Source organism: Pseudomonas sp. B21-036 (assembly GCF_024748925.1).
GTDB lineage: Bacteria > Pseudomonadota > Gammaproteobacteria > Pseudomonadales > Pseudomonadaceae > Aquipseudomonas > Aquipseudomonas palmensis.
The window spans coordinates 2,502,368-2,611,659 of sequence record NZ_CP087178.1; the positions used below are offsets into that span (position 1 = coordinate 2,502,368).

Annotated in this window: 111 protein-coding genes, 2 pseudogenes and 1 riboswitch (2 of these 114 running past the window's edge); of the genes and pseudogenes, 52 read left to right on the plus strand and 61 right to left on the minus strand. The window is 67.1% G+C overall.

Features of this window, described 5'->3' with window-relative positions:
• On the minus strand, nt 1–1,209 hold the 5' portion of the coding sequence (locus tag LOY33_RS11140; RefSeq protein ID WP_258662636.1) for a DUF1835 domain-containing protein. The gene continues 42 nt to the left of window position 1, outside the view; the window shows 1,209 of its 1,251 coding nt (coding positions 1–1,209); its start codon is at nt 1,207–1,209; the stop codon falls past the left edge of the window.
• Nucleotides 1,210–1,467: 258 nt separating this feature from the next.
• Between LOY33_RS11140 and LOY33_RS11145 the strand changes: the two genes are divergently transcribed.
• The 8 genes and pseudogenes from LOY33_RS11145 to mnmH all read left to right on the plus strand — a co-directional run bounded on the left by LOY33_RS11145 (nt 1,468) and on the right by mnmH (nt 8,777).
• On the plus strand, nt 1,468–1,911 hold the full coding sequence (locus LOY33_RS11145) for a bifunctional diaminohydroxyphosphoribosylaminopyrimidine deaminase/5-amino-6-(5-phosphoribosylamino)uracil reductase RibD (RefSeq protein ID WP_043860246.1): 444 nt from the start codon (nt 1,468–1,470) through the stop codon (nt 1,909–1,911).
• A 123-nt stretch (nt 1,912–2,034) separates the two neighbouring features.
• The gene (locus tag LOY33_RS11150; protein WP_043860245.1) at nt 2,035–2,673 is read left to right on the plus strand and encodes a TetR/AcrR family transcriptional regulator; all 639 of its coding nucleotides are present in this window, start codon (nt 2,035–2,037) and stop codon (nt 2,671–2,673) included.
• A gap of 222 nt (nt 2,674–2,895) precedes the next feature.
• Nucleotides 2,896–3,900: pseudogene (locus tag LOY33_RS26050) on the plus strand (cache domain-containing protein); the annotation flags it as partial.
• Nucleotides 3,901–3,987: 87 nt separating this feature from the next.
• Nucleotides 3,988–4,755 (plus strand): methyl-accepting chemotaxis protein, encoded by a 768-nt coding sequence (locus tag LOY33_RS26055; protein WP_370409269.1) that lies wholly within the window; start codon nt 3,988–3,990, stop codon nt 4,753–4,755.
• A gap of 188 nt (nt 4,756–4,943) precedes the next feature.
• Nucleotides 4,944–5,714, plus strand: a pseudogene (locus LOY33_RS26060) (MCP four helix bundle domain-containing protein); the annotation flags it as partial.
• Nucleotides 5,709–6,572 carry a methyl-accepting chemotaxis protein gene (locus LOY33_RS26065; protein WP_370409268.1) on the plus strand — a complete coding sequence of 288 codons (864 nt, stop codon included), beginning with the start codon at nt 5,709–5,711 and terminating at the stop codon, nt 6,570–6,572. The pseudogene LOY33_RS26060 and the gene LOY33_RS26065, both read left to right, overlap by 6 nt.
• 73 nt (nt 6,573–6,645) lie before the next feature.
• Nucleotides 6,646–7,680 (plus strand): selenide, water dikinase SelD, encoded by a 1,035-nt coding sequence (selD, locus tag LOY33_RS11165; protein WP_043860242.1) that lies wholly within the window; start codon nt 6,646–6,648, stop codon nt 7,678–7,680.
• Complete coding sequence (gene mnmH, locus LOY33_RS11170; protein WP_054914408.1) at nt 7,680–8,777, plus strand: tRNA 2-selenouridine(34) synthase MnmH; 1,098 nt, start codon at nt 7,680–7,682, stop codon at nt 8,775–8,777. The genes selD and mnmH overlap by 1 nt, the downstream gene beginning before the upstream one ends.
• 39 nt (nt 8,778–8,816) lie before the next feature.
• On the opposite strand, the gene LOY33_RS11175 is transcribed toward mnmH, so the two are convergent.
• From LOY33_RS11175 to LOY33_RS11215, 9 genes are all read right to left on the minus strand, one after another.
• On the minus strand, nt 8,817–9,869 hold the full coding sequence (locus LOY33_RS11175; RefSeq protein ID WP_258662640.1) for a permease: 1,053 nt from the start codon (nt 9,867–9,869) through the stop codon (nt 8,817–8,819).
• Between the two features lie 57 nt (nt 9,870–9,926).
• Nucleotides 9,927–11,006, minus strand: coding sequence for a lipocalin-like domain-containing protein (locus LOY33_RS11180; protein WP_258662641.1), 1,080 nt, complete (start codon nt 11,004–11,006; stop codon nt 9,927–9,929).
• A complete protein-coding gene (locus LOY33_RS11185; RefSeq protein WP_258662642.1) occupies nt 10,996–13,452 on the minus strand; it encodes an FtsX-like permease family protein in 2,457 nt (818 codons plus the stop codon). Before LOY33_RS11185 ends, LOY33_RS11180 begins: the two co-directional genes overlap by 11 nt.
• Entirely contained in the window at nt 13,449–14,105 is a 657-nt protein-coding gene (locus LOY33_RS11190) for an ABC transporter ATP-binding protein (RefSeq protein WP_043860253.1), read from the minus strand. Before LOY33_RS11190 ends, LOY33_RS11185 begins: the two co-directional genes overlap by 4 nt.
• A 189-nt stretch (nt 14,106–14,294) precedes the next feature.
• Nucleotides 14,295–15,341: a class I SAM-dependent methyltransferase gene (locus LOY33_RS11195; RefSeq protein ID WP_258662643.1), complete on the minus strand. Its 1,047-nt coding sequence runs from the start codon at nt 15,339–15,341 to the stop codon at nt 14,295–14,297.
• Nucleotides 15,342–15,484: 143 nt separating this feature from the next.
• Nucleotides 15,485–16,819, minus strand: coding sequence for a sodium:proton antiporter (locus LOY33_RS11200; RefSeq protein WP_196932166.1), 1,335 nt, complete (start codon nt 16,817–16,819; stop codon nt 15,485–15,487).
• Between the two features lie 87 nt (nt 16,820–16,906).
• Nucleotides 16,907–17,569 (minus strand): hypothetical protein, encoded by a 663-nt coding sequence (locus LOY33_RS11205; RefSeq protein WP_043860235.1) that lies wholly within the window; start codon nt 17,567–17,569, stop codon nt 16,907–16,909.
• 2 nt (nt 17,570–17,571) lie between these two features.
• Complete coding sequence (gene ampC, locus LOY33_RS11210) at nt 17,572–18,732, minus strand: class C beta-lactamase (RefSeq protein ID WP_258662645.1); 1,161 nt, start codon at nt 18,730–18,732, stop codon at nt 17,572–17,574.
• Complete coding sequence (locus LOY33_RS11215) at nt 18,729–19,535, minus strand: helix-turn-helix domain-containing protein (protein WP_258662646.1); 807 nt, start codon at nt 19,533–19,535, stop codon at nt 18,729–18,731. The genes ampC and LOY33_RS11215 overlap by 4 nt, the downstream gene beginning before the upstream one ends.
• A gap of 79 nt (nt 19,536–19,614) precedes the next feature.
• Between LOY33_RS11215 and LOY33_RS11220 the strand changes: the two genes are divergently transcribed.
• Nucleotides 19,615–20,589, plus strand: coding sequence for a bile acid:sodium symporter family protein (locus LOY33_RS11220; RefSeq protein WP_043860233.1), 975 nt, complete (start codon nt 19,615–19,617; stop codon nt 20,587–20,589).
• An 80-nt stretch (nt 20,590–20,669) separates the two neighbouring features.
• On the opposite strand, the gene LOY33_RS11225 is transcribed toward LOY33_RS11220, so the two are convergent.
• Both LOY33_RS11225 and LOY33_RS11230 read right to left on the minus strand, forming a co-directional pair.
• Nucleotides 20,670–21,044 (minus strand): DUF2784 domain-containing protein, encoded by a 375-nt coding sequence (locus tag LOY33_RS11225; RefSeq protein WP_043860232.1) that lies wholly within the window; start codon nt 21,042–21,044, stop codon nt 20,670–20,672.
• Between the two features lie 9 nt (nt 21,045–21,053).
• Nucleotides 21,054–21,533 (minus strand): GNAT family N-acetyltransferase, encoded by a 480-nt coding sequence (locus tag LOY33_RS11230; protein WP_043860231.1) that lies wholly within the window; start codon nt 21,531–21,533, stop codon nt 21,054–21,056.
• Nucleotides 21,534–21,721: 188 nt separating this feature from the next.
• Between LOY33_RS11230 and LOY33_RS11235 the strand changes: the two genes are divergently transcribed.
• The 4 genes from LOY33_RS11235 (at nt 21,722) to LOY33_RS11250 (ending at nt 25,978) form a co-directional block, all read left to right on the plus strand.
• Nucleotides 21,722–22,342 carry a LysE family translocator gene (locus LOY33_RS11235; protein WP_043860230.1) on the plus strand — a complete coding sequence of 207 codons (621 nt, stop codon included), beginning with the start codon at nt 21,722–21,724 and terminating at the stop codon, nt 22,340–22,342.
• An 18-nt stretch (nt 22,343–22,360) separates the two neighbouring features.
• On the plus strand, nt 22,361–23,233 hold the full coding sequence (locus LOY33_RS11240) for an alpha/beta fold hydrolase (RefSeq protein ID WP_258662647.1): 873 nt from the start codon (nt 22,361–22,363) through the stop codon (nt 23,231–23,233).
• Nucleotides 23,234–23,337: 104 nt separating this feature from the next.
• Entirely contained in the window at nt 23,338–24,474 is a 1,137-nt protein-coding gene (locus LOY33_RS11245; protein ID WP_058540268.1) for an HlyD family secretion protein, read from the plus strand.
• Complete coding sequence (locus LOY33_RS11250; RefSeq protein ID WP_043860227.1) at nt 24,464–25,978, plus strand: MDR family MFS transporter; 1,515 nt, start codon at nt 24,464–24,466, stop codon at nt 25,976–25,978. Before LOY33_RS11245 ends, LOY33_RS11250 begins: the two co-directional genes overlap by 11 nt.
• On the opposite strand, the gene LOY33_RS11255 is transcribed toward LOY33_RS11250, so the two are convergent.
• Both LOY33_RS11255 and LOY33_RS11260 read right to left on the minus strand, forming a co-directional pair.
• Complete coding sequence (locus LOY33_RS11255) at nt 25,979–26,740, minus strand: helix-turn-helix transcriptional regulator (protein ID WP_054914418.1); 762 nt, start codon at nt 26,738–26,740, stop codon at nt 25,979–25,981.
• 196 nt (nt 26,741–26,936) lie between these two features.
• Nucleotides 26,937–27,845, minus strand: coding sequence for a LysR family transcriptional regulator (locus LOY33_RS11260; protein ID WP_196932169.1), 909 nt, complete (start codon nt 27,843–27,845; stop codon nt 26,937–26,939).
• A gap of 96 nt (nt 27,846–27,941) precedes the next feature.
• On the opposite strand from LOY33_RS11260, the gene LOY33_RS11265 reads away from it, so the two are divergent.
• Both LOY33_RS11265 and ycaC read left to right on the plus strand, forming a co-directional pair.
• A complete protein-coding gene (locus tag LOY33_RS11265; RefSeq protein ID WP_088515100.1) occupies nt 27,942–28,835 on the plus strand; it encodes a pirin family protein in 894 nt (297 codons plus the stop codon).
• A gap of 73 nt (nt 28,836–28,908) precedes the next feature.
• A complete protein-coding gene (gene ycaC, locus LOY33_RS11270; protein WP_043860055.1) occupies nt 28,909–29,538 on the plus strand; it encodes an isochorismate family cysteine hydrolase YcaC in 630 nt (209 codons plus the stop codon).
• A 6-nt stretch (nt 29,539–29,544) separates the two neighbouring features.
• Here the strand turns inward: ycaC and LOY33_RS11275 are convergent, their stop codons facing one another.
• A complete protein-coding gene (locus LOY33_RS11275; RefSeq protein WP_043860056.1) occupies nt 29,545–29,946 on the minus strand; it encodes a low affinity iron permease family protein in 402 nt (133 codons plus the stop codon).
• Nucleotides 29,947–30,025: 79 nt separating this feature from the next.
• Between LOY33_RS11275 and LOY33_RS11280 the strand changes: the two genes are divergently transcribed.
• On the plus strand, nt 30,026–30,610 hold the full coding sequence (locus LOY33_RS11280; protein WP_102063821.1) for a hypothetical protein: 585 nt from the start codon (nt 30,026–30,028) through the stop codon (nt 30,608–30,610).
• Between the two features lie 2 nt (nt 30,611–30,612).
• Here LOY33_RS11280 and LOY33_RS11285 read toward each other — a convergent pair whose 3' ends face one another.
• Nucleotides 30,613–31,125: a DUF2938 domain-containing protein gene (locus LOY33_RS11285; protein ID WP_054914421.1), complete on the minus strand. Its 513-nt coding sequence runs from the start codon at nt 31,123–31,125 to the stop codon at nt 30,613–30,615.
• A gap of 67 nt (nt 31,126–31,192) precedes the next feature.
• On the opposite strand from LOY33_RS11285, the gene LOY33_RS11290 reads away from it, so the two are divergent.
• Nucleotides 31,193–31,846: a metalloregulator ArsR/SmtB family transcription factor gene (locus LOY33_RS11290; protein ID WP_043860058.1), complete on the plus strand. Its 654-nt coding sequence runs from the start codon at nt 31,193–31,195 to the stop codon at nt 31,844–31,846.
• Between the two features lie 91 nt (nt 31,847–31,937).
• Nucleotides 31,938–32,435 carry a PaaI family thioesterase gene (locus tag LOY33_RS11295; RefSeq protein WP_058540264.1) on the plus strand — a complete coding sequence of 166 codons (498 nt, stop codon included), beginning with the start codon at nt 31,938–31,940 and terminating at the stop codon, nt 32,433–32,435.
• 50 nt (nt 32,436–32,485) lie between these two features.
• Here LOY33_RS11295 and LOY33_RS11300 read toward each other — a convergent pair whose 3' ends face one another.
• Complete coding sequence (locus LOY33_RS11300; RefSeq protein WP_258662651.1) at nt 32,486–33,799, minus strand: alginate export family protein; 1,314 nt, start codon at nt 33,797–33,799, stop codon at nt 32,486–32,488.
• A gap of 692 nt (nt 33,800–34,491) precedes the next feature.
• On the opposite strand from LOY33_RS11300, the gene LOY33_RS11305 reads away from it, so the two are divergent.
• The 5 genes from LOY33_RS11305 (at nt 34,492) to LOY33_RS11325 (ending at nt 39,546) form a co-directional block, all read left to right on the plus strand.
• A complete protein-coding gene (locus LOY33_RS11305) occupies nt 34,492–35,994 on the plus strand; it encodes an APC family permease (RefSeq protein ID WP_043860061.1) in 1,503 nt (500 codons plus the stop codon).
• Nucleotides 35,954–36,544, plus strand: a complete 591-nt coding sequence (locus LOY33_RS11310; RefSeq protein WP_258662652.1) for a DUF3156 family protein — start codon at nt 35,954–35,956, stop codon at nt 36,542–36,544. Before LOY33_RS11305 ends, LOY33_RS11310 begins: the two co-directional genes overlap by 41 nt.
• Nucleotides 36,545–36,661: 117 nt before the next feature.
• Entirely contained in the window at nt 36,662–37,615 is a 954-nt protein-coding gene (gene feaR / locus LOY33_RS11315) for a transcriptional regulator FeaR (RefSeq protein WP_058540261.1), read from the plus strand.
• Nucleotides 37,616–37,733: 118 nt separating this feature from the next.
• Entirely contained in the window at nt 37,734–38,948 is a 1,215-nt protein-coding gene (locus tag LOY33_RS11320) for a multidrug effflux MFS transporter (protein ID WP_054914425.1), read from the plus strand.
• Nucleotides 38,949–38,964: 16 nt separating this feature from the next.
• A complete protein-coding gene (locus LOY33_RS11325; RefSeq protein ID WP_088515091.1) occupies nt 38,965–39,546 on the plus strand; it encodes a TetR/AcrR family transcriptional regulator in 582 nt (193 codons plus the stop codon).
• An 86-nt stretch (nt 39,547–39,632) separates the two neighbouring features.
• On the opposite strand, the gene LOY33_RS11330 is transcribed toward LOY33_RS11325, so the two are convergent.
• Both LOY33_RS11330 and LOY33_RS11335 read right to left on the minus strand, forming a co-directional pair.
• On the minus strand, nt 39,633–39,998 hold the full coding sequence (locus LOY33_RS11330; protein ID WP_100632703.1) for a cupin domain-containing protein: 366 nt from the start codon (nt 39,996–39,998) through the stop codon (nt 39,633–39,635).
• Nucleotides 39,999–40,034: 36 nt separating this feature from the next.
• Nucleotides 40,035–41,333: an FAD-binding oxidoreductase gene (locus tag LOY33_RS11335; RefSeq protein ID WP_043860067.1), complete on the minus strand. Its 1,299-nt coding sequence runs from the start codon at nt 41,331–41,333 to the stop codon at nt 40,035–40,037.
• 179 nt (nt 41,334–41,512) lie between these two features.
• On the opposite strand from LOY33_RS11335, the gene hpaR reads away from it, so the two are divergent.
• The gene (hpaR, locus tag LOY33_RS11340; protein WP_043860068.1) at nt 41,513–41,935 is read left to right on the plus strand and encodes a homoprotocatechuate degradation operon regulator HpaR; all 423 of its coding nucleotides are present in this window, start codon (nt 41,513–41,515) and stop codon (nt 41,933–41,935) included.
• Nucleotides 41,936–42,016: 81 nt separating this feature from the next.
• On the opposite strand, the gene hpaI is transcribed toward hpaR, so the two are convergent.
• From hpaI to LOY33_RS11380, 8 genes are all read right to left on the minus strand, one after another.
• On the minus strand, nt 42,017–42,820 hold the full coding sequence (gene hpaI, locus LOY33_RS11345) for a 4-hydroxy-2-oxoheptanedioate aldolase (RefSeq protein WP_258662653.1): 804 nt from the start codon (nt 42,818–42,820) through the stop codon (nt 42,017–42,019).
• A gap of 15 nt (nt 42,821–42,835) precedes the next feature.
• Nucleotides 42,836–43,639, minus strand: coding sequence for a 2-oxo-hept-4-ene-1,7-dioate hydratase (hpaH, locus tag LOY33_RS11350; protein ID WP_043860070.1), 804 nt, complete (start codon nt 43,637–43,639; stop codon nt 42,836–42,838).
• 12 nt (nt 43,640–43,651) lie between these two features.
• On the minus strand, nt 43,652–44,956 hold the full coding sequence (locus LOY33_RS11355; RefSeq protein ID WP_043860071.1) for an MFS transporter: 1,305 nt from the start codon (nt 44,954–44,956) through the stop codon (nt 43,652–43,654).
• 50 nt (nt 44,957–45,006) lie between these two features.
• Nucleotides 45,007–45,402, minus strand: a complete 396-nt coding sequence (locus LOY33_RS11360) for a 5-carboxymethyl-2-hydroxymuconate Delta-isomerase (RefSeq protein WP_043860072.1) — start codon at nt 45,400–45,402, stop codon at nt 45,007–45,009.
• A 19-nt stretch (nt 45,403–45,421) separates the two neighbouring features.
• Nucleotides 45,422–46,279: a 3,4-dihydroxyphenylacetate 2,3-dioxygenase gene (gene hpaD / locus LOY33_RS11365; RefSeq protein WP_258662656.1), complete on the minus strand. Its 858-nt coding sequence runs from the start codon at nt 46,277–46,279 to the stop codon at nt 45,422–45,424.
• A 119-nt stretch (nt 46,280–46,398) separates the two neighbouring features.
• Nucleotides 46,399–47,859, minus strand: a complete 1,461-nt coding sequence (gene hpaE, locus LOY33_RS11370; protein WP_213607521.1) for a 5-carboxymethyl-2-hydroxymuconate semialdehyde dehydrogenase — start codon at nt 47,857–47,859, stop codon at nt 46,399–46,401.
• 5 nt (nt 47,860–47,864) lie between these two features.
• On the minus strand, nt 47,865–48,638 hold the full coding sequence (locus tag LOY33_RS11375) for a fumarylacetoacetate hydrolase family protein (RefSeq protein WP_054914429.1): 774 nt from the start codon (nt 48,636–48,638) through the stop codon (nt 47,865–47,867).
• The gene (locus LOY33_RS11380; RefSeq protein ID WP_043860075.1) at nt 48,638–49,309 is read right to left on the minus strand and encodes a fumarylacetoacetate hydrolase family protein; all 672 of its coding nucleotides are present in this window, start codon (nt 49,307–49,309) and stop codon (nt 48,638–48,640) included. Before LOY33_RS11380 ends, LOY33_RS11375 begins: the two co-directional genes overlap by 1 nt.
• 151 nt (nt 49,310–49,460) lie before the next feature.
• Between LOY33_RS11380 and hpaA the strand changes: the two genes are divergently transcribed.
• Nucleotides 49,461–50,363, plus strand: a complete 903-nt coding sequence (gene hpaA / locus LOY33_RS11385; RefSeq protein WP_043860076.1) for a 4-hydroxyphenylacetate catabolism regulatory protein HpaA — start codon at nt 49,461–49,463, stop codon at nt 50,361–50,363.
• 118 nt (nt 50,364–50,481) lie between these two features.
• Here the strand turns inward: hpaA and LOY33_RS11390 are convergent, their stop codons facing one another.
• From LOY33_RS11390 to LOY33_RS11400, 3 genes are read right to left on the minus strand one after another with little or no spacing between them, the layout of a single operon-like run.
• Nucleotides 50,482–52,056 (minus strand): ABC transporter substrate-binding protein, encoded by a 1,575-nt coding sequence (locus tag LOY33_RS11390; protein WP_258662658.1) that lies wholly within the window; start codon nt 52,054–52,056, stop codon nt 50,482–50,484.
• A 3-nt stretch (nt 52,057–52,059) separates the two neighbouring features.
• On the minus strand, nt 52,060–53,256 hold the full coding sequence (locus LOY33_RS11395; protein WP_258662659.1) for an LLM class flavin-dependent oxidoreductase: 1,197 nt from the start codon (nt 53,254–53,256) through the stop codon (nt 52,060–52,062).
• Nucleotides 53,257–53,271: 15 nt separating this feature from the next.
• The gene (locus tag LOY33_RS11400) at nt 53,272–54,495 is read right to left on the minus strand and encodes a lipase family protein (protein ID WP_258662660.1); all 1,224 of its coding nucleotides are present in this window, start codon (nt 54,493–54,495) and stop codon (nt 53,272–53,274) included.
• Nucleotides 54,496–54,795: 300 nt separating this feature from the next.
• On the opposite strand from LOY33_RS11400, the gene LOY33_RS11405 reads away from it, so the two are divergent.
• The 5 genes from LOY33_RS11405 to LOY33_RS11425 all read left to right on the plus strand — a co-directional run bounded on the left by LOY33_RS11405 (nt 54,796) and on the right by LOY33_RS11425 (nt 59,520).
• Nucleotides 54,796–55,872, plus strand: a complete 1,077-nt coding sequence (locus LOY33_RS11405) for a sigma-54-dependent Fis family transcriptional regulator (RefSeq protein WP_043860049.1) — start codon at nt 54,796–54,798, stop codon at nt 55,870–55,872.
• 195 nt (nt 55,873–56,067) lie between these two features.
• Complete coding sequence (locus LOY33_RS11410; RefSeq protein WP_100632707.1) at nt 56,068–57,750, plus strand: nitrite/sulfite reductase; 1,683 nt, start codon at nt 56,068–56,070, stop codon at nt 57,748–57,750.
• Complete coding sequence (locus LOY33_RS11415; RefSeq protein WP_043860047.1) at nt 57,738–58,220, plus strand: DUF934 domain-containing protein; 483 nt, start codon at nt 57,738–57,740, stop codon at nt 58,218–58,220. Before LOY33_RS11410 ends, LOY33_RS11415 begins: the two co-directional genes overlap by 13 nt.
• A 75-nt stretch (nt 58,221–58,295) precedes the next feature.
• The gene (locus LOY33_RS11420) at nt 58,296–58,832 is read left to right on the plus strand and encodes a GNAT family N-acetyltransferase (RefSeq protein ID WP_043860046.1); all 537 of its coding nucleotides are present in this window, start codon (nt 58,296–58,298) and stop codon (nt 58,830–58,832) included.
• Nucleotides 58,825–59,520, plus strand: coding sequence for a glutathione S-transferase N-terminal domain-containing protein (locus LOY33_RS11425; RefSeq protein WP_043860045.1), 696 nt, complete (start codon nt 58,825–58,827; stop codon nt 59,518–59,520). The genes LOY33_RS11420 and LOY33_RS11425 overlap by 8 nt, the downstream gene beginning before the upstream one ends.
• A 54-nt stretch (nt 59,521–59,574) precedes the next feature.
• Here LOY33_RS11425 and LOY33_RS11430 read toward each other — a convergent pair whose 3' ends face one another.
• From LOY33_RS11430 to LOY33_RS11440, 3 genes are all read right to left on the minus strand, one after another.
• Nucleotides 59,575–59,802: a DUF6555 family protein gene (locus LOY33_RS11430; RefSeq protein WP_043860044.1), complete on the minus strand. Its 228-nt coding sequence runs from the start codon at nt 59,800–59,802 to the stop codon at nt 59,575–59,577.
• 104 nt (nt 59,803–59,906) lie between these two features.
• Nucleotides 59,907–60,467 carry an ATP-dependent Clp protease proteolytic subunit gene (locus LOY33_RS11435; RefSeq protein ID WP_043860043.1) on the minus strand — a complete coding sequence of 187 codons (561 nt, stop codon included), beginning with the start codon at nt 60,465–60,467 and terminating at the stop codon, nt 59,907–59,909.
• Nucleotides 60,468–60,516: 49 nt separating this feature from the next.
• Nucleotides 60,517–60,690 carry a KGG domain-containing protein gene (locus LOY33_RS11440; RefSeq protein ID WP_370409158.1) on the minus strand — a complete coding sequence of 58 codons (174 nt, stop codon included), beginning with the start codon at nt 60,688–60,690 and terminating at the stop codon, nt 60,517–60,519.
• 214 nt (nt 60,691–60,904) lie between these two features.
• On the opposite strand from LOY33_RS11440, the gene LOY33_RS11445 reads away from it, so the two are divergent.
• The 3 genes from LOY33_RS11445 (at nt 60,905) to LOY33_RS11455 (ending at nt 63,601) form a co-directional block, all read left to right on the plus strand.
• Nucleotides 60,905–62,245 (plus strand): iron-containing redox enzyme family protein, encoded by a 1,341-nt coding sequence (locus tag LOY33_RS11445; protein ID WP_258662663.1) that lies wholly within the window; start codon nt 60,905–60,907, stop codon nt 62,243–62,245.
• An 11-nt stretch (nt 62,246–62,256) separates the two neighbouring features.
• Nucleotides 62,257–63,210: a class I SAM-dependent methyltransferase gene (locus LOY33_RS11450; protein WP_043860041.1), complete on the plus strand. Its 954-nt coding sequence runs from the start codon at nt 62,257–62,259 to the stop codon at nt 63,208–63,210.
• Between the two features lie 127 nt (nt 63,211–63,337).
• Nucleotides 63,338–63,601, plus strand: a complete 264-nt coding sequence (locus LOY33_RS11455; protein ID WP_043860040.1) for a DUF1652 domain-containing protein — start codon at nt 63,338–63,340, stop codon at nt 63,599–63,601.
• 15 nt (nt 63,602–63,616) lie between these two features.
• Here LOY33_RS11455 and LOY33_RS11460 read toward each other — a convergent pair whose 3' ends face one another.
• On the minus strand, nt 63,617–64,231 hold the full coding sequence (locus LOY33_RS11460) for a Yip1 family protein (RefSeq protein ID WP_043860039.1): 615 nt from the start codon (nt 64,229–64,231) through the stop codon (nt 63,617–63,619).
• Nucleotides 64,232–64,420: 189 nt separating this feature from the next.
• Here LOY33_RS11460 and LOY33_RS11465 point away from each other — a divergent pair, with 189 nt between their 5' ends.
• Genes LOY33_RS11465 through LOY33_RS11475 form a run of 3 tightly spaced genes read left to right on the plus strand, consistent with a single transcriptional unit; the run spans nt 64,421 to nt 66,372 of the window.
• Nucleotides 64,421–64,591: a metallothionein gene (locus LOY33_RS11465; protein WP_043860038.1), complete on the plus strand. Its 171-nt coding sequence runs from the start codon at nt 64,421–64,423 to the stop codon at nt 64,589–64,591.
• A 27-nt stretch (nt 64,592–64,618) separates the two neighbouring features.
• Nucleotides 64,619–65,527 (plus strand): SDR family oxidoreductase, encoded by a 909-nt coding sequence (locus LOY33_RS11470; RefSeq protein ID WP_043860037.1) that lies wholly within the window; start codon nt 64,619–64,621, stop codon nt 65,525–65,527.
• Nucleotides 65,528–65,541: 14 nt separating this feature from the next.
• Nucleotides 65,542–66,372 (plus strand): Ku protein, encoded by an 831-nt coding sequence (locus LOY33_RS11475; RefSeq protein ID WP_078481224.1) that lies wholly within the window; start codon nt 65,542–65,544, stop codon nt 66,370–66,372.
• 78 nt (nt 66,373–66,450) lie between these two features.
• Here LOY33_RS11475 and LOY33_RS11480 read toward each other — a convergent pair whose 3' ends face one another.
• Nucleotides 66,451–66,822, minus strand: coding sequence for a DUF4440 domain-containing protein (locus LOY33_RS11480; RefSeq protein WP_123753074.1), 372 nt, complete (start codon nt 66,820–66,822; stop codon nt 66,451–66,453).
• A 5-nt stretch (nt 66,823–66,827) separates the two neighbouring features.
• Nucleotides 66,828–68,021, minus strand: coding sequence for an MFS transporter (locus tag LOY33_RS11485; RefSeq protein ID WP_258662664.1), 1,194 nt, complete (start codon nt 68,019–68,021; stop codon nt 66,828–66,830).
• Nucleotides 68,022–68,135: 114 nt separating this feature from the next.
• Between LOY33_RS11485 and LOY33_RS11490 the strand changes: the two genes are divergently transcribed.
• The gene (locus LOY33_RS11490; protein WP_258662666.1) at nt 68,136–69,023 is read left to right on the plus strand and encodes a LysR family transcriptional regulator; all 888 of its coding nucleotides are present in this window, start codon (nt 68,136–68,138) and stop codon (nt 69,021–69,023) included.
• A 78-nt stretch (nt 69,024–69,101) separates the two neighbouring features.
• On the opposite strand, the gene LOY33_RS11495 is transcribed toward LOY33_RS11490, so the two are convergent.
• The 8 genes from LOY33_RS11495 to alkB form a co-directional block, all read right to left on the minus strand.
• Nucleotides 69,102–70,022, minus strand: a complete 921-nt coding sequence (locus tag LOY33_RS11495) for a DUF72 domain-containing protein (protein WP_258662669.1) — start codon at nt 70,020–70,022, stop codon at nt 69,102–69,104.
• Complete coding sequence (locus LOY33_RS11500) at nt 70,019–70,678, minus strand: glycosyltransferase family 2 protein (protein ID WP_043860031.1); 660 nt, start codon at nt 70,676–70,678, stop codon at nt 70,019–70,021. Before LOY33_RS11500 ends, LOY33_RS11495 begins: the two co-directional genes overlap by 4 nt.
• Complete coding sequence (locus tag LOY33_RS11505) at nt 70,675–71,274, minus strand: trans-aconitate 2-methyltransferase (RefSeq protein ID WP_054914437.1); 600 nt, start codon at nt 71,272–71,274, stop codon at nt 70,675–70,677. Before LOY33_RS11505 ends, LOY33_RS11500 begins: the two co-directional genes overlap by 4 nt.
• An 11-nt stretch (nt 71,275–71,285) precedes the next feature.
• Complete coding sequence (locus tag LOY33_RS11510; protein WP_088515078.1) at nt 71,286–72,047, minus strand: PIG-L deacetylase family protein; 762 nt, start codon at nt 72,045–72,047, stop codon at nt 71,286–71,288.
• On the minus strand, nt 72,044–73,087 hold the full coding sequence (locus LOY33_RS11515) for an acyl-CoA dehydrogenase (RefSeq protein WP_258662670.1): 1,044 nt from the start codon (nt 73,085–73,087) through the stop codon (nt 72,044–72,046). Before LOY33_RS11515 ends, LOY33_RS11510 begins: the two co-directional genes overlap by 4 nt.
• Complete coding sequence (locus tag LOY33_RS11520; protein ID WP_078481216.1) at nt 73,084–73,356, minus strand: hypothetical protein; 273 nt, start codon at nt 73,354–73,356, stop codon at nt 73,084–73,086. Before LOY33_RS11520 ends, LOY33_RS11515 begins: the two co-directional genes overlap by 4 nt.
• The gene (gene ligD / locus LOY33_RS11525) at nt 73,353–75,854 is read right to left on the minus strand and encodes a DNA ligase D (protein ID WP_258662673.1); all 2,502 of its coding nucleotides are present in this window, start codon (nt 75,852–75,854) and stop codon (nt 73,353–73,355) included. Before ligD ends, LOY33_RS11520 begins: the two co-directional genes overlap by 4 nt.
• A gap of 61 nt (nt 75,855–75,915) precedes the next feature.
• Nucleotides 75,916–76,581: a DNA oxidative demethylase AlkB gene (alkB, locus tag LOY33_RS11530; RefSeq protein ID WP_258662675.1), complete on the minus strand. Its 666-nt coding sequence runs from the start codon at nt 76,579–76,581 to the stop codon at nt 75,916–75,918.
• Between the two features lie 111 nt (nt 76,582–76,692).
• On the opposite strand from alkB, the gene LOY33_RS11535 reads away from it, so the two are divergent.
• From LOY33_RS11535 to LOY33_RS11595, 13 genes are all read left to right on the plus strand, one after another.
• Nucleotides 76,693–77,094: a hypothetical protein gene (locus tag LOY33_RS11535; protein WP_054914649.1), complete on the plus strand. Its 402-nt coding sequence runs from the start codon at nt 76,693–76,695 to the stop codon at nt 77,092–77,094.
• A gap of 145 nt (nt 77,095–77,239) precedes the next feature.
• Nucleotides 77,240–78,076: an urease accessory protein UreD gene (locus tag LOY33_RS11540; protein ID WP_078481213.1), complete on the plus strand. Its 837-nt coding sequence runs from the start codon at nt 77,240–77,242 to the stop codon at nt 78,074–78,076.
• Nucleotides 78,077–78,087: 11 nt separating this feature from the next.
• Nucleotides 78,088–78,390: an urease subunit gamma gene (locus tag LOY33_RS11545; protein WP_043859641.1), complete on the plus strand. Its 303-nt coding sequence runs from the start codon at nt 78,088–78,090 to the stop codon at nt 78,388–78,390.
• 18 nt (nt 78,391–78,408) lie between these two features.
• Nucleotides 78,409–78,726 carry an urease subunit beta gene (locus tag LOY33_RS11550; RefSeq protein ID WP_054914443.1) on the plus strand — a complete coding sequence of 106 codons (318 nt, stop codon included), beginning with the start codon at nt 78,409–78,411 and terminating at the stop codon, nt 78,724–78,726.
• Nucleotides 78,723–80,426: an urease subunit alpha gene (gene ureC, locus LOY33_RS11555; RefSeq protein WP_258662679.1), complete on the plus strand. Its 1,704-nt coding sequence runs from the start codon at nt 78,723–78,725 to the stop codon at nt 80,424–80,426. The genes LOY33_RS11550 and ureC overlap by 4 nt, the downstream gene beginning before the upstream one ends.
• A gap of 9 nt (nt 80,427–80,435) precedes the next feature.
• Entirely contained in the window at nt 80,436–80,921 is a 486-nt protein-coding gene (gene ureE, locus LOY33_RS11560; protein ID WP_123753068.1) for an urease accessory protein UreE, read from the plus strand.
• Between the two features lie 20 nt (nt 80,922–80,941).
• Nucleotides 80,942–81,487 (plus strand): HupE/UreJ family protein, encoded by a 546-nt coding sequence (locus tag LOY33_RS11565; RefSeq protein WP_058540237.1) that lies wholly within the window; start codon nt 80,942–80,944, stop codon nt 81,485–81,487.
• Nucleotides 81,487–82,161: an urease accessory protein UreF gene (locus LOY33_RS11570; RefSeq protein WP_258662683.1), complete on the plus strand. Its 675-nt coding sequence runs from the start codon at nt 81,487–81,489 to the stop codon at nt 82,159–82,161. The genes LOY33_RS11565 and LOY33_RS11570 overlap by 1 nt, the downstream gene beginning before the upstream one ends.
• Before the next feature lie 10 nt (nt 82,162–82,171).
• Nucleotides 82,172–82,798 carry an urease accessory protein UreG gene (gene ureG, locus LOY33_RS11575; protein WP_058540236.1) on the plus strand — a complete coding sequence of 209 codons (627 nt, stop codon included), beginning with the start codon at nt 82,172–82,174 and terminating at the stop codon, nt 82,796–82,798.
• Nucleotides 82,799–82,907: 109 nt separating this feature from the next.
• A riboswitch (TPP riboswitch) is annotated at nt 82,908–83,023 on the plus strand.
• Nucleotides 83,024–83,055: 32 nt separating this feature from the next.
• Nucleotides 83,056–83,706 (plus strand): TenA family protein, encoded by a 651-nt coding sequence (locus LOY33_RS11580; RefSeq protein WP_123753066.1) that lies wholly within the window; start codon nt 83,056–83,058, stop codon nt 83,704–83,706.
• A 3-nt stretch (nt 83,707–83,709) separates the two neighbouring features.
• On the plus strand, nt 83,710–84,369 hold the full coding sequence (locus LOY33_RS11585) for a TenA family protein (protein WP_043860584.1): 660 nt from the start codon (nt 83,710–83,712) through the stop codon (nt 84,367–84,369).
• Nucleotides 84,370–84,496: 127 nt separating this feature from the next.
• Nucleotides 84,497–86,401, plus strand: a complete 1,905-nt coding sequence (locus tag LOY33_RS11590) for a M14 family metallopeptidase (RefSeq protein WP_258662685.1) — start codon at nt 84,497–84,499, stop codon at nt 86,399–86,401.
• An 80-nt stretch (nt 86,402–86,481) separates the two neighbouring features.
• Nucleotides 86,482–87,510 (plus strand): hypothetical protein, encoded by a 1,029-nt coding sequence (locus LOY33_RS11595; protein WP_058540233.1) that lies wholly within the window; start codon nt 86,482–86,484, stop codon nt 87,508–87,510.
• A 6-nt stretch (nt 87,511–87,516) separates the two neighbouring features.
• Here LOY33_RS11595 and LOY33_RS11600 read toward each other — a convergent pair whose 3' ends face one another.
• Together LOY33_RS11600 and LOY33_RS11605 are read right to left on the minus strand one after the other, a co-directional pair.
• On the minus strand, nt 87,517–87,945 hold the full coding sequence (locus tag LOY33_RS11600) for a RidA family protein (RefSeq protein WP_054914449.1): 429 nt from the start codon (nt 87,943–87,945) through the stop codon (nt 87,517–87,519).
• Between the two features lie 88 nt (nt 87,946–88,033).
• Nucleotides 88,034–88,579 carry a hypothetical protein gene (locus LOY33_RS11605; protein ID WP_043860588.1) on the minus strand — a complete coding sequence of 182 codons (546 nt, stop codon included), beginning with the start codon at nt 88,577–88,579 and terminating at the stop codon, nt 88,034–88,036.
• Nucleotides 88,580–88,733: 154 nt separating this feature from the next.
• On the opposite strand from LOY33_RS11605, the gene LOY33_RS11610 reads away from it, so the two are divergent.
• Both LOY33_RS11610 and xerC read left to right on the plus strand, forming a co-directional pair.
• Nucleotides 88,734–89,540 carry a hypothetical protein gene (locus LOY33_RS11610; RefSeq protein ID WP_043860589.1) on the plus strand — a complete coding sequence of 269 codons (807 nt, stop codon included), beginning with the start codon at nt 88,734–88,736 and terminating at the stop codon, nt 89,538–89,540.
• 133 nt (nt 89,541–89,673) lie between these two features.
• The gene (gene xerC, locus LOY33_RS11615) at nt 89,674–90,519 is read left to right on the plus strand and encodes a tyrosine recombinase XerC (RefSeq protein ID WP_229590266.1); all 846 of its coding nucleotides are present in this window, start codon (nt 89,674–89,676) and stop codon (nt 90,517–90,519) included.
• Here xerC and LOY33_RS11620 read toward each other — a convergent pair.
• From LOY33_RS11620 to LOY33_RS11690, 15 genes are all read right to left on the minus strand, one after another.
• The gene (locus tag LOY33_RS11620; RefSeq protein ID WP_054914451.1) at nt 90,516–91,028 is read right to left on the minus strand and encodes a FecR family protein; all 513 of its coding nucleotides are present in this window, start codon (nt 91,026–91,028) and stop codon (nt 90,516–90,518) included. The genes xerC and LOY33_RS11620 overlap by 4 nt on opposite strands.
• Nucleotides 91,029–91,172: 144 nt before the next feature.
• Nucleotides 91,173–91,520 (minus strand): hypothetical protein, encoded by a 348-nt coding sequence (locus LOY33_RS11625; RefSeq protein ID WP_043860591.1) that lies wholly within the window; start codon nt 91,518–91,520, stop codon nt 91,173–91,175.
• A gap of 79 nt (nt 91,521–91,599) precedes the next feature.
• On the minus strand, nt 91,600–92,793 hold the full coding sequence (locus LOY33_RS11630; protein WP_104572488.1) for a hypothetical protein: 1,194 nt from the start codon (nt 92,791–92,793) through the stop codon (nt 91,600–91,602).
• 81 nt (nt 92,794–92,874) lie between these two features.
• On the minus strand, nt 92,875–93,342 hold the full coding sequence (locus LOY33_RS11635; protein ID WP_043860593.1) for a VOC family protein: 468 nt from the start codon (nt 93,340–93,342) through the stop codon (nt 92,875–92,877).
• A 164-nt stretch (nt 93,343–93,506) separates the two neighbouring features.
• Nucleotides 93,507–95,123: an NADP-dependent glyceraldehyde-3-phosphate dehydrogenase gene (locus tag LOY33_RS11640; RefSeq protein ID WP_054914453.1), complete on the minus strand. Its 1,617-nt coding sequence runs from the start codon at nt 95,121–95,123 to the stop codon at nt 93,507–93,509.
• 110 nt (nt 95,124–95,233) lie between these two features.
• On the minus strand, nt 95,234–99,634 hold the full coding sequence (locus tag LOY33_RS11645; RefSeq protein ID WP_258662686.1) for a leucine-rich repeat domain-containing protein: 4,401 nt from the start codon (nt 99,632–99,634) through the stop codon (nt 95,234–95,236).
• A 60-nt stretch (nt 99,635–99,694) separates the two neighbouring features.
• The gene (locus tag LOY33_RS11650; RefSeq protein ID WP_043860596.1) at nt 99,695–100,495 is read right to left on the minus strand and encodes a carbohydrate deacetylase; all 801 of its coding nucleotides are present in this window, start codon (nt 100,493–100,495) and stop codon (nt 99,695–99,697) included.
• Nucleotides 100,467–101,642 (minus strand): GNAT family N-acetyltransferase, encoded by a 1,176-nt coding sequence (locus tag LOY33_RS11655; RefSeq protein ID WP_258662689.1) that lies wholly within the window; start codon nt 101,640–101,642, stop codon nt 100,467–100,469. The genes LOY33_RS11650 and LOY33_RS11655 overlap by 29 nt, the downstream gene beginning before the upstream one ends.
• 4 nt (nt 101,643–101,646) lie before the next feature.
• Nucleotides 101,647–102,336: a GNAT family N-acetyltransferase gene (locus LOY33_RS11660; RefSeq protein ID WP_043860598.1), complete on the minus strand. Its 690-nt coding sequence runs from the start codon at nt 102,334–102,336 to the stop codon at nt 101,647–101,649.
• A 45-nt stretch (nt 102,337–102,381) separates the two neighbouring features.
• On the minus strand, nt 102,382–104,310 hold the full coding sequence (locus tag LOY33_RS11665; RefSeq protein WP_258662690.1) for a hypothetical protein: 1,929 nt from the start codon (nt 104,308–104,310) through the stop codon (nt 102,382–102,384).
• Complete coding sequence (locus tag LOY33_RS11670; RefSeq protein ID WP_043860600.1) at nt 104,307–105,611, minus strand: oligosaccharide flippase family protein; 1,305 nt, start codon at nt 105,609–105,611, stop codon at nt 104,307–104,309. The genes LOY33_RS11665 and LOY33_RS11670 overlap by 4 nt, the downstream gene beginning before the upstream one ends.
• The gene (locus tag LOY33_RS11675; RefSeq protein WP_043860619.1) at nt 105,608–106,618 is read right to left on the minus strand and encodes a polysaccharide deacetylase family protein; all 1,011 of its coding nucleotides are present in this window, start codon (nt 106,616–106,618) and stop codon (nt 105,608–105,610) included. Before LOY33_RS11675 ends, LOY33_RS11670 begins: the two co-directional genes overlap by 4 nt.
• Nucleotides 106,619–106,626: 8 nt before the next feature.
• On the minus strand, nt 106,627–107,763 hold the full coding sequence (locus LOY33_RS11680; protein ID WP_043860601.1) for a glycosyltransferase: 1,137 nt from the start codon (nt 107,761–107,763) through the stop codon (nt 106,627–106,629).
• Entirely contained in the window at nt 107,756–108,721 is a 966-nt protein-coding gene (locus LOY33_RS11685) for a glycosyltransferase (RefSeq protein WP_043860602.1), read from the minus strand. Before LOY33_RS11685 ends, LOY33_RS11680 begins: the two co-directional genes overlap by 8 nt.
• Nucleotides 108,718–109,292, minus strand: partial view of an O-antigen ligase gene (locus LOY33_RS11690; RefSeq protein ID WP_054914458.1) — the 3' end only. It continues 796 nt past the right edge of the window; the window shows 575 of its 1,371 coding nt (coding positions 797–1,371); its start codon lies off the right edge, out of view — the gene reads right to left on this strand; the stop codon is at nt 108,718–108,720. Before LOY33_RS11690 ends, LOY33_RS11685 begins: the two co-directional genes overlap by 4 nt.

A 109,292-nucleotide genomic window follows, 5' to 3' on the forward strand; every position in this document is an offset into this window, starting at 1 on the left:
CAGTGCCCAGTGCGCCAGCCCGGCCTGCAGGCGTACACCGCCTACCCAGCGTTCGGGGGCCGCCTGGTCCAGCCAGTAGGCGTCACCTGCCAGTACCCGCTGGCCCAGGGCCGTGAGGGTCAGGCTGCGTTGCGGCCAGGGCAGGTGAACGTCCGCTTCGAACAGCAACGGCGTGGGCGCATCGATCAGCGGGCGCATCAGCGCATGGAACATCTGGTCGCCCAGGTACGGCAGTGGCTCACGCCTGCCCATGAGCTCTGCGAACACCCGGCCGAACGCCAGGCTGCCGGCTTCGGCGACGATGCCCAGGGCCAGGCGCTCGGTCAGCGACAGGCCGTCGGCCAGCCCCGGCAGTTCCTGCAACTGGCGCAGCAATGCCGGCGCCAGCAAGGGCAGTGCCGGGCTTGGCGCATGGGCCAGCTGCGCCCAGGCCAGTGGCGAGGGCGCGCAGTACGCCGCCCAGGCACGCCGGGCCAGCGCCAGCGCTGCCTCGTTCAGGCGCCGACGCTGGGGCCACAGCCAGGCCAGCAGGTCCGGCGCGAGCTGGCCGATGCCGATGAAACGCTGCACCCCCGGCACCTGGCTGATCTCGATCAGTTCCAGGCACTCGGGCAACTGCTCGATGCCCGCCAGCACGCGGATCAGGAACAACTGGTCATAGGCATCCGCCTCGCACCACAGCACGGCGTGCGGGCACCCGTCGAGCTGCGCCAGGGCGGCGTACTCCTCGGCACTGCGCCGCGCCACGTCGGCTTCTGGCATGCCGAACACGCGGCTGATGTAGTCGTTGCGCAGGGCGAGCAACGGTTGCGCCGGCAGTGCCGGTACCGGGCCCATGCACAGCGGGTCGATGAAGGTATGGAAGGCCCCCTTGAAACCGGCCAGGCGCAGGGTATGGGCGATGTCGTTGCCACACCGCCAATGCACGCTGCGGGCTTCGTCGTCGGCTTCGAAGCCGGGGTTGCGTGCGGCAAAGTCGATGGCGTCGACATGCGCCTTGAGCCTTGGCCAGCTGGCAAAGCCCAGCTCCTGCGCGATCAGCCACTGCGCATCGGCCAGGCGTGGGGCGCGGGTGTGGGGCAGGGGCTTGAAGTGCGCCGGCGCAGTGCCGGCCAGCAGGTGCCTGAGCAGGGTCTTGGCGCGTTTGCGCTGGTGTTCGAGGTTGATTCTGCCGTCATGGCAGATGTGCGGGGGCAGGGCGGTGAGCATACGATCTCCTGGGTCGGGCCTTGTCCGCTTGCAGGCCGGGAGTCGTATCGACGAATGAGGCTGTTCTGTACCGGGGCGTGGCCCTTTGCGCGGACGGCAGGCGCGGAGAACGCCAGGGCGTGACTATAGCGAAGCCCGCCGGCAGCGACAACGGGCAACCGGCGTGAGCGCACGATGCGGGAGAAATCGTGCCCTCGCCGTGCAGCAGGAGTACCCTGTCGCCTTCGCTCATTCTGGAACCCACTGGGCAAGGACCTTATGCCGATACTCCCTTCCAACAGCGATTTCATGCAACTGGCCCTGATCGAGGGGCGCCGTGCCTTGCCGGCGTGCCGGCCCAACCCGCCGGTGGGCTGCGTGATGGTCCGCGATCACCAGGTGATCAGCCAGGGCCACACCCAACCGCCGGGGCAGCCCCATGCCGAGGCCATGGCGTTGGCGAAATTGCCGGAAGGGGGCCGGGGTGTGACAGCGTATGTGACCCTGGAGCCTTGTTCGTTCCAGGGGCGCACCCCGTCGTGTGCCCTGGCGTTGATCGACAAGGGGGTGGAGCGGGTGTTCGTCGGCATGCTCGACCCGGACCCGCGCAATGCCGGGGCCGGGGTTCGCCTGTTGCGCCAGGCCGGTGTCGAGGTGATCGTCGGGCTGCTGGCCGAAGAGGTCTCCAGGGACCTGCGCACCTACCTGCTGGCCGAGGCCTGAGGCGCCCCACCCACTCCAGCCGCCGGCCTTGCCGGCGAAGGCGCGCCCGCAACCTGGCATGCATAGCCTCATCGCTATGTATTTTTGTATATTGCGAGGGTCTTTCCCCGAAGTGCCATCGCCATGTCCAGCATTCGTCAACGCAACCAGCAGCTGATTCTCGAGGCCGCCAGCGAGGAATTCGCCAGCAAGGGCTACAACGCCGCCCAGACCCGCGACATCGCGGCCCGCGCCGGCGTGCCCAAGGCCAACCTGTACTACTACTTCCAGACCAAGGAAAACCTCTACACCCGGGTGCTGATGGCCTTTCTGGAACCCTTGCTCGCGGCCTCCGCCGTGCTGCGCGCCAGCGATGACCCGCAGGTGGCGCTGCCGGCCTACATCCAGGCGCGCATCCGCATCGTGCGTGACCACCCGTACACCTCCAACGTGTTCAGCAGCGAGCTGCTGCACGGGGCCAAGCAACTGCCCGGGGTGTGCCGCGACCTGCTGCGCGCCGAGGCGCAGCTCAACGTGCACTGCCTGAACAGCTGGATCAAACGCGGCCTGATCGCCCCGGTCGACCCGCAACACCTGATGCTGTTCATCTGGTCGGCCACCCGCACCTACACCAATTTCGGCTGGCGCATGGCCCAGCTCACGGGCGTGCATGCGCCCCAGGGCGACGACTACGCGCTGGCGGCCGCCACCATCACCCGCCTGGTGCTGCAGGGCGCCACGCCTGGCATGCCGGCGCCGCGCCCCATGCGGCCGACCAACTAGAAACAATCCTGCTTTTTTTTGTACACGAAACTGTATTAAAGATTTTTACCTCCCCAGCCGAAACAGCGGTGATAGCAAATTGCCAGAACTCACGCTGCACGGGTGACTGGCGCCTCATGCCCGGGGAGGGTGAAGCGCGCGATGAATATAAAAAACAAGCTGGTCCTTGCGTTTGTACTGGTGGCTTTCATCCCGGTGACGGTGGTCGCGGTGGTCAGCGTGATGAACATCCGCACCCAGGCGGTTGAACAGTTCATCGATGGCAGCACCCGGGAAATACGCCAGATCGACGGCAACATGCGCCAGTTCTTCGACGGGATGCAGCAGAACGTCGATCAGATGTCGGCCGATCCTGTATACAGCGCTGTGCAGACGCTCAAGGACTACCGCGCTGCCGACGCCGCCAGCCAGCCCCTGCCAGCGCCGGCCCAGGGGGTGATCGACGCCTTTGCACGCTTCGGCGCCACCCACCCGGCGGCGGCCATCCTGTCCATCGGCCTGGAAGACGGCACCTACGCCAAGTGGCCGGATGACCCGCAACTGGCCAACTACGACCCGCGCCAGCGCCCCTGGTACAAGGCCGCGATGGCCAGCCCCGGCAAGACCGTGCGCACCCCGGCCTACTACTACGACAAGGACGACGTGGCCCTGGTGGGCACCGCCCGAGCCATGCTCGACACCGCCGGCAAGCCCCGCGGCGTGTTCGTGGTCAGCGTCTCGCTGAAGAACCTCACCGAACTGGTCAAGAGCATCAAGCTGGGTCAAAGCGGCTACGTGATGCTGATCGAGGACGGTGTGGTGCTGGTCGACCCGCGCGACGACGGGCACAGCTTCAAGCCGCTCAAGGACCTGGGCGAGCCCTACGCCAGGCTCGCGGCCACCGAACAGGGGGCTGCCGACGTCGAGATCGACGGGGTTCGCTACATGGCCAACGTATGGACCTCCCCAGGCCTGGGCTGGCGCTTCGTGGGCCTGATCGAGCAGCGCGAAGTGATGGGCGCCGCCACGCGCATGACCTACCTGGCCGGGATCATCGTGGTGGTGCTGGCGATCTTCTTCGCGCTGATCGGGGCCGCGTTCGCCCGGGTGATCGTCAAGCCCATCGGCCAGGTCAGCACGGGCCTGCAGTCGATCGCCGAGGGCGAGGGCGACCTGCGCCGCGACCTGGTTGTGCAGGGCAAGGACGAAACCGCCGAGCTGGCCGGCTGGTTCAACCGGTTTCTGGCGGCCATCCGCCAATTGATCCAGCGCATCGGCGCAGCCTCCACCAACCTGCACGACGCCTCGCAGGTCAACAGCGAGGTGGCCACCAACATGAACCAGGCGGCCGGGCGCCAGCGTGAAGCGGTGGAGCTGGTTTCCACCGCATTCAACGAAATGGTCGCCACCGCCAACGAGGTGGCCCGCTCGTGCAGCAACGCCGCCGATTCCGCCGAAAGCGGGCATCGCCGGGTGGCCGAAGGCAAGCAGCAGATCGAGCTGACCACCGAGAACGTCAACCGCCTGGGCAACCGCCTGAGCGAGTCGTCCCAGGCCATGGTCGAGCTGGAGGAGGGCAGCCGCAGCATCAACCAGATCCTGGGCACCATTCGCGCCATCGCCGAGCAGACCAACCTGCTGGCGCTCAATGCCGCCATCGAGGCCGCTCGCGCCGGCGACCAGGGCCGCGGCTTTGCCGTGGTGGCGGACGAGGTGCGCGCGCTGGCCAAGCGCACCGCCGACTCCACCGGCGAAATCGACCAGTTGCTCGGTACCCTCGCCAGCAAGACCCAGGAGGTATCGCAGAAGATGCAAAGCTGCCAGGACCTGTCCCGGGCCAGTGTCACCTCCATCGAAAGCGCGCGCGACAGCTTCGAGGGCATCCAGCTGTCGGTCAACGAGATCCGCGACCAGAACCTGCAGATCTCGGCCGCCGCCGAGGAGCAGCACAGCGTGGCCGAGGAGATCAACCGGCATATCCAGCAGATCTACGACGAAGCGCGCCTGGTCGAAAGCCTGGCCAGCTCGGCGCAGGAGGACTCCGGACGGCTGTCCACGCTGTCGGCCGAATTGAACGCACTGGTGGGCCGCTTCAAGTCCTGACCACCGACAACGTTACAATTAATGTCAATGTGATATCATGGCTTCACTGCCGCCGAGTGATCCCGCCGGCAGTGGAGCAAGCACTCATAAAGAACACTGCCCTCCCGCTTCACCGCCTTGCCTGCAGAACCTGACCGCGCCGCCTGTCCCGGCGCGGGTTGTACTTTTGCAGCCACAAGGAACACCCCATGCTTCTGCGCTCCCTCAACATTTCCCTGCGTGCCGGCCTCAGCTTCGCGCTGATTGCCCTGCTGGCGATGGCCCTTGGCGGCCTGTCGCTGCTGGAAATGCGTCGAATGAACGAACAGTCCAACCAGGTCGACCAGAACTGGCTGCCCTCGATTGTCGCGGCCAACGGCGTAGCGCTGACCAGCACCCAGATCCGCACCCTGACCCTGCGCCTGCTGGTACTGCGCGACGGCGACGACCTGCAGGACCTGATCACGCGTCTGCACCAGCTCGAAGCGCAGCTGGACACCCAGGAGGCGACCTATGCCGGGCTGATCACCCTGGCGCAGGAACAGGCCGCGTTCGCCCGCTACCAGCAGGCCAAGAAGCGCTACCTTGCCGATCAGCACAAGGTCGTCCAATTACTGCAGCAGGGGCGCAAGGACGACGCCATCGCGCTGGTGGACGCCGGCCCGTACCTGACCAATGCCGACGGCATGCTCACCGACCTGCTCGAAATCATTGCGCTCAACGACAAGGGCGGGGAGCAGGCGGCCCGACGCAGCACCGAGGTATTCCATGGCGCCATCAGCCTGGTGCTGGCGATTCTGGCCGTGGTGCTGGCTTTGACCGTGGCGCTGGCAGTGCTGCTCACGCGCAGCATCGTGCGCCCGCTGGGCGAAGCCGTGGGCATTGCCCAGACCATCGCCGGTGGCGACCTGTGCGACGAGATCAGCATCAGCGGCAAGGATGAGCCGGCGCGTCTGCTGCTGGCGCTGCGCGACATGCAGGGCAGCCTGCGCGGCACGCTGCAGAAAATTGCCAGTTCCTCCAGCCAGCTGGCCTCGGCCGCCGAAGAGCTGCAGGCTGCCACCGACGACTCCAATCGCGCGCTGCAGCAGCAGAACGACGAAGTGGAGCAGGCGGCCACGGCGGTGAACGAGATGACGGCGGCCGTGGAGGAGGTGGCCCGCAACGCCGTGAGCACCTCCGAGGCTTCGCGCCAGACCGACGAGACCGCCCACCACGGCCGCGAGCAGGTGCAGCGCACCGTTGACTCCATCGGCCAGCTCACCGACGACGTGACCCACACCTGCGAGCAGGTCGAGCACCTGGCGGGCGATGTACGCAACATCGGCCAGGTGCTGGAAGTGATCCGCGCGATTGCCGAACAGACCAACCTGCTGGCCCTCAACGCCGCCATCGAGGCGGCCCGGGCCGGGGATGCCGGGCGCGGCTTCGCCGTGGTGGCCGACGAGGTTCGGGCGCTGGCGCACCGCACCCAGCAGTCCACCCAGGAGATCGAGACCATGATCGGGACCATCGAGCAGGGCACCGGCACGGCGGTCACGGCAATGCGCAACAGCAACCAGCGCGCCCACGCCACCCTGGAAGTGGCGCAGCTGTGCGGTCACGCCCTGGACGAGATCACCCAGGCCATCACCGGCATCAACGAGCGCAACCTGGTGATCGCCAGCGCCAGTGAGGAGCAGGCCCAGGTGGCCCGCGAGGTGGACCGCAACCTGGTCAACATCCGTGACCTGTCGATCCAGACCGCGGCCGGTGCACGCCAGAGCAATGCCGCCAGCCAGGCGCTGGCAGGCCTTGCGGTCGACCTCAACCTGCTGGTGACCCAGTTCAAGGTCTAGCAGTAGCCACCATCACGTAGCGCCCCCGGGTCCCCTGCCTTAGACTCAGGGGCTTGAACCCGGGGGACAACCGATGAACGAACCAGTACGCCTTACCCAGTACAGCCACGGCGCCGGCTGTGGCTGCAAGATTTCACCCAAGGTGCTCGAGGTGATCCTCGCCGGCAGCGGCGCGCAGAACCTCGACCCGCGCCTGTGGGTGGGCAACGCCTCGCGCGACGACGCGGCGGTGTATGCCATCGATGACGAGCGCGGCGTGGTCTCGACCACCGACTTTTTCATGCCCATCGTCGACGACCCCTTCGATTTCGGCCGCATTGCGGCCACCAACGCCATCAGCGACATCTACGCCATGGGCGGCGACCCGCTGATGGCCATCGCCATCCTGGGCTGGCCGGTCAACGTGCTGGCCCCGGAGATCGCCCGCGAGGTGATCCGCGGCGGGCGCGCGGTGTGCGATGCGGCCGGCATTCCCCTGGCCGGCGGGCATTCGATCGACGCCCCCGAGCCGATCTTCGGCCTGGCGGTCACCGGCATCGTCGACAAGCGCCACATCAAGCGCAACGACACCGCCACCGTCGGCTGCCAGCTGTACCTGACCAAGCCGCTGGGCATCGGCGTGCTCACCACGGCGGAGAAGAAGGGCCTGCTGCGTGCCGAAGACGTGGGCCTGGCGCGTGACCAGATGTGCACCCTCAACCGTATCGGCAGCCAGATCGCGCGCCTGGAGGGGGTCAAGGCCATGACCGACGTCACCGGCTTCGGCCTGCTCGGGCACCTGGTGGAAATGGCCGATGGCAGCGGCGTGACCGCGCGCCTGGAAGCGGCGCAGGTCCCGCGCCTGGCCAGTGTCGAGCACTACATCGAGCAGGGTTGCGTACCCGGTGGCACGCTGCGCAACTTCGACAGCTATGGCGAGCGCATCGGCCCGTTGAGCGAGGCGCACAAGCTGCTGTTGTGCGACCCGCAGACCAGTGGCGGGCTGCTGGTGGCGGTGGCGCCCGAAGGGCAGGCGGCGTTTCTCGAGCTGACGCAGGCACAGGGCCTGGCGCTGACGCCGATCGGCACGCTGGTGGCGCGCGGCACCCATGCGGTCGAGGTGTGTTGATGCACGACGACTGCACCGACTACCGTTCGATCTTTCTCGACGATGTGCCCCTGATGGATGTGCGCGCACCGGTCGAGTTCGACAAGGGCGCGTTCACCCACGCCAGCAATCTGCCGTTGATGAACGACGACGAGCGCCAGCAGGTGGGCACCTGCTACAAGCAGCATGGCCAGCAGGCGGCAATGGTGCTCGGGCACCAGCTGGTGTCCGGGGCGCTGCGCCAGGCCCGTATCCAGGCCTGGGCGCAGTTCGCCCGAGCCAACCCCGATGGCCTGCTGTACTGCTTTCGCGGTGGCCTGCGTTCGCAGATCACCCAGCAGTGGCTGCGCGATGAGGCCGGTATCCGCTACCGGCGCGTAGGCGGGGGCTACAAGGCCTTGCGCACGTTTCTGCTGGAGGTTGGCGACCAGGCCGTGGCGCAGTGCGATTTCGTGCTGCTGGGCGGCATGACCGGCACCGGCAAGACCGAGGCGCTGGCGCAACTGGACAATGCGCTGGACCTGGAGCGGCACGCCAACCACCGTGGCTCCAGCTTCGGCCGGCATGCCACTGCGCAGCCGGCGCAGATCGGTTTTGAAAACACCCTGGCGGTGGACCTGCTGAAAAAGCGCAACGCCGGCATCGAGCAGTTCGTGCTCGAGGACGAGGGGCGCATGATCGGCAGCCGCGCGGTGCCGCTGGGCCTGTACCGGCGCATGCAGCAGGCGCCGCTGGTGTGGCTCGAAGACAGCCTGGAATGCCGCGTGCAACGAATCCTGCAGGACTATGTGATCGACCTGTGCGCCGAGTTCGTGCTGGCCCACGGGCCGGAGCAGGGCTTCGAACACTTTGCCGGGCGGCTGCGCGAGAGCCTGTCGGGCATTGTCCGGCGCCTGGGTGGCGAGCGTTACCAGCGCCTGGCGGCGGCGATGGACGCGGCGTTGCAGGTGCAGCGTGCGAGCGGTGCGGTGGAGCTGCACCGTGCGTGGATCGAGGGCCTGCTGAGCGAGTACTACGACCCGATGTACGCCTACCAGCGCGATGCCAAGGCGGCGCGCATCGAGTTCGCCGGCGATCGGGCCGCGGTGCTGGCCTACCTGCGCGAAAGGCGGCTGTAGGCACCTGTGCCGGTGCTGTGGGGGCGGTGCACGCCGGCCCTATAGCACCAGCAGCGCAACCAGCCCGCTGAGCACCCCCACCAGCATCGTCAGCAGCGCAACCCACACCAGCACCCGCGTATCGAAGGAGGTGCGCAGCATCAGCAGTGACGGCAGGCTCACGCTGGGCAAGGTCATCAGCAATGCCACCGCCGGCGCGGTGCCCAGCCCCAAGGCCATCAGCGTCTGCACGATCGGGATTTCCGCCGCCGTCGGGATCACGAACAGCGTGCCGACCACCGCCAGCGGTACCAGCCACACCAGCCCTGAACCCATGCCGCCCTCGACATGCGGAAACAGCCATACCCGCGCCGCGCCCAGTACCAGCACGGCCAGCACATAGATCGGGATGGTGGTCCAGAACAGCTGCCACAGGGTTTTCATCCAGCGTGCCAGCAGGCTGCCGGGCACCGGGGTACTGGCCACATTGGCCGCGTCCACTGCGGGTTCGGGCAGTACGTCCGGGCGCGAGATGCGCTGGGCGAACAGCGACACCCCCACCACCAGCACCACACCCGCCACCAGGCGTAGGGCACTGAACTCCCAGCCCAGCACGAAGCCCATGAACACCAGCGTGGCCGGGTTGAGCACCGGGTTGGCGATCCAGAACGCCAGCGCCGCGCCTACCGACACATTCTGCCGACGCAGCCCGGCAGCCACCGGTGCCGCGCAGCAACTGCACATCATGCCCGGCAGGGCGAACATGCCGCCACGCAGGGTCGAGCCCAGCCCGGCCTTGCCGAACAGGCGCAGCAGCCAGTCGCGCGGTATCAGCACCTGAACCAGCGAGCCGAGGATCACCGCCAGCAGCGCCGCCTTCCAGATGGCCAGGAAGTACACCTGGGCATACGCCAGCGCTGCCGTCAGCGGTGCGTACTGGTGATCGTCCAGGATCGAGGCGCCGATGCTGTGGCTGTCGGCGGCAACAAACGACTTGGCGTAGTAGGGCGACCATTTCACGTAGTACAGGCCGATGGCGGCCACCAGCAGGAACGCCAGCGGTTTGCACCACTGCGTCCAGCCACGGGGGGCGGAAGTAGACAGGCCAGGCATGGTGCAACTCCAGGCAAGGGGGCGTTCAGGCAAGAATAGCCGCTGCGTCGGTGGCGCTCAGCGCGAGTAGCCGGTCATTTCCAGGTAGCCACGCCCGGCCGTGCTGCCCTGTACCTTCACCGGGCCTTCCCAGTAGGGAAAGCGGGTGCCCATCCAGGCCTGCGGCACCAGGGCGTCGACCTCGATGTCCAGCTGCCGGTCGGGCACCTGCACCCGCCAGCGCGTGGGCACCTGCGGGCCGTCGACCAGTTGGGTGCGGGCCAGCGGCTCAAGCACGATCTGCGCACCGTTGAGCGCGGTGCTGCTGCCGTCGGCGGCAATCCAGGTGCCTGCCCGGTACGGTTGTGCATCGGCCTGACGTACCTGGAACAGCATCAGCCGCGTGCCGTTGTCCAGGTGCAGCGAAAACCAGTCCCAACCATGCTGGTCGGGGGCCAGCGGCTGGCTGCTCCATTCGCGGTCGAGCCAGGCGTTGCCGGTCACCTCGACGCGCCGGCCCTCGTGCTGTACTTCACCGCGCACTGCATAGAACGGCTGGCTGTAGTAATACGACGCCTGGCCCTGGCCGGACTTCTCGCTGTAGCCCTGATCGCCCTGCAGCACCAGGGGCCGCTGGCTGCTCAGTTGCAGGTCGTAGCTGAAGCCCTTGCCGCCTGCGCGCATCTGCAACTGCTCGATGCCTTGGCCGCCCACCGCCTGCAGCGACCAGTCGTCGATCCAGGCCTTGAACGGTTGCGCCTGCACGTCCGCCTGGCCGACACCGCCACGCGCCAGCGTTTCACTGAACTGATGGCCAAACGGCCCGCTCAACGCCGCGTGCCCCAGCCATACGGCGGGGCTGGCCCAGCCCGGCTGTTCGGCGCCGGGGCGCAGCGCCGAACGGAACAGCGTCCATTGCGCACCCCAGTCGCGGCCCTGTGCATCGCGCAGGTTGGCGGTCACGTACCACCATTCGATGCGATACCCCGCATGGGCGCCGTGGTCACGCGGGAACTGCAACGGTTGGCCGCGCACCACGGTGGCAAAGGCTTCGGCGTCCTGGCCCAGGCCGGCAAAACCGGCGGGTGGCGGTGGCGAGGGGTCGCAGGCGCCCAGCAGCAGGCACAGCAGCAGGACGCCCCAGTGTCTAGGTTCCATCGGCATAGTGCCTCAGCAGTTCGGCGGGCTGGCGGCGGGCCAGTTGCCACAGGGGCCCGGCGGCGGCGAGCAGGGCGGTGAACAGGCCCAGCAGCGCCAGTTGCAGCAGCTGGCCAGGGAACACCTGCAACGGCAGGCGCCAGCCGAACGCCTGCACGTTGACCACCGCCACCAGGCACCAGGCCAGCAGCAGGCCCAGGGGAATTGCCAGCAGCACGGTCAGGCTGGCCAGCAGCAGCGTCTGCCCCAGCGACAGCCAGGCCAGGTGCTGGCGCCTGACGCCCAGTGCCCATAGCGGCGCCAACTGGCCGAGCCGGCTCTGGCCCAGGGTCAAAAGGCTGATCAACAGGGCCACGCCGGCCACGCCCAGGGTCAGGCTGTTGAGTGCGGCGGTGGCGGCGAAGGTGCGCTCGAACACCTCCACCGACCAGCGCCTTAGGGTGCGTTGGTCCACCAGCCGGGTGCCGTCCAGCGCATAGCGTTGCTGCAGCGCGGCCTTGAGCGTCGCCACCTGCTCGCCCGCCACGCGCAGGTTGAGGGTGTTGAGCGTGGCCTCGGGCCAAGTGCGCCGCAGCCATTCGGCGTTCACCAGCACCTGCCCGCGCGGGTTGCCGTAGTCGGCGTATACGGCCACCACGTCAAGGGGGGCAGCGCCGGGCAAGCTCAGGCGATCGCCCAGGCTCAGCGCCAGGCGCCGCGCCAACTGTTCGCTGAGCATCGCCCCGGCGCCGCTGGCCAACTGGCGCCACGCCTCGCTGCGCTGTTCGAGCAACGGCCAGTGCTGCGCGTAGGCCGGGTGGTCGATCACCCCCTGCACTTGCACCGGGGCGCCGCCTACGCGCACTTCGGTGCGCCACTGCGCGAGCACGGCGCGCACCCCTGGCTGGGTGGGTAGCCAGGCCGCGATGGCCAGGCCCTGGGCGGTGTCATGCGGGGTCACGTACAGCTCGGCCGACAGCCGTTGATCGAGCCAGCCCAGAAAGGTCTGGCGGAACCCGGACGTCATGCTGCCCACCCCGACGCTGGCGGCCAGCGCCAGCAGCAACGCCATCAGCGCCAGTGCCAGGGCCGGCAGTTGCTGGCGGCTGTCGGCCACGAACCACTGCGCCAGCGGCCGGTGGCACAGCCGCTGCAACAGCGCCAGGGCGCCATCGAGCAGCAGTGGCAGCATCAGCGCGGCGCCCAGCAGCAAGGCGGCCAGCAGGGTGAAGGCCGCCGGCAGGCTCGCGCCCCAGCGCCAGCACCCCAGGGCCACGGCCAGCAGCAGTAGCGCCAGCAGTGCCTGGCGCCGCAGCCAGCGCACCTGCGCCTGGCGCCAGGCCTGGGGCTGTGCCAGCGCCAGCAGCGGCAGGCGCGCGGCGCGCAGCAGGCTGCCGGCACCGGCCAGTGCTGCCCCGAGCAGGCTGATGGCCAGCCCGCTCAGCCACCAGTGCAGCGGCAGGCTCAGGTGCCCGGCCACCTGGGCGCCATACAGGCCGCGCAGGCTGGCGGCCACGTCACCCAGCAGCAGGCTGGCCAGCAGGTAACCGCAGGCCACCCCGGCCAGCCCGGCCAGCAGCGCGAACAGCCCCAGTTCGATGGCCAGGGCAGTCACCAGCGCACGCACACTCACGCCGCAGGCACGCAGGGTGCGCAACAGGCTGCGGCGCTGCTCCAGGGCCAGGCCGATGGCCGCATGCACGATGAACAGCCCCACCAGGAAGGCCAGCAGGCCCAGCGCAGTGAGGTTGAGGTGAAAGCTTTCGGTCAGCCGTTGCAGGTCGTCGGTGTCGCTGGCGGCCTGCACCACCAGTAGCTCGTTCAGGCCCTCGGGCAGCGCGGGCGGGGTGTAGCCGGCGGGTATCAGCAATCGCGAGAGCTGTTGCGGTGCCTGCAGCAGGCGTTGGGCCTGGCCGATGTCGACCACCATCACCCCCGGGGCCAGCTGCGCCTGTACCTGCAACGGCGGCAGACGCTGGCCGTCGCCGCTCAGCGGTTCGGCACCGGGCGCCAGGCCAAGGCGCTGCAGGGTGTCGGGTGCGATCCATGCCTGGCCCGGGGGGCCGATGAAGGCGGCGGGGTCGATGCGTTGGGCGGCCTGGCCGGCGATGGCGCTGCCGGGTGGCAGGCTCAGCGGCTCGATGCCCAGCAGCTTCACGCTGACCGGTTCGGCGCCGGCAAAGCGCAGGCGGCCTTCGAGCACCGGCGACACCGGCCAGCCGGCCCGGCGCAGTTGAATGTAGGCGTGCTGGTCGAAGCGTTCGCCGTGGCGCGGGCTCACCTGCGCCTGCGCTGCGCCGGTCAGCAGCGCGTTGGCCCGCGCGTAGTCGGCGCGGGCCTGCTGGTTGAGCGCCTGGACCCCGGCCCACAGGGTGGTAGCCAGCCACAGCCCGGTGAGGATGCTGGCGCATTGCAGGGGATGGCGCCGCCAGTGGCTGAGCAGCGCCTGCAGGCACAGGCCGATCATGCGCGTACCCGGCCCAGGTGCAGGGTCAGGCGCTGGTGCAGGCGGGTGGCCAGGTGGGCGCTGTGGGTGACCATCAGCAGGCTGCTGTTGCTTGCCCCGACCAGCTCCAGCAGCAGGTCGAGCACGTTTTCGCTGCTGGCTTCGTCGAGGCTGCCGGTGGGTTCGTCGGCCAGCACCAGCGCGGGGCGCGAGGCCAGTGCGCGGCCGATTGCCAGGCGTTGCTGCTGCCCGCCGGAGAGTTGCTCGGGGTAGCGTTGCAGCAGCGGCGCCAGGCCCAGGCGCTCGGCCAGGTGGGTGACCCAGGCCGGGTCATGACGGCCGGCCAGGCGCGCCTGGAAGGCCAGGTTGGCGGCCACGTCCAGGCTGCTGATCAGGTTGTATTGCTGGAACACCAGGCCGATGCCTTGTCGGCGCCAGTGGGCGAGCCCGGCTTCGGTGCGGGTGTGTAGCGGTTGGCCGTCGAACAGAATGCGCCCGCTGTCGGGGCGTTCGAGGCCGGCTATCAGGTGCAGCAGCGTGCTCTTGCCGCTGCCGGACTCGCCCATCAGCGCCAGGCTGGTGGCGGCGGGCAGGTGCAGATCGACACCGCGCAGCACCGGCAGGGTGCCTTGGGCGGTGGTGAAGGTCTTGTGCAGGTTTTCGACGATGAGCATGGGTGAAGGGTAGGCCAGGTTGGGGCAGGTGGGTACATCGGGTTGTGCCATGGCGATTCTGCGGGCCAGGGTGGTTTTAAAAATGCAGGAGCCGGCCTTGCCGGCTCCCACATTGGTTGCAACGCACCCTGGCCTGCAGGATCGCAGTTGTCAGCCCTGGTGGCTCGACACCCGATTGCCGCGTCGCCTCTACTTGCGCGCCTCCAGTATCAGGTTGAACGGCGTCTCGCACGCCCGGCGCATGTGGCTGAACCCCGCCTCTTCAAGCACACCCCGAATGCGCGCCTCACCCGCCTGCGCGCCTAGACCCAAACCCACCTCCTGCGACAGTGAATTGGGCGTGCACAGAAACGTCGAGACCGCATAGAACAAACGCCCCACCGGGTTGAGGTTGTCGTCCAGCCGATCATTCGAAAACGGCTCCACCAGCAACAGCGTGCCCCCCGGCTTGAGTGCCTGCCAGGCATGCCGGGCCGCACCCACCGGGTCGCCCAGGTCATGCAGGCAGTCGAAGAAGCACACCAGGTCATAATCGCGGCCAGGGTAGTCCTTGGCGCTGGCCTGGGTGAAGCGCACCCGTTCGGTCAGGCCGCTGTCCCTGGCCCGTTGACCGGCAGTGGCCACCGAGGGCGCGTGGTAGTCGATGCCGTCGAAATGCGAAGCCGCAAAAGCCTCGGCCATGAGCAGCGTCGAGGTGCCAAGACCACACCCGATGTCTGCCACCCGGGCCCCGGCGTGCAACTTGTCCACCACACCCTCCAGTGCCGGCAGCCAGCTGCCGACCAGATGGTTGCGGTAGCCAGGCCGGAACAGGCGCTCGACGCCACCGAACATGCACGCATGATGGTCGCCCCATGCCAGGCCACCGTCGCCGCGCATCGCCGCCACCAGCTTGTCCTTGTCGAGCACCATCGAGGCGATGGCCTGGGTGCCGCCAGCAATGTAGATGGCGGAGTCCTCATGGGCCAGGGCCTGGGCCTGCTGCTCGTCAAGGCTGAAATGTTCGTCGTTGTGCTGCATGTAGCCAGAGGCGGCATGGGCGTTGAGCCATTCGCGAAGCAGGCGCGCATTGCAGCCAGTGCGTGTGGCCAGGGTCTGGGCGGTCACCGGCTGGCCGTCGGCCATGGCCCGGTACAGGCCCAGTTCTTCACCGAGCATGATGTTGGGCAACATCGCGGCAGCGCCGAGGTCGTTGATAAGGGTATGGATGAAAGGGGTCGATGCAGGTTTGCTCATTGCCACCACTCCATTAGTTGGCATCCTTGAACGCGCAGATAACGTCGCCTATCTGCAGCCATCTGTCCTTGATGGGCAGCCTTTGACTCTAGTTCAGGGGGGCAGCAGGTCAAGTGCGAAGCGTGCGTCGCCAGCAGGGGCGGTCAGCCGCGCCGCCCGTAGTAGTTCAGCATCGGTTGCGTGCTCAGGCCATGCACCACGATGCTCAACGCCACCACCGACAGCGTGATGTTCAGGCACTGCGCCGAAAGCGTGCCGCCCAGGCCGTGGCTCAGGGCGTAGAACAGGTAGAACAGGCTGCCGATGCCACGAATGCCGAACCAGCCGACCATCAGCCGCTGGCGCAGGTCGAGCAGGCTGCCCCAAGGCATCAGCAACACGCTCAACGGGCGCACCACGCAGAACAACGCCAGGCCAAAGCCCAGTGCGCGCCAGTCCCAGTGGCTGGCCAACGCCACGCCGAGCACGGTCACCAGGAACACTTCCATCACCCGCTCCACCAGGCTGCCGAAGGCAAGCATGTCGCCCATCATCACCCCGGCCGCCACCTGGGTGTCTTCGAGGTTGTCCAGGTCGCCATGCACCGCATTCTCCGGCGCGGCTTCCAGGTGCCCGGCCACCGGTTGCGCCAGGTGCTCGGACGGGGTCTGCGAACCGCCGGTGAAGCTCACCTCGGCCTGGCGCAGCCCCAGCCCGGCGGCAAACACCGCCAGAAACCCATAGGCGTGCAGGGTGTCGGCCACCACATACGCCAGTGCAATCAGCGCCAGTGCCAGGTAGTCGTTGGGGGTGAGCGTGCTGTCGGCATGGCTGATGCGCAGGGTCAGGGTCAGGCGCCCCAGCAGCTTGCCCATCCAGTAGCCCACCAGCAACCCCACTGGCATCGCCCACAGCAGGTCGCGCCACAACCAGGTCAACAGCGCCGAGCCGTCGACGGCCTGGCCCTGCACCAGCAGCAAGCCCAGCAGCACGAAGGGAAAGGCCACGCCGTCGTTGAGCCCGGCCTCGCCCGACAGGCCGAAGCGCAGCGGGTCGTGGTCCTGCGCATCGTTGACCTGCACCAGCGCTGCCAGCACCGGGTCGGTGGGCGCAAGGATGGCGCCGATCAGCAGGGCCGGCGCCCACGCCATGTCACCCAGGTAGTGCAGCACCACGCTGAAGCCACCGATGCTCAGCAGCATCACCGGGCCGGCCAGGCCGAATGCCACCCGCCAGACACGGCTGCGCAGCGGCAGGCGCAACTTCAGGCCACTGATGAACAGCGAGAACAGCAACGCGACTTCGGTCAGGTGCTTGAGCCAGCCGGCGGCGTGGTCCAGGTCCAGGTGCAACAGGCCCAGCCCCAGCGGGCCGATGCCGATGCCCAGCAGCAGGCACACCGCCGAGGTGGTCACCGGCATCCAGCGCAGGTACGACGAGGTCAGGGCCAGGATCAGCAACACGGCGCCGAACACGGCGATCCACAGGGTAAAACTCATCGAAGGCACCGTCGCATGGGGTCGGGCCAACGCTGGCCCCTGAGCATTCGAGGGGCGGGGTGCGGCAGAGGTTCACTGCACGCAGCATCAGGGCGCCGGGCTGTCGACCTGCTGCAGGCTGAAGGTGCCGGTGAACGGGTTGCCCTGCAGCCTGTAGCACTGGCTGTGGTTCTTGCGCAGCCATGCAGTGCCCGCGTCGACCGGGCCGCAGTTGGAGGCGGGCATGGCATCGACGATCAGGGCGTACTCCAGGCCCTCGTCCAGCTGCTGCAGGGCGAACCCCGCACAACAGACCAGGGCCGCGGCAAAGAAGGGTTCGAACGTCGGCACTTTCTGCGCCGGGGCCGGGGCGGCGCCGGGGCGTAGTCTGCCAGCCGCCCTGCGCAGCCACTGGGGCAACAGCAGGTAGACCCCCAGCAGCATCAGCGAGAACGGGATGGAATAGAGTGCCCCATACACCACCGCCGCGTTGTCCAGGTAGTCCACCTCGATGCCAAAGCGCGCATTGAGCATCCGTTGCGCAGACAGCTTGCACAGGTACACCACGACCACGCTGTACAGCAACGACCCTGGCCAGTAGCTGAGAAAGGCGAAGAGGCGCGACAGGTTCAGCAGCGCATAGATGCCGCCGGCCGCCAGCCCGCCGACCAGTATCAGGTTCGCGCCGAGGCTCGGCGGCAGGCGCGCGAAGCCCCACAGCCCGGCCAGCAGCAACAGCAGCTTGAGTGTGTCGCGTACCGGTTTGCTCACGGTCAGTGGCTACCTTCGTTCAAGGCGCCGAGGATCTGGTAGGCCAGCTTCACCCGCGCTTCGTTGGGGTAGTTCTTGTTGGCCAGGATCACGATGCCGATCCGCTGCGAGGGCACGAACGCCACGTAGCTGCCAAAGCCGTTGGTAGAGCCGGTCTTGTTGATCCACACCGCCTGCTGCGGGGCCAGCGGGGGTTGCAGCGGCGTGACGTCGAGGGTTTCAAGGGCCATGCGGCTGGCATTGCCGTCGAGCAGGGTCTGCAATGCGACCGGGTAGGGGTACTGTTCCCAGATCAGGTCCTGGGTCATGGTGCCCACCTGGTAGTAGCCGGTATGGGTGGCGGCAATGGCCTGCTTGAGGGGCGTATCGAGTTTCTCCAGGCCCATGTTCGCCTCGACAAAGCGCAGCAGGTCGTCACTGCTGGACTTCACCCCGTAGGCTTCGTCGGCCAGCACCGCAGGGCTCAGCCGGGCGGGGACGTTGTCGCGGGTATAGCCCTGGGCGTACATACGCTGCCAGTTGGCAGGTACCTGCAGATGGGTGTTGTTCAGGCCCAGCGCCGGAAACAGCAGGTCCTGCAGGGCGGACCGGTAGCTCATGTCCAGTTGGCGGGCGCTGATCACCCCGAGCAGGCCGATGCTCGGGTTGGCATAGGTACGCCGGGTGCCTGCCGGGTAGCTCGGGGTCCAGTGCTTGAAGTAGCGCATCAGTTGCCTGTTGTCGTGCACGCTGTCTGGCAACTGCAGCGGAAAGCCGCCGGCGGTGTGGGTCGCCAGGTTCAGCAGGCTGGTGTTTTCCAGGGCCCGGCCGCGCAGTTCGGGCAGGTAGCTGGCCGGGCTGTCGGTCAGCTTCAGCTTGCCGGTGGCCTGGGCATAGGCCGCCAGGGTGACGTTGAAGGTCTTGCTGATCGAGCCCAGTTCGAACAGGGTGTCGCGGTCGACGGCCTGGCCGCTGTCGCGCGAGGCCACACCGAAGTCGTAGTAGTGGTGCTGGCCATTGACTGTCAGGGCCACGGCCATGCCGGGTATCGCGTGCTCCTGCATCACGGCCTGGCTGGCGGCCTCTACCAGGTTGTCGAGGTTGTCAGGCACGGTGGCGGCCCAGGCGGCAGGGCTGGCCAGCAGCAGGCCGCTCAGCAGGTGGTGCGGTTTGAACAGGTTCACGTAATGGGTTTCCGGTGGGTCTGGAGGAATTCGCCCGGTGACAGGCCGAACTGTTTGCCAAAGGCGGCGATAAAGGCCGACAGCGATTCGTAGCCGCAGGCCAGGGCCACGTCGGTGACGCGCTCGCCGCGGCTGAGTGCTGGCAGCGCACTGAGCAGGCGCATGCGCTGGCGCCAGGTGCGAAAGGTCATGCCGGTGTCACGCAGAAACAACCGGCTCAGGGTCTTTTCCGAAACGCCGTACTTCAGGCTCCAGGCTGCCAGCCCGGTGCTGTCCTCGGGGTGTGCCTTCAGGCGCCGGCACAGTGCACGCAGGCGGGTGTCCTGGGGCAGCGGCAGAATCAGGTCTTCCTGCGGGGCGCTGGCCAGCTGGTCGAGCAGCACGGCGACCAGGCGCCCGTCTGCGCCCTCGGTATCGTAGGCCACCGGCAGGCCGCTGAAGGTGCGGATCAGCTCGCGCAGCAAGGCATTCACGCCGATCACCCGGCACTGGGTACCCGGCCACACGCTGTGCTCGATGTACAGGCTGCGGATGCAGGTGTCGTCGGCGCAGCTGACCTGATGGGGGGTATGCGCCGGGATCCACACCGCGCGCTGCGGCGGCACCACGTAGCGTCCGGCGCCGGTGTGCACATGCAGCACGCCCTGGGCCGCATACGACAGTTGCCCCCAGGCATGCTTGTGACGAAAGCCCAGGGCGATGTTGGCCAGCGACTGCGCCTGCCCGTACAGCGGGCGCGGCAGTACCTTGAGCTCGCTCAGGGGCGGGATGCGCGGGGCGTGGGGTTGTCCTTTGGGCGACACTCTTGGGGTTCTGTCGTTAGTCGGAAAAGAAAAGAAACCTTACCGTCTGCGCCATCCCAATAACAAGACAGGACGTGACATGAAACACCTGCGGTTGCTGTTCGACAATTTCACCCTGGCCCTGCTCGGCGTGATTGCACTGGCCACCTTGCTGCCCTGCGAGGGCCAGGGCGCGGTGGTGTTTGGCTGGCTGACCAACCTGGCCATCGGGCTGCTGTTCTTTCTGCACGGCGCCAAGCTGTCGCGCGAGGCGGTGGCGGCCGGAGCAGGGCACTGGCGCCTGCACCTGCTGGTTTTTGGCTGCACCTTCGTGATGTTTCCGCTGCTGGGCATGCTGTTCAAGCCGCTGTTCCTGCCGCTGGTGGGCGACGAGCTGTACTTGGGCGTGCTGTACCTGTGCGCATTGCCGGCCACCGTGCAGTCGGCGATTGCCTTCACCTCGCTGGCGCGGGGCAACATCCCGGCGGCGATCTGCAGCGCGGCGGCCTCCAGCCTGCTGGGCATCGTGCTGACGCCGCTGCTGGTGATGGTGCTGATGGGCGTGCAGGGCGATACCGGGTCCAACCTCGATGCGGTGTTGAAGATCGTGCTGCAACTGCTGGTGCCGTTCGTGGCCGGGCAACTGGCGCGGCGCTGGATCGGCGCCTGGGTGGCGCGCAATGCACGCTGGCTGAAGACCGTCGACCAGGGCTCGATCCTGCTGGTGGTGTATACCGCGTTCAGCGACGCGGTGATCAGCGGGTTGTGGCAGTCGGTGCCGCTGGTGCGGCTGCTGGGGCTGGCGCTGGTGTGCTGCGTGTTGCTGGCGGTGGTGCTGTGGTGCACGCAGTTGCTGGGCAAGCGGCTGGGGTTCAACGTGGAAGACCGCATCACCATCCTGTTTGCCGGCTCCAAGAAAAGCATGGCCACCGGTGTGCCGATGGCCCAGGTGCTGTTTGCCGGGGGGGCGATTGGCGCGATGATTTTGCCGCTGATGCTGTTCCACCAGATCCAGCTGATGGTGTGTGCGGTGCTGGCCCAGCGCTATGCGGCGCGGGAGGAGGTGAGCGCCTGATTCAGGTGCTGTGGTGACCACTTCGCCGGCAAGGCAGGCTCCCGTAGGAGCCGGCCTTGCCGGCGAAGCGGCCTGAGCACTCACCGCAAGGCACGGCGCCTGCGCGAGTAGCACAACCACGCATAGACCCCCGCATTCACCACGAACACCAATGCCCCCAGCCACAGCTGGATGCCTGCCGTCAGCTTGGCCGGGTAGATCAGCGGTATCAGGTAATGCTCCACAAAACTGTCGGGGTAGCCGGTGTCACCCGCCGCTGCACGCAGGCGGTTTTCCCATTCGGTCAGCGGGCAGGGCAGGTGCAGCACCTCCACCAGCACGCCCCAGGTCACGGCCGGCAGGTGCAGCCAGCACAGCCGCGGCCACCTGAGCACCAGCAACCCGCCCAGCATCACGAACACGATGAACGTCAGATGAAACAGTACCAGCCCGTCGGCGGCCAATCGAAAGAACATGGCGTGGTCTCAACCCTGGGCGAAGCTGCGCAGCGTTTCACCTTCCATGCGATAACGCACCCACTCGTCCTGCGGCTGCGCGCCGATGGACTTGTAGAACTGGATGGCCGGTTCGTTCCAGTCCAGCACGCTCCACTCCAGGCGTCCGCAGCCCTTGGCACAGGCCTCCTGCGCCAGGTGGCGCAGCAATGCCTTGCCCGCACCCGTGCCGCGGGCCTGGGGCGTGACGTACAGGTCTTCGAGGTAGATGCCCTGGGTGCCGAGCCAGGTCGAATAACTGAAGAAGTACACCGCAAAGCCGATGGCCTGGCCGTCACGCTCGCAGATCAGCGCCTGGGTGCTGCTGCCTTCGCCGAACAGCGTGCGCTCGATATCGGCGACCGTGGCGATCACCTCGTGGCGGGCACGCTCGTACTCGGCAAGCTCGGTGATGAAGGTGAGGATCTGGCTGGCGTCTTCGACGCGCGCGGGGCGGATATGTACGGGCATGGCGGGGCTTCTGTTCCGGAAATCGAGGAGGGTTATCCTAAGGCAATTACCGGTCGAGGGCACGGGAAGCCTGGAGGGTAGTGAGGGCTCGCCAAGTGTAGTGCCACAATTGCCCCCAACTGTATCGCAGCGCTGCGCACCGACTTGGTTAGTGTCACTTCACAACAACACACCGCCGGACACCCGCCATGCTCACCTCGCTCAACCTGCTGATGGCCTTCGTGCTGTTCGCCTTCGTCTCCTCGATCACCCCCGGCCCCAACAACACCATGTTGCTGGCCTCCGGCGTGAACTTCGGTGTGCGTCGCACCATTCCCCACGCGCTGGGCATCAGTATCGGCTTCATGGTGCTGGTACTGGCGGTGGGCCTTGGCCTGGGCGAGCTGTTCAAGGCCTATCCGCTGGCCTACGGCGTGCTGCGCTACGTGGGCGCCAGCTACCTGCTGTACCTGGCCTGGAAGATCGCCAATTCAGGCCCGCTGACCAGCGCCGAGCCCGGCACGCGCAAGCCCCTGGGTTTCTGGGGCGCGGCAGCCTTCCAGTGGGTCAACCCCAAGGCCTGGGTCATGGCCGTGGGCGCCATCACCACCTATGCACCCAGCCAGGGCTACCTGACCAACGTGATCGTGATCGCCGCGGTGTTCGCCGTGGTCAACCTGCCCAGCGTGTGCGTGTGGGTGATGTTCGGCAGCGCGCTGCGCACCGTGCTGCAGGACCCACGCTGGCTCAAGCTGTTCAATTGGCTGATGGCCGCACTGCTGGTGCTATCGCTGTATCCACTGCTGTTTGTAGAATCCGGTTTTGTGTAACCCCCACAGCGAGTCCCGATGGAACTGATCCCCTGGTCGCATGACTGCGCCGAACACTTCACCCTGCGCGGCTGGCGCTCACCCGCCAGCGGCAAGCCGCTGCTGCATTTCATCCACGGCACCGGGTTCTGCTGCCTGGCCTACCAGCCGTTGCTGGAGCGCCTGGCCGAGCATTTCGACCTGTGGCTGTGCGATGTGCAGGGCCATGGCGACAGCGATCATGGCGGCGCCTTCGTGGGCTGGAACCGCAGCGCCGCGCTGGCGATCGAGGCCTTCCAGGCAGGCCGTGGCGAATACGGGCAGGTGGCGTGCTTTGCCATGGGCCACAGTTTCGGCGGGGTGCTGACCGGCTTGATGCTGGCGCTGGAACCGGGCCTGTTTCAGCGGGCGGTATTGCTTGACCCTGTGGTGTTCAGCCGCTCGATGCTGGGGGTGATGAGCGTGGCCACGCTGTTCGGCATGCACCGTCGCCACGGCCTGGCACGCAAGGCCGCCACCCGGCGCAGCCACTGGCCCGACCGCGAGGCGGCCTACGCCGCGCTGCACGGGCGCGGCATTTTCAAGGGCTGGCACGACGAGGCGCTGCAGGCCTATGTGGACCACGCCATCGGCGACTGCGGCGAAGGGGTAGTGCTCAAGTGCCGGCCGGCGCGCGAAGTGGACGTGTTCAGTTCGTTCCCGCGCGGGCTGTGGGCTGCCCTGGCCCAGGTGCAGACACCCGCACGGGTGCTGCATGGCATCACCACCTATCCCTTCGTACCCGTGTCGCTGGCGCGCTGGGCGCGTCTGAACCCAAGGGTCGAGCTGCGCGAGGTGCCCGGCGGGCACTGCTTCATGCAGGAAGATCCGCAGGCCTGTGCGCACGAGGTGCAAACCTACCTGCTGGGCTGATGGCAGGTTGTCCATTTCGCGACGAATACTGGCCTGTACGCTAGCGAACGCCAACCGCTGACCCCCTTAGAGTGCATCCTTGAACAACAACAGGGAGCACGAACATGAACCAGGCGGTCAGCCCCGAACCACCGGTTACCCAAGCCACCGAGCGCGTGCGCGTGATGACGCTGCGCCGCGCCCTGGGCGCAGCCGGCACGCTGGCGGTACTAGGGGTTGCCTTGTATGTGTGGCACAGCGGGCGCTTCAACGAACAGACCGACGATGCCTACGTGCGCGCCGACTGGGCGCCGATCAGTGCGCGGGTGGGCGGCTATGTGGCCCAGGTCAGCGTGGCCGACAATGCCGTGGTCAAGGCCGGCGACCTGCTGGTGCAGCTGGACGACCGCGACTATCGCCAGCAGGTGCGCCAGGCCCGTGCGGCGCTGGCCGCCAGTACCGCTTCGGTGCAGGCGCAGCAGGCCGTGCTGGTGACCCTGGCGGCGCAGCTGGAGGGGCAAGGGCAGGCGATTGCCCGTGCCGCCGCCGAGCGCGAGGCGGGCGGTGCCGAGGCGCGGCGCGCCGAACTCGACTGGCAGCGTTACCGCCAGTTGATCGGCATGAACGCGGTGAGTGCCCAGCGTGCCGAACGCGCCAGCACCACACGCACCCAGGCGCAGGCCACACTCAAGGGCGCGGACGCCGGCTGGGCCATGCAGCGGGCCCGGCACCAGGTGCTGGCCAGCCAGCAGCGCGAGGCCCGGGCCGAACTGGTGCGCCGCGAGGCCGAGCTGGAACAGGCCGAGGCGGCCCTGGCCCTGGCCGAGAACGCCCTGGCCGACACCCAGGTACGGGCGCCCTTCGACGGCGTGGTGGGGCAGCGCAAGGTGCGTGTGCAGCAGTACGTCAGCCCCGGCCTGCCACTGCTGGCAGTGGTACCGGTGGAGCAGGCCTACGTGGTGGCCAACTTCAAGGAAACCCAGCTCGAACACATGCGCCCGGGGCAGCGCGCGACCCTGGAGGTGGACACCTTCGGCCGGCACTGGCAGGGCACGGTCGACAGCGTCTCGCCCGGCTCGGGGGCGGTGTTCGCGCTGTTGCCGCCCGACAACGCCACCGGCAACTTCACCAAGATCGTGCAGCGCTTTGCCGTGCGTATTCACCTCGACCCGGTGGAACCCGGCACGCCGCGGCTGCTGCCGGGCATGTCGGTGATCGCCACCATCGATACGCGCACGGCGCAGGTGCGCGATGAGCACTGAAGACAAGGTATCGCTGCGCGCGTGGGTGGCGGTGATCGGAGGCTTGTTCGGCTGCTTCATGGCGGGCATGAACGTGCACGTCACCAGTGCCGCGCTGCCGGAAATCGAAGGCGCGCTGGGGGCGACGTTCGAGGAAGGCTCGTGGATCTCCACCGCCTACCTGGTGGCGGAAATCACCATGATTCCGCTCACCGCCTGGCTGGTGCAGGTGTTCTCGCTGCGCCGGGTGATGCTGGTGGGCTCGCTGGTGTTCCTGATCAGCTCGGTCAGTTGCGCGCTGGCGCCGAACCTGCAGGCGATGATCGCCATCCGCGTGATCCAGGGCGCTTCGGGGGCGGTGCTGATCCCGCTGTCGATGCAATTGATCATCACCGAGCTGCCGCCGAGCAAGATCGCCCTGGGCATGGCCTTGTTCAGCCTCTCCAACAGTGTGGCCCAGGCCGCCGGGCCGTCGATCGGCGGCTGGCTGACCGACGCCTATTCATGGCGCTGGATCTTCCTGCTGCAACTGCTGCCCGGGGTGGCGCTGCTGGCGGCGGTGGCGTGGTCGATCCCGGCGCAGGCCGGCGACCGCGCCCAGTTGCGCGGCGCCGACTGGCTGGGCATCGCGGCCATGGCGCTGGGGCTGGGCGCGCTGCAGATCGTGCTGGAGGAGGGCGGGCGCGAGGACTGGTTCGATTCGGCGTTCATCGTCACCTTCAGCGTGATTGCCGTGGTGGCGCTGGCGCTGTTCGTGCAGCGCCAGCTGTGGGGCGCGCGGCCCTTCATCAACCTGCGCCTGCTGGCCAGCTACAACTTCGGCGTGGCCAGCCTGGCCATGGCGGTGTTCGGGGCGGCGACCTTCGGGCTGGTGTTTCTGGTGCCCAACTACCTGTCCCAGGTGCAGGGCTACAACGCCCGCGAAATCGGCATCAGCCTGATCGCCTACGGCATGGTGCAGTTGCTGCTGGCGCCGCTGCTGCCGCGCCTGATGCGCTGGCTCAACGCCAAGGTGCTGGTGGCCAGCGGCTTCGCGATCATGGCGCTGGGCTGCTGGTTGGGGGCGCACCTGTCGGCGGACGCGGCAAAGAACGTGATCATCCCCTCCACGGTGGTGCGCGGGCTGGGCCAGCCGCTGATCATGGTGGCGCTGTCGGTGCTGGCGGTGAAAGGGCTGGACAAGGCCCAGGCCGGCTCCGCCTCGGCGCTGATATCGATGCTGCGCAACCTGGGCGGTGCGGTGGGCACGGCGCTGCTGACGCAGCTGGTGTCGTTGCGCGAACGGTTTCACGGGCAGCGTATCAATGAGAGCCTGACGCTGTTCGATGCACCCGTGCAGCAGCGTCTGCCCGGCGGGGTGCTCGATGCACAGGCCCCGGCGCACCTGCAGGTGCTGGCGCAGCTGGACCAGACGGTGCATCAGCAGGCCTACCTGATGGCGTATTCGGATGCGTTCTATGTGTCGTGCGTGGCGTTGGCGGTGTGTGCGCTGGCGTCGCTGCTGCTGCGCCAGCATGCACGCTGACTAGTCGGCGTCGGGCTGGCCGTAGGCCGGGGTCTTGCCGAAGTAGGCACTGGGCGAGACCCCCAGGGTGCGGCGGAACATGGCGCTGAAGGCGCTGGGGCTGTCGTAGCCCAGGTCCAGCGCCACGTTCAGGATCGAGTGCCCGGCGGCCAGCGCGTCGAGGCTGGCCAGCAGGCGCAGGCGGCGCAGCCACTGGATGAAGCTCAGGCCGGTTTCGCGCTGGAAGGCGCGGGTCAGGGTGCGTGCGTTGAGGCCGCTGTGGGCGGCGGCGCGCTGCAGGCTCCAGGGGCTGGCCGGGTCGTCGCGCAGGGCCTGGCACAGCGCGGCCAGTTGCGGGTCGACCGGCAGCGGCACGTACAGGGCCAGAATCGGCAGCACGCGGATCTCGTCCAGAATCAACTGCATCACCCGCTCGTCACGCCCGCCGGGCGGGTAGTCGGCGGGGATGAGCATGGCGCTGATGATCAGTTGGCGCAGCAGCGGCGGGATGTCCACCACGCGGCAGGTCAGCGGCAGGTCGGGGCGCGCGTCGGAGGCGACGAACAGGGTGCGCATGCGGACCTGGCCGGCCATCTTCAGGTCGTGTTCGACGGCGGCGGGCACCCATACGCCGCGCCCTGGCGGAACCACCCAGCAGCCCTGGCTGGAGTTGACCGTGATCACCCCGCTCAGGGCATGGATCAGCTGGGCGCGGTTGTGGCAGTGCGGGGCGATGCGCTCGCCGTGGGGGTAGTTTTCTGCCAGGGGGACAATCGGCTGCATGGCGGTGCGTTGGGGTTGAGGGTGGGGGGGCAGTATGCCTGATGATCGGTGGATGCAGGTTCAGCGAATGCTGTCCATTCGATCGCGGGGCAAGCCCGCTCCCACAGGTACAGCGCCTATTCAAAGAGTGCCGCAATCCCCGTGGGAGCGGGCTTGACCCGCGATCTGGCGCATAGCGCCAGCAAACCCTGGCACATCAATCGATCCCACTCTGGGCAAACTCCTGGGCCAGAAAATCCAGCAGGTGCCGCACCGAAGGCAGCAGCCCGCGCCGTGAGGCAAACACCGCGTGCACCAGCCCGCATTGCGGCGCCCAGTGCGGGGTGGGCTGCACCAGCTCGCCACGGGCCAGCTCGTCGCGGATCACCACCAGTGGCAGGTGCACCACCCCCACGCCCGCCAGCGCCGCCTGGCGCAATACCACCAGGTCGTCGGTCACCAGCCGCGGCGTGTGCCGCAAGCTGGCCGTGGCGCCGTCCGGGCCATTGAGCTGCCATTGATAATCGCGCTGCGGGTTGCCCCAGTGCAGGCTCGGCAAGGCGGCCAGGTCGGCGGGCACGATGGGGCTGGGCAACGACGCCAGCAAGCCGGGCGCGGCCACCAGCAACTGCGTGCTGTTGGCCAGCACCTTCATCACCAGGTCGCTGCTCTCCAGCGGCGGCACCCGCACCCGCAGCGCAATGTCGATGCCTTCCTGGATCAGGTCCACATGGCGGTTGGTGCTCTCGATATGCAGCTGCACCAGCGGGCACTGCACCATGAAGCGCGACAGCATCGGCCCCACCCAGAAATCCAGCAGCGCCGTGGGGCAGCTCAGGCGCACGATGCCCTGGGGCTCGGCACGGTGGCGCTCGATCAGCTCGGCCGCACCCTCGGCCTCCACCAGCATGGCCACGCAATGGCGGTGGTAGGCCTGCCCGATGTCGGTTACCGAAAAATGCCGGGTGGAACGCTGGATCAGGCGCACCCCGAGGCGCTCCTCGAGCCCGGCCACCCGCCGGCTGAGTTTGGACTTGGGCATGTCCAGGGCACGGCCGGCGGCGGCAAAGCCACCGTGCTCGACCACCTGGGCGAAGTAGTACAGGTCGTTGAGGTCTTCCACCACTGTTCTCCAAATGGAACGCTGAGGGCACTTTACGCTATCTACCGCCTTCAGCGTTGCGCCCTTATCGTTGGCTTCATGCACGAGAGGAGGTAGCTCATGAAAAAGATCCAAGGCGTCTACAGCAGCCCGCACCCGCATTGGGTGGGTGACGGCTTCCCGGTACGCAGCCTGTTCACCTACGACAACCTGGCCCAGCACATCAGCCCGTTCCTGCTGCTCGACTACGCCGGGCCCCATGCCTTCACCCCCACCAGCGCCCGTCGCGGCGTCGGCCAGCACCCGCACCGCGGTTTCGAAACGGTGACCATCGTCTACCAGGGCGAACTGGAGCACCGCGACTCCACCGGTGCCGGCGGCCTGATCGGCCCGGGCGATGTGCAGTGGATGACGGCCGCGGGCGGCATCCTGCATGAAGAGTTCCATGCGCCTTCGTTCGCCCGCAGTGGCGGCACCCTGGAGATGGTGCAGTTGTGGGTCAACCTGCCGGCCCGGCACAAGTCTGCCCCTGCCGGCTACCAGACCCTGCTGGCCGCCGACATCCCCAGCGTGGCGCTGCCCGGCGGTGCCGGCAGCCTGCGGGTGATTGCCGGTGACTACCACGGCCATCGCGGCCCGGCGCGCACCTTCACGCCGATGCAGGTGTGGGACATGCAGCTCAAGCCCGGCAAGCCCGTGCGGTTGCCTGCCCAGGCCGGTCACAGCAGCGCCCTGGTGGTGCTGCGCGGCCAGGTCACGGTCAATGGCGAGCGGTCGGTGGGCCCGGCACAACTGGTGCTGCTGGAGCGTGCCGGCGACGAAGTGCTGCTGCAGGCCGACAGCGAGGCGGCGGTGCTGTGGCTCAGCGGCGAGCCGCTGGATGAACCCATCGTCGGCTACGGCCCGTTCGTGATGAACAGCGATGCCGAGATCGAGGCGGCGTTCGCCGATTTTCGCGCCGGGCGCTTCGGCCAGATGACCAATGGCGGCGGCACTGTCACACGCGCCGACTAGGGTCTGTATGCAACTCACGTTTGTCCCAACTCCGGCGCCACGGCGCCGGACCACCCCTGCAAGGAGTATGACCATGAGTGTTCCCTACACCCGTCTGGACAAGAACAACGCCGCCGTGCTGCTGGTCGACCATCAGGCCGGGCTGCTCTCGCTGGTGCGTGACATCGAGCCGGACAAGTTCAAGAACAACGTGCTGGCGCTGGCCGACCTGGCCGAGTACTTCAAGTTGCCCACCATCCTCACCACCAGCTTCGAAAGCGGCCCCAACGGCCCGCTGGTGCCCGAGCTCAAGGCGCAGTTCCCTGACGCGCCGTACATCGCGCGCCCCGGCCAGATCAACGCCTGGGACAACGAGGACTTCGTCAAGGCGGTCAAGGCCACCGGCAAGAAGCAGCTGATCATCGCCGGTGTGGTTACCGAGGTGTGCGTGGCGTTCCCGGCGCTGTCGGCGATTGCCGAAGGCTTCGAGGTGTTCGTGATCACCGACGCCTCCGGCACCTTCAACCCGATCACCCGCGACGCGGCATGGGACCGCATGTCGTCGGCCGGTGCGCAACTGATGACCTGGTTCGGCGCAGCCTGCGAACTGCACCGCGACTGGCGCAACGATGTCGAGGGGCTGGGCGCGCTGTTCTCCAACCACATCCCCGACTACCGCAACCTGATCACCAGCTACAACACCCTCACCGGCGCCAACCAGTAGCCCGCCTCACTGCGCGTCGCCGCGCCTGCCCCCGGTTTCATCGGCGGGCAGGTCGGTGGCGCGGTCTTCGCCGATCTCCCGGTATTCCTTGAGCAATTGCTTGAGCTGGCTGTTGTCCAGCTGGTCGAGGTTCATCAGCGCGTTGTGCGCCGCCTTGGTCGAGCGCAGCAGTTCGTCGAGCTTGATGTGCAGCACGTCGTTATCGCGGTTCTGGGTGTTCTGGATGACGAACACCATCAGGAAGGTGACGATGGTGGTCGAGGTGTTGATGATCAGCTGCCAGGTGTCGTTGTAGTCGAACCACGGCCCGGTGACGGCCCAGACCACGATCAGTACCAGTGCGATGAGGAAGGTGCGCGAGCGACCGGCCTGTTTGGCCAGGCCCTGGGCGAAGCGTTCGAATTTCATGGCAGACTCTTGTGTGGGGATCTACTGGGTAGACCCTGCGGCGTTGCCGAAATTCTTTGTAACATCAGGGGAAGAAGACATGGGGCAGGACCACGGGGCACCGACGCACCTGGTGCGGGTGATACCCACCGATTACGGCCAGTTCGTGCTGGAGCTGAACAATGGCGAGCACCGCTTGCTCAAGGGCCTGGTGCTGACCCGCGAGCTGGGCTGGAGCGAGCTTGCCAACCCACGCAAGGCGCGCCAGCGAACCTTCAGTGCCACCCAGCTCGGTTGGCCGGGTGGGCGTACGCTGGGGCTCGACTACCTGCTCGCGCAGGCACAGCCGATGAACGAGCGCGAGCTGGGCTGGCAGTCGGTGGACTTCTCCCAGTGCAACCGCGCGCCCACCCCGGAGCACGACACCCACCACGTGTACTACGTGAGCCTCAAGCCCTTCGACCCGCAGCCATTCGGCCTGGGCGAGTCGATTCACGGCGGCCATGGCGAGCGGGGCGGCATGTTTTCCTTCGACCTGGCCGGGCTTGTGGCGTGGCCCAACTGGCGCGAACACTTCGAGCTGGCCGGCTGTGGCTGGGCCATTGCCCTGGTCGACGCCAACACCACGGATGCGCAGGCATTGCTGGACGTACTGATAGACGCCTGGTGCCAGCGTGAGGCCTGAGCTCAGCCCCGGGGCATCAGGCCCAGGCCATTGAGCAGCAGCGCCGCGACGAACAGGCTGACCCCGAACGCCGTGTGCGCTGCCAGGCTACGCAGGCGTGCCACCTTGGGGTTGGGGGTGCGACGGGCCAGTACGCCTGCGCCCATGCCCGGCTGCAGAATGAAGAACGGCGCCACCAGCGTGCCGATACCGATCGCCAGCGCCGGCAGCAGGGTAGGGCTGTGGGCCCAGCCGATGCCGAAGATCGCCAGCAGCAGCCCGGCGTACAGCACCCCGATCACATAGTGCGTCGCCCAGCCCAGCAGGGCTTCGCCCGGTACGGGCGGCGCCTTGGCGATGCTGTCATGAATGAACTGACCATGTCGCAGGTGCGCCACCCAGCGCCCGACCATCGGCCAGCTGGGCGTGGGCACCTTCAGCAGCCGCTTCTGTGTTTCGGCCCACAGGTCGGCCAGCGCCGTGCCCAGCAGCCCGATCAGGCTGGCACTGGCGATGAAGTGAAGCAGAGGGGACATGGCGTTGCTCCTGAATAAAACATTCAATGAATTGATTGAATGATTGGCGAATGATAGCTTCCTGTCAATGACCGACCTTCCTCAGCAACATTTCATCGATATCGCCGAGCTGGCCCGCACCCTGGGCCATGCGCATCGGCTGCACCTGCTCGAACACATCGCCCAGGGCGAGCGTGCGGTCGAGCGCCTGGCCGAACTGTGCGGGTTGTCCGTGGCCAACACCTCCCAGCACCTGCAGCACCTGCGTCGCGCCGGCGTGGTACAGACCCGCCGCGACGGCAAGCGCGTGCTGTACCGCCTGGGTGGTGGGCCGATCCTGGAGGTGCTGGCGGCACTGGGGCAGTTCGCCGAGCACAACCGCCTGGCGGTGCGCGAGCTGCTGGCCGACAGCATGAGTGCGCAGGAGCGCCTGGAGGCGATGTCGCGCGACGAACTGGTGCAGCGCCTGCACGAGCAGAGCATCACCCTGCTGGATGTGCGCTCCCACGAGGAATACGCCCTGGGGCACTTGCCGGGGGCGATCAGCATGCCACTGGACGAGCTGCAGCAGCGCCTGGCCGAACTGCCGCAGGACCAGGAGATCGTTGCCTACTGCCGGGGCCCCTGGTGCGTGCTGTCGAGTACCGCCACCGCGGCCTTGCGCGAGCACGGCTTCAAGGTGCGCCGGCTCGACAGCGGCCTGCCGGACTGGCAGGCGGCAGGGCTGCCGGTGGAGGCCTGAGCCTCTGCGGCGGCCCCTGGCGCTTTCGCGCGCGGGCCTGGCAGCGTTACCATCGACGGTCTGACTTTCCATAAAAACAATCAGGAAGCCTATGAACGCCCAAGCCTTACCCCTGCAAGACCTCGCCGCGCCAGAGGGCGTGTGCTACGGCTGCGGTACCTCGCACCCCAGCGGCCTGCACCTGAAAAGCCACTGGGCCGAGGACGGCAGCCACGTGCTGTGCCGGCACGAACCCGATGCCACCTTCACCGGCTGGCCGGGGCTGGTGTACGGCGGGTTGCTGGCGATGCTGGTGGACTGCCATTCGAACTGGACCGCCATGGCCTGGCACTACCGCGCCGAAGACCGCGAGCCGGGCAGCCTGCCGCGCATCGACTGCGTCACCGGCAAGCTTTCGCTGACCTACCTCAAGCCCACCCCGATGGGCGTGGAGCTGGTGCTCAAGGCGTGGGTCGAGGGTGAGGTGGGGCGCAAGAGCCGGGTCATCTGCGAAGTCTGGGCCGGCGACGTGCTCACCGTGACGGCCGACTCGGTGTTCGTGCGCGTCGACACCGAACGCCTCAAGCAACAGGCCCACGCGACCGTGTAACCCCGGGGGCGATGGCCTTGGACATGTCCCTGGCCGTCGCCCCAGCCAACTCAGAACGGCATCGCCAGCGTCACCTGGCTGTACAGGTTGGTGCCATTGCCGCCCACCTGATTGCCCCCCGTGTTCTCGTCCTTTTTCGGCTGGTACAGCCCCACCAGCGGGCTGACGATCAGGTGCGGGCTGACTGCCCATTCCACGTACAGGTCCAGCTCGCGGGCACCTAGGTTCAGCGCGTTGCGTGTGTGCAGGGTATCGAAGTCGAAATACAGCGCGCCCAGGGTCAGGTTCTCCAGTGGCTTGGCCACCAGGCCCAGGTGATGCACCCCGGTATTGCTGTTGAACGGCCCCGCGTAGTTGGCCGCCACCTCACCCTGGAACCAGGTGCCGTAGCCGGTGCTCAGCCCGGTGAACAAGGCATCCCAGCCTTCGGAATAGCGGGTGTAGCGGTAGGTCAGGCTCGGTGCCCAGGGCAGCTCGGCGAAGGTGTAGCCGGCCTCGGCGTACCAGGCTTTTTCCGGGCCGGCCTGCTTGTCCTGCCAGGCGTATTCGAAGGCGAAGCTGGCGTTGTCGATACCGGCGTTGCCTTCGCCGCGCAGGCTGTAGGTGTCCATGCCGTCGCGTTGGCGCTGGAATTCGCTGGCCCATTGCTCGGTCACGCCCAGGCCGTGAATCCAGGTCAGCCCCAGGGTGCCGGCCGCGGTGGTGTAGTCCAGGGAGCCGGCGGCCAGTTCGGTCTCGGCCTGGGCGCGGTTGTCGGACTTGAGCCACAGCATGCTGGCGTGCACGCCACGCTCGCCGCCCAGGCGCAGCACAGCGGTGCGGTCGAACGCGTGGCGCGCCGCCAGGTAATAGGCGCCGCCACGGTCCAGCGCGCCGTCGGCTGGGCCCTTGCCGAGGTTGGGGCCGTCGTCGTTGATCAGAAAGCCGCGGCCCAGCTTGACCACCTGACGGCCGAACGAGGCATCCACGCCATCCTTGCCCAGCAACGGGAACAGCTCGCCGGAGCGCCAGCCGAGGTAGGCGTCCTCCAGCTTGGTGGTGCGCTCGGTGCCGTCGGTGTTGCCGGCTGCGTCGCCATCGCCCCAGGTGGCGGAACTGACCCAGCTGAGTGCGCCGTAGGCACTGCCGTTGCCGGCCAGGCGCTGGTCGCCGCTGATTCCATACTTGATGAAGCCCTCGCGCCAGGTCGAGCCGCCGGGCGTGGCGTCGTAGTTCTTGCGGCTGTTGAACAGGCCGTACACCGCCAGGATGTCGGCATTCAGGTGGGACTCGTCATCGGCGTAGAGCTCGATGGCCTGGGCTGATGGCTGGGCCAGCAGCACAGCCAGGCTGAGGGCGGCAAGCAGGTGTGGGTGCAGGTTCATGGTGGTGGGGTCCCCGGGTTGGCGTGAGTGGTGGCCATTTAGGGCGGGGACGGTGGGGGCTGTCTTTGATCTGGCTGCCACATGGATTGATTGTGGGCGCCAAGCGGGTAGGTGCCGGGGTGCTTGCCAGAAGCAGGTTGCTTGGGGCTGTGAGGTTGGCTTCTGCCCGCAGGGTGTGTCAGGCAAACCGTGCGCGCAGGTTTTGCTGCCGCTACGCGCCAGATCGCGGGGCAAGCCCGCTCCCACGGCCTTGCGGCCAGAAGCAGGTGTTTGGGGCTGTGAGGTTGGCTTCTGCCCGCAGGGCGTGGGAGTTGGCTCGGCCGACGATCGAGTGCGAAGCGGTCGTAAAACCTGAGTGCAGGGTGTGTCAGGCAAACCGGGTGCGCAGGTTTTGCTGCCGCTACGCGCCAGATCGCGGGGCAAGTCCGCTCCCACGGCCTTGCGGCCAGAAGCAGGTTGTTAGGGGCTGTGAGGTCGGCTTCTGCCCGCAGGGCGTGGGAGTTGGCTTGGCCGACGATCGAGCGCGAAGCGGTCGTAAAACCTGAGTGCAGGGTGTGTCAGGCAAACCGGCTACGGCCAGAAGTGCCCTGGCAGGCAGCAACAAAACCCCAGGCAGCCACGGGCAAGACGCCAGTCAACCGCCAGCGCACAGTGGCGCATAACCACAACAACGGCATTCGAGGTCGCTCATCATGTCGCTCAACCACACCCTCAGCGTGCACCTGAACCGCGGCACGGTCGGGTTCCCCACCGCGCTGGCCAGCACCATCGGCCTGATCATGGCCAGCCCGGTGATCCTCACCGCCACCACCGGTTTCGGCATCGGCGGCGGTGCGTTCGCCGTGGCCATGCTGATCGCGATGCTGATGATGCTCGCCCAGTCGACCACCTTCGCCGAAGCCGCCGCCATCCTGCCCACCACCGGCTCGGTGTACGACTACATCAACTGCGGCATGGGGCGCTTCTTCGCCATCACCGGCACGCTGTCGGCCTACCTGATCGTGCACGTGTTCGCCGGCACCGCCGAAACCATCCTGGCCGGGGTGATGGCGCTGGTGAACTTCGAACACCTCAACACCCTGGCCGAATCCGCCGGTGGCTCGTGGCTGCTGGGGGTGGGCTTCGTGGTGGTGTTCGGCATCCTCAATGCGTTCGGCATCAGTGTGTTCAGCAAGGCCGAGATCATCCTCACCTTCGGCATGTGGACCACGCTGATGGTGTTCGGCGTGCTCGGCCTGATCGCCGCCCCGGCGGTGCAACTGGACGGCTGGTTCGGCGCGTCGCTGGTGGGCACCGACCTGATCACCGTGCTGTCGCTGGTGGGCATGGCGATGTTCATGTTCGTCGGCTGCGAGTTCGTCACCCCGCTGGCACCCGACCTGCGCCAGTCGGCGCGCACCCTGCCCAGGGCCATGGCGCTGGGGCTGTTCGGCGTGGCCTCGTGCATGTTCATCTATGGCGCGGCGATGAAGCGCCAGGTCGACAACGTGCTGCTCGACGCCGCCAGCGGCACGCACCTGCTGGACACGCCCATGGCCATTCCGCATTTTGCCCAACAGGTGATGGGCGACATCGGCCCGTTGTGGCTGGGCATCGGCTTTCTGTTCGCCGGCGCCGCCACCATCAACACCCTGATGGCCGGGGTGCCGCGCATCCTCTATGGCATGGCGGTGGATGGCGCATTGCCCCGGGTGTTCACCTACCTGCACCCACGCTTCAAGACCCCCATCGTGTGCATTCTGGTGGCGATGCTGATCCCGTGCCTGCACGCCTGGTGGCTGGGCGGCAACACCGACACCATCCTGCACCTGGTACTGGCGGCGGTGTGTGCCTGGAGCACCGCCTACCTGCTGGTGACGCTGTCGGTGGTGATCCTGCGCATTCGCCGGCCCGACCTGCCACGGGCCTACCGCTCGCCGCTGTTCCCGCTGCCGCAATTGCTGTCGAGCGTCGGCATCGGCCTGGGCATGTGGTTCATCACCCCGCCGGGCATGAACCCGGCCCAGGTGTACGTGCCATTCGCCTGGATGCTCGGCGCCACGGCGGTGTACGCGCTGTTCTGGACCCTGGTGGTGCAGAAGGTCAACCCGTTCAAGCCGGCCTCGGTCGAAGAGGTGCTGGCGCGCGAATTTGCCCACCAACCGGGAGTCGAGCATGGCGCATACCCTGCCCACACTGTGGCAAAGGCTGTTTGACCGCGCGCCCTCGGGCTACCGCCCCGGGGTGACGCTGGCGCACCTGCAGCGCAACCTCGGCCTGGCCGGTTGCGAGGTGCTGGGGCCGGGCAGTGCACGCTACGCCCTGGCCGATGGCAGCCTGGCGTTCGAGGTGCGCGAGCGCACCGAGTCGCAGTTGCTGATGCACCTGGTGCTGTGCGAGTTCCGCCTGCAGGTGCCCGGCCCGCAACAGGGCACGGCGCGGCTGACGTTGCAGCATACCGGTGCACTGCGGCGCAGCGGCCTGCGCTGGCGCCAGCTGCGTGGCGAGCGGTCCTGGCAGGCGCGGCTGGAGCAGGCCCTGGCCCACGAGCCGGCCCTGCAACAGGCGCTGATGCCGCTGGATTTCAAGCGCCTGCACCTGGACCTGGCAGGCGGCTGCTGGACCCTGACCCTGGAGCACATGGGCGGCAGCGAGGTGGTCAACCGCATGCCGGCGTTTCGTCGCTACATCAGCCTGAACCCCGCGCAGCGTGACCTGCTGCTGGCCGCATTGAAAGGTCTGGCGCGGCTTGTCGAAGGCCTCTGAACCCGCAGGCTGGCACCAAAACTGCTTCCACCCTGGCGACGACGAACGTGTTGCGTGCATATAGCTAACATGTTAACTATTGCCCAACAAAAACAAGATGCCATCGTGGAGGTACCCATGAGTACTCATCAGCTCGCCGGCACTGCGCTGGACCGCTGGAATGCCGACATGCAGCACATTTGCGGGCATTTCGAGACCGAACTTGCGTTCAACCGCTCGCTGTTCATCGGCGAGATTTCCACCTGGTCACGCGGCGGCCTGGCCCTGGCCAACCTGCGCACCAACGCCGGGCTGATCCGCCGCGACGGCATCAAGCCCGACCGCGACAACGACCAGCACTGCTTTCTGGTCAGCCAGCGCACCGGTTTCTCCCAGGTCACCCAGAACGGCGTCAGTGTGCAGCTGGCACCGGGCGAGATGCTGCTGATGGACGCGGTCGGGGCCTGTGAAATCATGCCGTTCGGCCTGATCGAACACGCCTCGCTGTCGCTCTCGCGCGAGGCGGTGTGCCGGCAGCTGGGGGGCGATGCGCGTACCTTCGGCAAGATCTCCCAGACCAAGGCCTGCGGGCGCATGCTGCATGTGCTGATGGATCAGCTGTGCAAGGAAAGCGCTCCGGGGGAGGGCGAGCTGGCCGAGGGCCAGGCCCTGCACAGTGCATTTCTGTCGCTGCTGGGGTCGGCCCTGGAGGGCGGCGATGACCAGGTGCAGCCGGGCGCGGCGCTGCACGGCGCCAACCTGCGCAGCTATGTGCAGAAGGTGATCGACGAGTCCCTGGGCCAGCCCGGCCTGTCGCCGGTGAACCTGGCCAACCGCCTGAACATTTCGGTGCGCCACCTCTACCGCCTGTTCGAAGAGCAGGGCGACAGCGTGTGCCGCTACATCCAGCGCACGCGCCTGCAACGAAGCGCCGACGACCTGGCCAACCCGATCCTCAAGACCGAGTCGATCACCACCATCGCCTACAAATGGGGCTTCACCGATTCGGCGCACTTCAGCCGCTCGTTCAAGAAACAGTTCGAACGCTCGCCCAAGGACTACCGCTCCCATAGCCTGGCCGGCCCGGCCTGATAAACCACTGGCTTGACCCTGCGGGGCACAGTGTATAGGCTCGCATGTTCTGGCTACCTACCGGTCGGTAGGTTGGCATTCGGCAGCCAGACCTGTGACCTTTTTGTGGATTCGAGCTATGCACACCCCGCAGTCCCCCCACGTGAAATTTGCCGTGTCCCTGGCGCTGATCGGCGCCCTGGGGCCGTCGGCCATCGACATGTACCTGGCCAGCATGCCGAGCATCGCCGCCGAGTACGGCGCGACCTATGCCGGGGTGCAACTGACGCTGACGGTGTTTCTGCTGGCCATGGGCGCCGGTCAATTGCTGTTCGGCCCGCTGGTCGACACCCTGGGCCGGCGCCGGCCGCTGCTGGCCGGGCTGCTGGTGTTCGTGCTCAGTTCGCTGGCCGCAGCCCAGGCGCCCAGCCTCGAAACACTGCTGGCGGCGCGCTTTGTCCAGGGCCTGGGCAGTGCGCTGACCCTGGTGGTGATCATGAGCATGGTCCGCGATGTGGCCGAAGGGGCGCGCGCCGCGCAGATCTTCGCCCTGCTGATGACCGTCGAGGGCCTGGCGCCGGTGCTCGCACCGGCGGTGGGCGGTTTTGTGGGGGCGCACCTTGGCTGGCGCGCGATCATGTTCACCCTGGCCGGGCTCGGCGTGCTGGTGCTGTTGAACTCGGCCTGGGTGCTCAAGGAAACCCTGGCCGCCGACAAGCGCCAGCCCTGGCAGCCGCGGGACATCCTGCGCACCTACCTGCGCATCGGCAGCGATGGCCAGTTCCTGCGCCCGGCGCTGGCGCTGGCGGCGGTGTTCTTCTTTCTGTTTGCCTACATCGGCGGTGCGGCGTTCGTCTACCAGACCCACTTCGGCCTGTCGGTGCAAGCCTTCGGCACGCTGTTCGGCGCCACCGGGGTGGCAATTCTGCTCGGCGCCATCGCGGCGGGTCGGCTGGTGGCGCGCAAGGGCCTGCTGCGCCTGGCCAAGGCCGGTGCGGGGTGCCTGCTGATCGGTTCCCTGGTGGTACTGGCAGGGGCCCTGAGCGCGGCGGGGCTGGCCGGCATCGTTGCCGGCATGGCGCTGGCGATGTTCGGCCTGGGCATTCTCGAGGCCACGCTGATGTCGCTGGTGATGTCTTCGCAAAGCCGTGCGCTGGGCTCCACGGCGGCGTTGCTGGGCGCCTTCCAGTTGATCATTTCGTCGTTCGCCACGCCGTTGTCGGGCATCATGGCGCCTTTGGGCGCGGCGCACTGGGCGTCGCTGCTGGTGATTTCGGGTGTTGTCGTGGCGCTGCTGGTGCGGGCCTGCACCCGGCACGCGCCGGTCGAGGCGAGCAGCCTGGCCGGGCATTGATACGGGAGAACCCTGCATGAGAACCCTCACGCCTTCGGCGCAGAAGGTCTGCGCGATCGCGGTCGAGCAGTTTGCCGAGCATGGCTACGATGCCGCCTCGCTCAACGACATCGCGGCGGCGGCCGGCATGCGCAAGCCGTCGCTGTATGCGCACTTCAGCAGCAAGGACGACCTGTTCGAGGCGGTGTTCGAGCGTGCGGTGGAGGCCGAGCGGCTGTATGTGGAGCAGTGCTTTGCGCAGTGCGACGACGCGTTGCCGGGGGCCGGCTATGCCCACTGCCTGGGTGAGCGCTATCAGCAGTCGGCGCACCTGCGGTTTCTGCTGCGTACCGCGTTCTTTCCGCCGGCGGCGCTGCGGCCGATCATCTCGGCAGGCTTCGAGGGGTACCTGGCGCGGCTGGGCGAGGTGTTCGAGCAGGCGCTGGGCACGTGCCTGCCGCAGGTGCCGGTGGCGCGCCGGGGGGTGTATGTGGACGCGTACCTGGGGGTGGTGGACAGCCTGAATGTAGAGCTGATCTATGCCGGGCCGCAGGCGTACGCGCGGCGGTTGCGGGCGATGTGGGTGGTGTTCGGGGATGCTTTGAACGCAGCCGGATAAATCGTGGTGCCCTCATCGCGGGTCAAGCCCGCTCCCACAGGATCACAACAACCTGTGGGAGCGGGCTTGACCCGCGAAGAGGCCCGTCAGGCCACCGCCAGGTAATGCTTCACGAAGCTCTCGCTCAGCACCTCCCACAGCACCGGCGTGCCCTTGGTCACGAACCAGCTGTCGCCCACCTTGTACAGCGTGCTCTGCCCGGTGCTTTCATCGGTCAGGCGCACTTGGCCGGTCATCACCGTGGCCTGCTCGTTGAACGGATAGACCATGCGGAACCTGCCCTGGGTGGTACCGAAGTAGGCGCTGCTGAGCGCGTCGGTCGGCGCGCCGAAGGTCATCTTGCCGAAGGCACGCACCTCGCCTTCGAGAATCTCCGAGCCCAGGTCGGCAACGGTGCCCCAGGCGTCGAGTTCGCCGAGCTGGATGTTGTGCTTGAGTGCAGTCAGGGTCATGGCAGTGTTCCTTGAACAGTGGAAAAAAAGGGGGGGTCAGCGCCGGCCATTCCAGTACCCCGACAGCTGGTGCCAGGATTTGCCGGCCGTGAGCAGCAGCGGGCGGATATGGTCCTTGCCGACAATCGTCGGGCGCGGGATCGAACTGACCAGGTCATAGCGGGCCGAGCCTTCGCTCATGCCTTCGGCCAGCACCTTGCAGATGATGTGGCTGGGCGTCACGCCGAACCCGGAGTAGCCCTGCACGTAGAACGCATTGCTGCGCCCGGGCAGGGTGCCGACCTGCGGGAACAGGTTGGGGCTGCAGGCCATCGGGCCGCCCCAGGCCAGGTCGATCTTCACGTCCTTCAGGTACGGGAAGATCTTCAACATCAAAGCCCGGTTCCAGGCCTTGAGGTCGCGGGGGATATGCTCCACCAGCGGCGTCGCGGCGCCGAACAGCAGACGGTTCTCGTTGGTCACGCGGTAGTAATCGATCACCGGGCGAATGTCGCTGTAGGCGCCGCGAATCGGGCTGATGCGCCGGATCAGCTCCTCTGGCAGCGGCTCGGTCATCATCTGGAAGGCGTAGGTGTTGATGGTGGAGCGGTGCAGTTCGGGTTCAAGCCTGTTGAGAAAGCTGTCGCAGGCCCACAGCAGCTTGCTGGCGCGTACCGAGCCGCGGCCGGTGCGCACGGTGATGCGCTCGCCGTACTGCACCTGCAGCGCCGGGCTGTTCTCGAAGATGCGCACGCCATGCCCGGCCACGGCCTTGGCCTCGCCCAGCAGCAGGTTGAGCGAGTGCACATGCCCGCCGCCCATGTGCAGCAGGGCGCTGCCGTAGGCGTTGGAGCCTATGATCTGGCTGACCTCGCTGCCGCCCAGAAAGCGGATCTCGTGCTGGGAATTCACCGACTTGAAGTCTTTCTCCCAGGCGCGCAGGGTTTTCTCCTGGCGGGCATTGAAGCCCATGTAGCCATAGCCGTGGCAGAAGTCGGCATCGATGGCGTACCGGGCGATGCGCTGCTTGATGATGTCGGCGCCCAGGTCGCTGATCTCGAAGATCTGGCGCAGGCCATCTTCGCCCACGGCTGATTTGATCTTTTCAAGGTCGTGGCCGATGCCGGCCATGATCTGCCCGCCGTTGCGCCCGGTGCCGCCAAAGCCCAGGTAGCGGGCCTCGAGCACGACGATGTTGGTGATGCCCTTTTCGGCCAGCTCCAGCGCCGTGTTGATGCCGGAAAACCCGCCGCCGATGATGACCACGTCCGCGTCTTCATCGTGTTCCAGGGTCGGGAAGCTCAGGTTGTATTTCTTGGTTGCCGTGTAGTAGGTCGGCGTTTCGATCGTGATCATGGCGCAGCCTGAAAAGTGGAGGAGCTTTCGAGGCCTATTAGGGGGCTTGGCGGGGTGGCGTGTCTTGATCCTGCGTGCCGCATGCCTTGACCGCGGGTGCCAGCGCTGCGCAGGCGGGTAGGTGGCCGCCGGCTTCTTTGTTAAAGTGTTAACAAATAACCTGATGACCGTAGCCTTCCATGTCCAAACCTCGTGTTTCGCTGACTCTTACCTTGTTGCAAGCCCGCGAGGCGGCAATGAGCTTCTTCCGCCCCTCGCTCAACCAGCATGGCCTGACCGAGCAGCAGTGGCGGGTCATTCGTATTCTCAGCCAGCAGGGCGAGCTGGAGATCTACCGGCTGGCCGAACAGGCGTGCATCCTCAAGCCGAGCATGACCGGCGTGCTGGTGCGCATGGAGGCGGCGGGGCTGGTGTGCCGGCGCAAGGCCGAGCAGGACCAGCGGCGGGTGCTGGTCAAGCTGGCGGACAAGGGCGTGGCGTGTTTCGACTCCATGAGCCAGAGCATGGAGGCCAACTACCAGCAGTTGCAGGACCAGTTCGGTGAACAGAAGCTGCAGCAGTTGCTGGGGTTGCTGGAAGAACTGAAGCAAGTACGGCGCTAACTCATTCGCCGGCAAGGCCGGCTCCTGCAGGCACCGCAGCCTGTGTAGGAGCCGGCCTTGCCGGCGAAGCGGCCCGTCAGGTCAATACACCCCCCCAGCCTTGTCGACAGGTGCCGCCTCACCCTTGAACTTGACCACCAACCCCTGCAACCCGCGCATCAGCACCGTGGTATCCACCCCCACCGCCACGAACGCCGCGCCCAGTTCGATGTAGCGGCGCGCCAGCGCTTCATCGGCGCTGAGAATCCCGGCCGCCTTGCCCGCACGCTGAATCCGCACGATCGCGTCTTCGATTGCCGCCTGCACGTCAGGGTGCCCCGGATTGCCCCGGTGCCCCATCGACGCACTCAGGTCGGCCGGGCCGATGAACACCCCGTCCACCCCCTCCACGGTCGCAATCCGGTCCAGCTGCGCCAGCCCCTCGACGCTCTCGATCTGTACCAGCAGGCACATCTGCGCATCGGCCTGGTCCAGGTTGCCGGGGATGCTGTTCCAGCGCGACGCCCGCGCCAGTGCGCTGCCCACCCCGCGCACGCCCAGCGGCGGGTAGCGCATGGCGCGCACCAGCTCGCCGGCCTGGGCCGCGCTTTCCACCATCGGCACCAGCAGCGTCTGCACGCCGATGTCCAGCACCTGCTTGATCAGCGCGGTGTCGCCGATCACCGGGCGGATGATCGCCTCGCCAGGGTAGGGCGCCACCGCCTGCAGCTGCGCGAGCATGCCGCGCAGGTCGTTGGGCGCATGCTCGCCATCGATCAGCAGCCAGTCGAAGCCGGCATTGGCCGCCAGCTCCGCGCAATATGCGCTGGCCAGCCCCAGCCACAGGCCGATCTGCGGCTCGCCACTGGCCAGGCGTTGTTTGAAACGGTTCACAGGCAGGTGCATGGCAGTCTCCGAAGGTCAGACAAAACGGCAGGCGATGGAACCGAGCATGTCGTAGTCGACATGGAAGGTATCGCCGGGGTTGGCGGCCACCGGCCGGGTGAACGAACCGCCCAGGATCACCTGGCCGGCCTCCAGCGCCACGTCATACGGCGCCAGCTTGTTGGCCAGCCACGCCACGCCCTTGGCCGGGTGGTTGAGCACCGCCGCCGACACCCCGGATTCCTCGATCACGCCGTTGCGGTACAGCACCGCCGGCACCTTGCGCAGGTCGATGTCGCCCGGGCGCACCGCGCGCCCACCCATCACCACCCCGGCATTGGCGGCGTTGTCGGAGATGGTGTCGAACACCTTGCGCGTGGCGCCACTGTGCGGGTCCACCTGCTGGATGCGCGCATCGATGATCTCCAGCGCCGGGATCACCCATTCGGTGGCATCCAGTACATCGAACAGGGTCACATTGGGCCCCTTGAGCGGCTTGCCGAGGATGAACGCCAGCTCCACCTCCACCCGCGGCACGATGAAGCGTTCGAAGGGGATGTCGCTGCCTTCGTCGAAAAACATGTCGTCGAGCAGCGCGCCGAAGTCCGGCTCGGTGATGTTGGACGACACCTGCATGGCGCGCGAGGTCAGGCCGATCTTGTGCCCGACCAGCTTGCGCCCGTCCTTGATCTTTTGCGCCACCCAGGCGCGCTGGATGGCGTAGGCGTCCTCGATGCCGATGGCCGGGTGGTCGAGGGAAAACTGGCGCACCTGCTCGCGGCTGCGCTCGGCGCGGTCGAGCTGGGCGGCGGCTTGAAGGATCTGGCTAGGGTCGAGCATGTTCGGCGTCTCTTACTGGGGGTTGACGATGGCAGCCCGGGTGCGCAGCACCAGCAGGCCACCCAGGGCGATGAACAGGGCCAGCACGTACAGCGCAAGGCTGGCGCTGTGGGTGGTGTCGCGCATCCAGCCGATCAGGTAGGGCGCAAGGAACGAGGCGATGCTGCCGAACGAGCTGATCAGCGCGATACCGGCCGCCTGCGTGGTGTTGGACAGAAACGCCGGCGGCAGCTGCCAGAACATCGGCAGGGCGGCGCTGGCGCCCATGCCGGCGACGATCAGGCCGCCCAGCACCATCAGCGGGTTGCCCGGGGCCAGCCCGGCCACGGCGATGCCGAGTGCCGACATCAGCAGCGGCACGCACAGGTGCCAGCGCCGCTCGCGCTGGCGGTCGGACGAGCGCCCGCAGGCGATCATGAACAGGCAGCCGGCCAGGTAGGGGATGGCGCTGAGCAGGCCCACGCGGCCGTCGCTGCCGATACCGGCGCCGTGGATCAGGGTCGGCATCCAGAAGGCCAGGGTGTTGACCGCCAGCATCACCGCGAAGTACACCGCCACCAACAGCCATACCTGACGGTTGCGCAGGATGCCGCCGAACGAGGTGATCGACTTGCGTTGCTCTTCGCTGGCCAACTGCTCGCGCAGGTGCTGCTTCTGGCCGGCGTCCAGCCAGCTGACGTGCTCGAAGCTGTCGGGCAGGCGTTTGAGCACCACCAGGCCCAGCAGCATCACCGGGGCCCCTTCGATCAGGAACATCCACTGCCAGCCGCGCAGGCCGGCGGCGTCGTGAAACAGTTCCAGGATGCCGCCCGACAGCGGCCCGCCGATCACCCCGGCCATCGGCACGGCAATCGCGAACAGCGCGGTGATCTGGCCACGGCGCCGGGCCGGGTACCAGCGGTTGAGGTACACCAGGATGCCGGGGAAGAACCCGGCCTCGGCCACGCCCAGCAGAAAGCGCAGCACGTAGAAGCCCGAGGCCGACTCGACCCACAGCATGCCGGTGGACAGCGCGCCCCACACGATCATCAGGGTGGCGATCCAGCGCCGCGGGCCAACCCGGTCCAGGGCCATGTTGCTGGGTACGCCGAACAGCGCGTAGGCGATGAAGAACAGGCCGGCACCGAAGCCGTACACCGTGTCGCTGAAGTGCAGGTCGCTGCTCATCTGCATCTTGGCGAAGCCGATGTTGATGCGGTCCAGGTGGGCAAACAGGTAGCAGACCAGCAGCAGCGGCATCAGCCGCCAGGTGACGGTGCCGTGGGTGGAGTCGTGCTGGGCAAGGCTGGCCGATGCGGCGGTATTGGCTGTGCTCATGATCTTGTTCTTTTTGGTCAGAGGGCCGATGGGGGAGCGCAGGGCCGGGTTCAGCCCGGCTGCTGCTGGTTCAGAAACGCGTGCACGTTGTTCTGCTTGAAGTTCAGTTGCGGGTGCAGCTCGATCATTTCGAACGACAGGGCCAGCAGGCGCTGGCTCTGCAGGTCGGCAAAGTGCTCGGTGATCACCGCGAACAGGGCCTTGGCCACCTGTTCGCGGGTGGCCAGGTCGCGCCCGTGGCCGACCTTGAGGGTCATGTGCACGAAGGCGTAGTCGTGCTGCCCGTCGGCCATGCGCCAGGTGTCCAGGCGCACCGCACGGCTGCGGATGCCGCCCAGCGGGAACACGCCCGTGGCGCCCAGGCAGTGGTGGACCTTTTCGAACAGGCCGGGCAGGTCGGCCTGGGCTTGGAGGTTGTCGGTGTACTCGGCGATGAAGTGGGGCATCCTGGGCTCCTTGGCCGGGTCAGACGGGGAAGATGGCGTTGATCTGGCCGGTGCCGGAGCTGCCGAATGGCTCGGTCAGCACCTCCACCGGCCTGTCGTAGTCGGCGCCGCCAAGCAGGCCCAGCAGCATCGCGGTGTCGTGCATGCCACCTTCGCCGTAGCAGTGGCTGGCGTAGTCGGGCAGCATCGCGCAGAACTCCCTGAAGCGGCCCTGCTTCCACAGTTCCACCACGTGCAGGTCCATCTGCTTGTCGAATTCGCGGGTCCAGTTGTGGATGTTGGCCTCGGCGTTGCGGTCGTCCGAGAAGCGGTGCGAGAGCGAGCCGGAGGCCAGCACCAGCACCTTGCGGTCGCTCTTCTCGATGGCCCGGCGCACGGCGGCGCCGAACGTGAAGCTGTCTTCCAGGCGGTGCCAGGCGCACCAGGCGGCGATGGACACCACCTTGAGTCTGTCGGTGGCGGGCACGTCCATGTGCATGTAGCGCATCGGTACCAGGGTGCCGTATTCCAGCTCCAGGCTCGGGATGTTGTGGGCCAGGGTGCGCACGTCGGCGGCATTGGCCTCCTGTGCGATCAACTCGCCCAGTGCCGGCAGGCCGGGGTACTCGAAGTCCATGTTCTTGATGAAGTGCGGCAGTTCGTTGCTGGTGTAGGTGCCCTTGAAGTGCTCGCCGCAGTTGATGTGGTAGCCGCTGTTGACCAGCCAGTGCACATCGAACACCACGGCGGTGTCGGCGCCCAGTTCGCGGGCGCGGCGGCCGATCTCCTTGTGGCCGGCGATGGCGGCCTCGCGGCAACCGTGGTGCTTGCCGGGCAGTTCGGACAGGTACATCGAGGGGACGTGGCAGACTTTGGCTGCGAGGACGACTTCGCCCATGGTGGTGTACTCCTGGATCTGTTGTTCTTGTGGTGGGTCAGGGCGGGTGCTTTCGCCGGCAAGGCCGGCTCCTACAGGGGTTGTGCCGTCTGTAGGAGCCGGCCTTGCCGGCGAAGCCCTCAGAGGCCCCAGCGCGGAATGGCGTGGCTGCCCATCGACACGCACACGTTCTTGATCTCGGCAAACACCTCGAAGCTGTACTGGCCACCTTCGCGGCCGGTACCGGAGCCCTTCACCCCGCCGAACGGCTGGCGCAGGTCACGCACGTTCTGGCTGTTGATGAACACCATGCCGGCCTCGATGCCATGGGCCAGGCGATGCGCCTTGCCGATGTCCTGAGTCCAGATGTACGAGGCCAGCCCGTACTCGGTGTCGTTGGCCAGCTTCAGTGCCTCGGCCTCGTCCTTGAACGGGATCAGGCACACCACCGGGCCGAAGATCTCCTCCTGGGCGATGCGCATGCTGTTGCTCACGTCGGCAAACACCGTGGGCTGGATGAACTGCCCGCGTGCCAGGTGCGCCGGCAGGTTGGCCGGGCGCTCCAGGCCACCGGCCAGCAGGGTGGCGCCTTCCTCGATGCCGATGCGGATATAGCCGGTCACCTTGTCGTAGTGGGCCTGGGTGATCATCGAGCCGACCTGGGTCTTGGGGTCTTGCGGGTCGCCCACGATCAGGCGCCTGGCCCGCGCCGCGAACTCGGCCACGAACTGCGGGTAAACGCTCTCTTGAATGAAGATGCGGCTGCCGGCGGTGCAGCGCTCGCCGTTGAGCGAGAAGATGGTGAACAGCGCCGCGTCCAGCGCGCGCTCGAGGTCGGCGTCCTCGAAGATCAGCACCGGCGACTTGCCGCCCAGTTCCATCGAGTACTTCTTCAGGCCCGCAGTCTGCATGATCTTCTTGCCGGTGGCGGTGCCGCCGGTGAACGAAATGGCGCGTACGTCCGGGTGACGCACCAGGGCATCGCCTGCGGTGGCGCCGTAGCCCTGGATCACGTTGAGCACGCCGTTGGGGATGCCGGCCTCGACCGCCAGTCGGCCCAGTTCGTTGGCGGTCAGCGGCGACAGTTCGCTCATCTTCAGCACCGCCGTGTTGCCCAGGGCCAGGCAGGGCGCGGTCTTCCAGGTGGCGGTCATGAACGGCACGTTCCACGGCGACACCAGCGCACACACGCCGACCGGCTGGTACAGGGTGTAGTTGAGCATCTGGTCGTCGACCGGGTAGGTGTGGCCATCCATGCGCGTGCACACTTCGGCGAAGAAGTCGAAGTTGTGCGAGGCCCGCGGGATCAGCACGTTCTTGGTCTGGTGAATCGGCAGGCCGGTATCCAGGGTTTCCAGCTCGGCCAGCCGGGGCACGTTCTGCTCGATCAGCTCGCCCAGCCTGCGCATCAGCCGCGCACGCTCCCTGGCCGGGGTGCCGGCCCATTTGGGGAACGCCTCCCGGGCTGCTGCAACTGCCTGGGCAACTTCTTCGGCACCGCCGCTGGCGACTTCGCCGATGGCCTCGCCGGTGGCCGGGTTGTAGTTGACGAAGACGTCCTTGCTTTCGACCTCACGGCCATTGATCCAGTGCTTGATCATCGGGTTCATGCCTCTTGCGGGTTCAGCGCGAAGAACTCGGCTTCGCTGACAATGCGGTTGACCAGGCGGCCGACACCTTCCACTTCCACCACCACTTCATCACCCGGCACCACGTCGGCCAGGCCTTCGGGGGTGCCGGTGGCGATCATGTCGCCCGGTTGCAGGGTCATGAAGCTGGACAGGTATTCGATCAGGTAGGGGATGTCGAAGATCATGTCGCGGGTGCTGCCCTGCTGCTTGAGCTCACCGTTGATCCAGGTGCGCAGGGTGAGGTTGGACGCATCCGGTACATCGGCCACATCGACCATCCACGGGCCCACCGGGGTGGTGGCGTCGCGGTTCTTCACCCGCAGGTTGGGGCGGTAGTAGTTCTCCAGGTAGTCGCGGATCGCGTAGTCGTTGCACACCGTGTAGCCGGCCAGGTACTGCAGCGCGTCCTCGCGCCTGACGTTGCGCGCCGGCTTGCCGATCACCGCCACCAGCTCGCACTCGTAGTGCATGTACTTGACGTTGTCCGGGCGCCAGGTGACCTGGTTGTGGCCGGTGTAGGTACCGGGCGACTTGACGAAGGCCAGCGGCTCGGTGGGTGCGGCAAAGGCCAGTTCGGCGGCGTGGTCGGCGTAGTTCAGGCCCAGCGCGAACATGCTGCCGGTGGCCGGCGGCAACCACTGCACCTCGTGCTCGGCGAGCAGGCGGCCATCGGCCAGGCGCACGTTGTTGCCATCTTCCACGGTCACGGCGTGGTCCTGGCCCTGGTAACGGATACGGGCGTGTTTCATCAGCGTTGCTCCTGTTCGGCCACGATCGGGTTGGCCAGGCGGCCCAGGCCGCTGATCCGGACCTCGACCTGATCGCCTGGCAGCACGTCCACGCGGCCTTCGGGGGTGCCGGTAATCAGCACGTCGCCTGCGTGCAGAGTCATGAACTCGCTGATCTCGGCGATCAGCTGCGGGATGTTGCGCACCAGGTTGGCGGTGCTGTTGTGCTGGCGCAGTTCGCCATTGACGAACAGCTCGATGGCCAGCTGATGCGGGTCGGCCACCTGCGCGGTCGGCACCAGCTCAGGGCCGAGTACGCAGAAACCATCGCGGCACTTGGCCTTGACCGCCGGGCGGTAGTAGCTGTCTTCGGGCAGGCTGAACTCGTTGACGATGGTGTAGCCGGCCACGTGCTCCAGGGCCTGTTCGACGCTCACGCGGCTGGCGCGCTTGCCGATCACCACGCCCAGCGCCGGGCCCGGCTGCAGGCGTTCGACACCTTGCGGGTACACCACCGGGGCGCCATGGCGGTTGCGCGTGTTGGGGGTCTTGATGAACAGCACCGGCTTGACCGGGGGCTTCTGGTACGGCGCCTGTTCGAATTCGGCGAGACGCTGGTTCAGCAACCCCTGGTAGTTCAGCGCAACGCCGAACAGGGTGCCGGTGGCAACGTCGTGCAGGGCACGGCTCATGCTCTTCTCCTGGCAAGGGCAGGGCGGCAAGCACCCTGCGGGACAAATCGTTAATGTGTTAACGTTATAATTAAGATGTTAACGAAAGGCAAGCGGCGCGTGTCAGGCGTTAAGCTGCCGGCAGAACAAGAACACAGCAGGAAACCCCGTCATGAACGAACGCACGCCGATTCCCAACATCAACATCGGGCAGGTCTACGACCAGCGGTACAGCGATGCCGAGGTGCATTACGACAAGCTCGGCAACCTGGCCGGCTTTTTCGGCCGCAACATGCCGGTGCACCGCCACGACCGCTACTTTCAGGTGCATTACGTCAAGAGCGGCACGGTGCGGGTGTACCTGGATGACCAGCAGTACGTGGAGTCGGGGCCGATGTTCTTCCTTACCCCGCCGACCATCCCGCACTCGTTCGTCACCGAGCCCGACGCCGACGGCCACGTGCTGACCGTGCGCCAGCAACTGGTATGGCAACTGCTCGAAGCCGACCCTGCGCTGGCGCCTGGGCCGCAGGTGGCGCCGGCGTGCGTGGCGCTGAGCGGGCTGGAGGGACGGTTTGCCGACGAGGCGCGGCGCCTGGTGCTGCTGTTCGACGAGCTGCACCGCGAGATCAATGCCGCGCAGGTGGGCCGTGGCCCGGCGCTGGACAGCCTGACCCGGCTGATCATGCTCAGCCTGCTGCGCCTGTGCGCGCGTTCGCTGCCGGCGCGCCAGACCCGGCATGAGGACCTGCAGGTGTTCCACCGCTTCAACGAGCTGATCGAGGCGCATTACCTGGAGCACTGGCCGCTGTCGCGCTATGCGCTGGGGGTGGGGGTGACCGAGGCGCGGCTCAATGACGTGTGCCGGCGTATCGCCGACCTGCCGTCCAAGCGCCTGATCCTGGAGCGCCTGATGCAGGAAGCCAAGCGCCTGCTGCTGTTCACCGGCAGTTCGGCCAACGAGATCTGTTACAGCCTGGGCTTCAAGGACCCGGCGTACTTCAGCCGGTTTTTCCTGCGCTATGCGCAGGTGACGCCGGGCGAGTACCGCCAACGGCAGGCGGGCGTGCGCTGACATGGCATTTTTCCGTTTTTGTTGTTAGGCGCGGCAAGCGCCGCTGCCGCCATGATGGCGGTAGCGGTGTAACGGAAAAATGCCTTTTACAGGGGTGCGCTTGTACTTTTCAGAGCGCTCAGGCGGCGTTGTTCAACCACAGGTTTTCAAAACGCCAGGTGCTGAACAACGTCTGCTCCGGCGCCGCGCCGCCGACCTTGCGTGAAAACGCATCGAGCAGGTTGGCGTAGCCCCAGATCAGCAGGCCGCCCTTGTCGTACTGGATCTGCTGCGCCTGGTGGACCAGTTCGGTGCGCCTGGCCAGGTCCGGTTGGGCCATGGCCTGCAGAAACAGCTGGGTGAACTGCGGGTCGTCGAAGTGGGTCTTGTTGGCCACCGCGAACGGCGCGTCGGTGTGCATGGCGCTGGCCAGGAACGGCGCGCCGATGGTGCCGCCGGTGCTCAGCAGCCATTGGTCCTGCTGCGGGCCGTTGAAGGTGGCGCTGTCGACCTGGCGCACATCGAGGGTCACGCCGATGCGCCTGGCCTGCTCGGCCAGCACCAGCGCCGAGGCCAGCGCCGGCCCGGCGGTGGTCACCAGTTCCACCCGCAGGTGTTCCTGGCCAGCCTCGCGCAGCAGTTGCGCGGCGCGCTGCGGGTCATGGGCACGCGGGGGCAGGGCGTGGTTGAAGGTAGGGTCGAACGGGGCGTACAGGTCGTTGGCCACGCGGCCCTGACCGTTGAGGGCGCGGCGCACCAGCTCGTCGCGGTCGGCCAGCAGGCGCAGTGCCTCGCGCACCCGCGGGTCGTTGAATGGCGGCTTGCTGGTGTTCATTTCGAACGACAGCCAGTTGCCGCTGATCGACGTCACCAGGTTCAGCCGCGGGTCGCGCTCGAGCACCTGCAACTGCTCGCTGGGCATGCCGTTGGCCATGTCGATCTGCCCGGCACGCAGCGCGGCCAGGCGCGAGACCTGGTCCTTGAAGTCGATGATCTCCAGTTCATCGGCATACGGCCTGCCGGCCTTGTAGTAGTTCTCGAAGCGGCTGAACACCGAGCGCTGGCCGGGGGTGAAACTCTTGAACCGGTAGGGCCCTGCGCCGACCGGGTTGGTGACCGGGTGATAGTCCACCGGCACGATGCCGCCGAAATTCACCCAGGTTTCCGGCAGTGGCAGGAAGCTGCGGCCGTCCTTGAAACTCAGGCGCACCGTGCGGTTGTCGAGCTTGACCAGGTTGTCGCGGTCCACCCAGTGCAGCAAGGCGGCGTAGGGCGAAGCCAGCTGCGGGTCGGTGAGGCGGCGGATCGAGAAGATCAGGTCGTCGGCATCGATGGTCTTGGCGTTGTGGAATTCCAGGCCCTGGCGCAGGCGCAGGGTCCAGCTGCGCGCGTCGCTGCTGGCCTCGGCGAACTCGGCCAGGGCCAGGCGCGGCTGCATCTGCTCGTCCCATTCCCACAGTTTGCTGTACAGCGCAAAGCCGCGCACGATGCCGCTGCCGATGGGCTTGTGGGCGTCGAGGTTGCCGGTCTGGCCGCCGTCCAGGATGCCCAGGCGCAGGCGCCCGCCGTGCCGCGGCTTGGCAACCCCGGCGGCGGGGGCGGGGGCCTCATCCGGGCCGCAGCCGCTGAGCAGGCTGGTGCCCAGCAGCAGGCCGCCGCCCATGGCCAGGCCCTGGCCGATGAACTGGCGCCGGCTGTAGTGGTTGGGGTTCATGGCTCAGGCTCCTGCCGCGCGCAACTGCGCGGTGGCCTGCACGGGCCGGCTCAGCGACTGCCGTTCACCGCGAAAGTGCGGCAGGACGTGCTCGCCCAGGCGGTAGGCTTCTTCCAGGTGCGGGTAGCCGGCCAGGAAGAACAGGTCGATGCCCAGCGCGTTGTACTCGCGAATGCGCGCCACCACGTTGGCGTAGCTGCCCACCAGCGCCAGGCCCGGCGGGATGCCGATGTGGCTGAAGCCCGACCACACGTTGGGGTAGATGAAGAAATCGTCGAAGCCACGCTCGTCGTGCTCGGGCCGGTAGTCCTCCTCGTAGCTGAGCTTGCGCGCGGTACGCAGCCCTTCGTGGGCCGCCTTGGCCTTGGCGGCCCCCCTGGCCACGCCCTCGTCGAAAAAGCGCTTGGCTTCGGCCAGCGCCAGTGCCTCGGTCTCGCGGGCGATCACGTCGATCGACAGGCCGAAGCGGATGTCGCTGCGGCCGAACGTGAGCGCACGCTGGCGGATGTCGGCGATCAGCGCGGCGATCTCGTCGGGGTGCTCGGCGCGCATCAGGTAGAAGTCGGCATGCTTTGCAGCGAACTCGCGGGCGGCAATCGACGAGCCGGCCGTGCAGATCAGCGGCAGCTCGGCCTTTTTCTGCGGCCCGCGCAGGCCGCCGCCTTCGGCCTTGTAGAAGCGCCCGTCGTAGTGGAAGTGCTCCGAGTGCCAGTAGCCCTTGACCACATCCATGAACTCGGTGGCGCGGGCGTAGCGCTCGTCGTGCTCGGCCAGGTCGCCGACCTGGCGCTGGAGGGCGTCCGAGCCGCCGTTGATGATGTTCCACACCAGCCGGTTGCCGCTGGCGCGCTGGTAGGTGGCGGCCTGCTGCACCGCCACCCACGGGGTGTAGTGGTAGGGCTGGAACGCGGTGACGAACTTCAGCGTGCGGGTTTCGCGGGCCAGCAGCGAGCACACCGTCCAGGGCTCTTCGCCGGACGGCGCATTGACCATCAGCGCACCGCCGAAGCCGTTGATTTCGGCGGCCCGGGCAATCTGCCCCAGGTAGTCGATGTAGGTGAAGTGGTCACCGACCGCAAACCCCGACACCGCGCCGGTGCTGGCGCCGCCGGCATGCCAGTCGCCGCGGTTGCGCGGGTCGCCGGGCAGGAACTGGGTTTCACCGTGCAGCGGCAGGCGGGTAAAGAATTCGATGCTCATGGGCAGGCTCCTGGCTTAGTGCACGCTGGGGTTGCAGATCGGGGTGACGGGCTGGTCGCTGAACACCTTGCGCGCGAAGGGCAGCGAGTCCTTGAGCGAGGCATTGACCGTCTCGCTGTGGCCCAGGCCCTTGTACAGGTGGCCCTCGACCACCGAGCCGGCAGCGCAGGCGTCCTTCATCAGGCTGACCTGGGTGACGGCAGCGGGGGTCTTGTCCTCGGCGCCGGTGCCGATGAAGATCGGCTGCGCAAGCTTGAGCGTCGGGTAGGAGACCTGCGCCAGCCACGGCTTGAGTTGTGCGCCGTCGTTGGCCTTGCGCGTGTTGGCCGGGGTCAGCCCGGTGCCGATCACATCGGCGGTGAGCGACGCCAGGCAGGTGGTGCGAGCCTGTTCGAACAGTGGCAGGGCCTTGTCGGTGTAGAAGTCGCGCGGGTCGATGCTCGGGTCGTATTGCTGCGCGGCCAGCAGGGTGTAGAAACCGTAGGCCAGTGACGCGTCGACCTTGTTCGGGTCCTGCTCACCCACGTTGCTGGCGCCCACGGTGTAGATCACCCCGGTACCGACGCTGCCCTTCAGGCCCAGGTCCGGAGCGTAGGTGGGGGCATAGGCGGCAGAGGCGAAGGCCCCGGCGCCGCCCTGGGACTGGCCGACCACCAGCACCTTGTTGGCCAGGCCCGGCACCCCGCTGACCACGGCGCGGGCCGCATCGAGGATGCCGTAGGCGGCCATGCGGTTGTTCAGCAGCGGGTGGCCGCCGGGCACGCCCAGGCCCTGGTAGTCGGTGGCGACGATGGCATAGCCCTCGTTCAGCCAGCGCGCCAGGTACTGCACGTCGCGGTACGAGCGGCCCGACCAGGACGGCGCGCAGATGTCGGCCACGCCGACGGTGCCATGCCCCCAGGTGACCACCGGCCAGCCGCCGGCCGGGGCCTTGCCCTGGGGAATGAACAGCGCGCCGGAGACCGCGATCGGGGTCTTGCCGTCGATGCCGTCGGTGGAGCTGTAGAGAATGCGCAACTGGCTGGCCGCGCCGGGCAGGCTGAGGGTCTGCTCCAGCGGCTCGCTGCGCAGCAACCTGCCGGGGGTGGCCGGGATCGCCTGTTCCCAGTGGTAGAACGCCGAAACGCGCCCGTCGCCCTGCAGCGGGTCGGGCGTGGGGGCGTAGGTGTCGGCGGCCATGGCGGCGCAGGAGAGGGCGAGCAGGCTCAGGCCGAAGGCCACGGAGTGCGGGAATTTCATCAGGGGCTTCCTTGGGCGAAACAACGATGCCGGGTGCAGAGCGAAAGCCGTGCCAGATGCTGAAATGTTCACGCAACTTGCTGAATCAGAAGGGTTTTACTGGTTTTATCCAGTCGCTGCCCAGCACCGCGCTGCTGATTCGCAAGCAACCCCCGGGGCCGGAGTGCTGCTGTGGCAGCAGTGCCTCAGCAGGTGGTTTCTGATAGGTGAAATTGGAATATACAAAGATGAATTAATAATTATTTGTTCTAATTTGTTTCGTGCACTATGGGCCGGCGCTATCAATGCCAGGAATGCACCATGTCGCTGATTACCCATCCCCATGCCCGGGAACTGACCAAATCCGTTCGTGCCACCGTGCTGGTGTTCAAGGACCCTCGCTCCCAGGAACTGCTGGCCCGTATCGAGCGCCTGGCGCCGAGCGAGGCCAACACCCTGATCATCGGCGAGACCGGCACCGGCAAGGAACTGGTGGCGCGGCATATCCACCAGTTGAGCCGGCGCGGTCGCGAACCGTTCGTGGCGGTGAACTGCGGCGCCTTTGCCGAAACCCTGGTGGAGAGCGAGTTGTTCGGCCATGAAAAGGGCGCATTCACCGGGGCCACCAACAGCAAGGCGGGCTGGTTCGAGGCGGCCAATGGCGGCACGCTGTTTCTCGACGAGATCGGCGACCTGCCGCTGAACATGCAGGTCAAGCTGCTGCGTGTGCTGCAGGAACGCGAAGTGGTGCGGCTGGGGTCGCGTACGCCGATCCCGATCAACGTGCGCCTGGTGGCGGCCACCAACGTCAACCTGGCCGATGCGGTGGTGGCGGGGCACTTTCGCGAAGACCTGTTCTACCGCCTGCACGTGGCGACCATCCGCCTGCCGCCGCTGCGCGAGCGCCCCGGCGACATCCTGCCGCTGGCCGAATTCTTTCTCGAGGAGCATTGCCAGCGCCTGGGCTACAGCCGCGCCAGCCTGAGCCTGGAGAGCGAGCGCAAGCTGCTGGGGCACAGCTGGCCAGGCAACATCCGCGAGCTGGAGAATGCCATTCACCATGCCTTGCTGGTGTGCCGCCAGCAGGTGGTGCAGCCGGCCGACCTGCACCTGGTGGACATGCGTTCGGTGGGTATCCGCCAGGAGGAGAGCGCCCAGCCGCTGCGCCTGCAGACGCCCGAGGCGCCAAGCCTGGAGGCGGCGCTGACGGCACTGTTCGAGCAGAACGTCGAGGATTTGTACGAGCATATCGAAGAGACGGTGTTTCGCACCGCGTACCGCTACTGCCACGGCAACCAGCTGCAGACCGGGCGCCTGCTCAACATCAGCCGCAACATCGTGCGGGCGCGGCTGGAGAAGATCGGCGAGCTCAAGCGTAGCGATACTGTCGGCCTGTAAGGGCCCTTCGCGGGTCAAGCCCGCTCCCACAGGTTGTGCACCGACTTGAGGGGCCGTGAACGTTCTGTGGGAGCGGGCCTGACCCGCGATACAGGCGCCACCGGGTCAACTGATCCGCATTAATCCCCCCAACCTGAATCTGTAACCCAGTACACCTCGAAGCCATAGTAGCGGCCTCCCTGATGAGGTCCGACCATGTATCACTACGACGAATACGATCGTGCACTGGTGTTCGAGCGCGTAGCCCAGTTCCGCGACCAGGTGCAGCGCTTCACTGCCGGTGAACTGAGCGAAGAAGAATTCCTGCCACTGCGCCTGCAAAATGGCCTGTACCTGCAAAAGCATGCCTACATGCTGCGCGTGGCCATCCCCTACGGCACCCTCGGCGCCCGCCAGATGCGCACCCTGGCCAGCATCGCGCGCGACTACGACCGCGGCTACGGCCACTTCACCACGCGCCAGAACATCCAGTTCAACTGGGTCGAACTGGCCCAGGTGCCGGATATCCTGCAGCGCCTGGCCGAGGTCGACATGCATGCGATCCAGACCTCCGGCAACTGCGTGCGCAACATCACCACCGAGGCCTTCGCCGGCGTCGCCGCCGACGAGATCATCGACCCGCGCCCGCTGGCCGAGATCCTGCGCCAGTGGTCGACCATCAACCCCGAGTTCCTGTTCCTACCGCGCAAGTTCAAGATCGCCATCTGCTCGGCCCGCCAGGACCGCGCAGCGATCATGATGCACGACATCGGCCTGTACCTTTACCGCGACGGGCGCCAGCAGATGCGCCTGCGGGTGATGGTCGGCGGCGGCCTGGGGCGCACGCCGATCCTGGGCCTGCAGATCCGCGAGGGCCTGCCGTGGGAGCACCTGCTGTCGTACGTCGAGGCCATCCTGCGGGTGTACAACCGCCATGGCCGGCGCGACAACAAGTACAAGGCGCGCATCAAGATCCTGGTCAAGGCACTGGGCATCGAGGCCTTTGCCCGTGAAGTTGAACAGGAATGGCAACACATCAAGGACGGCCCGGCGCAGCTCACCGAAGCCGAGTTCCAGCGGGTGGCCGAAGGCTTCGCGCCGCCACGCTACGCCGCGCAGCCCGACGGCGACCTGGACTACGGCACCCACCTGGCCATGGACCGCTCCTTCGCCCGCTGGGTCTCGCGCAACGTGCAGCCGCACAAGGTGGCCGGCTATGCCAGCGTGGTGCTGTCGACCAAGCCCGGCCCGGCGGCGCCCCCCGGCGACCTCACCGCCGAGCAGATGGACAACGTGGCCGACTGGTCGGAGCACTTCGGTTTCGGTGAAATCCGCATCGCCCACGAGCAGAACCTGATCCTGCCCGATGTCCGCAAGGCCGACCTGTACCCGCTGTGGCGTCTGGCCTGCGAGCAGGGCCTGGGCACCGCCAACATCGGCCTGCTGACCGATATCATCGCCTGCCCGGGCGGCGACTTCTGCGCGCTGGCCAACGCCAAGTCGATCCCCATCGCCCAGGCCATCCAGAGCCGCTTCGACGACCTCGACTACCTGCACGACCTGGGCGAGCTGAGCCTGAACATCTCGGGCTGCATCAACGCCTGTGGCCACCACCACATCGGCAACATCGGCATCCTGGGCGTCGACAAGAACGGCAGCGAGTGGTACCAGGTGACCCTGGGCGGGGCGCAGGGCAAGGCCAGCGCACTGGGCAAGGTGATCGGCCCGTCGTTCAGCGCCGCCGAGATCCCCCGCGTGATCGAGCAGATCGTGGCCACCTACTGCGCCTACCGCGAACTCGACGAGCCCTTCGTCGACACCGTGGCGCGGGTGGGGCTGGAGCCGTTCAAGGAGCGCGTCTATGCCAGGCAGCCGGAGGTGTCCACATGCGCAATGTGATCGCGATACGCCAAGGGCAGGCGCAGCTTGTGGAGGGCGACAGCTGGCAGTTGCTGCGCGAGCAGGAGGCGCCGCTGCCGACGGGCGCGCTGATTTTGCCGCTGCACCGCTGGCTGGCGCAGCCCAGTGGTTATCACGGGCTGTGGCTGGGGCCGGATGACGATGTCGAGTCGCTGCAGCTGTGGCTGGGCGTGCTGCCGCTGATCGCCATCGACTTCCCCTCGTTTCGCGATGGCCGTGGCTACAGCCAGGCCTACCTGCTGCGCACGCGGCTGGGCTGGCAGGGCGAATTGCGTGCTGTCGGCGATGTGCTGCGCGACCAGCTGAGCCACATGCGCCAGTGCGGTTTCGACAGTTTTGCCGTGCGCGAGGACAAGTCGGCAGCCGACGCGCTCAAGGGCCTGCAGGGCATGAGCGTGCTCTACGGGCGTTCGGTGATCGAGCCCAGGCCGCTGTTTCGGCGACGTTGAGTGCGTAGGGTGCTGTCGCGCCGATGATGGAACGGGCTACCATGCAGGTTCGCCCGTTGGACAGGATGTTGCAGCATGCTTTTCAGTACCCGTACTGCCCGGCCGGCCGATGCTGAAGCCCTCAGCGACATCGCCAGCCAGACCTTCGCCCTGGCAAGCCCCGCCGATTCGTCGGCCAAGGCGCTTGCCGCCTATATCCGAGGCCATCTTCAGCCCGAACACTTCTGCCTGCACCTGATCAGCCGCGCCAAGCAATTGCGCGTGCTGGAGCATGACGGCGTGGTGGTGGGCTACACCCTGATCGACAAGGCGGCGCAGGCGCTGGGTATCGAGGCGGCCGACGGCCTGCCGGAACTGAGCCGCTGCTACGTGCTGCCCGAGCACCATGGCCAGGGCGCGGCCCAGCGCCTGCTCGAGGACACCCTGGCCCAGGTGGGTGGGGCGATCCGCCTGACGGTCAACGAACACAACAGCCGGGCGATCCGCTTTTACCAACGCAATGGCTTCCGCCAGGTGGGCGAGGCCATTTTTGTCTGCGGGCCGGAACGTCACCGTGACTGGGTGATGGTGCGCGCCTGCGCCACTGCCGAACCAGAGGCTGCCGATGACTGATCTTTCTGCCTACCCCATCACCCGCAAATGGCCTGCCCGCCACCCCGAGCGCCTGCAACTGTATTCGCTGCCCACGCCCAACGGGGTGAAGGTGTCGATCATGCTCGAAGAGACGGGCCTGGCCTACGAGGCGCACAAGGTGGACTTTGCCACCGAGGATCAACTGAGCGCCGAGTTCATCTCGCTCAGTGCCAACAACAAGATCCCCGCGATCCTCGACCCGCACGGGCCGGGGGGCAAGCCGCTGGGGCTGTTCGAGTCGGGGGCGATCCTGCTGTACCTGGCCGAGAAGACCGGCCAGCTGCTGCCTGAAGACCCGGCTGCGCGCTACGAGACGATCCAGTGGCTGATGTTCCAGATGGGCGGCATCGGCCCGATGTTCGGCCAGGTGGGCTTCTTCAACAAGTTCGCCGGCAAGGCCTATGAAGACAAGCGTCCGCTGCAGCGCTACGTGGACGAGGCGCGGCGCCTGCTGGGCGTGCTGGACCGGCGCCTGCACGGGCGCGACTGGATCATGGGCGAGTACGGCATCGCGGACATCGCCACGCTGCCGTGGGTGCGCAACCTGATCGGTTTCTACGAAGCGGGGGATCTGGTGCGGATCGAAGAGTTCGTCGAGGTTCGACGCGTGCTGGAGGCGTTTCTGGCGCGGCCGGCGGTGCAGCGTGGCTTGCTGATTCCGGGTTGACCGGGTTGTGCTGCGGTCAGCGCGGGCCTGGCCCGCGCTGACCGCAGCGCCGTCTCAGTGGCTCTGGCGCCACGTCACCTCGGTGATTCCGTACCGCTCGGCCAGTGGCTTGCTGACCTTCTTTACCTTCTCGCGCCCATAGCGCGGAATATGCCCCACCCCGGCGTCACAGCTGGCCCAGTGCCAGGCTTCGGCGTTGTCCATCGCCTCGGCACGAATCACGAAGGACTTCTGTTTGCCGTGCAATTGATAGTCGATGACGAAGAGTTTTGCGTTGTTCATGGTTCCCTGAAAATCCTTTCAACGTGGTGACCGATGCGTGTTCACTCATACCGCCTAACTAAGTACCTTCCAGCCACCAAATAATTCAGTCTGATTGTTCGACATCAGTGTTCGGCGCTGACGGTGAGGTGGCGGGCATCGGTGTCGAACACTACCTGTTCCAGCCGGTGGGCCATGCCGCAGGCCAGCGAATCGTAGGCAGGGATCACCCGTTCCTCGGCCGACAGGCAGTGGATGATGTCCAGTTTGCGCTCGGCATGGGCGGTCTCCAGTTCGAAGATCCGCGCATAGCGCTCCAGGTCGTTGTTCAGGCTTGACAGGTATTCACGCAGGCGCGAGTGGTCCACCGCGCTCTGGCTGAAGTGCCAGGTCATGGGGTGGATCAGAAACCGCGAGTGGGGCACGGCCAGGCGTTCGCTGGCGGCCAGGTACATCACGATGCCCATGGATTCGATGTTGCCCGCATTCACCGCGCTGACCGGCACCGGCAGCGACTTGAGAAAGCTGTAGATCGAGAACCCCAGGTGGGTGCTGCCGCCGATGGTCGACAGGTTGAGCAGCAGGGCGCTGGCCCCTTCGTCGATCGCCTGCAGGCAACGGTCGCGAAAGCGCTCGGTGGTGCCCTGATCGATCGGGCAATGAAAGTGGATGACGTACTGCTTCATCAAGAGTCCTCAAGACCGACGCACCCTCGGTGCGCCGGTCGCTCGAGCGTCAGCTACGACCACCACCACTTGGTTTGCGGGTGTCAGACTTGGTGGCGTCAGGCTTCTTGTTGCCCTGGCTGCCAGCGCCGCCTCCGGAGGCCTGCCCACCTTTTTTGCCGGCTTCCGACGCCTTGTTCTTGTCGTTGGCAAAGTTTCCCGAGTTTTCTTTCTTGTCCATGATGCTGATCCTCATGTCATTGGGATGCGAAGCCTTGTGGACCTCACATAGGTGTGGAGATAGGCCACGGGGCAAAGTTTTAAAATCTTTGCGTGCATGAGACGAACGGTAAGCCCGCACGACTTTTTCATCCGCTTGGCGGGGCTGTGGAACTTTGCAGCGCAGCGCCCATTCCCTTGCATATCGACTGCAAGGGGCAGCCAAGAGGACAACGGCCATGACCGTGATGAACGCAACCCGCCCGACTGCCGACCTGGCGCAGGTTCAGGCCGGCGACCTGCTCAACCGCTACCAGGCGCTGCTGCGCGGTGACCTGGTGGGCAGTGCCGCCTGGCTGGCCGAGCAACTGCTGCGCACCCAGGGTCTGCAGGACGACCTGCCGGCAACCCCGGGCGAACTGGACGCGTGGACCGACCGGCGCACCGCCGCAGTTGCCGGCGAATACGCCGAGTACCTGGCCGGGCGCAAGGCCGGCGCGCCCCGGCGCTATTTCAGCACTCGCGCTCACGCGCTGTACTTTCTGCACCATGTGGCCCCCACCAAGGCGGTGGACGGCGCCTGGCTGCACGGGCTGCTGCGACACTGGGCCGACCCGCGCTATCACGGGCTGATCCGTATCTACCTCGAAGAGCTGGGCGATGGCGACCCGGCCTGCAACCATGTGCTGATCTATCGCCGCCTGCTGGCCGAGGCCGGTTGCCACGAGCCGGTGCCGCTGCCCGACGAGCGTTACCTGCAAGGCTGCCTGCAACTGGCGCTGGGGGCCAACAGCGACATGTTCCTGCCCGAGGTGATCGGCTACAACCTGGGCTATGAGCAACTGCCGTTGCACCTGCTGATCAGCGCCTACGAGCTCGACGAACTGGGCCTGGATGCCCAGTACTTTCGCCTGCACGTCACCATCGACAACGCCAGCAGCGGCCATGCACGCAAGGCCGTGCAGGCCCTGCAGCAGTTGCGCCCGGAGCAGGACGACGGGCGTTTCTACCAGCGCGTGGCCGCCGGCTACCGGCTCAACGACCTGGGCCAGGGCTCGGCGGCGATCATCGCAGGCTTTGACCTGGAGGCCGAGGTGGTAGCGCTGCTCGAACGCAAACGCGCCTTCGGCCAGCACATGCATTCGGACTACTGCCGCTTCCAGGGGCGCACCGTCAATCAATGGTTGGCCGAGCCGGGCAGCATGCCGGGCTTTCTTGGCGTGCTGGAACAGAAGGGTTGGATCAAGCGCGGGCAGGACCCACAGCTCAGCCGCTTCTGGCAGGTGATCGAGGGGCCGGGCGCGGCGATGTTCGGGGTGTTCAGCGTGTATGAGAAGCAGCTGCTGCATGACTGGATTGCCGGCGACTGGCAGCCGGCCGGCAACCCCGAACGTACCCAGGGCAGCGCCCTGCAACCCTCGGTGCCTTCGGACGACACCGCGCTCGAGATCGAGCTGCAGGCGCTGCCCGCACAGTGCCGTATCGAACGCCTGATCGACGCCATGGCCGGCAACCGCCATGCACTGCCGCGCGGCCTGCAGGCCACGCGGATGTACCGCCAGCTCACCGGCCTAAACTGAAGGAGTGCACCATGCTGCTGAACACCTGCCAGCCTGAAGCGGACAAGGCCCTGCTGCAACTGGGCCGGCGTCTGCAGGCCGACGGCTACCGCTTCACCTGCGTCACCCCGCTGACCCAGCAGCGCAACAACGAGCGCCAGAGCGCGGCGCGGGCGCGCACCCTGCGCGACATTTTTGGCTGGAATCGTCCGTTCACCGCTTCGCTGCTGTCGGCCGACGAACTGGCGCAGATGCGCGTGGCACAGATTCTCGACGAAGACGGCGACTGCTGGCGCAGCCGGGTGCGCTGGTCGAGCCTGGAGGACCTGCTGTTCGTGCATTCGGGCTTTCCCACCACGCAGGCCGATGCGGTGTTCTTCGGGCCCGACAGCTACCGTTTCGCACACTTCATTGCCAGCCACTTGCAGGGCCGCTTCAGCGAAATCAACCACGCGGTGGATATCGGCTGCGGGGCCGGGGTAGGGGCGATACTGATCGGCCGTGCACGCCGGCACGCCCAGGTCACCGCGCTGGACATCAACCCCGACGCCCTGCGCCTGAGCGCGATCAACGTGGCCCTGGCCGGGCTGGCCAATGTGTCGGTGGCGCACAGCGATGTACTGCAGGGCATTACCGGCAACTTCGACCTGATCGTCGCCAACCCGCCGTACATGCTCGATGCCGGCCGCCGCGCCTATCGGCACGGTGGCGGCAGCCTGGGCGCCGACCTGTCGCTGCGCATCGTCAACGAGGCAATTGGGCGCCTGAGCCAGGGCGGCACGCTGCTGCTGTACACCGGGGTGGCGATGGTCGACGGGCACGACCCGTTCCTTGCCGCCATCCGTGCCCAGCTCACCGCCCCGCAATGGTCGTGGCACTACCAGGAGCTGGACCCTGACGTGTTTGGCGAGCAACTGCTCGAACCTGGCTACGAGCAGGTCGAGCGCATTGCAGCGGTGGGGCTGACGGTGACGCGCAACGGCTGAACATGCCGGTGCGGTTTCATTGCCCCGGTCAATCAGATGCCGGGGGCTGTATTGGAGTTTTCGATTTGAATGTCGGGCCCGGGGGGCCCTTACTAGTGGTTACACCTGAGACATCGAGGGTTGCATCATGCCAATGAACGGAGTGTGTGATCTGGAACTGCGTCGCCTGATAGAAGGCGCCTTTCTGCCATGGCGCTGTGAAGTGGCGTGCAGCGACGGATTGGCGCTGACCATCCACCTGCCGGCCGATGCCGAGTATGCCGAGCTTACGGTCACGGGTATCCAGCTGAGCGCCTTGCCCGACGTGCGGGCCATCGCGGACCTGGTGGGTCAGATCCGCGAAGAGCGCCGCACCATGGGCCTGCAGCCGCGCAGGCTGTACCGCGCCTGACCCCCATGCGCCCGGCTAGCCCAGGCCGGCCGGGCGCAGGTATTCCGGTTGCAGGGTGTTGAACCAGAACAGGATCATCGACACCAGGATGGTCACCTGCACCAGCAACCCCACCCCCCACACGCTGGCCGAGTACAGCAGGCCGTCTTCCTTGCGGATGCGCATGAAGGTCGGCAGACCGGTGAACAGCAGAAAGGTCGCGTACACCGTGGCCGCGCCCAGTATCGTGACCGCCAGCCAACGGCTCGGGTACAGCCCGGCCAGCCCGGCTATGAAATACGGTGTGGCGGTGTAGGCAGCAAAGCCGATGCACTGGTTGAGGGTGGGGCGTGCATCGAAGGTACGCGACATCCAGCGGATGAATGCCCCCATCAGCACCGTGCCCGCCATGATCGCCAGAAACAGCAGGATGCACAGCTGCAACGCGCTGCTGGCACTCAGGCGCACGTTCTCGTTTTCGGCCAGGCTCCAGCCCACCGAGGTGATCCCGATGAACAGGCATACGGTGGGGATTAGTGCCAGCAACAGCAGGTGTGACAGGTAGTGACGCGGGTGGGCTTCCTCGTCGTGGCGAATATCGGCCCACGCCGAGTTGGGTTGGGTGAACAGCTTGACCAGGTGGCTTGTCATGGCGGTCTCCGGTACCGGGGCGAAAGGGCCCCTCGTGTTCTGTGGAGGTCACAAAGCGGCCAGGGTTTCATCGGCTTTGCCGCAAGCGGACCAACTGCCTTGAACCATTGCGCGCGCGGGCCGGTCACTTCTTGCAGGGGCGCCAAACGGCGCCACCGATGACGACCATCACCTTCAGGAGTCAAGACCATGGACCAACAGACCTGTGCCTGCCCGGACTGCAACTGCAAGGTCGGCGACAACCCCGTGCAACGCGAAGGCAAGTCTTATTGCTGTCAGGCCTGCGCCGATCATCACCCGGCCGGCAAACCCTGTTCTGCCAGTGGCTGCGGCTGCGCCAGGCAGGCCCCCACGCACTGAGGCACTGAACCGTACCGGAGGATCCCGATGTCGACGCCAAAACCCAGCAACCAGTACAGCATGCGCAACCCGCTGACCCAGTACCCGCAACCGCCGTTTCCGGCCCAGGGCCAATCGGCGCCGGGGCTGGACAGCGGCATGCAACCCAAGCCGGACCACGGTGAGCACAGCTACCAGGGCTTTGGCCGGCTCCAGGGGCGCAAGGCGCTGATCACGGGCGCCGACTCCGGGATCGGCCGTGCGGTGGCCATCGCCTTTGCCCGCGAGGGTGCGGACATCGTGCTCAACTACCTGCCCATCGAGCACAGCGATGCCAAGGAAGTCATCCAGTTGATCGAGGCCGAGGGCCGGCGTGCCATCGCCTTGCCGGGCGACCTCAAGGACGAGGCCTTTTGCCGCGAACTGGTCAGCCAGGCCCACGACCAGTTGGGCGGGCTGGACATCCTGGTCAACGTGGCAGGCAAGCAGGTGGCGCGCAAGCAGGTGGGCCAGGTCAGCAGCGAACAGTTCGACGCCACCATGAAGACCAACGTGTACGCGCTGTTCTGGCTGTGCCAGGCGGCCGTGCCGCTGATGCCGGCCGGGGCCACCATCATCAACACCGCATCGATCCAGTCGTACCAGCCGTCGGCGACCCTGCTCGACTACGCCACCACCAAGGCGGCGATCGTGGCCTTTACCAAGGCCCTGGCCAAGCAGGTGATCGAGCGCGGCATCCGTGTCAACGCGGTGGCACCGGGGCCGATCTGGACGGTGCTGCAGCCCAGCGGCGGGCAGCCGCCGGAGAAGATCCCCGACTTCGGCGGGCACACGCCGATGAAGCGCCCCGGCCAGCCGGCCGAGTGTGCGCCGCTGTACGTGCTGCTGGCGTCGCAGGAATCCAGTTACATCACCGGTGAAGTGTTTGGCGTGACCGGTGGCAACCCATTGCCTTAGGCGAGGAGACGAGCATGGCCAGCAGGGCGATCTGGAAGGGCGCGATCAGTTTCGGGCTGGTGCATATCCCGGTGTCGCTGACCACGGCGGTCAGCAGCGACCGGGTCGATTTCGACTGGCTCGACAAGCGCAGCATGGACCCGGTGGGCTACAAGCGGGTGAACAAGGTCACCGGCAAGGAGATCGACAAGGAGCATATCGTCAAGGGCGTGGCGTTCGAGAAGGGCCGCTATGTGGTGATCAGCGAGGACGAGATCCGCAAGGCGCGGCCCGAGGCCACCCAGACCATCGATATCTTCTCGTTCGTGGGCAGTGACGAGATCCCGCTGCAGCACTTCGACACGCCGTACTACCTGGCGCCGGACAAGCGCGGTGGCAAGGTCTATGCGCTGCTGCGCCAGACCCTGGAGAGCACCGGCAAGGTGGCGCTGGCCAAGGTGGTGCTGCATACCCAGCAGCACCTGGCGCTGCTGCGCCCGCTGGAGGACGCCCTGGTGATGATCACCCTGCGCTGGCCCGATGAGGTCCGCGGGCTCGAAGGGCTGGAGCTGGACAAGAGCGTGAGCGCGGCCACGGTGGACAAGAAGGAGCTGCAGATGGCCAAGCGTCTGGTGGAGGACATGGCCGGGCACTGGACGCCGCAGGAGTACCACAACGACTTCAAGGACACCATCATGGCGCTGGTGGAGGAGAAGGCCAGCCAGGGCAAGATCGCCACCGTGGAGGCACCCGAAGACCAGGCAGCGGGCAAGGGGGCGGACATCATCGACCTCACCGAGCTGCTCAAGCGCAGCCTGGGTGGGGGCAAGAAGGCGCCGGCCAAGAAGGCAGCGCCTTCGCGGTAGGAGCCGGCGTTGCCGGCGAAGGCCACACCGCGGTCTGTCGGGCTTTTTCGGTGTTCGCTTCGCCAGCAAGGCTGGCTCCTACACAGGCTGCGGCGTTACCGCGGTCTCCTGCAAATGCAGCCACTTGCCCTGCCCATCGAACACCACCGTCGACCAGCGCAGCGTGGTCTGGCCGCTGTCATCCTGCTGATGCTCGCGATAGGTCACCACCCCCGGCGCCACGTCGTGCATCTCATCGATCTCGATGCGCAGGCCAGGCCGCGAGCCATAGGCCTGGGCAAAAAAAACCTCCAGCTGCGCCTTGTCGAGCACCGTGCCCTTGAGCGTGAACATCGAGAACCCCTCGGCAAAGCGCTCCAGCAACGGCGGCCGTGCCTCGCCGGCCAGCCACTGGCGGATCTGCACATGCGCCTCCAGCACCTCTTCAAACCCCGCATTACGCTCTGGCATTGCACTCACTCCACAGGTTGAACAAACAGGGCCCGGGCGCCCGGCAGGCGCAGCACCCAGGGCAAGGGCAGCAAGGTCAGCGCGGCGCCCAGCGCCAGCGCTTGCGCGTAGGCTGTAGGCTCCGGCAATCGCCAGTCGAGCACTGCGCCGAGCAACGCCACCCCGAAAAAGAAACTCAACTGCCGGTTCAGGCTCCACAGCGCACTGGCCGCGCCCATGGCCGCCTCGGGGATCGCCACGAACGCCGCCGTCTGCGCGGTGCTGCTGCACAGGCTGCTGCCCAGGCCCAGCAGCGCATACAGCAGCACCAGCCAACCGGGGTGGGCGACCAGCCAGGGGCTGGCCAACGCCAGCACCGCCAGGCTTTGAATGCCCATGCCGGCCAGCAGCAGCGGGCGTGGGCCCAGTGCGTTGAAGCGCCACCGGCTCAGGGCGATCGCCGCCAGCGCACCGGCGGCCCACGGCAGCATCAGCCCGCCGGTGGCAGTGGCGCTCAGGCCCAGCGTGCCTTGCAGGTACAGCGCCGCCACCAGGTTGATCCCCATGAACACGCCCGGTACGCACAGGTAGATGAGCATGGCGGTGTGCAGCAGTGGCTGGCGCAACAGGCGCAGGTCCAGGGCCGGCCGTGCGCTGGGCTGGGGCCGACCGCCGGGCAGCCAGGCCAGCACCAGCGCGGCGCACGCCAGGGTGGGCGCAAGCAGGGCGAAGAACACCCAGCGCCAGTCGCCCTGGTCGGCCATCAGCCCGCCCAGCGCCGGCGACAGCGCCGGCACCAGCAGGGCCACCATCATCACCCGCGAGGTGAGGCCGGCGCGCTCGCTGGCGGGGCAGGCGCGGTAGGCCAGCGCCTGGCCCACCGGGATCAGCAGGCCGCCACCCAGGCCCTGCAGCAGGCGCCAGCCGATCAGTGCCTCGATGCTCCGGGCCGAGCCTGCCAGGGCACAGCCCAGGCCGAACAGGGCCAGTGACAGCAGCAGGGTGGCGCGCTCGCCGATGCGCTGCGCCAGCCCTTTACCCAGCGGGATGATCAGGGTCAGGCCGAGCATGTAGGCGTTGCCGACCCAGCCCAGCTGCGTGACCGAGGCGCCGAGCTGGCGCTGCAGGGCGGGGTAGGCGCTGTTGAGCACGAACAGGTTGAGCAGGTCGAGGGCAAAACCCATCAGGAAGATCAGGCTGACTTTGCTGCGAAAAGGCATGACGGGGCGCCGCTGGAGAACGATGGGCGCAGTGTAGGGCGGTGCTGATGATTGAATAAGCCCCGCAATACTGCCAGATTGGTCGAATTATTTTGACAATCAAGGGGCCTTTGCATGGTCAGCCTGGACCGTTTCGAGCTGTTTTGCGCCGTGGTGGAGGCGGGGTCGTTCACGGCGGCGGCCACACGCCTGTGCCAGACCCGCGCCGCGGTCAGCTTCGGTATCAAGCAGCTGGAGGCGCAGCTGGGCGTGACCCTGCTGATCCGCACCACGCGCCGGGTGGCGTTGACCGATGCCGGCGAGGGCTTCTACCGTCAGTGCCTGCTGGTGCTGGAGCAGGCGCGGCTGGCCATCGAGCAGGCGCGTGCCGAGCATGGCGGGTTGCAGGGCAGCCTGCGGGTCACCTCCACGGTGGAGTACGGTTTGCGCGTGGTGGCGCCGGCCTTGCAGCTGTTCATGCGCGAGCACCCGTTGCTCAACGTGCGGCTGGAAACCCACACCAGCCATGCGGACCTGGTGCAGGAGCGCTTCGACGTGGCCATCCGGTTGGGGCAGGCGCAGGACTCAGGCTACCGCGGGGTGTGCCTGGAGACCTATGCAGTGCACCTGGTGATGGCGCCGGGCGTGGGCGTGCCGGGGGCGACCCTTGCCCAGGTGAACGCCTTGCCCAGGCTGGTGCATGGGCGTTTCGAGCGCCAGGCCGGTTGGGCGTTGCTCGATCAGAGGGGGGAGGCGGCGGTGTACGAGCCTTCGGGCCGGGCGGTGATGGTGGCAGACAATGCCTCGATCCTGCGTTCGTTCGCCTTGCAGGGGCTGGGCGTGGCGCTGCTGCCGGCCTGGTTGATCGAGGACGACCTGCGTACCGGGCGTCTGCTGGATGCATTGCCGGGGTATCGCTTTGCCGAGCAGAGCGTGTACGCGCTGTACCCGGCCAGCACCCACGTGCCGCGCAAGGTGCGGGCCTGGATCGATTTTCTCAAGGGCTATGTGAACGGCATGTAGGCGCCGGCGTTGCCGGCGAAGGGGCGCGCTGCGTTGGCCGGTGTTTCGCGGTGTCCGGTTCGCCAGCCAGGCGGGCTCCTACAGCGCAGCACCCGGTGTCGCTTCCAGGCCCTTGTCCAGCTTCAGCAGCTCCAGCAACCGTCTGGCGTCATAGGGCGCGCGCACCTTGATGTCGTTGTCGAAGTAGCAGTACACATCGCGATGCGCCGCCTTCGGCGCCGCACTTGCCGCATCGATCAAGCGCGCATCCCCAGGCTGCGCCCCGCGTTTCCACGCCTGGATACGCTTTTGCCAGCCGCGCAGGGCCGCCTCTGAATAACCGCTGCTGTACAGCGCCACATCCCCATGCAGGCGCATGTACACGAAGTCGCTGGTCAAGTCCTCCACATGCGGCCACTTCTTCGCCGTGTCGGCCACCACCAGCGCTACCCGGTACTTGCGCAGCAACGCCACGAACGCCGGGTCCAGAAAGCTCTCGTGACGCACCTCCACTGCATGGCGCACCACCTGCCGGTCGGCGCCCTCCAGGTAACCCGCACGCTGCATCCGCTCGGCACACTGCGCGGCCAGGGCCTTGGCCTGCTTGCCGGTGTGCGGCAGGCGCGCCAGAAACGCATCGAACAACCCCTCGTCAAAACGCATGTTCGGCGGGAACTGCCACAAGGTCGGCCCCAGCTTGCTGCCCAGCGACAGGGGGCCGGAGGCATAGAAGTTGGCCATCGGTTCGTCGATCTCGCGCAGGCGCTTCACGTGGGTGATGAAGCGCGGCGCCTTGACGCTGAACACGAAGCCTGGCGGCGTTTCGGCCGCCCAGCCGGCGAAACGCTCGGGACGTTGCAGCGCATAGAAGGTGCCGTTGATCTCGATGCTGTTGACCGCCCGCGAGGCGAAGTGCAGCTCGTCCTTCTGGCGCAGGCCCTCGGGGTAGAAGTCGCCCCGCCACGGCACATAGCGCCAGCCCGAGATGCCGATATGCACCTGCGCCGCACCACGGCTCACGGGGTAGCCGCCAGGGTGGTGAGGAAGTCGCCGAAGCCGCCCCGCGCCCGGCAGTCGCCACGGCTGCTGGTGGACACGCTGTTGCGTGCCGTCCACACGATGCGCGCCCCGCTCAGTTCAAGGTCGCTGATCAGTTGCACGTCTTCGTCCAGCGGCACGGGCCGGAACCCGCCGACCCGCTGGTAGGCCCTGGCGCAGATGCCCAGGTTGGCGCCATGGATGTGCCGGTGGTCCTCGCGGGCCTGGTAGTGGGCCAGGTAACGCGCCTGCAACGCCGCATCCTGGTGCGCCTGCCATTGCTCCACGTGCACCGTGCCGCACACGGCGTCGGCGGCGCAGTCCAGCTGGCACACCAGCCAGTCGGCCGGCACGCAGCTGTCGGCGTCGGTGCAGGCCAGCCAGCGCGCGCCGCGCTCGAGCATCCAGCTGGCGCCGGCACGCCGGGCGTAGCCCACGTTGCGTGCAGTGACCTGCAGGGTGTGCACGCCGTGCGCCAGGGCAATGGCTTGGCTGGCATCGCTGCACTGGTCGAGCACCACCACGATCTCTACGCGCTCGCCAAGGGCCTCGGCCTGCGCCGCCGCCTGCCCGAGGGCGCGCAGGCAGGCCGGCAGGTACTGTTCTTCGTTATGCGCGGGGACGATCACGCCGATCATAGGCAAGGCTCCTGCAGGTCAATGGCACACGGCTGGCAACACCAGTATTCGAGCAGGAAGTCGGCTTCCTCGTGGCGCACGGCGCGGTACAGCGGCAGGCGCTGATCGAGCAGGGCGTGTACCTGGCGGCCATCCTGCGGGCAGCCGTCGATGGGGTGCAGCCAGTGGCAGGCCAGCAGCGCACCGCCAGGGCTCAGGCTGGCCACGGCCTGTTCGATCACCTGCAGCCACTGCGCGGGGTCGAGGTAGTAGCCGATCTCGCTGAGCACGATCAGGTCGAACTCGCCCCCCGGCCAGTCGCCGGGCAGGTGGCCCTGGCTCACACTGGCCTGGGGGCAGGCTGCCAGGCGCCGGCGCGCAAGCTCCACGGCAGTGGCATTGAGGTCCTGGCACAGCAGGGCCTCGGTGCGCTCGGCCAGCGCTGCACTGAGCTCGCCGTTGGCGCAGGCGGGCTCGAAGATGCGCGTGTAGTACTGGCGCGGCAGGCAGGCCAGGGTCAGGTCGCGCTTGCGCTTCTCGTACCAGCGGGTCCGAAAGGCCCAGGGGTCTTCATCGTGCTCGAACAGCTGTTCGAAATACTGCGGCGATACGCTCATGGAAACACCCGTCATAGAAACAGCAGTTCGAAAGGTTGCAGAAGGCGTTGCAGGGTGGTCTGGCTCAACACCGGTGGCTGCTCGCCATCGGCATGGAGCTGGCTGGCATGCGCGGCGATGGCGGCGCGCTTGCGCGCAAGTTGCTGCGGGCTGAGCGCCAGCTTGCGCGCACGGCGCCACGGCAGGCGCGGGTCGTCCGGCCGGGCCCAGTGCCAGGCCCAGATCGGCACCTCGATCAGTTGCGCGCCCACGGTCTGCGCCGCCTGTGCGCTGGCACGGCCCACGGCCTCGTGGTCGCAGTGGCCGTCCAGGCGCCAGGTGCTCAGCACCCGGTCGTCGGGGCGCAGGCAACGCACCAGCGCATGGGCCAGCTGCGCTTCGTGCGCGGCCACGCCACTGTCGGCCAGGTGCAGGCGCTGCCAGGCCACCCGGTCGACGTCCAGCCCCAGCGCGGCCAGGGCTGCGCGGCTTTCCAGGGGGCGCTGCACGCGCAGGCGCTCGCCTGGCCAGGCGAGCGAGCCGGGGTGGCTGCCTTCGCCATCGGTCACCGACACCAGCAGCAGCGCCTGCTCACGGCCGCAGAAGGTCGACAGCAGGCCACCGCAACCGAGCACCTCGTCATCCGGGTGGGGCGCCACCACCACCAGGCGCGCACCGGGGGGCAGCAGCTCATCGGCCTGCACCGTGGCGACCTGGGCCAGGGCGCTGGACGCCTGCCACAGCGACAATGGCGTGCCACTGCCGGCTGCCTTGATCGGGTTGTCGACGCTCATAGCTGCCACCCGCCGGCTTCACGCCCGGCCAGTTGCCGGCCCAGTTCGGCCAGGTCGCGCTCGGCGTGGCTCTGGCGCAGGAACACCGGCAGGTCGGCGCTGAGCCGGGCGAAGTGGCTGTTGCGGCAGAACGGGGTGGCACCCAGGGCGCGGCCCACGTGCGTCAGCACCAGGGTGGCGGCGTATTCGACCTGGGCGCGCACCCGGCGTACGGCGAACTGGGCATCGGCCTGGGGCTGTGCGTCGATCTGTGCGGCGCACTCGCGCAGGGCTGCAGCGGCGCCGCACAGGGCAGCGTCTACCGCGCCCAGGTGGGCGTCGGCGTGGGGGTCGGGGCGTGGCTGGCGACAGTGTTCGCGCAGGTAGTCGGCCAGGGCCTCGGCGGCGCCGTACCAGCAGGCGGCGATGCCGGCGCCGCCGTGCCAGAAGCCGGGGCGACTGAGGTACTGGCCAGGGCCACCCACCAGGTGCGCCGGGGTGTGTTCCAGTTCCAGCTCGACGCTGGCGGTAATGCCCATGCCCACCGCCTGCCAGCCGTCTGCCACCCGGTGCAGACCCGTCTCGGCAAGGTCCAGCGCCACCAGTTGCGGCTGTTCGTCTTCGTCCCAGGCGGTGAGCAGGCCGTGGTCGATCTGCAGCGCGCCGGAGCACCAGGCCTTGCGCCCCTGCAGGTACACCCGCTGGTTGTCGCGAGCCACGATGCGCACCCGTGCACTGGGCGGCTCGGCCGCCCACACGCCCCAGGTCCCGTTGCCGGCCAGGTGCGCCCCGGCGCATTCGGCGAGTATCGCCAGGGCATCGGTATGCCCTTCATACAGCTTGGCCAGGGCCAGGTCGGCGCCGGCCACCCGCGCCAGGGTCTGCCAGCGCTGAAGCGTCTGGCCCTGGCCGGGCAACGGCAGGCGTTCCAGGCCGGCTGCCTGCAGGGCCTGCATCAGTTCGAGCAGCTGGCTGTCCAGGTTCAGCGGTTGCGGGCGCTCGGCGAACTGGCGCAGCAGGGTGTCCAGGCGGCCCAGGTCGAAGGTTTGAACAATGCTCATGAGGCGGACTCCTTGGGGCACGCAGCGTGGGTCGAGGTATTCTTTTTCAGGCCGCGCAGGTTCATGGCGCACAGGCAGAACTGCAGCACGATCAATGCCCAGGCCTCGGTCTGCCAGCCCCACACCACCCACAGCAGGTTGCTGGCCATGAAGCAGCAGAAGCCGATGCGCCGCCGACGCGGCTGACGCGAGCCGATCCACCAGGCTGCCACCAGGGTGAGCAGCATGGCCGGCCACTGCAGCAGGTCGATCCAGTCCAGGCCCTTCATGCCACGCCCATGCGCTTGCGCAGCGCGACGGTGAGCGACTGGCGGGTCTTGTCGTAGTCGGCCCAGGGGTCGTCGCCATTGGCCAGGCGCTCGCCCAGGTTGTGCAGGTTCCACTGGTTGGCGCCCTTGAGTTCGGTGAGCTCTTCGCGGCGGATCGGTACCGACACCGGCAGCCCTTCGCGGGCGCGCAGCGAATAGGCGCACACGGTGGTGGCGCCACGGGCGTTGCGCAGGTAGTCGATGAAGATGCGCCCCACGCGGTTCTTCGGCCCCGAAACGGCGGACAGCCGGTCGGGGAACAACCCTGCCATGTGGGTGACGATGGCATGGCTGAACGCCTTGACTTCGTCCCAGCCGGCACGCCGGGTCAGCGGCACCACCACATGCATGCCCTTGCCGCCACTGGTTTTCAGAAACGCCTGCAGGCCCAGTTCGTCGAGCAGCGCCAGGGTCAGCTGGGTCGCTTCGACCATCGCCTTCCAGGGCAATGCCGGGTCGGGGTCGAGGTCGAGCACGAAACGGTCGGGTTTGTCGAAGTCCCTGGCGGTGGCGTTCCAGGTGTGCAGTTCCAGGGTGTTCATCTGTACCGCGCCCAGCAGGGTGTCGGCGCGGTCGATGATCATCACTGCCTGGCCGGCCTCGGCCTTGTCGTGACTCTCCAGGCCCGGGATGTTCAGCTGGGCGGCGTTCTTCTGGAAGAAAAGCTCGCCGCTCAGGCCCTCCGGTGCGCGTACCAGCGCCACGGGGCGGCGCTTGAGGTGCGGCAGGATCCATTCGGCGACCTGGGCGTAGTACTCGGCCACCTGGCGTTTGTCGGTGCCGCTGCTGGCATCGATCACCCGGTCGGGGTGGGTGATGCGCAGGGTGTTGTCGGAGGCTTTGCGGGTAGGCGCTTTCACGGGTTTCTCCAGGCCGATGGCGCGGGCCGGCTTGTCTTCGCGCAGGCCATGGAACACCGAATGGCGTACCACCCCTTCGCGGGTCATCTGGGCGTAGGCCACCTCGGCCAGCAGCTGCGGCCTGAGCCAGTGCACGCCGCGGGCTTCGGCGCCGGTGGGTGGGTTGGCGACCGCGGGCTTTTTCACCTCGAGCGGGGTGAGGCGCTGGAGCAGGCTCTGCAGGGTGGCGGTATTGAAGCCGGTGCCGACCTTGCCGGCGTAGCGCAGCTGGCCGCTGTCGGCGTCGTGTACCCCCAGCAGCAGGGCGCCGAAGGCGGCGCGGCTGCCCTTGGGTTCGGTGAAGCCGACGATCACGAATTCCTGGCGCTGCTTGCACTTGAGCTTGATCCAGTCGTGACTGCGCCGCGATACATAGAGGCTGTCGGCACGTTTGCCGATCAGGCCCTCCATCTGCATCTGGCAGGCGCTGGCCAGCAGGGACTCGGGGGCTTCGTCGAAGTCGGCACTCAAACGCAGGCGTTGTTCGTCGGCCGGTTCAAGCACGGCCGCCAGGGCGGCGCGCCGCTCCTGCAACGGGCATTGGCGCAGGTCCATGCCATTGAGGTAGGGCAGGTCGAACAGGTAGTAGACGATGTTGGCATCGGTGTCGCTGTCGAAGGCGTTCTGCAGGGCCTGGAAGTCGGCGATACCCTCGGCGTTGGCCACCACCACTTCGCCATCCAGCCAGGCCGAGCTCAGCCCCAGGCTGGCCAGGGCCTTGGCCTGCAGGGGCATGCGCGTGGTCCAGTCGTGGCCGTTGCGGGTGAACAGGCGCACGTCGTCGCCGTCGATGCGCGCCAGGATGCGGTACCCGTCGAACTTGACCTCGTAGCGCCAGTCGCCTTGTGGCGGGGTTTCCACCAGGGTGGCCAGTTGCGGCGTGAGGGCGGCGGGCAGGATGGCCTTCCTGGCCGCACTCAGTGTGCCGGCCCTGGCTGGGCGGCGAAGTGGGGGGGCGGCCTTGGGCTTGTCCTTGTCCTTGTCTTTGCCCTTGGTGCGCGGGATCAGGCTGCGCTCGCTGAGCACGCTGTCGGGCTGGGCCTGCAGCACGTCGTAGTCGGCCTCGGCGCGGGCAGCCTCGTCGTCGGACTTGACCAGCATCCACTGTTCCTTCTTGCCGCCAAGGCGGGTGCGAAACAGATGCCAGGTGCCGTTCAGCTTTTCGCCCTGCAGGCGAAAGCGCAGCTTGCCGCTGGCATAGCCCTGGGCCGGGTCGCCCTCGGGCAGCCACACGCCGCGGTCCCACACGATCACTTCGCCCGCACCGTAATGGCCTGCGGGGATGCTGCCCTCGAAGCTGGCGTAGTCCAGCGGGTGGTCTTCGACGTGGACGGCCAGGCGCTTGACCTTGGGGTCCAGTGACGGGCCCTTGGGGATGGCCCAGCTCTTGAGGGTGCCGTTCAGCTCCAGGCGAAAGTCGTAATGCAGGTGGCTGGCGTCGTGCTTCTGGATGCAGAACTGCAATGCCTGCGCGTGCGCACCGCGGCGGGCCTTGCCGGCCGGCTCCGGGGTGGCGTCGAAGTTGCGCTTGCGCTGGTATTCCTGCAGTGGCTTGGCCATTGCCGTGCTCCATCGTTCATACAAACCCTATGAAGTGGGAGGGGCGCAGACCGGCGGGAGTTCAATCGGGTTGACCGGCCTTGCGCAGGGTCAGGTTGATGCGGCGGGCGCCCAGCAGTGGGTGCTCGCCGTCCTTGAGCGGGTTGACCCCGTGAAAGCGCAGGCGATCCTCGCCGCCCCAGACCATCACGTCGCCGTGCTGCAGGCCGACCTTGCGGGTGGGCTCGCTGCGGGTGTGCCCGCCGAACAGGAACACCGCCGGCAGGCCCAGCGAGATCGACACGATGGGCTGGCTGAAGTCGCGTTCGTTGCGGTCCTGGTGCAGGGTCAGGCGGTTGCCGGGCCGGTAGTGGTTGATCAGGCAGGCGTCGGGCCTGAAATGGGCGAAGCCGGCGGCCTCTGCGGCGGCAGCGGCCAGCTCGGCGAGCAGCGTGGGCAGGGCAGGCCAGGGCTTGCCGGTGAGCGGGTCGAAGGGGCTGTAGCGGTAGCCCAGGCGGTCGCTGACCCAGCCCAGTGGCCCGCAATTGGTGACCGCCACCTCGATGGTGCGTCCGCCGGGGGTGAGCTGGTTGCGAAACGGTGCGGCGCGCAGCACCGTGCGCAGGGCCGGCAGCAGGGGTTCGACGAGGTCCAGGGCAAAGCCTGGCAGCAGCAGCGTCTGCTTGCCGATCCATTCGGGGGCGCCGAGGGCGGGTGGGCCGAACAGGTCGAGTTCGGGTTGTTTCATGCAAGGATCTCCAGTGACGCCTTCGCCGGCAACGCCGGCGCCTGCAGGCGACGCAAACCGGGCAGGAGCGGGCGTTGCCGGCGCAGGGGCCGGTGACTATGCTTGGGCCTCATGGAGCCCATCATACCGCTGCGCCAACCCTGCCCACCCGGTGCCTGCATCTGCGAGCGCGAACGCCTGCTCGAAACGCCGGGCGCCGACCTGCGCATTCTGCGCCTGACCCGCCAGGAAGAAAACCGCCTGCTCCAACGCCTGGAAAACCTGCAGAGCCTGCCCGACCTCGAACACCTGCAGCGCCGCCTGTTCGATCAGCTCGGCATCCAGGTGCACATCGCCCCCGGCCCCAATGAAGTGCGCACCATGCGCGGTATCCGTATCGAGGTCGAAGGCCCGCCAGGGTTGTGCCGCAAGACCCGCCAGAGCATACCGGCGGCCATCCGCCGCGCCCTCGAAAAACGTCCCGAGATCGCCTACCGGCTGCTCGACGCCCATGACCTGTTTGGCCAGCAGTAACCATCGCAGGGCGTTTCCTACGCCGTGACCACGCCAATGCACAACATTGGCTCGCAACCTGCATTGCCCCAGGCATCGATAGCTGATCGATTGGTCAGACACCGGCCTTGCCGTGTCGCCACTCCATTGCCCAGGGCCGCCGTGCATGACGCAAGCTCAACGATTTATCCCCGCGCCGGTTGATCCGGCCGGCTGGAACGCCGAACTGAACCTGCGCTTCGTCGCAGGTCAGGGGCGGACCCGAATTGGTGCACGCCAGCATTTCGGCCCACTTCTGGTGCAACGCCCGTTCTACCCCGAAGGCGACCCCTGCCATGTGTATGTGCTGCACCCCCCGGGCGGGGTGGTGGGGGGGGATCGCCTGGCCCTGAACCTGCACCTGGAGCCGGGCAGCCATGCGCTGCTGACCATGCCTGGTGCCACCAAGTTCTACCGCAGCGCCGGGCCCACCTCGGTGCTGCGCCAGCGCTTTCACCTGGCCGAGGGCAGCACCCTGGAGTGGCTGCCCCAGGACAGCATCTGCTTCCCCGGCGCGCGGGTATCGCTGCACAGCCATTTCAGCCTGGCCCCCGGCGCGCGCCTGCTGGCCTGGGAAACCCTGTGCCTGGGCCGCCCGGTAATGGGCGAGGCCTTCAGCCATGGCGCCGTGGACAGCCGGCTGCAGGTGGACATGCCCGACGACCCCGGCCTGCACGAGCGCCTGCGCCTGCAGGGTGGGCACCTGCACAAGCTGGGCGGCCACCCGCTGCTGGCCACCTTCTGCGCCGCCCCGGCCAACGAGCAACTGCTTGAACAGGTGCGCGAACTGATCCACCCGCTGCCGGTGCCCGCCGGCGCCACGCTGCTTGGCCAGCTGCTGGTGGTGCGCCTGCTCGACCACGACAACCAACGCCTGCAATCCACCCTGCAGCGGCTGTGGCGCGCCCTGCGACCGACCGTCGTCGGCTTGCCGCCATGCCCGCCGCGCATCTGGGCCACTTGAGAGACCGCACCATGGAGCTGACCCCGAGAGAGAAAGACAAACTGCTGCTGTTCACCGCCGCGTTGCTCGCCGAGCGCCGCCTGGCCCGTGGGCTGAAGCTCAACTACCCCGAGGCGGTGGCGCTGATCAGTGCCAGCGTGATGGAAGGTGCCCGCGACGGGCGCACGGTGGCCGAGCTGATGAGCCTGGGCCGCGAAGTGCTCGGGCGTGACCAGGTGATGGAAGGTGTCAGCGAGATGATCCACGACGTGCAGGTGGAAGCGACCTTTCCCGACGGGACCAAGCTGGTCACCGTCCACGACCCTATCGTCTGACCTGCCCAGGAGCAGCCCATGATTCCCGGAGAAATCCAGGTCGCCGACGGCGACATCGAACTCAACGCCGGTCGCGCCACGATCAGCGTCAGCGTGGCCAACCATGGCGACCGGCCGATCCAGGTCGGCTCGCACTATCACTTCTACGAGGTCAACGCCTTTCTGGTGTTCGAGCGCGAGGCCACCCGCGGCTTTCGCCTGGACATCGCCGCCGGCACTGCCGTGCGCTTCGAACCGGGCCAGGCGCGCACCGTCAACCTGGTGGCCTATGCCGGCAAGCGCGAGGTGTACGGTTTCCAGGGCCGGGTGATGGGCAAGCTGGAGGCCGTGGCATGAGCCGTATTTCCCGGCGTGCCTATGCCGACATGTTCGGCCCCACCGTGGGCGACCGCGTGCGCCTGGCCGACACCGAGCTGTGGGTGGAGGTCGAGCAGGACTTCACGGTCTACGGTGAAGAGGTCAAGTTCGGCGGCGGCAAGGTGATCCGCGACGGCATGGGCCAGGGCCAGATGCTGGCCGCCGAGGCCATGGACCTGGTGCTGACCAACGCCCTGATCATCGACCACTGGGGCATCGTCAAGGCCGATATCGGCGTGAAGAACGGGCGCATCTTCGGCATCGGCAAGGCCGGCAACCCCGACGTGCAGCCCGGCGTGACCCTGGCGGTGGGGCCGGGCACCGAGGTGATCGCCGCCGAGGGCAAGATCGTCACCGCCGGCGGCATCGACTCGCACATTCATTTCATCTGCCCACAGCAGGTCGACGAGGCGCTGGTGTCGGGCATCACCACCTTCATCGGCGGCGGCACCGGGCCGGCCACCGGCACCAACGCCACCACCTGTACTTCGGGCACCTGGTACCTGGCGCGCATGCTCCAGGCCGCCGACGAACTGCCGATCAACATCGGCCTGCTGGGCAAGGGCAATGCCTCGCAACCCCAGGCCCTGCGCGAGCAGATCGAGGCCGGGGCGGTGGGGCTCAAACTGCACGAAGACTGGGGCTCGACCCCGGCGGCCATCGACTGTTGCCTGGGCGTGGCCGAGGCGATGGACGTGCAGGTGGCGCTGCACAGCGACACCCTCAACGAAAGCGGCTGCATCGAAGACACCCTGGCCGCCATCGGCGACCGCACCATCCACACCTTCCATACCGAGGGCGCGGGCGGCGGGCATGCGCCGGACATCATCCGTGCGGCGGGCTACGCCAACGTGCTGCCGTCCTCCACCAACCCGACCCTGCCGTACACCGTCAACACCGTGGACGAGCACCTGGACATGCTGATGGTGTGCCACCACCTGGACACCAGCATCCCCGAGGACGTGGCCTTCGCCGAGTCGCGCATCCGCCGCGAGACGATTGCCGCCGAAGACATCCTGCACGACATCGGCGCGTTCTCGATGACCTCGTCCGACTCCCAGGCCATGGGCCGGGTGGGCGAGGTGGTGCTGCGCACCTGGCAGGTGGCGCACCAGATGAAACTGCGCCGCGGCCCGTTGGCGCCTGACACCGCGCGCAGCGACAACTTCCGGGTCAAGCGCTACATCGCCAAGTACACCATCAACCCGGCGCTGACCCATGGCATCGCCCATGAAGTCGGTTCGCTGGAGGCCGGCAAGCTGGCCGACCTGGTGCTGTGGTCGCCGGCGTTCTTCGGGGTCAAGCCCGCACTGGTGCTCAAGGGCGGGATGATCGTGATGGCGCCGATGGGCGACATCAACGGCTCGATCCCGACGCCGCAGCCGGTGCACTACCGGCCGATGTTCGGCGCCCTGGGCCAGGCGCGCAACGCCACGCGCATGACGTTCCTGTCCCAGGCCGCGGTGGAGTGTGGCGTTCACCATGAACTGCGCCTGCGCAGCCTGATCGGCGTGGCCCGGGGCTGTCGCACGGTGCGCAAGGCCGACATGCTGCACAACGGGCTGATGCCCACCATCGAAGTGGATTCACAAACCTATGAGGTACGCGCCGACGGCGAGCTGCTGGTGTGCGAGCCGGCCAGCGTGCTGCCGATGGCGCAGCGTTATTTTCTGTTTTGAGGAGCGAGCATGATCCTGTTGACGCAACGCCTGAACCAGGCCGCACACATCGGCGCCACTGCCACCCTGAGCCTGGATACGCGCATCAAGAGCCGCGTGCGCATCACCCTGGATGACGGGCGCGAGGCCGGGCTGATGCTCGAACGCGGCCAGCTGATTCGCGGCGGCGAGCTGCTGGCCGACGCCCAGGGGCGTGAGGTGATTCGCGTGCTGGCGGCGCCGGAGCAGGTCTCGACGGTGCGCTGCGCCGACCCGCTGGCGCTGGCCCGCGCCGCCTATCACCTGGGCAATCGGCATGTGCCGTTGCAGATCGAGCGCGATTTCGTGCGGTACCAGCACGACCATGTGCTGGACGACATGGTGCGTGGCTTCGGCCTTGAGGTGGCGGTGGAGCAGGCGCCGTTCGAGCCCGAGGCCGGCGCCTACCAGAGCGCGCCGCACAGCCACAGCCACAACGATCACCCCTTTGTTCGCGTGCCTGGCCACGCCCACTGATTTCGACATGGAGTTGCACGATGAAAAAGACCCTCGCGTTTGCCTTGCTGCTGATCGCCGTCCCTGCGTTCGCCCACCCCGGCCACGACAGCAACCCCCTGCAGGACGGGTTGCTGCACCCGCTCACCGGGCTTGACCACCTGCTGATGCTGCTGGGCACCGGGGTGCTGGCCGCCCTGACCGGGCGCACCCTGGCGCTGCCGCTGGCCACGCTGGCGGCGATGTTCGGCGGCGCGCTGATGGGCCATCTGTTCGGGGGCGTGATCGGCATGGAGAGCATGATCATCGGCTCGCTGCTGGTGGCCGCCGCGGCGCTGCTGCTGCCCAGCCGCCAGGTGCTGCTGGCGCTGGTCATGCCGGTGTTCGCGCTGTTTCACGGCTGGGCCCACGGCGTCGAAGCCAGCCCGGGCGCGTTCTGGGTGTTCAGCGCAGGCTTTGTCGCGGTCAGCGGCCTGTTGCTGCTGGCAGGCTATGGCGCCGGGCGCCTGTTGCGCCGTCACCCCGGGCTGCAGAAGGCCTGTGGCGGCGGCCTGCTGGCCGGTGCCGCCCTGGTGCTGGCCGGCTGATGAGCGCCAACCTGCAGTTGCTGCGCCTGCTGCAACTGGTCAGCGCCAACCTGCCGGTGGGGGGCTTCACCTATTCCCAGGGGTTGGAGTGGGCGGTGGAGGCGGGCTGGGTGACGGGGGCCAACGGCTTTGGCGCCTGGCAGCGCGAGCAGTTGCACGACACCCTCGGCCACCTCGACTGGCCGCTGCTGCAACGGCTGTACAGCGCGTGCCGCGCGCAAGATGCCGATGCGTTCGCCCACTGGAGCAGCTTTTTGCTGGCCAACCGCGAAACCGCCGAGCTGCGCCTGGAGGAACGCCAGCGCGGCAAGGCCCTGGCGCGCCTGCTCGATGGCTGGCAGCTGTGTCAGGCGCCGGCCTGGCGCAGCAGCGTCGAGCTGAGCCAGCTGGGCGGCATGGCCTGGCTGGCCGTGCACTGGCAGATCCCGCTGCGTGAGCTGGCCCTGGGGCATGGCTTTGCCTGGCTGGAAGGGGCGGTGATGGCCGGGGTCAAGCTGGTGCCGTTCGGTCAGCAGGCGGCCCAGACCCTGCTGCGCGAGTTGTGCGAGGAGCTGCCTGCGGTACTGGAGTGGGCGCTGGACGTACCTGATGAACACCTGGGCGGCGGCCTGCCGTTGCTGGCGATTGCCTCTGCCCGCCATGAAACCCAATACACCCGATTGTTCCGATCCTGAGGAAACTGCCATGCAAAGCTACCAGCAACCCCTGCGCGTCGGTGTCGGCGGCCCGGTCGGCTCCGGCAAGACCGCGCTGCTCGAAGCGCTGTGCAAGGCCATGCGCGATGACTACCAGATTGCCGTGGTCACCAACGACATCTACACCAAGGAAGACCAGCGCATCCTTACCGAAGCCGGCGCGCTCGAACCCGAGCGCATCGTCGGCGTGGAGACCGGCGGCTGCCCGCATACCGCGATCCGTGAAGATGCCTCGATGAACCTGGCGGCGGTGGAGGATCTGGCGCGCAAGTTCGGCAACCTGGAAGTGATCTTCGTCGAGAGTGGCGGTGACAACCTGAGTGCCACCTTCAGCCCGGAGCTGGCCGACCTGACGATCTACGTGATCGACGTGGCCGAAGGCGAGAAGATCCCGCGCAAGGGCGGGCCGGGGATCACCAAGTCGGATTTTCTGGTGATCAACAAGATCGACCTGGCGCCCTATGTGGGTGCGTCGCTGGAGGTGATGGAAAAGGACACCCGGCGCATGCGGCCCGAGCGGCCGTGGACGTTCAGCAACCTGAAGACGGGGCAGGGTTTGCAGGCGGTGATCGGGTTCATTGTCGAGCGGGGCATGCTCAGGCCGCGTCTGGGTTGAAGGCTTCGCCGGCAACGCCGGCTCCTACGGGCCCTGCGCTGACTGTAGGAGCCGGCCTTGCCGGCGAAGCGGCCAGGCTGGACACTTCAAGCCCACGGTTGTATACAGTGTGCGCACCAAGGGGAGCCCCGGCAACGGGCTGAGAAACCGCTGGCATCTGCAGCGCGGTGACCCTTCGAACCTGATCCGGATCATGCCGGCGAAGGGATGGGATCTAGCGCCTGCCTTCTTTGCCGGTCTCACTGCGAGGCCGCTACATGACTGCCCCACGTTTCACCGAACACCTGCGCAAACAAAGCGAACCCACCTGGTCGGCCGCCGTCGGCCACCGTTTCGTCACCCAGCTGTGCGACGGCAGCCTGCCGGACCCGGTGATGGTGCGTTACCTGGTGCAGGACCATCGCTTCATCGACAGCTTCCTGACCCTGCTCGGCGCGGCCATTGCCACCGCCGACACCTTCGATGCGCGCCTGCGCCTGGCGCGTTTCGCCGGCATGATCGCCAGCGATGAAAACACCTATTTCCTGCGCGCCTTTGAGGCACTGGGCGTGAGCGAGGCGCAACGCACCGCGCCGGCCGACACACAGCCCACGGCCGGCTTCAAGGCGATCATGCGCCAGGCGGCGGCCACCCGATCCTATGCGGCAGTGCTGGCGGTGCTCAACGTGGCCGAGGGCCTGTACCTGGACTGGGCGCTCAAGGCGCCCAGGCCGCTGCCGGAAAACTTCGTGCACGCCGAGTGGATCACCTTGCACGACAACCCGGCCTTCGCCGACTTCGTTGCGTTCCTGGGCGCCGAACTCGACCGTGTGGGCCCCCAGGAAGAGGCGCTGAGCACCGATTTCTTCTTGCGTGCCGTGGCGCTGGAGCTTGAGTTTTTCGATGCCGTGTACCCACAGGGGGAGTGAACGATGGATATTTTCGACCGTTTGAAAGCTGCTGCACCGACCGAGTGGGCCAGTTACGTGGACCACAGCTTCGTGCGCCAGATGGGCCAGGGCAGCTTGCCCGAAACGGCGTTTCGTACCTACCTGGTGCAGGATTACCTGTTCCTGATCCAGTTCGCGCGGGCCTGGGCGCTGGCCGCGTACAAGAGCCGCCGGCCTTCGGACATCCGTGCCGCCCAGGCGGGGCTTGCGGCGATTCTGGACGAGACCGACCTGCATGTACGCCTGTGCGCGCGCTGGGGCTTGTCCAAGGCTGACATCGAGGCCGCGCCGGAGCACCAGGCCACCGTGGCCTATACGCGCTTCGTGCTCGATTGCGGCGCGGCGGGCGACTTGCTGGACCTGCATGTGGCGCTGTCGCCCTGTGTGATCGGCTACGCCGAGATCGGCCGGGCGCTGAGCCCCGACGGGGTGGCGGCGCTGGGTGATCATCCGTACCGCGAGTGGATTGGCGAGTATGCCGGGGAGGGGTATCAGGGCGTGGCTGCTGCAGCGCGCCTGCACCTGGACGAACTGGCGGCGCGCAGCATGACCGAGCAGCGCTTCACCGAGCTGGTGGCGATCTTTGCCCAGGCGTCGCGGCTGGAGGCGGATTTCTGGCAGATGGGGTTGGCGGCGCGGTAGAACGGCGTGGCGCAACGGCGCTCCCGGCACCGAGCGCCGCTCGCGCGGCGCTTCGCCGGCATCCCATCGCGGTGACATTGCCCCTTATCAGCTAAGGTTGCCTGCTTACGCATGATAAGGACCCATCATGAACGACCTGCACCCGCAGCCCCTGCTGGCCACCTTGCTGCTGCTCGGCAGCCTGCCCGCCCTTGCGGCCTTGCCCGGCGCCCCGGCCTATATCGATGACAGCGGCTACCCCGAGGCCGCCAAGCAACGCATTCTGCCGGCAATGTTCGAGCAGACCCTCACCAGCACCCGCTATATCGCGCCCGCCGGCAACCCCCTGATCACCGTGGCCGAAGCCACCGGCTTTGCCGACACCAGCACCTACGCGCAAACCCGCGATTACCTTCAGCAACTGGCATCCGCCGCCAATGGCGCCATCGTGCTCAGCGAGCTGCCGGAGAAAAGCGCCGAGGGCCACCCGATGCTGCTGGTGGTGGCCTCGCTGGAGGCCGACAAGTCACCCGCCGCGCTCAAGCGTTCGGGCAAGCCGACGCTCTTTATCGAGGCCGGTATCCACCCCGGCGAGTCCAACGGCAAGGACGCGATGTTCATGCTGCTGCGCGACATGACCACCGGCAGCAAGCCGCTGGCCGGCCTGCTGCAGAAGGTCAACATCCTGTTCATCCCCAGTGTCAACGTGGACGGCGATATCCGCCGCAGCGCCTATGGCCGAATCAACCAGAACGGCCCCCGCCAGAGTGGCTGGCGCGTGAACGGGCGCAACCTCAACCTGAACCGCGATTTCACCAAGCTCGACAGCGCCGAGATCCGCAACGTGGCCTGGGTGTTCAACACCTACGAGCTGAGCTTCTTCGCCGACACCCACTCCACCGATGGCGCGATGTACCCCTACGACAGCTCGTATTGCCATAACGGCAATGGCTGGTCGCCGGCCAGCAGCGCGTGGATGGACACGGTGATGCGTGCGCCGGTGTACCAGGCGCTGGAGGGCGAGGGGCATGTGGTGCACGAGTGCATCAGCATGAACGACAACCAGGACCCGACCCAGGGCTACTACCCGTACCGCACCGACCTGGCGCGCTTCTCCAACCAGTACGGCGATATCCGCAACGTGCCGTCGATTCTGATCGAGCAGCATGCACTGCACCCGTACCAGACCCAGGTGCTGGGCAACTACGTGATGCTCAAGACGATGTTCCAGGTGATCGGCGAACAGGCCGCTTCGCTGCAGCAGGCCATTGCCAGTGACCGTGCCCGGCTCGCGGCCCAGCGCGAGGTGGTGCTGACATGGAAGCCGGGCAAGGAGGAGCAGGTGGACTTCAAGGTGGGCGACTACCGCTACGAACAGTCGCCGATCACCGGTGCCAGGACGATCGTGTGGGGCAACGTGCCCAAGCCGCTGACGGTGCCGGTCACTGGCAACACCGAGCCCGACCTGGTGGTCAAGCGCCCACGCCAGTACGTGGTGCCGGCGCAGTGGGCCGAGGTGATCGCGCGGCTCAAGGCGCATGGCATCCGCATGCGCACCCTCGAGCAGCCCACGGCGATGGCGGTGACGCTGTACCGCATGGATGAGGTGAAGGTGGCCGGTGGCTTCGAGCCGGACCGTGCGGCAGCCAACGAGATTCCGGGCTATGAAGGGCATCTGCTGGTCAGTGGCGTGGCCAACCCGCTGGAGCGTATGCAGACCTTTGCGGCGGGTTCGGTGCTGATCGACGTCGACCAGCCGCTGGGTGTGCTGGCGATCAATCTGTTGCACCCGCAAAGCCCCGACTCGTTCTGGGCCTGGGGTTTCTTCAACGCGACCCTGGTGGCGGCGGAGGAGCCAGAGGAATACGTGATGGAGCCGATGGCGCGCAAGATGCTGGCCGAGAGCCCGGCACTCAAGGCCGAGTTCGAGGCCCGCCTCAAGGACGACAAGGCCTTCGCCGACAGCCCGAGTGCGCGCCTGCACTGGTTTTACCAGCGCACGCCCTTCTATGACGTGAATGCATTCGTGCACCCGGTGGGGGCCGTGTACTGAGTTAAAGGAAGCGCCAGCCGTGCCGATGCAGGTGTGGGCCACCGCGACCATTGCGGTGGCGTTGCCTTGTCAGGACGTCCATGAAGACCAGCCTTACCCTTGCCATCACCCTGCTGTACGCCTCGCTGGCGTGTGCCCAGGACATGAGCCAGCAGATTGCACAGCCGCTCAAGTACGCAAGCCTTGAAGAAATGAACCTTGGCGAGTTCGTGCAACAGAGCCGCTATGCGTCGACCTTGAGCGCGCTGCGCATGGACTCCGAAGCCGGTGATGCCAATGCCACGCTGGACCTGCTGGAGGCACTGACCGGCAACAAGGACCTCAAGCCCCAGGACCTCGACGCGGTCAAGCAACTGCTGGAAATCGCCGCCGTGCAGAAAGCCGACGGTGCCAGGTTGCAAGCAATGACGGCCCGCTACAGTGCACTCAAGACCCAGGGTGTGGCGGTGTCGACAACGCCTGCACGGCCAGCGCTGACCCTCGACTACAGCGGCGACTCGCTGGACGACATCTCTGGCGTGAAAGGCTGTGGCGATGCGCAGACGGCGCAGACCACGGCGTGCTTCGCGGCGTTCAACAAGGCGTTGAAGGCCGATTACACGGCGCTCAAGCAGTACAACCTGGCCCTGGGCTGGTCGGCGCAGCGGTTTCAGCCAGATGCCCTGCAAGCCAAGGCAAGCAAGGCCTGCGGGCGCTTCGACTACTGTCCGACCACCACCTTGTACGTGATGAACCAGACGTTGCTGCACGAAACCAACGAAGTCCGCTTCCCCAAGACCTACGAGCAGGCGGTGTATCAATTGCTCACTGTGCCGGTGGCCACTGTGCAGCGCACGCAAAAGGCCAACTATGAAAAGGCAGTGCAGGCCAACTTCGAGCAGGCCCGCCAGCAACGCTATGCCTACCGCGAACGCGCCGGTCAGTCGGCGGACGCCCTGGTCATCTACGCGTTGCGCATGGATGCGGTGATTCTCGAGCGGCCCAACTGCACCGCGTTTGCCAACCAGGCCTATGAAATGGCCTTCAACGTCCACAACAGGGTCGTTGCCGAGAGCGAGCTGGACCGCATCAACCGCTCGATCGTGCAGACGCAGTGCACGCTGCGCTAGGGGCCATCAGCTCGAAGCGGGCAGGGCCGCCACCGCATCGACTTCGATCTGCATGCCGTCCAGTGCCAGGCGCGGCACGGGTATCAGGGTGCAGGTCGGTTTGCTGAGCTGGCCCCAGGCGGCGTTGGCAGCCGCCACCCACAGCGCCAGCCTGGCTTCGCTATGGTCCACGATCAGCAGGGTCAGCTTGAATACATCGGCCAGGCTCGCACCTCTGGATTCCAGCGCGGTGCGCAGGTTGAGCAGTGCCTGGCGCGCCTGTTCGGCAAAGTCGGGCGACAGCGTACCGGCAGGGTCTTCACCCCCCTGGCCGGCGATGTACAGCAGCTTGGCGGCGGTGCTGACCTCGGCCACGTGTGAATAGGCATTGGCGCTGGGGTCGTACAGGCCTTCGGGGTTGGACAACACAAATACAGCGGGTTGGCTGGTGCTCATGGGGCGACTCCACTCAAGGGAGGCGCAAGGGTAAAACCTCAAGTTAGGTTGAGGTCAAGCACCTGTTTTCAAGGGCGCCGCACGTTCTTCAGTAGTGTTTGAGAAATAGGCGCTGCGAAGGCACCGGCCCCTTGATCAGTCGGATCAGGTCGCTGGCCTGCAAGGTGAACGGCTTCGAATAGTAGTAGCCCACAAAGAAGCCGGACGCCTTCATGGTGCATGGCAGTACCGGCTTTCTTGCCAGCATGTCGAGGGCCGCTGCGTCGCTCAGGTCGCGGTACTGGTCTTTTTTCTGAAAGCTCAGTTTCGAGGTGAACAGGCCATCACGGGGCGGTCGGTCATCGCGTTCGATCTCACCGATCAGCGAATACGTCATGCGGTGGTCATAGGCGAGGTTCTCATCCTCGGTGATCGAGCATTCGATGCGCGTGCCCAACTGGCTGGTCTTGCCCCGGAAGGCGTCGAGCACATCCACATCTGCCGCGAAGGTCAGGGTGTACACACTGTGGTTGCTGTCGAGCTGCTTTTGCAGGGAAATCGGTTCGACCGTGGCCTTGGCGCGCGGGATGAACAGTGAACAGGCACTGAGCTGGGCAGCCAGCAGGCCAAGTACGATCAGTGGAAGCAGGCGCATGTGTCATCCATGGGGGCGGGAGGGCGCCTTGATACACCAGTTGGTCACGCTGCGCCAGCGGTTCACGAGGCATCGCACAAAGCGCCGTGACACTTGCCGCAGAGTGCCTGCTAGGGCATCCTGCGCGCCCGCCACACTCATGGAAGAAGGGCGCATGCCTGTGTTTCACCGCTTCGCCCTCGGCTTCACGCTGGCCGCCGGTGCACTGTTGAGCAGTGGCTGCGTCAAGGACCACGGCATCGACCCGTTGCCCCTGCGCTTTGTGTCGTTCAGCGACAACCCGTATCGCTACGACCTGCGTTTTCAGGCCGACGAAGACCTGCTCAGCCTGTTCGAACGCCACACCGGCAATGGCCAGATCAGCGAGCGGCTGGTGTGCGCGCTGGACGGCGACGAGAACTTCGACCTCGAGCACGTCATCACCTACAACCTGTCCGGCTCGCCCGAGTTCGAAAGCCGCGCGCCCGATGGCAGTTTCAACTACCTGGCGCAGATGAGCTTCGACAAGACCCTGCCGAGCCGCTCCAGCAGCACTGAACTGACCCGCGAAACCATCCAGCGCCTGCTCGAGAACAGAACCACAATCCCGTGCAAGCTGTACATCACCGCGTTCCCGTATCACGCGTACTTTTCACTGGTGATGCGCATCCCGGTTTCGGTGCTGCTGGCCGAAGTGAACAAGCACGACTACAGCCCGTACATACCACCTTTTGTGTGGGCCGCGCCGACGCTGGACGACGCCACGCCGCTGGCACCCTTCGCCAGGCAGGTCGAGGCGCCGCTCTACAGTGCACGCCTGCCCATCACCGACAGCGAAACCGGCAGGCCGCTGCCACGCGTGGCCTACGTGATCCAGCGCAAGGACGGGTATCTGGAATACGGCACCAGCGATGCCGAGGGCTACACCCACGAGGTGATCTCGCTGACCCGGGAAACCATCAAGCTTTACCTGGTGGACTAGGGGTATCATCCCCGGCTGAATTTGCCCTACTGCGCTAGAGGAACCCCACGGTTTGCCTGATTCACTGCACGCATCGCTCCACAACCCCCTGCTGCAATACCTCGCCCGACTGGCCCCGTCGAGCCAGTTGACCATGAAGTACATCCTGCAGGACGCCGCCGACCGTCTGGACTTCGAGGACATCGACATCAAGGAGGTGCCCTGGCACTTGCTCGAACCGGGGCATGTCACTGCGCTGGTGGCGGCGTTGCGCGCCGACGGCTATGCGCCCAACACCACGTCGCTGTACGTCAACGCGATTCGCGGGGTGATGAACGAAGCCTGGCGCCTGGGCCTGATCAGCCAGGACCAGCTGCTGCGCATGCGCACGGTCAAGGCCGCCCAGGGCACGCGCCTGCCGGTGGGGCGCAACCTCAAGCGCACGCTGATCCGCGAACTGATGGAGGCCTGCGCTGCCGACCCGCGCCCGCAGGGGCTGCGCGACGCGGCGGTGATCGCCTTGCTGTACGGCACCGGCATGCGCAAGAGCGAGTCGGTCAACCTCGACCTCAAGCAGATCGACTTTGCCGAGCGCAGCCTGCAGGTGCTGGGCAAGGGCAACAAGCAGCTGATCAAGTACGCCCCGGTGTGGGCCTTCGACAAGCTCAATGCCTGGCTGGAGTTTCGCCGCTCGCAGCTGCCCGAGGGCCAGGCCGACGATACCTTCCTGTTCAACCGCATCCGCCGCGGCAGCCATATCACCCGCGAGCGCATCACCAAGCACGCGATCTACTACATCGCCCGCCAACGCGGTACCCAGGTGGGCGTGAAGATCATGCCCCACGATTTTCGCCGTTCGTTCATCACCCGGGTGATCGAGGAGCACGACCTGTCGATAGCGCAGAAGCTGGCGCATCACAGCAACATCCAGACCACGGCCAACTACGACATGCGCGACGACAACGAGCGGCGCCGCGCGGTGGACCGCTTCGACTGCTAGCTACCGGCGGGCCAGGCCCGGGTGTTGATTCGGCTGGGCCGGGCTGGCCATTGCCAGCTGCTGCCGGCACGGCGCAACCATAGCCCGCTGCCGCTGGGCAGCAGGCTGGGGGTGCCCAGCCGTGGCAGGACCTGTACGTCAGCCGCGTAGGCGTTGACCTGGGAGCCCCTGTGCAGATGATCGACACTGAACGTCCCGGAGTGTGCGCGGACTTCACCGCTCGGGGTTTCGACGATCAGCGGGCGCGGGTCGCTGCTGGCCTGCACCAGCACTTCGCCGTCGTGCAGCACCAGGCGTCGTTGCTGCGCGGTGAAGCGGATGTCCACATGGGTGGCGTGGTTGAGCGCAAGCTGGCTGCCATCGCTCAATTGCAGCAGGCGTGTCTGGGCCGGCCCGGTGCGTTCATCGGCCATCAATTGGCGCCATGGCACGATGTTCTGCGCCAGGTAGGCGCTGCCAAGGATTGCCAACAGGCAAGCGCCAAGGCGTTTCAGGCGAGGGTCAGACACGGGGAGCCCCAGGTGGAAGAGGCTGGGGATGATAGGGGCAGCAGGGGCGGCACTCAAGCGGTTGCAGTGCTTGGGCCTTCGCCGGCAAGGCCGGCTCCTACAGGGTGTGTATCGCCGGTAGGAGCCAGCTTGCGGGCGCAGCGGTCAGCTGCCAGCCGGGCCGCTGACACCGCCGCTGTTGTTGCTTTCGGAGCCTTCGTGGCCATTTCTCTCGGAACCGGTGCCCTCGGGCATCTGCCCACGGGTGTCATCGGTGTTCATGCCGCCCTGGCGGCCGTCGTCGTTGCCCTGGGTACGTGGGTCGGTGCCGTTGGGCATGGACGGCTCGTTGGACGGGGCCGGTACATCCACCCCGGCCCCAGGAAGGGTGGAGTTGGGCACGCCGTTGCCGGGGGCAGGGTTGGTCGGGCCGGTACCTGCGGCCAGGGCCACGGTGGCCTGGGCGCCCAGCAGCGCGGCGAACAGCAGAGCGGTGATCGGGGTGCGGGTCATGGTCGAACTCCTTTCATGTGGGCTACCTGACATTGGTCCGTCGTCATGCGCCGAGGGTGCGGCGTGAGCGACGGACGGTCTAGTCGCGACCCCGCATGAAGAAGCCCGCCACGTACTTGCGGAAGGTGTCCAGGCCTTTGAAATCGGCAAAGCGCCTGAAGTTTTCCGTTTCGGGCTCCGGGCCCAGCGGCTGTTCGGTCAGCGACACGGACAGCACCCTGTCCTGGTCGGAGCTGAGCACCAGTTCGTCCATCACCCGACCGCCGATCACCGGCCGGCGCATCACCACCTTCACACCCTTGCCGGCCATCCAGTCGATCAGCGAGACGAGCATCTTCAGCGGTTCGCGCTCTTCGTCGCGGTACACCGGGAACAGGTGAGCGCGCGACAGCACCGGCACGCTGGCCACATGGATCAGCTCGTAGAAGTGGCTGCCGGCGGTGGCGGGGGAATAGATGGCCAGCGCCAGCAGCGGGCCGGGGGTGCGGCTACCGCCCCACAGCAGGTGGTGGCCCTGGAAGTCGAACCCGTCTTCGCTGCGCTCGGTGAGCACCTTGCGCGCCTTGATCTGGCTGACGCAGTCCAGCAGCAGGCCATGGCGCCGATGTGTGCCGAACACCGTGGCGTCGCGCAGACGTGCCTTGAGCATCATCATGTGCTTCATGTCCAGGCGGGTTTCCAGGTAGTTGCTGGCGGGCACGCGGTCGATCAGCGGGTAGCGGGTGGCGACGCTGCGCAGTTCGGCGAACTGGGCAGTCAGGTCCTTTTTGAGGTGGGTGGCGTAGACGTTCAGGCCGCTGGCTTCGATCAGGGTCAGCAGCAGCGAGAGCAGGCGATGCTGTTCGCGCCTGTCGCCGCTGCCGTTGCCTTCGCCGCTGCCGGCAGCGGCACGCTGGAAATCGCCGATCAGGCGCAACGGCGCGTCCGGTGCCAGCCAGGCCGCCGGCGGGGTGTCGGCCTCGTTGTGGCTGGCGTCGGTGTCGCGTTCGTCCTTGGTGAAGGCACAGCCCGGCGCATGTTCGGCGGTGCCGGGGTTGTTCTTGAGAAACAGCGTGCCGGTGCTGCCGTTGAGGTTGACGTTGAGTACCGGCATGCTTTTGGGCTGGCAGTCGCAGGCCAGCCACTGCCCGGCGGCGCGTACCTTCATCAGCAACTGGTTGGCCTGCAGCAGCCGCGGGCCCTCCAGGGCGCCCAGCACGAACCCGCGCAGCAGTTCCTCTTCGGCGGGGGTAAGGGTGCGCACCAGCGCGGCGTTTTTCTCGATGATTCGCATGGACGATCCTGGCCAGCCTTCCTGTGCCTGCCACCTTAATTCAAAGCCCTGCACGCGACCATCGCCGCGTGCAGGTGGCGTTCATTGCGGGCTGAACATTTTTGCCGCGCGGGCGCGGATTTCCTCGACCGACACGTCTTCGACGTGGGTGGCGACGAACCAGAGGTTGCCGAAAGGGTCCTTGAGGGTGCCGCTGCGGTCGCCGTAGAACTGGTTCTGCACGGCGTTGACCTGGGTGGCGCCGGCCTTCAGCGCCTGGGCGAAGGTAGCGTCGACATCTTCGACGTACAGGTGCAGGCCGATGGCGCTGCCCTGCAGGGATTGGCTGCTGGTGAGCCCGCCGGCCTGGTCGCAGGGGTCGGCCAGCATCAGCGAGGAATCGCCGATTTTCAGCTCGGCATGGCCGATACGGCCATCGGGGGCGTCGAGGCGGAACATTTCGGTGGCGCCAAAGGCGGCCTTGTAGAAGTCGATGGCCCTGGCAGCGTCCTTGATGCCCAGGTAGGGGGTGATGCTGTGCTGACCGTCGGGGATGGGTTGGGTGGCCATTTTTTCCTCCATTGGTACGCAAAAAGTGTGTTGCCTACACGGGCCCTATCGCGGGTCAAGCCCGCTCCCACGTGTTCATCACTGCCTTTGTGGGAGCGGGCTTGACCCGCGATAGGTGCGCCGCGATCCAAGCCTATGCTTGTACCGTTTTGCCCACCACGCAATCAGAAGATGTAGTCAGTCGTCAGGAAACTCGACTCGCGGTTGCGGATGATCTGGCTGATCAGCTGTTTGTTGGCCTCCTGGAACTTGGTGGCCACCAGGGTGCGGATCGAGAACACGCGCAGTGCGTCATGCACCGACAGGGTGCCTTCGGCCGAGTTCTTGCGCCCGTTGAAAGGGTAGGTGTCCGGCCCGCGCTGGCACTGGGCGTTGAGGTTGATGCGCCCGACCTGGTTGGCGAAGGTGTCGACCAGCCGGCCCACGGTGGCCGAATCGGTGCCGAAAATGCTCAACTGCTGACCGAAATCCGAATCCAGCACGTAGTCGATCACTGTCTGCAGGTCGCGGTAGGGCACCACCGGGATCACCGGCCCGAACTGCTCTTCGTGGTACACGCGCATCTGCGGGTTCACCGGGTACAGTAGCGCCGGGTAGAAGAACGAACCGCGGCTCTGGCCGCCGCCCTGGTTGATCACCTTGGCACCGTGGGCTACTGCATCGGTTACCAGGCCGCCCAGGTAGTCGACCTTGCCTGCTTCGGGCAACGGGGTCAGGCTGACGCCCGGGTCCCATGGCATGCCGGGCTTGAGGTCGGCCAGCTTGCGCTGGAACTTGTCGAGAAAGGCGTCCACCACCTGCTCGTGCACGAACAGGATCTTCAGCGCCGTGCAGCGCTGGCCGTTGAACGAGAGGGCGCCGGTGACCGCCTCGTTGACCGCGTTGTCCAGGTCGACCTCGGGCAGCACGATGCCCGGGTTCTTGGCGTCCAGCCCCAGCGCGGCGCGCAGGCGGTGCGGGCGCGGGTGAAGCTTCTTCAGGTCGCTGGCGGCCTTGTTGGTGCCGATGAAGGCGAACACGTCGACCTTGCCGCTGGCCATCAGCGCGCTGACGGTCTCGCGGCCACGCCCGTAGATGACATTGATCACCCCGGCCGGGAAGCTGTCGCGAAACGCCTCCAGCAACGGGCGAATCAGCAGCACGCCGAACTTGGCCGGCTTGAACACCACGGTGTTGCCCATGATCAGCGCCGGGATCAAGGTGGTGAAGGTCTCGTTGAGCGGGTAGTTGTAGGGGCCCATGCACAGCGCCACGCCCAGGGGCGCGCGACGGATCTGGCCGAGGGTGTCCTGCTCCAGTTCGAAGCGACTGGAGCGCCGGTCGAGTTCCTTGAGGGCGCCGATGGTCTCGACGATGTAGTCGCAGGTGCGGTCGAACTCCTTCTCGGAGTCCTTGAGGTTCTTGCCGATTTCCCACATCAGCCACTTGACCACCACCGCGCGCTGCTCGCGCATGCGGGCCAGGAACGCCTCCACATGCTGGATGCGCTCGGCCACGCGCATGTTCGGCCACACGCCGCGGCCCTTGTCGTAGGCACGCACGGCGGCGTCCAGGGCGGTGAGGGCGGTATCGGCGTCCAGCAGCGGGGCGCTGCCGAGTATCACCTGCTGCTCACCGTCGTCGGTCTTGAGCCACACCGGGCTGCGCACCGTGGCCAGCGGGCCTTCCCAGCGGTGCAACTGCCCATCCACCAGGTAGTCGCGCTGCTCGAGCGGGTCGCCCAGGCGATAGGCCTCGGGGATATCCGTGGCAGCGGGAAACAGCGAGTCCAGACGATCCATGACGCAATACCTCTTTTCCATGGTGAATGAAACGGTTCAGCCGAGCATAACGCCGGCCCCGGCACAAAAGCCAGCCTGGCCCGGGTGCGCTCCGGGCCGGCGCCCGCCTGTCAGTCGATGGTGCCTCGCGCCACTCCCTCGGTCAGGGTTCTGCGCAGGTCGACGAGGCGTTGTTCGTACACCTGCCGCAAGCGCTGCGCCTCCACTAGCAGTTCACCTTCGCTCAGCGTTTCGGCTGCCTGCTCCAGGCTGTCGTCCAGCGCTGCCCGCGAGGCGGCGAACTGTGCGGCGAAGCGTTCGCGCAAGTGGTGCTCCCATGCAGGGTAGACCGGTTCCTCTTCATGGTTCATGGCCAGTACTTCGTCGAGGCCGTGGGAGGTGGTCGGGTCGACCGCCAGCAGCAGGTTGCGCTGCTGTTCTATCCAGGCTTCGCCCGGCAGCGGCATCACATCGACCAGTGCGTCGATGATCACCGGCTCGTCGGCACGCGCCGCCTGGGCCAGGTCCAGGCCCGGCAGCCGGGTGATACGTTTGAGCGCCCACTGGTAGAGCGTCGCGTAGCTGTCTTCGGACATGTTGAACGAAAGGCTCAGCACGCCGAAGCCGAGCTTTCTGAGACGCACGTGGTTGACGATGGTCGCCAGCAAGGTGCGCGAGCGGGTTGCCAGGTCCGGGATGGCCAGGGCCTGTGACACCTCGCCCAACTGTTCGAGGTCGAGCAGGGTGCCGCCTGTGCGGGCGAGAATCTGCTCACGCAGGGGCGCATTGGCGTCCATCCAGGTCAGCAGGCGCCACAGGCGGCGCCGGTAGGTCAGTGGGGCGACGATGTAGGGCGGGCTGTCGAACATGGCACGCAGGTCCCGGAAGAACCCCGACGGCAGGCTCTGCTGCAGTCGTTGCCAGCTGGCCCGCTGTTGTGGCGTGGCGTCGTCGAGCAGTTCGTTGTAATCGATCTCGGCCACCAGCAGGTCGATACGGTGGGTGGTGTAGTAGGCATCGGCCGCCTGCAGGGCAGCATCGCTCAGCGGATTGTGTTCCAGGCGCAGCGCCCGGGCCAGCGGAGGTGAGAGGATGGCAGTCGGTGGCAGCTCCTGCAGCTGGTTGCCGGACAGGTCCACCAGGTTCGGCGCGTCCAGCTGATCAAGCCCTGTCGGATAGGTCGCCAGGCTGCAGTTGTACAGGTCCACGCCCTGCAGCCGGTTCAGGCGGGCGAAGTCGGGCGGGGTTGCCAGCGGGTTGTTCGACAGGCTCAGGTCGCGCAACTGCGGGTAACCTTCGAGGGCGTGCTGCAGGTGCTCGTCCCAGACCAGGCGGTTGTTGGCCAGGTCCAGCACGCTGAGCCGATCACCCAGCCCGGTGGGCAGGCTGGTGAGTTCGCAGCCGTTCAGGCTGACGCGCTGCAGCTGGGTGAAGTGGCGCAGGAAGGCGTCAGGCAGCCGGGTCAGGGAGTTCTGCTCCAGCGACAGCTCATTCACGTGATCGAAGTTGGCCTCCAGCGCAGGGAAGCTTTCCAGGTCGCCGTCGGTCAGGTCCAGGTAGTCCAGGTTCAGCTGAACGATGGCTTCGCCATCGGCGACCTCGCGCACCGACAGGCGCTGCCAGGCGGCAATGATTTCTTCCCGCGCCGATTGCCGGGCTGTACTGGGCAGGGCCCACAGGGTCAACGCGCTTTTCAGGCGTTGCAGGGTTTGTTCGAGCGTGCGCAGCCGCGCCTGTGCCGGAATCTCGCTGGCCTCCCAGGCCGCCAGTGTGGTACGCGCCTCTTCGCCGCTGGCATGCGGGTAGAGCGTGCGGTAGCGGGCCTCCTGTGAAGAGCTGGCAGCCGACACCGGCGGGTAGCCGGGGCGATCACTGCCCCCCAGCAGGCGTGCTTCGCTGGCCCAGCCGCGGACCTCGCCGGACCACAGCCAGGTGGCAAGTTCGCCGCGGGGGCGTTCGAGCATCGACAGCACGCGTTGCTGCAGCGCCGCCCTGGTGTCCAGGCCCAGCACCTGGCGATAGCGGGGAGCGATGCTGTCATGCAGGGCCGCGAACAGGTCGTCGCCGGGCGCGTGCAGCGGGAGGTCGTCCTTGAAGGTCTGGTAGCCTTCTGCACCGTGCACCAGAACTCTGCGCTGCGCCTGGGTGGCACGACCCACGCGCTGCAGCAGAGGGCCGCGCGGGCCACCACTGCGTGCTTCCAGCACGACCGAGGCGTCCCAGCCAGGGGCGTGCTCCAGGCACAACAGCGCCAGGCGCGTGCTTTGCGGCGTCGCCAGGGCTGGCCAATACAGGCCTTCGGTCGCGCGTACCAGGGGAACACGGGCGGCCAGCGTGGCGGCCTCTTCCAGCAATTTGGTGGGGATGGCTGCCGGTGGCACCCAGCGTGCCAGCCGGGCCGGGCCGACAGTGTCCAGCAGGCTGCGGGCCAGCACCGGGCTCAACCCGGGCAAGCGTGCGCACAGGGCCGTGATGTGCGGCTGCGGGGGCACCAGGGCCAGGTAACGCTGCTCGAACAGGGCCTTGCCGACGTTGCCCGTGACGTTTTCGGCGCGCAGTTGCCGGGCGATCCTGAGCCGTTGCAGCGTATCGGCCAGCAAGGGTGGCAGGCCCAGATTGGCGGCGTGCAACCGACGCAGCGCGTCTTCGCGGGTGCCGCTGACCTGGCAGGCCTGTTCGAGTTCTGCATCGCTCAGGCCTTGCGCAAGCGGGCCCAGACGGCGCAGCAGGGTGGCCCGCGACCAGCTCAGCGGCTGTTCATGCACGCTGCGCCAGGCACCCTGGCCGTTGTGCTCCAGCGCGGGGCGATAGGCGTCTTCACGCTCGGGGTGGCGCAGTTGCCATTGCTGCTGGTGCGCATCGAACTGCTGCTCGTACAGGTCGGCGCCGAGCCTGATGTAGTGCCGGTCCGCGTGCCGGTACTGGCCCTGGTCGTTGGCTGTCACCTCGGCGGGCAGCGACGTGTCCAGCCGGTAGGGTGCCAGGTCGGGCAGGTACAGGCGCGTACTGCCATCGGGCAGCGGCACTTCGATCAGCGCATCGACCAGCGCTGGCGCTGCCTTGATCGCCAGCACCGAACCGGCCAGCATGCCGGCAGTGATCGCCACCGACTGCAGGTGCGCCATGGCGCCCTCGACGTCGCCGTCCTGCCAGTCCTCCACGCCTTCATACATCTCCTTGATCAGCTGTACCGCAGTGACCGCCAGCATGACCGGGCCCAACGCGGGAACGAACATCGCCGCGGCATTGAGCACGTTCAGCGCGCGTGTCTCCCATTGTTCCAGGCGGGCCTTGCGCGCTTTCTCGTCGGCTTCAGCGGTGGGCACCATGAGTACCCGTGCTTCATCCTTCAGGCGTTGCAGGTGGCGGTCCTGCAGCACGCCGAACAGCTCGCCGGCAACCGGGGCAAGGCTCAGGTACAGGCTGTCCTGCTCCTGCGAGTGCCACGGTCCGTCCTTGTCGACCACCTGCCGGGCCAGGTTGTGTCCGAGCACATCGAACAGGTGTTGCTGCTGTTGCAGCGGTACGTAGCGCTGAAACAGCCTGCGAAACCCGGGGTGATTGAGGCGCCCTTTGAGGTAGCGCTCCAGCGCCGGCATCGACGCATGCTCGGTGAGGGCATCGTCCGGGTCGCCGGGCAGGTATAGCAGCAGGCTGTCTGCCTGCTGCTCAGATGCCAGGGCAAACAGCAGGATGTCGTGCAACGGTACGCCGCTCATGCTCAGCAGGCTGGCCTGCACTGGCGGGGCCTCGGCGCCTGCTGCGGCGGGCGCGTCCAGCAGCGCCAGCAACCGGCGGCTGGCGGCTGGCCCGATGCGCTGGCGCGCTTTCGCCACGGTGACCTCCAGGCGCAGCAACTGGCGATTGGCATCGATCGAGTCGCGACGCACCCTGTCTTGCGTGGCAGGTGTTTCGAACACTGCCTGCAGGTGCTGCTGGTAGCGGGCGCCCAGGTCCAGTTCGCGGCACAGGCGGGCGAACACGGCCGGTGACAGGCGATGGCGGGTATAGCGGTAGGCAAGGCCGGCGTCGGTCAGGTCGAGGTGGAAATGGCCTTGCAGGGTGATCGCACTCTTGCCGAGGAAGGTCACGTCGTCACCGAAGTTCTGCAGCGCTGCCTGCAGCAGGCTCTGCTTCTGGTAAGTGGTACGTGTGGCGAGCTGCCAGAGGTCGGCCTCTTCGTGAAACTGCACCAGGTCGGTGGTGTGCAGGTTCAGGGGTTCGCCAAGTTCGGCGTCAAGGCGCGCCTGCAGCAGCGGCTCGGCAAATGCCAGCAACCCCTGGAAGGCCTTGAGGGTGCCTGCCAGTGTCTGGCTGGCCCGCCGATAGCGACGCCTGGCTGCACGCACGGCGTCACGCTGATCGGGCAGGCCGTTGGCCAGCCAGTCCGGTTCGGCATCGGGGATGACATGGGTCAGGGCCAGATGGCGCCGAAGGTCTTCGGCGTCCTGGGCGCTGGTGTGTTTCAGCCAGGTGGGCAGGCGCTGGACGATGAACGGTGAGTGGGGAATGCGTGAAGGGGAGGTAGGCATGGTCGTGCTCCGGTCCGTGGACCGACAGCACAACCGATCAGCCGGGCGAAGCGGTGGTAGTTATCTGTTGGAGGCAGTGTCCAGGGTGCTCTGGCGCGCCTCGCGCAGCGACGCGTAGCCGACCCTGGGCACGCCCGCCAGGCGCTGGTCGAGCAAAGCCTGCAAGGACTCGCCACTGCCCAGGTAGGCATCGCCGAAGTCGTGGCTGCCCAGGGCACTGGGGTGCGCCACCACTTCGAGCACGCCATGGCGCGGGGCCAGGCCGTCACGCAGGTCGACCGGGGTACACACATGGTCGGCGGTCAGCCTGGCCAACTGGCGCAGGCGCTGGTTGAGCAACGTCTTGAACAGGCGTTTTGCCGGGCCGATGTTGTGCCCCACATTGCGGGCCAGGCGTATTGGCACCCCTTCGCGGGCGGCGAAGCGGGCGACGATTTCGCCGATGGGCCACAGGTTGTGCACGTGCTGGTGGGAGTCCAGGTGGCTGGGGGTCAGCCCATGGTCCAGGCAGCGCTGCCATTGCGCGGCCAGTTCCTCGTGCACCGCCTGGCGGGCCGCGCGCCCCAGCCACAGGCGCTTGCGCGACAGGCCCAGGTCGAACTCGCCCTCGGCATTGCAGAACTGCGCCAGCGCGCGGATCGGCTCGCTCAGCGGGCGCCCGTAGGTCAGGTTGAAATGCAGGCCCACGCGCCCGCGCAGGGCCGGTTGCTGGGCCAGCGCGCAGGCGGCCTTGAATGCAGGCATGCTGGCCATGGCGGTGGCAGAGCTGATCAGGCCGCACTGGAACGCGCGCAGGATCACCGCGTTGGTGTGTTCGTTGAGGCCAAAATCGTCAGCGTTGACTATGACTTGGGACGGCATCCGGGCGCTCCTGTGCTGTGGGTGTGGCAGTGGGGGAAGTGGCAGGTGCCGGCACGGGCTGCTGTTGGCGGCGTTTGATCCAGGGCTTGATGCGTTGCCACAGGCGCAGCGCCATGCCCAGGCACAGGCCCGACGGGCGCCAGCTGTAGAAACTGTGGCGCAGGTGCTCGACCTGGCCGGTCATGCGCTCATGCAGCTGGTGGCTGGAGTTCTCCAGGCTCACCCTTGAAGCGTCGATCCACGTCCAGCCTTCGTCCAGCCCCCAGTCGATCCATTCCTGCAGCAGCACCCGGCCGCTGCCAAGGTCGGCATACTGCGGCACGAAGGCGAGGTTGTAGTCGTACAGGCGGCCCCGTTCGAGCAGGCCCAGGCGGTAGCTGATGCAGCGCCCGTCCAGTTCCAGCATCACCAGGCGAAGACGGCCATCGGCCGCCAGCGCGGTGAAGGCCTGGAACATCCATTGGCGCTGCGCGGGCACCGAGAAGATGCCGACCCCGTCGTCGCCTTTCCAGCTCACGGCCTCGACCGCGCTGACGGCTTCCAGCCAGGAAGCTGCGTTGGCGGCATCGGGGGTTACTCGGCGCACCTGTGCACCGCAGGCGGCGATGCGCTTGCGCGCGCGGCGCAACTTGTAGCGTGGGTCGCCACTGACTTCCTGGCGGTCGGCCTCGCTTATCTGGTGCACCGGCGCACGGCAGGCGGTGCGCTGTTCGTGGGTGGAACTGCGGCGTGCCCACTGCTGCAGCCAGGGCGAATCGCCCGTTACCTCGTTGAGTTGCAGCAGGGCATGGGGCAGGCGCGTGCGAATGGCTGCCAGTACCTGGCCGGCGGCACTGGTCGGCAGGTCGATGAGCAGGCCGATGCGGTCGCTCATGGGGTAGCCCAGGTGGTGCAGCACGGCAAAGTCCAGCGGCCCGTGGCGCTCAAGGGTGCGGATCAACGGAAGGCACAGCACCAGGCGTCCTTGTGCGTGCCCCAGCAGTACCTGCAGGTGCTGGCTGGCCGGCAAGGCAGCCTCGGCGGCGCGCAGCCAGGCCAGGCTGTTGAAGGGGGTGGCATCGGGCAGCCGCTCGCGCAACTGCTCGTAGGCGTCGGCGGGGAAGTCGTCGGCACGCAACGAGGCGTGCCAGGTAAAGGTCAGGGTCATCGGTTCAGGACACCGTGGCAGTAGTGCTGCGCGGCGCCGGTTTGCGCAAGGCATCCAGGCGCGAGCCGCTGTAGCGCGTTTCGCGGAAGAATTTCCAGCGACCGAACAGGCAGTACACGTGCATCACACGGCCCTGCTCGACGTAGCCCATGCGCAGGTGCAGCTTGAGCGCCGGAATGTTGTGGGTCTCGCACACGTCGACCACCTTGTCGCAGCCCTGTTCGGCCATGGCGCGCCACAGGGCCAGTTGCAGGTCGACCGACAGCGACGTACCCCAGTACTGGCGCGCCAGTTCACCGCCGAACTCGAAGAACTCGCCCGGCTCGACCGGGAACCAGCAGCCATAGTAATGACGGTCGTGGTAGTGACGCGGGCTGCCCCAGATGAACGCCACCACGTGGCTGTCTTCGTCCAGAAACATCAGCCCGGTATGCCCTTCGGCCGCCAGTTCACGCATGGTTTCGACTCGGTCGCCGAAGTGCTTGGCAAAGCCTTGCACGTTGTGCACCGTGATGCGCTCCACGCGTAGCGGCGCATAGGGCTTGAGGGTATGCGGCGGCACCGGGCTGACCAGGTCGCGCTCCATCCACAGCAGCTCCCAGTGAAAGAACACGTAGCGCTTGTACGCGCTGCGAAGGGTGGCGCGCAGGCCTTTCTGGTGTACGCGCTGGCTGAACTTGCTGACGATATTCATGGTGGCTCCCGTATCCGGCAGGGGAAGAGATCTTCGGCACTGTGTTCATGAGGCGCTCCATCGCAGGGCAAACAGGGTCTGCCCGGGCAGTTCGAAACGTACCTGGCCGTGCTGGCAATCCAGTGCCGCGGCGCGCGGCTGGTTGTCCGGCCCGAACAGGGTGAGCGTGGCAGCGGCCTGCGGGCATCGGCTGGCCGGGGTGGCGAAGCTGACGTGTTGCAGGCGTTCGCCCTTGTTGACGCCCAGCAGGCTGCGCTGTGCGCCGCGTGCCATGGCCAGTGCATCGACCTCGAAGGCGTCGTTGTCCAGGTGCAGCACCTGGTCGAGCCAGTGCTGGGCGATGAACTGCTGGGCCAGGCCCACCGGCTTGAGTTCGAAGCGGTTGTTGCCCAGCACCTTGACCATGCCCTTGGGCCACTCGGGCTCGTCGGCGATGTGGAACCAGTTGAGCATGTCCAGCAGGCCGTCCTGGGAGGCATTGATGACCACCGAGGTCCACCATACGCCGGCATAGTGGGTGTTCTGCTCGTACAGGCTCAGGGTCGAGCCACTGGACAGGTTGGTCTGGTCGAGCAGCAGCGCCTTGCGCGGGCGACCGTTGGCGTCCAGCCCCACCAGTTCGGCGGCGCGGCGTACCGAGTCGCGGTAGGTGCGGGTGGCGAGCAGGTCGCGGACCATCCACTCGTGCCAGGCCATGGCGTCGATCTGCGGTTCGAATTCCTTGAGCAGGCGCCGTGCCCAGTCCAGGCCGACGCGCTGCGCCGCATCGCCGCGCAACGGGCCGTTGACCAGCCGCGAGCTGGCCGGCATGGCGATGCGCACGCCGGCTTCATGGGCGCCGGGGTAGGCGCGCACACGCTGGGCCATGGCCGCGAAGAAGGTGCGGTAGGTGGCGTAGTCGGCGTAGTTGAGGTTGGGTTCGTCGGCAAAGGCGATGTAATGCAGGCCCTTGCCGCCCAGGGCGACGCTGGTGGCCAGCCAGTCGTCCAGCGCGCCATCGTTGGCGCGGCTGCGCATCAGGTCGGACTTGCGCCCGGTGGCGGCCATCAGGGTGATGTCGTGGTGAATGCCGAAGCGTTCCTGGTACAGCTGGCGAAACGGCAGTTCGTAGCGCGGCTTGCGTGCCAGCACGTCGGCAAAGGTGTAGTAGCCGGCGGCCTGCAGTTGCAGCGCATCGATCACCGCATGGCTGGACGGTGGCGGCATCACGTAGGGCAGGTTGTTGCCCAGCCTGGGCGTGGGGCCCAGTACCTTGGCACTGCTGCGCAGGCTTACCTGGCCGTCGCGGTGCACCAGTGGGGCGAGGTCCTGGGGGCGCAGGGCGAACAGGTTGGCGCTGCCGTCCAGCCAGAAGGCCACCTTGCCGGTGCCTTCGAAGTTCAGGCGCCATGTCTGGTCCTGGGCGCTGGCGGGCAGATTCACCTGATCGAACTGCCAATAGGCCCGGTGTTCGAGCAGCGCCAGCCTGAGGCGCTTGCCATCGTCCACGCGCTCCAGGGTCAGGTTGCGCACGCCGTCGTGATACTTGCCGGCAAGCACCGCCGTTTCACCGGCTTTCACGCGAAAGTACAGGGTGGTGGCGCGGTCTAGTTCGAGGCTGAAGTGCACCTTGGCGGGGGCGAACTGGGCGCCGGTGGTGTCGTCGTATTCGAGGCGGTAGCGCCTGAAACTGTAGCCGGGGATGGCCACCTGGTAGGTGCCGGTGCCGGCGGTAAGTGGCCAGCTCAGCTGGCCGCGGCCTTCATGGGGGGCAATGATGCGTTGTGCATCGAGTTTGCCGGTGGCGTCGAGCAGGTACACCTGTTCCTGGTTGGCATCGGCCTGCCATGCCGGCACCCAGCTCAGTTGCAGCGGGGCGCTGCGCTGCGGCGCCAGGTACAGGCTGCCGTCGCGAATGTCCGGCCAGCGCAGGGTGGCGGCGTGGGCAGTGGCGGCCAGCAGCAGGCCGGGTAACAACATCCATGTACGTTTCATACCGTTCTCCGTTGCAGCATCTGGCGCAAAGGCAACAGATCGCCAGGCAACACAAACAAGGTCCGCAGCAACGGTACGCCGCTCAGCCTGCAGTACAGCACGAGCATGGCCACCGTCACCCCAAGGTAGGCGATGGAGGAGGCCAGGGCTGCACCCGCGATGCCAAAACGGGGAATCAGGACCACGTTGAGAATCAGGTTTGCCGCCGCGCCCACCCCCATCATCAGCGAGACCGCGCCGGGGCGATTCTTGCCCAGCAGGTCCAGGCGCAGGATGCTTGCGTAGCACAGGCCGAACAAGCCGGGAAGCAGTGCCAGCAGGGCCGGGTAGGCCGGCTGGTAGGCCGCGCCGAACAGGGTGACGATCAGCCATTCGCCCACCAGGGCCATGCTCAGGCAGGCCCCCAGCATCACGGTGGCAGTCAGGCGCAGGGCCAGCGGGGTGAGCTTGTCCATGCCGGCATCCTGCTGCAGCAGGCGCTTCATCAGCGGGGTGGTAACGGCCTCGGGGATGATCAGCAGCAGTTCGGCGGCGGCGCTGGCCATGGCGTAGTGCCCCAGGGCGGCGCTGCCCAGGAAGGCACTGATGAACAGGTAGTCCGAGCGCAGGATGACCTGCTGGAACAGCACGTCCGGGTGGCTGCGCGCACTGTAGGCCAGCAGCTCGCGCTGCCCCCCGCGGTTCCAGCACAGCGTGATGTCGTGCTGGCGGCCCAGCCACACCAGGCCCAGCAGCGCGACCAGCCCCAGGCCCAGCAGCCAGCTGATCAGCGCGGCCTCCAGCGCGGCGTGCTGCCACATCCAGAACATGCCCACGAACAGCAGCAGCGGCACCAGCGATTCGGTCAGGCGCAGTGCGTTGAATGCGCCCACCCCGCCGGTGGCGTTGTGCAGGGTGAGCAGGCCGCTCTTGAGCACCGTCAGCGGAACCGCCAACAGCAACAGCCAGGCCAGCAGGCCCAGTTGCAGGGTCACTTCCAGTTCAGTGCCGAATTCGCGCATCAGCGCCACGCAGATCAGGGTCAGCACCCCGGCCAGCAGGCACCCGTAGATCAGCACCTGGCTCAGCAGCAGGCCCATCGAGCGTTGCTGCGCCGCCTGATAGCCCACCGCGGTGTTCAGCCCGCCGCTGGTGGCGGCACTGATCAGGTCGGGCAGGGTGCTGAGCAGGGCGAACAGGCCGCGCTCGCTGGGCCCCAGGATGCGCGCCAGCAACACGTTGCGCGCCAGGCGCAGGGCGATCATCGCCAGGCGTGTGCCCATGCTCAGCAGCAGGTGGCGCAGGTAGTTGCCACGACTCATGAGCGGCCTCCGCGGCTGATGCGCCAGGCCAGCAGCGAGGGGCGGCTGGCGTTGCGTTGGCTCACGCCGATGCGCGGCAACGCCAGTGGGTCGTCATGACCCTGGCAGATCCCGGCGCGGGTGCTCAGGGCGAAGGGGTAGCGATGGGCGGCCAGGCGAGCGCGTACCCGGGCGTCATGGTCGCCGTTGGGGTAGCAGTACACCGGCAGCGGCTGCTGGCAGCCTTGCTGCAGGGCGTGGTGGCTGCGGCTGAGTTCTTCATCCAGGCGCTGGTTGTCCAGCCCCGGCAGCAGCGCGTGACTGGCCCCGTGCGGGCCGAAGCTGATCAGCCCGGAGCCTTCCAGTTCGCGTACCTGCTGCCAGTCCAGGGCCTGGGGCAGGGATTCGGCCGGGCAGGCGTCTGTCAGTTGGTGCAGGGCGGCCGGGCTCAGGGTTTTGAGGCTTTGCAGGTAGCCGGCCAGCGCCTGGCTGCGGGCGTTGGGCCGCTGGTTCATGAAGTAGGCAGCCGGCAGCGGCCGGCCGATCTTGCGCAACGCTTCGATCAGGGTGTGGCGCGGGCCTTCGCCATGGCTGCCCCACAGGGTTTCGCCCAGGCTCTCCCACCAGAAGCGCTGGCGGCTGCCGATGTAGTCGGTGGACAGGAAGATGCTGGCCGGTACCTGGTACTGCTGCAGCAACGGGAACGCATTGAGCGCGTTGTCGCGCCAGCCGTCGTCGAAGGTCAGGGCAACCTTGGGGCGGCTGTCGCCCCTGGGCTGCTGATGGTCCTTGAGCAGGTCCATCAGGTGCACGCAATCGAAGTGCTGGCGCAGCCAGCGCAGCAGGCGCTCGAAGGCCTGCGGGCCCACGCACAGTTCGTTGCGATGGGGCAGGGCCGCGCTGGCGTCGTCGGCCAGCACCCGGTGCAGCATCAGGATGACCCCGGCGCCGCGCAGCTGGCTGCGGCCCTTCGGGGAGTGCAGGTACAACCAACCGCTGGCGCGCTTGAGACTGGTCTTGATCGGCATGAAGGCACTCATCGGGTCTGGTCGGGGTTCCATTGGTTGTAGCTGTGCCCGCGCAGGAACTGCCACAGGCCCACGCTCATGCCGGCCAGGGTCACCAGCACGAAGGCGGCCAGGCGAAACGGCTTGGGCAGGCGGTGGCCCTTGTCCAGCAGGCCGACCACGGCGATGGCATAACCCAGCAGCTGGGCGGCCAGGGTCAGGCGATAGAAACCGTGGCCGTCGAGCAGCCACAGGTTGGCCAGCAGCAGGGGCACCAGCAGCACGGGGGCCAGGCGGCGTACCAGCTTGTGGCTGATCAGGGCGATGGCGTAGAGCCCGTGGCGCAGCGGGTTGAGCAGTTCGCGCCGGGCCGCCAGGCTGATCAGCCCGCCGACGGTGACGCGCTGGCGGCGACTGAACTGGCGCTCGGCCTCGTCCACGCCGTAGTCCAGCACCCTGGCCTGGTCGACGTAGACCACGCGCTTGTGTGCCACCGGGGCGCAGGTATTGATGAAGAAGTCGTCGTTGACCCGGTCCGGGATCGGCTGGTACAGCTCGCGGCGCAGGGCCTGCAGCGCACCGTCGGCCGACACCGTGCAGCCGGTGCGGCTTTCTACCCGGCGCAGCCAGGCTTCGTAGTGGCGGTACAGGCTCTCGCCCAGGCTCAGGCCCTTGCCCGCCACCGGGATGGTCATGTTGCCCACGGTGCCGCCCACCTCGGGGTCGGCGAAGGGCGCGAGCAGTGCGGCGAAGGTGCCCTCCACCCAGTGCACGTCGGCATCGGTGAACACCAGGATGTCGCCGCTGCAGTGCTCGACGGCGGCATTGAGCACGCGGTTCTTGCCCATCCGTGGCAGGTCCAGCACCAGGATGCGCGGATCGTCGAAGGTGCGCGCCAGGGCCACGGTCTGGTCACTGGAGCCGTCGCTGGCCACCACGATCTGCAGGCTGGCGAGCGGGCAGTCCTGCTCCAGCAGGTTGCGCAGCTTGTTCTCGATGTTGCGCGCCTCGTTGTGCGCCGCAACCACCACGCTGACCCGTTGCGGCGGCAGCGGCGGCGGGGTGTGCCGCGGGAACAGCGGCCCCACCAGCGTGAGCAGCAGCGGGTAGCCCAGCCAGGCATAGAAAGGCAACAGCAGGCAAAGCCAGAAAATGAACTCAGCCACGTGCGGGCCTCCTTGCGTTCCAGTTGAACAGGCTGAGCACGAAGGCCGCTCCAGCCAGGTGCAGGCGAACCCAGTGCAGGCCCCACAGTTGCAGGGTGAACACCGGGTCGCGGTGTTTGAGGCTCTGGCGCAGGCTCAGCGCCAGCGCCGGCAGGCTGGTGAAGAACAGCAGCAGCATTGCCAGATGCGGAAAGCCGTCGAGCAGCGCGGACAATGCCAGCGCATCGAGCACCCAGGCCCCGAGGGACAGCAACGGGAAGCGCAGCAGGCGCAGGCTCGCGCCATTGCTGCGCAGCAGTTGCAGATTGCTGCCCTGGCGCCACAGCTCCTTGCCCAGCCATTCGCTCCAGCTGCCCTCGTAGCCCCAGTGCAGCACCACCGGTGCGCGCAGGGCCAACAGGCGGGCACCGGCCTGGCCCAGGCGCCAGGTGAAGTCCTTGTCTTCGCCGGTGCGCAGGGTTTCGTTGAAACCGCCCACCCGGTCGAACCAGTCGCGGCGCATCAGCAGGTTGGGGGTGGGCAGCCATTGCATGCTGTGCAGCGCCGGCCGGCCGGCGCGCAATGTGCGTCGCTGCCAGGCGCGGGCGAACCAGGGCGCCTGGCGCGGGGTGTCGCAGTCCAGCGCGAACACATCGCCACGGCCCTGGGCGTGCAGGTCCAGCAGCAGGCTCAGCCACTGCTCCGGCACCTCGATGTCGGCATCCAGAAACGCCACCCATTCCCCGGAGCTGGCCTGCACGCCCCGGTTGCGCAAGGCGCCGATGGTCAGCCCCGGCAGGTCGAGCACCTTGGCGCTGAGGTTACGGGCAATCTGCGGGCCATCGTCGGAGGAGCCGTTGTCCACCACGATCAGCTCGCAGTCCAGGCCGGCAAGGTCGGCGGCCCGACGCGCCGAGTGGAGGGTGCGGGCAATATGGCGTGCCTCGTTGAACATCGGCATCACGATACTGATCTTCATCCGGCCACCTGCACGGGGCGCGCCTGTTCGGCCTTGAGGCGCAGCACGCTGGAAAGCGCCAGCAGAATCCACAGGTACTTGTGGTTCGGCGCACTGAGGAACATCAGGAACAGGCCGATGGCAAGCATGCTGGTGGACAGGTGCGTGAGCATGTCGGCCTGCCCCTGATCACCCTTTTGCAGCCACAGGCGCCGTGCATGCCAGAGGTTGTACAGGGCCAGCATGACCATGCCGACGAATGCCAGGCCCGCCGGTACGCCGACTTCGCTGAAGATTTCCAGGTAGGTGTTGTGGGCACGGCGGTACAGGTCGCCGACCTTGCGGTTGGCCGAGAACGCCTTGGCGTAGCCGGTGGTGGCGTATTCCAGCGGGAAGGTGCCGGGGCCGGTGCCCAGCAGCGGATGTTCGCGGATCATCTTGCTGCCCACCACGATGTAGGACGAACGCCGGCCCAGGGAGTCGTCCTTGTAGGCATTGACCCCGGACTTGAGCAAGGCCAGCGACTGGATACGCTCGATGTAGCTGGCCGGCATCACCGCGACCGCCACAGGCAGCACGATGGCCAGGCCGA

What these genes read in the sequence shown, in the direction of transcription:
- LOY33_RS11595 (WP_058540233.1), top strand. Translation starts at nt 86,482, where the DNA reads ATGAAGACCAGCCTTACCCTTGCCATCACCCTGCTGTACGCCTCGCTG.
- LOY33_RS11485 (WP_258662664.1), bottom strand. Translation starts at nt 68,021, where the DNA reads ATGCCTTTTCGCAGCAAAGTCAGCCTGATCTTCCTGATGGGTTTTGCC.
- LOY33_RS26055 (WP_370409269.1), top strand. Translation starts at nt 3,988, where the DNA reads ATGAACCAGGCGGCCGGGCGCCAGCGTGAAGCGGTGGAGCTGGTTTCC.
- LOY33_RS11335 (WP_043860067.1), bottom strand. Translation starts at nt 41,333, where the DNA reads ATGATCACGATCGAAACGCCGACCTACTACACGGCAACCAAGAAATAC.
- LOY33_RS11510 (WP_088515078.1), bottom strand. Translation starts at nt 72,047, where the DNA reads ATGAGCGTCGACAACCCGATCAAGGCAGCCGGCAGTGGCACGCCATTG.
- LOY33_RS11330 (WP_100632703.1), bottom strand. Translation starts at nt 39,998, where the DNA reads ATGACCCTGACTGCACTCAAGCACAACATCCAGCTCGGCGAACTCGAC.
- hpaH (WP_043860070.1), bottom strand. Translation starts at nt 43,639, where the DNA reads ATGCTCGACCCTAGCCAGATCCTTCAAGCCGCCGCCCAGCTCGACCGC.
- LOY33_RS11220 (WP_043860233.1), top strand. Translation starts at nt 19,615, where the DNA reads ATGAAACACCTGCGGTTGCTGTTCGACAATTTCACCCTGGCCCTGCTC.
- LOY33_RS11480 (WP_123753074.1), bottom strand. Translation starts at nt 66,822, where the DNA reads ATGCCAGAGCGTAATGCGGGGTTTGAAGAGGTGCTGGAGGCGCATGTG.
- alkB (WP_258662675.1), bottom strand. Translation starts at nt 76,581, where the DNA reads ATGAAACAACCCGAACTCGACCTGTTCGGCCCACCCGCCCTCGGCGCC.
- LOY33_RS11585 (WP_043860584.1), top strand. Translation starts at nt 83,710, where the DNA reads ATGGATATTTTCGACCGTTTGAAAGCTGCTGCACCGACCGAGTGGGCC.
- LOY33_RS11420 (WP_043860046.1), top strand. Translation starts at nt 58,296, where the DNA reads ATGCTTTTCAGTACCCGTACTGCCCGGCCGGCCGATGCTGAAGCCCTC.
- LOY33_RS11360 (WP_043860072.1), bottom strand. Translation starts at nt 45,402, where the DNA reads ATGCCCCACTTCATCGCCGAGTACACCGACAACCTCCAAGCCCAGGCC.
- LOY33_RS11570 (WP_258662683.1), top strand. Translation starts at nt 81,487, where the DNA reads ATGAGCGCCAACCTGCAGTTGCTGCGCCTGCTGCAACTGGTCAGCGCC.
- LOY33_RS11185 (WP_258662642.1), bottom strand. Translation starts at nt 13,452, where the DNA reads ATGATCGGCCTGTGCCTGCAGGCGCTGCTCAGCCACTGGCGGCGCCAT.
- LOY33_RS11435 (WP_043860043.1), bottom strand. Translation starts at nt 60,467, where the DNA reads ATGAAGCAGTACGTCATCCACTTTCATTGCCCGATCGATCAGGGCACC.
- LOY33_RS11190 (WP_043860253.1), bottom strand. Translation starts at nt 14,105, where the DNA reads ATGCTCATCGTCGAAAACCTGCACAAGACCTTCACCACCGCCCAAGGC.
- ureC (WP_258662679.1), top strand. Translation starts at nt 78,723, where the DNA reads ATGAGCCGTATTTCCCGGCGTGCCTATGCCGACATGTTCGGCCCCACC.
- LOY33_RS11415 (WP_043860047.1), top strand. Translation starts at nt 57,738, where the DNA reads ATGCGCAATGTGATCGCGATACGCCAAGGGCAGGCGCAGCTTGTGGAG.
- selD (WP_043860242.1), top strand. Translation starts at nt 6,646, where the DNA reads ATGAACGAACCAGTACGCCTTACCCAGTACAGCCACGGCGCCGGCTGT.
- LOY33_RS11195 (WP_258662643.1), bottom strand. Translation starts at nt 15,341, where the DNA reads ATGAGCAAACCTGCATCGACCCCTTTCATCCATACCCTTATCAACGAC.
- LOY33_RS11320 (WP_054914425.1), top strand. Translation starts at nt 37,734, where the DNA reads ATGCACACCCCGCAGTCCCCCCACGTGAAATTTGCCGTGTCCCTGGCG.
- LOY33_RS11475 (WP_078481224.1), top strand. Translation starts at nt 65,542, where the DNA reads ATGGCCAGCAGGGCGATCTGGAAGGGCGCGATCAGTTTCGGGCTGGTG.
- LOY33_RS11175 (WP_258662640.1), bottom strand. Translation starts at nt 9,869, where the DNA reads ATGCCTGGCCTGTCTACTTCCGCCCCCCGTGGCTGGACGCAGTGGTGC.
- LOY33_RS11460 (WP_043860039.1), bottom strand. Translation starts at nt 64,231, where the DNA reads ATGACAAGCCACCTGGTCAAGCTGTTCACCCAACCCAACTCGGCGTGG.
- LOY33_RS11290 (WP_043860058.1), top strand. Translation starts at nt 31,193, where the DNA reads ATGACCGACCTTCCTCAGCAACATTTCATCGATATCGCCGAGCTGGCC.
- LOY33_RS11390 (WP_258662658.1), bottom strand. Translation starts at nt 52,056, where the DNA reads ATGAACCCCAACCACTACAGCCGGCGCCAGTTCATCGGCCAGGGCCTG.
- ureG (WP_058540236.1), top strand. Translation starts at nt 82,172, where the DNA reads ATGCAAAGCTACCAGCAACCCCTGCGCGTCGGTGTCGGCGGCCCGGTC.
- hpaD (WP_258662656.1), bottom strand. Translation starts at nt 46,279, where the DNA reads ATGGGCGAAGTCGTCCTCGCAGCCAAAGTCTGCCACGTCCCCTCGATG.
- hpaI (WP_258662653.1), bottom strand. Translation starts at nt 42,820, where the DNA reads ATGCACCTGCCTGTGAACCGTTTCAAACAACGCCTGGCCAGTGGCGAG.
- LOY33_RS11285 (WP_054914421.1), bottom strand. Translation starts at nt 31,125, where the DNA reads ATGTCCCCTCTGCTTCACTTCATCGCCAGTGCCAGCCTGATCGGGCTG.
- LOY33_RS11645 (WP_258662686.1), bottom strand. Translation starts at nt 99,634, where the DNA reads ATGCCTACCTCCCCTTCACGCATTCCCCACTCACCGTTCATCGTCCAG.
- ycaC (WP_043860055.1), top strand. Translation starts at nt 28,909, where the DNA reads ATGAGTGTTCCCTACACCCGTCTGGACAAGAACAACGCCGCCGTGCTG.
- LOY33_RS11380 (WP_043860075.1), bottom strand. Translation starts at nt 49,309, where the DNA reads ATGAGCCGTGCCCTGCACGACGTTGCCACCGGCACCCTGTTCGGCGTT.
- LOY33_RS26065 (WP_370409268.1), top strand. Translation starts at nt 5,709, where the DNA reads ATGCAGGGCAGCCTGCGCGGCACGCTGCAGAAAATTGCCAGTTCCTCC.
- LOY33_RS11600 (WP_054914449.1), bottom strand. Translation starts at nt 87,945, where the DNA reads ATGAGCACCAGCCAACCCGCTGTATTTGTGTTGTCCAACCCCGAAGGC.
- LOY33_RS11150 (WP_043860245.1), top strand. Translation starts at nt 2,035, where the DNA reads ATGTCCAGCATTCGTCAACGCAACCAGCAGCTGATTCTCGAGGCCGCC.
- hpaR (WP_043860068.1), top strand. Translation starts at nt 41,513, where the DNA reads ATGTCCAAACCTCGTGTTTCGCTGACTCTTACCTTGTTGCAAGCCCGC.
- LOY33_RS11375 (WP_054914429.1), bottom strand. Translation starts at nt 48,638, where the DNA reads ATGAAACACGCCCGTATCCGTTACCAGGGCCAGGACCACGCCGTGACC.
- LOY33_RS11230 (WP_043860231.1), bottom strand. Translation starts at nt 21,533, where the DNA reads ATGCCCGTACATATCCGCCCCGCGCGCGTCGAAGACGCCAGCCAGATC.
- LOY33_RS11295 (WP_058540264.1), top strand. Translation starts at nt 31,938, where the DNA reads ATGAACGCCCAAGCCTTACCCCTGCAAGACCTCGCCGCGCCAGAGGGC.
- LOY33_RS11265 (WP_088515100.1), top strand. Translation starts at nt 27,942, where the DNA reads ATGAAAAAGATCCAAGGCGTCTACAGCAGCCCGCACCCGCATTGGGTG.
- LOY33_RS11550 (WP_054914443.1), top strand. Translation starts at nt 78,409, where the DNA reads ATGATTCCCGGAGAAATCCAGGTCGCCGACGGCGACATCGAACTCAAC.
- LOY33_RS11580 (WP_123753066.1), top strand. Translation starts at nt 83,056, where the DNA reads ATGACTGCCCCACGTTTCACCGAACACCTGCGCAAACAAAGCGAACCC.
- LOY33_RS11490 (WP_258662666.1), top strand. Translation starts at nt 68,136, where the DNA reads ATGGTCAGCCTGGACCGTTTCGAGCTGTTTTGCGCCGTGGTGGAGGCG.
- LOY33_RS11640 (WP_054914453.1), bottom strand. Translation starts at nt 95,123, where the DNA reads ATGGATCGTCTGGACTCGCTGTTTCCCGCTGCCACGGATATCCCCGAG.
- LOY33_RS11665 (WP_258662690.1), bottom strand. Translation starts at nt 104,310, where the DNA reads ATGAAACGTACATGGATGTTGTTACCCGGCCTGCTGCTGGCCGCCACT.
- ligD (WP_258662673.1), bottom strand. Translation starts at nt 75,854, where the DNA reads ATGGCCAAGCCACTGCAGGAATACCAGCGCAAGCGCAACTTCGACGCC.
- LOY33_RS11605 (WP_043860588.1), bottom strand. Translation starts at nt 88,579, where the DNA reads ATGCGCCTGCTTCCACTGATCGTACTTGGCCTGCTGGCTGCCCAGCTC.
- LOY33_RS11305 (WP_043860061.1), top strand. Translation starts at nt 34,492, where the DNA reads ATGTCGCTCAACCACACCCTCAGCGTGCACCTGAACCGCGGCACGGTC.
- LOY33_RS11200 (WP_196932166.1), bottom strand. Translation starts at nt 16,819, where the DNA reads ATGAGTTTTACCCTGTGGATCGCCGTGTTCGGCGCCGTGTTGCTGATC.
- LOY33_RS11565 (WP_058540237.1), top strand. Translation starts at nt 80,942, where the DNA reads ATGAAAAAGACCCTCGCGTTTGCCTTGCTGCTGATCGCCGTCCCTGCG.
- LOY33_RS11255 (WP_054914418.1), bottom strand. Translation starts at nt 26,740, where the DNA reads ATGCAGCCGATTGTCCCCCTGGCAGAAAACTACCCCCACGGCGAGCGC.
- LOY33_RS11660 (WP_043860598.1), bottom strand. Translation starts at nt 102,336, where the DNA reads ATGAATATCGTCAGCAAGTTCAGCCAGCGCGTACACCAGAAAGGCCTG.
- LOY33_RS11280 (WP_102063821.1), top strand. Translation starts at nt 30,026, where the DNA reads ATGGGGCAGGACCACGGGGCACCGACGCACCTGGTGCGGGTGATACCC.
- LOY33_RS11410 (WP_100632707.1), top strand. Translation starts at nt 56,068, where the DNA reads ATGTATCACTACGACGAATACGATCGTGCACTGGTGTTCGAGCGCGTA.
- LOY33_RS11670 (WP_043860600.1), bottom strand. Translation starts at nt 105,611, where the DNA reads ATGAGTCGTGGCAACTACCTGCGCCACCTGCTGCTGAGCATGGGCACA.
- LOY33_RS11450 (WP_043860041.1), top strand. Translation starts at nt 62,257, where the DNA reads ATGCTGCTGAACACCTGCCAGCCTGAAGCGGACAAGGCCCTGCTGCAA.
- LOY33_RS11455 (WP_043860040.1), top strand. Translation starts at nt 63,338, where the DNA reads ATGCCAATGAACGGAGTGTGTGATCTGGAACTGCGTCGCCTGATAGAA.
- LOY33_RS11650 (WP_043860596.1), bottom strand. Translation starts at nt 100,495, where the DNA reads ATGCCGTCCCAAGTCATAGTCAACGCTGACGATTTTGGCCTCAACGAA.
- LOY33_RS11545 (WP_043859641.1), top strand. Translation starts at nt 78,088, where the DNA reads ATGGAGCTGACCCCGAGAGAGAAAGACAAACTGCTGCTGTTCACCGCC.
- LOY33_RS11590 (WP_258662685.1), top strand. Translation starts at nt 84,497, where the DNA reads ATGAACGACCTGCACCCGCAGCCCCTGCTGGCCACCTTGCTGCTGCTC.
- LOY33_RS11445 (WP_258662663.1), top strand. Translation starts at nt 60,905, where the DNA reads ATGACCGTGATGAACGCAACCCGCCCGACTGCCGACCTGGCGCAGGTT.
- hpaE (WP_213607521.1), bottom strand. Translation starts at nt 47,859, where the DNA reads ATGATCAAGCACTGGATCAATGGCCGTGAGGTCGAAAGCAAGGACGTC.
- LOY33_RS11515 (WP_258662670.1), bottom strand. Translation starts at nt 73,087, where the DNA reads ATGAGCATTGTTCAAACCTTCGACCTGGGCCGCCTGGACACCCTGCTG.
- LOY33_RS11630 (WP_104572488.1), bottom strand. Translation starts at nt 92,793, where the DNA reads ATGCGAATCATCGAGAAAAACGCCGCGCTGGTGCGCACCCTTACCCCC.
- LOY33_RS11655 (WP_258662689.1), bottom strand. Translation starts at nt 101,642, where the DNA reads ATGACCCTGACCTTTACCTGGCACGCCTCGTTGCGTGCCGACGACTTC.
- LOY33_RS11325 (WP_088515091.1), top strand. Translation starts at nt 38,965, where the DNA reads ATGAGAACCCTCACGCCTTCGGCGCAGAAGGTCTGCGCGATCGCGGTC.
- LOY33_RS11520 (WP_078481216.1), bottom strand. Translation starts at nt 73,356, where the DNA reads ATGAAGGGCCTGGACTGGATCGACCTGCTGCAGTGGCCGGCCATGCTG.
- LOY33_RS11535 (WP_054914649.1), top strand. Translation starts at nt 76,693, where the DNA reads ATGGAGCCCATCATACCGCTGCGCCAACCCTGCCCACCCGGTGCCTGC.
- LOY33_RS11405 (WP_043860049.1), top strand. Translation starts at nt 54,796, where the DNA reads ATGTCGCTGATTACCCATCCCCATGCCCGGGAACTGACCAAATCCGTT.
- mnmH (WP_054914408.1), top strand. Translation starts at nt 7,680, where the DNA reads ATGCACGACGACTGCACCGACTACCGTTCGATCTTTCTCGACGATGTG.
- LOY33_RS11225 (WP_043860232.1), bottom strand. Translation starts at nt 21,044, where the DNA reads ATGTTCTTTCGATTGGCCGCCGACGGGCTGGTACTGTTTCATCTGACG.
- LOY33_RS11355 (WP_043860071.1), bottom strand. Translation starts at nt 44,956, where the DNA reads ATGAGCACAGCCAATACCGCCGCATCGGCCAGCCTTGCCCAGCACGAC.
- LOY33_RS11310 (WP_258662652.1), top strand. Translation starts at nt 35,954, where the DNA reads ATGGCGCATACCCTGCCCACACTGTGGCAAAGGCTGTTTGACCGCGCG.
- LOY33_RS11635 (WP_043860593.1), bottom strand. Translation starts at nt 93,342, where the DNA reads ATGGCCACCCAACCCATCCCCGACGGTCAGCACAGCATCACCCCCTAC.
- LOY33_RS11430 (WP_043860044.1), bottom strand. Translation starts at nt 59,802, where the DNA reads ATGAACAACGCAAAACTCTTCGTCATCGACTATCAATTGCACGGCAAA.
- LOY33_RS11245 (WP_058540268.1), top strand. Translation starts at nt 23,338, where the DNA reads ATGAACCAGGCGGTCAGCCCCGAACCACCGGTTACCCAAGCCACCGAG.
- LOY33_RS11685 (WP_043860602.1), bottom strand. Translation starts at nt 108,721, where the DNA reads ATGAAGATCAGTATCGTGATGCCGATGTTCAACGAGGCACGCCATATT.
- feaR (WP_058540261.1), top strand. Translation starts at nt 36,662, where the DNA reads ATGAGTACTCATCAGCTCGCCGGCACTGCGCTGGACCGCTGGAATGCC.
- LOY33_RS11505 (WP_054914437.1), bottom strand. Translation starts at nt 71,274, where the DNA reads ATGAGCGTATCGCCGCAGTATTTCGAACAGCTGTTCGAGCACGATGAA.
- hpaA (WP_043860076.1), top strand. Translation starts at nt 49,461, where the DNA reads ATGAACGAACGCACGCCGATTCCCAACATCAACATCGGGCAGGTCTAC.
- xerC (WP_229590266.1), top strand. Translation starts at nt 89,674, where the DNA reads ATGAAGTACATCCTGCAGGACGCCGCCGACCGTCTGGACTTCGAGGAC.
- LOY33_RS11300 (WP_258662651.1), bottom strand. Translation starts at nt 33,799, where the DNA reads ATGAACCTGCACCCACACCTGCTTGCCGCCCTCAGCCTGGCTGTGCTG.
- LOY33_RS11240 (WP_258662647.1), top strand. Translation starts at nt 22,361, where the DNA reads ATGGAACTGATCCCCTGGTCGCATGACTGCGCCGAACACTTCACCCTG.
- LOY33_RS11610 (WP_043860589.1), top strand. Translation starts at nt 88,734, where the DNA reads ATGCCTGTGTTTCACCGCTTCGCCCTCGGCTTCACGCTGGCCGCCGGT.
- LOY33_RS11180 (WP_258662641.1), bottom strand. Translation starts at nt 11,006, where the DNA reads ATGGAACCTAGACACTGGGGCGTCCTGCTGCTGTGCCTGCTGCTGGGC.
- LOY33_RS11425 (WP_043860045.1), top strand. Translation starts at nt 58,825, where the DNA reads ATGACTGATCTTTCTGCCTACCCCATCACCCGCAAATGGCCTGCCCGC.
- LOY33_RS11465 (WP_043860038.1), top strand. Translation starts at nt 64,421, where the DNA reads ATGGACCAACAGACCTGTGCCTGCCCGGACTGCAACTGCAAGGTCGGC.
- LOY33_RS11400 (WP_258662660.1), bottom strand. Translation starts at nt 54,495, where the DNA reads ATGAAATTCCCGCACTCCGTGGCCTTCGGCCTGAGCCTGCTCGCCCTC.
- LOY33_RS11470 (WP_043860037.1), top strand. Translation starts at nt 64,619, where the DNA reads ATGTCGACGCCAAAACCCAGCAACCAGTACAGCATGCGCAACCCGCTG.
- LOY33_RS11275 (WP_043860056.1), bottom strand. Translation starts at nt 29,946, where the DNA reads ATGAAATTCGAACGCTTCGCCCAGGGCCTGGCCAAACAGGCCGGTCGC.
- LOY33_RS11500 (WP_043860031.1), bottom strand. Translation starts at nt 70,678, where the DNA reads ATGATCGGCGTGATCGTCCCCGCGCATAACGAAGAACAGTACCTGCCG.
- LOY33_RS11235 (WP_043860230.1), top strand. Translation starts at nt 21,722, where the DNA reads ATGCTCACCTCGCTCAACCTGCTGATGGCCTTCGTGCTGTTCGCCTTC.
- LOY33_RS11250 (WP_043860227.1), top strand. Translation starts at nt 24,464, where the DNA reads ATGAGCACTGAAGACAAGGTATCGCTGCGCGCGTGGGTGGCGGTGATC.
- LOY33_RS11145 (WP_043860246.1), top strand. Translation starts at nt 1,468, where the DNA reads ATGCCGATACTCCCTTCCAACAGCGATTTCATGCAACTGGCCCTGATC.
- LOY33_RS11675 (WP_043860619.1), bottom strand. Translation starts at nt 106,618, where the DNA reads ATGCCGATCAAGACCAGTCTCAAGCGCGCCAGCGGTTGGTTGTACCTG.
- LOY33_RS11540 (WP_078481213.1), top strand. Translation starts at nt 77,240, where the DNA reads ATGACGCAAGCTCAACGATTTATCCCCGCGCCGGTTGATCCGGCCGGC.
- LOY33_RS11395 (WP_258662659.1), bottom strand. Translation starts at nt 53,256, where the DNA reads ATGAGCATCGAATTCTTTACCCGCCTGCCGCTGCACGGTGAAACCCAG.
- ureE (WP_123753068.1), top strand. Translation starts at nt 80,436, where the DNA reads ATGATCCTGTTGACGCAACGCCTGAACCAGGCCGCACACATCGGCGCC.
- LOY33_RS11625 (WP_043860591.1), bottom strand. Translation starts at nt 91,520, where the DNA reads ATGACCCGCACCCCGATCACCGCTCTGCTGTTCGCCGCGCTGCTGGGC.